Source organism: Lawsonibacter sp. JLR.KK007, assembly GCF_036941135.1.
Classification (GTDB): domain Bacteria; phylum Bacillota; class Clostridia; order Oscillospirales; family Oscillospiraceae; genus Lawsonibacter.
This window is the reverse complement of record NZ_JAYWSY010000001.1, coordinates 1,415,933-1,530,436: the sequence shown is the minus strand read 5'-3', so window position 1 is coordinate 1,530,436 and position 114,504 is coordinate 1,415,933. Positions and strand designations below refer to the sequence as shown.

The following is a 114,504-nucleotide window of genomic DNA, read 5'->3' as shown; positions in this document are numbered from 1 at the left end:
ACGATCAGGGCGGAACACTCTTCACTTGCCTTTTCAAAGGCCGCGTCGTCGTCCATACACCACAGAAAATCAGGGGTGGAGCCGTCCGGGTTGACAATGCCCTTGTCGGAAATATACTTCTTTTCGATTTCCTCTTGCCGGGATTCGATTTCCTGAACGCGGGCTTTTGCTACCATGTAAGCACGCTGGAACTTGTTCGTCGTCTTTTTCATTTTCAAAACCTCCGTGTTTTTTGTTGTTGCCCTCTTTCTGATTATGATTATATACTAACGTTAGTATAATGTCAAGAGGAAATGAGAAACTTTTTGAAAAAATTTGCCCACCGGAATTGAACCGGCGGGCTTTTTGCATTATACAACAGATTCGACCCACCTTTTGCCGTTCCAACGGACGCGGATTGCACCTTGCGGAGAAACAAACGGGGGAAGCGCGGGACTTTCGGCGGACCATAGAACGCGATCACCGGAACGAAACGGTTGCATTTCAAAATCAGAATGCGCGCCGGAATGCGTATGAAATCGCTTCCCGCGCTTCAATACGTCCGCGTAGTCATAGCCGCTTGGGGTTGTGCGGTAACGGTTGATTGTTCGTCTTGCGCTCATGCTGGAACCACCTTTCTAATGGAGCGGGCGACGGTTTGCGCCGCCCGCGGATTTATCACGCCCGCCGGTTTAGCAGATCGGACAGAATGTGCGCTTCCTGTTCGCGGGTATCAGGAATCGTATAGTCAAAGCCGATCTTGCCGCCGTCCTTGAACTTGTGAATCGTGAAGTGCCACCAGCCGTCGGGAAGCGCGATTTCCATTACAAGGGAATTCGACTTGCTACCGGACCGAATAAGCATTGTCGAAATGTAATCTTCAAGCCAACGGACGGTGACTTTCTGACGGTTAAAGAATCCGTCAACAGAAAGAGAATGAAGCTGGGAAGCGGTTTCACGTAAGGTCATGATAAGAACCCCCTAAAAGATATTCCGTGTCGGTCCCCTTTGCGTGTTGGCCCGTAAGGTTGGCCGTTGCCGAACTTTACGCCCCGGCAACCGGGCGGCTTGTGCTTCCCTCTTTCTGATTATGATTATATACTAACGTTAGTATAAAGTCAATAGGAAAATAAAAACTTTTTGAAAAATTTTTGCGCCGGGCAGATTCTACCCGGCGCGGCAATCAATCGGTATTTTCAATCAGGCGCATAACGCGAAAGGCAAGATCGGATTCAGCGCCGCCGACCTGATCGGCATACCGGCCCAGCACATTCAACAAGCGCGCCTTGTACGCGTCAACCTCCGTCGGAATCCTGACCCCGTATTTCTTTTCGTAACAGTCACGGCACAGGAACGGCGCGCTGGCGGTGATTGCGCCGTTGCTTTCGTCCGTATACTGATACGCCCGGCAAATGCAAAGGGGCTTCCCGCAAGCTTCACAGTGACCGGAAAACTTGCGGGAGCGGGTGCGGGCCGTCCGGGTTGCGCGGTGCGGCTTTATGGACATTTGCGCCGCCCCCTTTACAGCTTTTCGACGGCAGTAAAAACGCCGTCGTGTTCGGACTGAAAAGAAAAGCCGGGGACGATTTCGGCGGGAGAATAGAACCGAACGCCGTATGTCCCGAATCTTTCGGCCCGGAAAATCCACGCTTCAAGGCCGTTCACCGTGCGGGGAATCCGCGTGCTTGCTTCCCGGCATTCTTCAACAGATTTACACATCTTCAAAACCTCCGTTCTTTTGGGAGGGGCGGCGACCGCCGCCGCCCCGGTTAAGTATCAGCAGACGAACACGCCCAACGGGGACCCGTTCGCGGACCGCCAGCCCCGGCGGTGAATATCAGACAGCCGGACCCGTTCGGGCCGGGCAGGGCGGTCGTCCCAGCGAATCAGGGCATAAACGCCGCCGCGGGTGAAGCGTCCGGTGGGTTCGTCATAGAAACCGACAACCGTTCCGCCCTGTACGGGATAGCAGGCCCCGCAAACGCATTCGACGCGCTGACCGATCATGACAATAACCGTTCCGTCGTCGGCGGGCTGGGAGATTGTCACGACCTTAGAGGGGGCCGCGTCCTCCACGACAGGAGCGGCGGCGGATTCCTCAACGTCGGTGGGCCGGTCCTCTTCCGGCTGAATTTCGTGTTCAGCGCGGAAGATGGGGGCCATAGAATAGCGGTACGGTGCGATATATTCGCCGTGATCGTCGGTGAAAAGCTTTGTCCGATGTTCTTTCCCGTTACGCAGGAAAGTAACGGTTTTCGCGGTGCGCTTCACGATCTTAACCGTGAAAATGCAATCATGGTCGCAGGCGCTACGGGCGAAATATTCCTTGCCGATTTCAAAAGTGTTCATGTGATTACCTCCATATATTAAACGAAATGTTGAAGTTACCTTTTACCGTGTCGGCCCCCTTTTCGTGTTGGCCCGTAAGGTTGGCCCCCGCCGTATTCTTAACGCCCCGGCGGGTGGGCGGCTTGCGTTTCCCTCTTTCTGATTATTATTATATACTAACGTTAGTATAAATACAAGATGGAATAATGCACAAATATACTAACGTTAGTATGTGCAAATTTTATACTTGCGTTAGTATAGAAGATATGATATAATAGAAACCGGAAACGGAGGTGGCAAAAATGCCCGGAAAATATGAAACACCGCGGGGAAAAGCCGCAACAGACGCGAAGCGCCGGTATTATGAAAAAAGCTATGATCGGATTTACCCGGCAGTCAAAAAAGGAAAAAAGGAACTATACATTGCCGCGGCAAAGGAGGCGGGAATGTCCCTGAATGAATGGATTGAAACGACGCTGGACGCGGCGGCGGGAATCGGCGACGATTGGGGGAATCAGCCGTGAACGAATGCAAAGTGACTTTTCACCCGGTTTTCGTGGAAGCGGTCAAGGACGCGGCGGAACTGGACGAAGAACGGACGCGGCTTCAAGCGGTCATGGGGGCCGACACATTCGAGCGGGTCCGGGCGATCATAGAAGCGCAACCGGCACGGAAGCGCGCCGCCTACTATTGGACCATTTGCAAAGCGGCGTGCGCCGGACAGGATTTTTCCCGCGTGGAATCGCTGGAGGACATAGCGGACATATACGCCCGGTTTATCATCGGGCGGGCGTTTGAAACGTAAAAGAGAAGCGGCGGGCGCAATGCCCGCCGCTTTTGCTGTATGTAAGATCATTCGCCCGGTTCATAGGTATAGCCGCCGTTTTCGTCAAGCGTGATCGTCCCGGCGACTTCCAGAATACCGCCGTCCGTGTCCTGCTTCCCGTATTGGGCGACATAGTACATAGAGCCGGGGAAGCAAATTCCGGTCCCGTCGTCGCAGATAATCGCCACCCAGTTATAGCCGCTGTCCTTTACGACGGTTTCGGCAAAATCTTTATACTGTTCCGCCGTGACAGCTTCAAGCTGGCCTTTGCTGATTTCAATAAACGCATATTCGCCGATCTTTTCGCCGGTCCCGCTTTCAACGCCTTTCACGATCAGGGTACAGGCGGTCAAGGGGTTGTCGTCGGCGGGAGCGGCGGGGGCCGGGTACAGCGTTTCGCCGCCCTTGTCCACGCGGTCAACAACGCCGTTCGTGTAATATACGTCGTATGTGCTGAAACCGCTGGAAATGGTGCAATGCCCGTCGTCGCCCTGCTTGCGGGTAACGCCGGAAACCTTGCTGTCCATGCCGCAGGAAACAAGGACAAGAAAAACGTCGTCGGCCTGTTCGGGGGTGATTGCCATACCGGAAGCAAGGGAAGATTGAGAATCCCGGTAAAAATCGTATGCGGCGGACAATTCTTCTGATTTTGGGGTGTCGTAGTCCACCACCGCGCCGCACGCGGCAAGGGACAAAACCAGCCCAGCCGCAAGGAAAAGGAAAAGAAACCGCTTCATGTTGAAATCCTCCGTTCCGCCGCCCACGTTCAGCGGGCGGACTTTTGTTTTTTTAAGGGACGGACCGCGCGGGAACCGCTGGCGTTCTGACCTTTAACACAATTATTGCTGGAACGTGTGCTAATGTCAAGCATAAATCTGAACTTTAACACACGTCGGAGGAACAACAAATGAAAATTTACGATTACAACGGGCGGAAGAATCTTTGCGGAAACCGGGTGAAAGAAGCACGCGCCCGGCTGAATATCACGCAAGCGGACCTTGCCGCCCGTCTGCAAGTGGCGGGGGTTACCATGGAGCGGGACAGCGTTTCAAGAATCGAAATAGGAACGCGGTTTGTGACTGATTACGAACTTTCGGTTCTTTCGGACGTGCTGGGCGTTTCCGTCGAATGGCTACTAATGCGCGAATAATCAGAATTTATACTTGCGTGAGTATGAACGAAATGTTATACTTTCCGTGTCGAAAAAGCAAGAATCCGCCCTTGCCTTGCGGCGGGGCGGTTTTCGGATTCGGAGGGTATATCATGGGACATTGCTTTAGTCACCTGACAAAGACAGACAGATACAGGCTGGAGGACGCTTTGCTGGACGGAAAGAAGCCGAAAGAGATAGCGGAAAAACTTCACGTTCACGTTTCCACCATTTACCGGGAGATCAAACGCGCCCGCATGATTCACCGCAATTCGGACTGGACGGAAGAAGAACGGTATAACCCGGACGAAGCGGAACGGAAGTATCAGGAGAATTTACGAAAAAAGGGCGCTGATCTGAAAATCGGGAACGACCGTGAACTTGCGGATTTTCTGGAAAAGAAGGTGCTGGAGGACGGATATTCCCCCGCCGCCGCTCTTGCGTCGATCAAGCTGGAGGGCAAGACGTTTTCAACCTCTATTTGCGTAAGCACATTTTACAGCTACATAACAAAGGGCGTTTTCCGCTTCCTGACGAATACGGACTTGCCGGAAAAGCCGAAAAGAAAACGGCCCTATAAAAAAGTTAAGACCATGAAGCGACCGCCGCGGGGGGAGAGTATCGAAAAGCGCCCGGCGGAGGTTGACGCGCGCGAAACGTTCGGACATTGGGAGGGGGACACGGTTTACAGCAAAAAGGACGGGTCAAAGGCCCTGTTCGTCTTAACAGAGCGGTTGACCCGCGAAGAAATCATTATGCGGATAAAGGACAGAACCGCGGAAAGCGTGATAAAGGCGCTGGACCGTATCGAACGGAAATACGGGCCGGTTCTGTTCAGAAAAATTTTTCAGACGATCACATTTGACAACGGCGGGGAATTCGCCGACGTGGACCGGATGGAGCGGTCCCCCCTCCGAAAGACCTTGAAGCGGACAAAGGTTTATTTCTGTCACCCGTATTCGTCCTATGAACGCGGGTCAAATGAATGTCAAAACAAAATGATTCGGCGACCCTTTCCAAAAGGAACCGATTTCGGCAACGTGACCGACGCGGAGGTTGCGCGGGCTGAACAGTGGATGAACAACTATCCGCGTAAAATATTGGGGTGGAAAACGTCTGAAATGTTGTTCAGGGAGTGCGTCGCCGCCCTGATTTGACCCGCTCAAAAAATTTTATATTTTTTTCGCATTTACTCTTGACATTTCCGTTGCAAAAACCTCGTCTATAGGTTATACTATCTCCATCCTAGAGATAAACGGAGGAACCATTTATGACCATCACAAAAGACACCGTTATTGGCGACATCCTGAAGGTCGCGCCCCAGGCCGCCCCCATCTTTATGGGGATCGGTATGCACTGCTTGGGCTGTCCCGCCTCCCAGAGCGAGACGGTGGAGCGGGCCTGCATGGTCCACGGCGTGGACGTGAACGAGCTGCTGGCTCAGGTCAACAAGCTGATCGGCAAGTGAGGAACATAACCGCCCTCCCCGGAGGGCGGTTATGTTTACTCTTTACAGCTGGAATATTTTATGGTATGATAGGTACAAATGTTCGAAGGACGAGGTGGTATGGATGAAGCTCTGCGTACTGATGGGCAGCCCCCGGAGGGAGGGGAACACCGCCGCCCTGCTGCGCCCCTTCCTGGAGGAGTGCAAGACCATGGGGGTGGACGCTGAGACGGTCTGGCTCTGTGACAGGAGGATCAGTCCCTGCCAGGGGTGCAAGACCTGTCAGGATGTGCTGGACGGCCTGGGCTGCATCCAGGAGGATGACCTCCAGGCGGTGTTTCAGGCCATGCTGGACTGTGACGTCATCATCCTGGCCACCCCCATCTACGCCTTTTTCTGTACCGCCCCCATGAAGGCCCTGCTGGACCGGGTCATCTACGCCGGAGTGAAGAACTACGGGAGAGAGAAGGGACCCAGGCTGCTGGAGGGGAAACGTCTGGCCTCCATCGTCACCTGCGGCTATCCCCCGGAGGAGGGGGCCGGTCTTTGGGAGGAGGGGCTGAAACGCTTCTGCCGCCACGGGGGGCTGGAGTACATGGGCCTGTTCTGCCGCCGTGACTGGGGCGGACGGGAGCCCTTTATGAACGGGGAACGGGAGCGGGCGGTCCGGGACTTTGCTCAGGCCATCCAGCTGTCCATCCGGGAGGCGGAGCTGTGAGGCGGCCGGAGCTGTCCCCCCGTCTGCGGACGGTGGAGGAGCTGGTCCCGGCGGGGGTTCGGCTGGCCGACGTGGGCACCGACCACGCCTACCTCCCGGCGGCCCTGATCCTGGAGGGGAAGATCCCCTGGGCCATCGCCGCCGATCTGCGCCGTGGCCCTTTGGACCGGGCCAGGGCCACCGTGCAGGAGTACGGCCTGACGGGGAAGGTGGCCTTCCGGCTGTGTAACGGTCTGACGGGCATCCAGCCCGATGAGGTGGACGTTGTGGCCATCGCGGGCATGGGCGGAGAGACCATCGCCGCCATTTTATCCGCCGCCCCCTGGGTCCGGAAGCGGGACGTGCCGCTGGTTCTCCAGCCCATGTCCTCCATGCCCGAGCTCCGCGGGTGGCTCCAGAAAAACGGCTTTTCCATCGTGGAGGAGCGGTTGGCCCAGGAGGGGGATACCCTCTATACCGCCCTGCTGGTCCGGGCGGGGGAGATGTCCCCCCTGTCCCCGGCGGAGCTGTGGGCGGGAAAAAATACAGCGGACCCTCTGCGGGGGACCTGGCTGGACCAGTGGATCGCCCGGACGGGCCGGGCCCTGGAGGGCATGGCCCAGGGCAGGGGAGAGGAGGTCCTCTCCCGCCGCAAGGCGCTGGAGGAGGTTCGTGCGGGCCTGTTTGACATGAAAAAGGAGTGGGAATTGTGGCAACGGTAAAGGAAGTCTACCAGTTTATTGATCAGATCGCCCCCTTTGACACCCAGGAGGGCTTCGACAATGCCGGCTTTCTGGTGGGCCGGGGGGACCGGGATGTGACCAAGCTGCTGGTGGCCTTGGACATCACCGCCGAGGTGGCAGAGGAGGCGGCCGGCTGGGGGGCGCAGCTGATTGCGGCCCACCATCCGGTGATCTTCAACCCGGTGAAGTCGGTCACCGATGAGACGCTGACAGGCCAGGTCCTGCTGGCGCTGGCGGAGAACAGGATCGCCGCCATCTGCGCCCACACCAACCTGGACGCCGCCCACGGCGGGGTGAACGGCTGTCTGGCCCGGACGCTGGAGTTGACAGACCTGGGCCAGCTTCGGCAGGCGGGGGTGGACAGCCAGGGCCGTCCCTACGGCATCGGCCGGGTGGGGACGGTCCATCAGCCGGGGCTGTCCGCGGCCCAATACGCCGCCTTTGTGAAGGAGAAGCTGGGGGCCGCCTCGGTGCGCTTTGTAGACGGTGGACGGCCTGTCTGCAGGGTGGCAGTGGGGGGCGGCGCCTGCGGCTCCATGATGGAGGACGCCATCGCCCAGGGCTGCGACACCTTTGTCACCGCCGACCTGCGGTACAACAACTTCCTGGACGCCAAGGCCCTGGGGCTGAGCCTGATGGACGCGGGCCACTTCCCCACAGAGAACGTGGTGTGCGCTCCGCTGGCCCGGCGGCTGGCCAAGGCGTTCCCGGAGGTGGAGGTGCGGGTGTCCCAGGTTCACCGGGAGGTCTATTTGGATGTATAAGCGCAAAAAATCGGACGGGAAAGGGCTGGCGGGCCTGCTTCTGCTGCTGTTTCTCCTGCTGATGGTGCGAAACTGCGCCTGTGGCTTTGAATATTTTCCCCAGCTGGATGACTACATCCAGTACCACAACTATCCCTCCGCCGAAAGCTTTCGGGCGCTTCAGCAGGCCACCGGCCTGCTGGCCTCCCGTCCGCTGGCGGGGCTGGCGGACTATTTCCTGTGGGGCCCCATGTTTGACCACATGATCCTGGGGGTTGCCCTGATCTCCCTGCTGTACGCAGGGACCGCTCTGCTGTTCTGGAGCGTTCTCCGGCGGTATTTCCGTCTCAGCCCCCTGTTCCCGGTGATCGTGGCCCTGCTCCCCCTTGGGATGGAGGGCGTCTACTGGATGTCCGCCTCCACCCGGGTGGTGGTGGGTATGTTCTTCGCCGTCCTGGCAGCCTGGACCTTTCTCCGCTGGCTGGACGGGGATGGTCTGGGCTGGCTGCTGCTCTATCTGCCCCTGCAGCTGCTTCCCTTCGGCTTCTACGAGCAGGCGGGCATCCTCTCCGTCACCCTGACGGTGGGGACGGCCATTCTGGAGCGGCTGCTGGGCCGGAAGGAGTTCCGGAGCTGCGCTGTCTCCCTGTGGGGGGCGCCCGCGCTGGGGCTGTATTTTCTCTTTACCCACCTGATGGCGTCGGGAGGTGTATACAGCAGCCGGGCGGAGATCATCCTGCCCTTCAGCCGCTACTACTGGACGGTCTTTTTCCCTGACATCATGGGGCAGATCCGGGACGTGTTCCTGAAGGGCGGCTTCCTTACGCTGGTGAAGGGCTTTGTGCGGGGAATCGGAATGATCCCCTCCGGACTGTTTGTGTGTGTGCTTGGGGTGCTGGTTCTGTGTGTAGGCTTCGGCCTGGCGGCCCGCCGTCTGGTGGATGAGGAGCCGGGCGCGGACCGCACCGGACTGGCGGTCCTGTCCGGCCTGCTCCTGGCGGCTGGGCCGGTGAGCCTCTTTCTGATCTTGGGCAACCCCTGGTTCTCCCTGCGGGGGGCGGTGACCTCCTTTCCGGGGATTGCTCTGGTGGTGGACGCCCTTCTGGTTTGGCTGTGGGACAGGCTGCCCCTCCAGCGGGGCGGGCTGGCCGCCCTGGCTGCGGCTGCGGCCTTCGTCTTCTGCGTGGCCGGGGCCAGCGAGGTGGCGGACTACCGTGATACCACCTACTACGATTGGAAGGCGGCCCATCTGGTGATCGACTCCCTGGAGGCCCACGGGCTGGACCAAACGTCCGGACGGGTGGGCATCCTCAATCTGGAGGCGTCCTATCTGTCCAACCAGAACTTCTTCTGGCACGAGCACATCCATGGCTGCACCGAGAGCGAGTGGGCCTTTGCCGGCCTGCTGTCGGCGCTGGGTGGGGAGGACCTGCCCCCTGTGACCCCTCTGCCCTCCGACCCCATGTACCGCCAGTGGAACCGGGAGGCCAACCACCCGGAGAGCTTTGCGGTGCTGTACTGGTACAACGGGGCCTATTTGTACCCGGTGGAACTGGAGAAGACGGGGGAGGAGGAGTGGCTGGTGCAGAGCCAGTCGGGACAGGTCTTGGGCCGTATCTTTGAGGAGGACGGCATCGGCTATATCCGTCCCGCCCGGTAGAACATTTTCGAAAAAACTGCTTGCAATCGGGAAAAAGCTGTGATATACTGCATTGGTCTGAATAACGGGCGGTCCTCTGCGGCGACCTTGAACAGGAACAGGGCCGGAATGAACGCCTATACAACAGGAGGAAATTTTCATGGATCTGATGAAAGCATTTACCGAAAAGTACACAAAGGCCGAGCCCCCCAAGGTGTCCATCGGTGACACGGTCCGCGTTCACCTGCGGGTGAAGGAGGGCAGCCGGGAGCGTATCCAGGTCTTTGAGGGCACCGTCATCGCCAAGAAGCACGGCGGCATCGAGGAGAGCTTTACCGTCCGCCGCATCTCCTACGGCATCGGCGTGGAGAAGGTGTTCCCCCTCCATGCTCCCTCTGTGGAGAAGGTGGAGGTTGTCCGCAAGGGCAAGGTGCGCCGCGCCAAGCTGTACTACCTGCGCGACCGCGTGGGCAAGGCCGCCAAGGTCAAGGAATTGCTGTGATTCAAAAAAGGAGCGGCTGTGCCGCTCCTTTTTCTTAAATTTGACTGTGTTTGTTATGGAGATTTCGTATGGATTACAGGATAAGAGCGATGAAAGAGTCAGAATATCCTCTGTTGAAGCATTTTTTATATGAGGCGATTTTTGTGCCGGAAGGAACGGCTCCGCCGTCGAAATCCATATTGGAAATCCCGGAACTGCAAGTTTATATTGCCGGTTTTGGACACGAGGAACATGACCGGTCTCTCGTTGCGGAGGTGGACGGCAGGGTTGCGGGAGCGGTCTGGGTTCGTATGATGAACGATTATGGACATATTGACAATGAGACGCCCTCCTTTGCAATTTCTCTGTACAGGGAATACCGGGGCCTTGGAATCGGAACCGAACTGATGAGGCGGATGCTTGCCATTTTGAAAAGCTGTGGGTATGAGAAGGCGTCCCTTGCGGTTCAAAAGGCCAACTATGCGGTTAAACTGTATCAGAATACAGGCTTTGAGATTGTCGGTGAAACGGAAGAGGAGTATATTATGGTAAATCGTCTGGGATAACAGGCTTACATGCCCAGCAGCGCCTTTTGCGCCAGCCCCAGCGCCAGCAGGTGGGCGGGGTAGAAGACGTACCACAGGTACTTGTCCCCCGGGAAAGTGGGACCCTTCTTTCCGTTGTAGAAGAAGGTGAACGCCACCCCCAGCAGAGGCCCCACCGCGTTGATGCACAGCATATGGAGCCACCGCCAGGTAAAAAGCTGTTCAGAGAAAAGCATCCAGGCCAGCCTGTACCGGGACAGGGGCATGAGAAACAGCCACAGCAGGGCCTTTTTCCGAACTGGCCACTGTTCGGTGAGATAAAATACCAGGATGAAGAGAAGATAACGCCCCTTTCCCTCAGCGAGGGCGAAATGCTCGGCGGTGATTACCATCCCGGCGGCCAGGACATACCCCAGCCCGTCCCGCTTCCCGTTGCCCCAGTCCATCAGCCGCAGGGTGAGCAGGCCCAGCAGCAGGGTGAACATGATGTTCCCATGGAAGCCGAACAGGAGATAGTAGGGATACTCCGCCAGGCAGGCGAAGACCAGCAGCCGCAGGGCGTACTTTTTAAAGTTGCGGGTGTGGCGGTAGCCGTTGGCAATGGAGAACAGGAAGATGGGGGCGGCGATGCGGCCGATGTAGTCGGTGGCCCGCTGGAGAACCAGCAGCGCCGGGATGGTCTCGGCAGCGTCGGGGAAGAACAGGACCTCCACCGTCAGGGCCAGCGGCCAGACGTAAGTGACGTGGTCCCACAGCATGGACAGCAGGGCGATGATTTTTAACGCGAAAAAACTCAATGTGGTTCCCTCCTTAAAAAAATGACAGGGAGAGGATACCAAACATTTCTTACAAAAAAGCGGTCAAATTCCTTACAAATTTCTGAAAGAAGGGTGGAGCGGATGAAGCGGATTTGGAAGATCATTGTGATTGGGGTGTGCAGCGGACTGGTGTTAGTCGCCCTTCAAATGGCGCTGCACATCGACCGGGATGTTTTTCTGCGCTGGTATTGGGCCGCAGCGGCAGTCGTTGTGCTGGGGGCAGTGCTGGTCAATGTGGGTTACACTATTTTTTACCAGAAGAGGATGCAAAAGCTGGTTCCGCTGCTGGAGGCCCAAAAGCCCCGGGAGTACATCGCCGGAGTGGAACAGCTTCTGAAAACCGCCAAGGGGCAGAGTCTGAGAAATATTTTGACGATGAACCTCTCCGCCGGGTATATTGACCTGAAGGAGTTTGGCAAAGCCATCGAGCTGCTGGAGGGAATCTCGGACAGGAGGCTGGTGGGCACGGCGGTGAAGACGGTCTGCCGGCTGAATCTCTGCACCTGTTATTTTCAAACCGGGCAGGGGGAGAAGGCTCTGGCGCTGTATCGTGACAGCCAAAGCATTTTTGAAGCCCAGCGGAAGGGCGGGCTGTATGGGGGAAACATCGCGATTGTGGATATACTGGCGGCCATTCAAAAGCAGGAGTACAGTCAGGCGGAGCAGCTGCTGGACCGTGCGCGCCAGACCTGGAACGCCCCTCGGTTCCAGGAGGCGTTTCAGGAGATTGAGCACGTCCTGACGGAGATCAAAAAGGAGCAGAAGCTATGAACATCCAATGGTACCCCGGCCACATGACCAAGACCCGGCGGCAGATCGAGGCCGATCTGAAGCTGGTGGACGTGGTGGTGGAGATCATCGACGCCCGCATCCCCGTCTCCAGCCGCAACCCGGACATCGACGCCATCTGCGCGGGCAAGCCCCGGCTGATCGTCCTCAACCGGGCCGACCAGGCTGACCCGGCTCAGAACAAGGTCTGGACCGCCCGCTTCCGCAGCCAGGGCTGCTCCGTGCTGGAGACAGACGCCAAGACCGGACGGGGGATCAGCCAGTTTTCCGCCGTCATCCAGGGGGTGCTCAAGGACCAGATTGCCAAATGGCGGGAGAAGGGCCAGGTGGGCCGTCCGGTGCGGGCCATGGTGGTAGGGGTGCCCAACGTGGGAAAATCCACCTTCATCAATAAGGTGGCCAAAAGGAAGTCGGCTAAGGCCAGCGACCGCCCCGGCGTCACCCGGGGGAAGCAGTGGGTCCATGTGGACCAGGGCCTGGATCTGCTGGACACGCCCGGCATCCTCTGGCCCAAGTTTGAGGACGAGCTCACCGGCATGCACCTGGCCTTCACCGGTGCGGTGAAGGACGAAATCATGGACGTGGAGACGCTGGGCTGTCACTTCATGGCCCTGCTGGGGGAGCGGTACCCCCAGGCGCTGCTGGACGCCTATAAGCTGCAGGAGCTCCCCCTCCGGGAGGAGGGAGAGAACGACGTGACCTGGGGCTACCGGCTTCTTCAGGCCGCCGCCGCCAAGCGGGGGATGCGCGTCTCCGGCGGCGGGTTGGACACCGAACGCATGGCCCGGGTCCTCCTGGACGAGTACCGGGGCGCAAAGCTGGGAACATTCACCTTGGAGGCGCCGGAGGCGTAACAGGACCCCTTGGCAAAGAAGGTCTCTGGTGGAGCTATGCATGAACGCCCCCGGCGGGGGGGACGAAGGGAGCGGAAATTGATGAGTTTTTGGCAGTACGAACAAGAAGCGATGGAGGAGGGCCGCGCCCTTGTCTGCGGCTGCGACGAGGCGGGGGCAGGTCCTCTGGCCGGGCCGGTGTACGCGGCGGCGGTGATCCTGCCCGTTGGGGAGGACATCCCCGGCCTGGACGACTCCAAAAAGCTGACCCCCAAACAGCGGGATAAGCTGTTTCCCGTCATCCAGGAGAGGGCGCTGGACTGGTCGGTGGCCTGGGTGGACGCCAAGGAGATTGACGAGACAGACATCCTCAGCGCCCGGATGAGGGCCATGCAGCTGGCCATTGACGGCCTGTCCCAAAGGCCGGACTTCGCCCTGGTCGACGGCAACCGGGATCACGGAAAATCCGCCGCCATCACCACGCCCCACCGGTGTCTGGTGAAGGGGGACAGTCTGTCCGCCTCCATCGCGGCGGCCTCCATCTTGGCCAAGGTGAGCCGGGACCGGTTTATGGAGACCATGGCGCAGCAGTATCCGGAGTACCGCTTTGAACGGCACAAGGGCTACCCCACCAAGCTCCACTACCAGCTGCTGCGGGTCCACGGGCCCAGTCCCATCCACCGCCGGACCTTTTTGAAAAACCTGTGAGCGGTCAGGACAGCCGCCGGAAGGGACGCTGGGGGGAGGAGCTGGCGGCGAAGTACCTGCGGGACAAGGGGTATTCCATCTCCGCCGCCAACTGGCGCTGCCGCTTGGGAGAGGTCGATCTGATCGCGGAGGACGGGACATACCTGTGCTTTGTGGAGGTCAAGCTGCGCAAAAGCGCCGCCTATGGGAGCGCGGCGGCCTTTGTGGACCGGCGGAAGCAGGACCGGCTGCGCGCCGCCGCCCTGCTCTATCTGTCCCAGCGCCCGGTGGACCTCCAGCCCCGCTTCGACGTGATCGAGATCTACGCGGCCCAGGGCGAAGCCACGCCCCGGCCGGAGATCATCCACCTGGAAAACGCCTTTTCTTGATAAATCTCTTGACCATTTTCCAGAAAACTGGCATAATAGAAGCCGACAATACAAAGGTAAGGAAGGATCGACATGCGGTATATCAGCACGCGGGACAACACCATCCAATACTCTGCCGCCCAGGCCATTGCCCAGGGCCTGGCCAGGGACGGGGGACTGCTGACCCCCTTCTACATCCCAAAGCTGCCTGGCAAGGCGCTGGAGGACATGCGGGACATGGCCTACCAGCAGCGGGCAGTGTACATCATGAAGCAGTTTTTGGAGGAGTTCTCCGTCCGGGAGCTCACCGACTTTGCCAACGCCGCCTACGGCCCGGACAAGTTCGACTCCCCGGCGGTGGCCCCGGTGCGCACGGTGGACAGCAATACCCACTGCCTGGAGCTGTGGCACGGTCCCACCTGCGCCTTCAAGGACATGGCCCTGCAGATGCTGCCCCATCTGCTCACCGCCTCCCTGGTGAAGACCGAGGAGGAGAAGACGGTGTGCATCCTGGTGGCCACCTCCGGCGACACGGGAAAGGGGGCGCTGGAGGGCTTTAAGAATGTGCCGCGCACCAGGATTCTGGTGTTCTACCCCAAGGACGGGGTGTCGGAGGTCCAGGAGCTGCAGATGGTCACCCAGGAGGGGAGCAACGTGGGGGTGTCCGCCGTGGTGGGCAACTTTGACGACGCCCAGACCGGCGTGAAGCGGCTGTTCTCCGACGCGGCCCTGCGCCAGGAGCTGGCCGACAAGGGGTATTTCTTCTCCTCCGCCAACTCCATCAACTGGGGCCGGGTGCTGCCCCAGATCGTCTACTACATCTCCGCCTACTGCGACCTGCTCCGGGATGAGAAAATCGCCCCCGGCCAGACGGTGAACGTCTGCGTCCCCACCGGAAACTTCGGCAATATCCTGGCCGCCTACTACGCCCGGGAGATGGGCCTGCCCATCGATCAGCTGATCTGCGCCTCCAACCGGAACAATGTCCTCACCGGCTTCCTGCGGGAGGGGGTCTACGACCGGAACCGGACCTTCTACAACACCATGTCCCCCTCTATGGACATCCTCATCTCCTCCAACCTGGAGCGGCTGCTGCTGGCCCTCACCCAGGACACAGCGGAGGTCGCGCACTACATGAACCAACTGTCCGAGACGGGGAAATATCAGGTGGGCGACCGGGTGAAGGAAAAGCTGCAGAGGCGGTTCAAGGGCTACTTCTGCGACGACCAGGAGACTCAGCGGGTGATCCGGGCCATGTTCGAGGCCAACGGCTACCTCATCGACACCCACACCGCCGTGGCCTTCTCCGCCCTGGAGCAGTACCGGCAGGAGACCGGGGACGACACCCCCGCCATCGTGGCCTCCACCGCCAGCCCCTTCAAATTCTGCTCCAGCGTGCTGGCGGCTCTGGGAGAGACCAGCGCCGCCTCCGGACTGGACGCCCTGGACCAGCTCACCGCCCGGACGGGCCAACCCGCCCCCGCCCCTCTGGCCGGGCTGCGGGACAAGAAGGTCCGCTTCACCCAGGTGGTGGAGAAGGAACACATGGTGGATGCAGTGCGGTCCCTGCTGGAGTGAGCCATGTCTCTGTACGCCATTGGAGACACCCACCTGTCCCTGGCCAGCGGCAAGCCCATGGACGTGTTCGGCGGCAGCTGGACGGGCTACGTGGACAAGCTGCGGGAGGGCTTTCAGGTCGTGTCCCAGGAGGACACCGTGGTGATATGCGGGGACGTATCCTGGGGCATGAGCCTGGAGGAGGCCCGGGAGGATTTTGCCTTTCTGGACGCCCTGCCCGGAGGGCGCAAGCTGCTCCTCAAGGGCAACCATGACTACTGGTGGACCACTGCCAGCAAGATGAAGCGCTTTTTTGAGGAGAACGGCTTTTCCACCCTGGACATCCTCCACAACAACTGCCGCCTCTATGGAGACACCGCCCTGTGCGGCACCCGGGGCTGGTTCTATGAGGAGGACCGGGGGGAGCACTCCGCAAAGATCTTCAGCCGGGAGCTGATCCGGCTGGAGGCGTCCCTGAAGGCGGCGGGGGAGCAGCAAAAAATCTGCTTTCTCCATTATCCGCCCCTGTACCAGGGGTACCGCTGTCAGGAGATCATCGACCTGCTGGAGCGGTACGGGGTGGAGCTGTGCTGCTACGGCCACCTCCACGGGGGGAGCCACCGCCTGGCCGTTACCGGACGGCAGGGGTCAGTAGACTATCGTCTGGTGGCCGCCGACTATGTGGGCTTCCGGCCGGTGTGCATCCTGTAGAAGCATAAAAGCCTCCCTTGGGGCGTGTTTTCGTATTTGGCCCCGTCAAAATGCCTGATTAGGATGTTCGTTGAAAATAAAAAAGGAAAAAATCAGGGAAATTTCAAAAAAAGACTGTTCAAGCGGCCGCGTATCTGGTAAAATATCGTGGCGAAAGTAAAAAGGCCCCGCCGCCAAGACGCTGAGACGGGACCGACAGGAGGAAATTGACAAATGAAGGTCACCAGTGTTGAGAAGAAAGAAAAGAGCACCGTTGAGCTCACCATCCAGGTGGAGGCCGGTCAGTTCGAGGCTGCCGTTCAGAAGGTTTATCTGAAGCAGCGCGGGCGCATTAACGTCCCCGGCTTCCGCAAGGGCAAGGCCCCCCGGAAGATCATCGAGGGCATGTACGGCTCCGGCGTGTTCTATGAGGACGCCATCAACGAGGTCTACCCCGCTGCCTACGAGGAGGCCGTGAAGGAGCAGGGCCTGGACGACGTGGGCTACCCCAAGATGGAGATCGTGGAGGTGGGCAAGGAGGGCTTTACCTTCAAGGCGCTGGTCTCCGTCCGCCCCGAGGCCAAGCTGGGCGAGTACAAGGGCCTGACCGCCCCCAAGGAGGAGGCCAAGGTCACCGAGAAGGACATCGACGAGGAGCTCAAGCCCTATATCGACCGTGCCACCCGTCTGGTCAGCGTGAAGCGCAAGGCCAAGAAGGGGGACACCGCCGTCATCGACTTTGAGGGCTTCGACAACGGCACCCCCTTTGAGGGCGGCAAGGGCGAGAACTACGACCTGAAGCTGGGTGCGGGCATGTTCGTCCCCGGCTTTGAGGAGCAGGTCATCGGCATGAAGGCCGGTGAGGAGAAGGACATCGACATCACCTTTCCCGAGGACTATCACGCCGACCTGGCCGGCAAAGCGGTGGTCTTCCATGTGAAGTGCAACGAGGTGAAGGAGTCCCAGGCCCCCGAGGTGGACGACGAGTTTGCCAAGGACGTGTCCGAGTTTGAGACCCTGGCCGACTTCCGAAAGGACCTGGGCGACAAGCTGCTGGAGCGGAAGAAGGCCCAGGCCCAGGCCGACTTTGAGAACGACATCATGGAGCAGCTGGTAGAGAACATGGAGTGCGAGATCCCGGATGGGATGGTGGAGAGCCAGACCGACCGGCTGATGGACGACTACGCCATGCGCCTCCAGAGCCAGGGCATCCCCATGGATCAGTACATGTCCATGATGGGCATGACCCCCGAGATGATGCGGGCCTCGGCTAAGCCCTCCGCCCTGAAGCAGGTGCAGATGGAGCTGGCCCTCACCGCAGTGGCCAAGGCGGAGAACATCGAGGTCTCCGACGAGGAGTATGAGGCGGAGATCGCCAAGCTGGCGGAGCAGTACAGCATGGAGGCGGATCAGGTGAAAGCGGTTGTGACCGCCGATACGCTGAAGAAGGACCTGAGCCTGCGGAAGGCCAGCGAGCTGGTGCTGTCCAGCGCCAAGGAGGGCAAGGCTAAGAAGAAGGCCGCCCCCAAGAAGGCTGCCAAAAAAGAAGACGAGGGCGAGGAGAAGCCTAAGCGCACCCGGGCCAAGAAGAAGACCGAGGAGCCTGCTGAGGAGTAAACTGGAATACGTCCCGGGGCGGTTTTGGCCGCCCCGGGCGCACGTGTCTATCAAACGGAATGAATTTTCCCTGCAATGGGTATAATCAGGTATCTCAACTGAAAAAGGAGTATCAACATGAGCTTAGTTCCCTATGTAGTAGAACAGACCAACCGGGGCGAGCGGTCCTACGACATCTTCTCCCGCCTGCTCAACGACCGTATCATCATGCTGTCTGAGGAGGTGAACTCCACCACCGCCTCTTTGGTGGTGGCTCAGATGCTGTATCTGGAGGCCCAGGACCCGGACAAGGAGATTCAGTTCTACATTAACAGCCCTGGCGGCTCGGTCACCGACGGCATGGCCATCTACGACACCATGCAGTACGTCAAGTGCGACGTGTCCACCATCTGCATCGGCATGGCAGCCTCCATGGGCGCCTTTCTGCTGTCCTCCGGGACCAAGGGCAAGCGGCTGGCCCTGCCCAATTCGGAGATCATGATCCACCAGCCCTCCGCCGGCACCCAGGGCCAGATCACCGATATGGCCATCCACCTGCGCCGGCTGGAGATCATCAAAAGCCGGATGAACCGCATCCTGTCCGAAAACACTGGCAAGTCTATCGAGGTGGTGACCGCCGACTGCGAGCGGGACAACTTCATGACTGCCCAGGAGGCTATGGAGTACGGTCTGGTGGATAAAGTGATTGACAAACGGTAATTCCCAAGAAATTGAGGTGTATCCCATGGCAAACAATGATGAGAGAAAGGTCCGCTGTTCCTTCTGCGGCAAGCACCCGGATCAGGTGCAGCGGATGATCGCCGGTCCCGGGGTGTATATCTGCAACGAGTGTGTCAACCTGTGTATGGAGGCCATGGGGGCGGAGCCCCTGCTGCTGGACGACCTGGAGCAGTTCCCCGGCGACATTCCCGACGTGATCCCCACCCCCAAGGAGATCCACGCCGTTCTGGACCAGTATATCATCGGCCAGGAGAAGGCGAAGGTGGCCCTGTCGGTGGCGGTGTACAACCACTATAAGCGCATCTACTTTGGCGGGGCGGAGGACGTGGAGCTGCAGAAGAGCAATATCCTCCTGATGGGTCCCACCGGCTGCGGAAAGACCCTCTTCGCCCAGACCCTGGCCCGGGTGCTGAAGGTGCCCTTCGCCATTGCCGACGCCACCACTCTCACCGAGGCGGGCTATGTGGGCGACGACGTGGAGAATATCCTCCTGCGCCTGGTCCAGGCCGCTGATTACGACATCGAGCTGGCCGAGCGAGGCATCATCTATATCGACGAGATGGATAAGATCGCTCGGAAGAGCGAAAATACCTCCATCACCCGGGATGTGTCCGGCGAGGGCGTGCAGCAGGCCCTGCTGAAGATTCTGGAGGGTACCGTGGCCAACGTCCCCCCCCAGGGCGGGCGGAAGCACCCCCACCAGGAGTTCATCCAGATCGACACCCATAACATCCTGTTCATCTGCGGCGGCGCCTTTGACGGTATCGACAAGATCATCGAGCACCGCCTGGACAAACGTTCCCTGGGCTTCGGCGCCGAGATCAAGAGCAAGAAGGAGCAGAACGTAGGAGAGCTGATGAACGAGATCCAGCCCCAGGATCTGCTGAAGTACGGCATCATCCCCGAGCTGGTGGGCCGCATGCCAGTGGTCACCACCCTGGAGTCTCTGGACCGGGACCAGATGGTGCGCATCCTCACCGAACCCAAAAACGCCCTGGTGAAGCAGTACCAGGTGCTGCTCAACTACGACGAGGTGGAGCTGGAGTTCACCCAGGAGGCGCTGGAGGCGGTGGCCGACCGGGCGGTGGCCCGGGAGATCGGCGCCCGGGGCCTGCGGGCCATCCTGGAGGAGGTCATGAACCAGATCATGTACGACATTCCCTCCGAACCCACCATTGTCAAGGTGACCATCACCGGCGCGTGCGTCCGGGACGGGGTCCCGCCGGAGCTGACCCATGACCCGGAGCGCACCCAGCGCCCCAAGCTGGGCAAGGCCAGCGTTCAGGTGGAGCAGCCCCGCCGCCGGGACCACGGCCGCGCCGGATAACTGAGGAGACGTCAGACGCCCCGCCCTATGGGAGCGGGGCGTCTGTGCTATCCTGAAAACAGGCTCCCTTGCGGGGCCTCGCATCCCTGGAAAGGAAGTGAAGCGACATGAGCAAGGAATGGGATATCCTCCACACTGCCACCATGCCAGCCATCGCTCTGCGGGGGCTGACGGTGTTTCCCAATGTACTCATCCACTTTGAGGTGGCCCGCACGGCCTCGGTTCGGGCTCTGGAGGCGGCCATGACCGCTGGGAGTCCTGTATTTCTGGTGGGCCAGAAGGACATCTCGGTGGAGGAGCCGGAGCTGGATGACCTATATCAGGTGGGTACCATCTCCAACATCCGCCAGATCCTCCGCATGCCGGGGGACAACGTGCGGGTGATGGTAGAGGGGGCGGCCCGGGGCCGCCTGCTCCAGCTGCTGCGCACCGACCCCCATCTGGAGGCGGAGGTGCAGGAGATCGCCGTCCCCGCCTCCCCTGCCCGGGGGAGCGCCAAGACCGAGGCCCTGATGCGCTCCACCTACGATCTGTTTCAGAGCTACGCGGAGCTGTCCCCCAAGCTGGCCCCCGACCTGATGATTCATGTGCTGGCCAGCCAGGACCCCGGGCACATTGCCGACTATATCGCCCAAAACATCCCCATGCGCAACAGCGACAAGCAGTCCATCCTGGAGGAGCTGCGCCCCGCCCGGCGGCTGGAGAAGCTCCACCGCCTGCTGGAGCGGGAGGTGGAGATCCTCTCCTTGGACCAGGAGATTCAGGAGCGGGCCAGAGAGCAGATGAGCGACCACCAGCGGGACTACTATCTCCGGGAGCAGATGAAGGCCATCCAGACCGAGCTGGGGGAGGAGGCCGACGACATCGAGGAGTACCGGGAGAAAATCGCTCAGGCTGCCCTGCCCGATCTGGTGCGGGAGAAGCTGAACAAGGAGCTGGGCCGTCTGGCCAAGCAGTCCTACAGCTCCTCGGAGAGCACCGTCCTGCGCAGCTACCTGGATATTTGCCTGGAGCTGCCCTGGGGGAAAACTACCAAGGAGAAGATCAACGTGGCCGCCGTCCAGAAGGCGCTGGACCAGGACCACTTCGGCCTGGATAAGGTGAAGAAGCGGGTGTTGGAGTTTGTGGCCGTCCGCCAGCTGGCCCCTGAGCTGAAGGGGCAGGTCATCTGTCTGGTGGGCCCGCCGGGGGTGGGAAAGACCTCCATCGCCATGTCGGTGGCCAGGGCCATGAACCGGAAGCTGGCCCGCATCTCATTGGGGGGCGTCAGCGACGAGGCGGAGATCCGGGGCCACCGGAAGACCTACGTGGGGGCCATGCCCGGTCGCATCATCACCGCCATCAGTCAGGCTCAGAGCTGCAACCCCCTGATCCTGCTGGACGAGATCGACAAGCTGGGCCGGGACCACCGGGGGGACCCCTCCTCCGCCCTGCTGGAGGTGCTGGACGGGGAGCAGAATTCCACCTTCCGGGACAACTTTTTGGAGGTCCCCTTCGACCTGTCCCAGGTGATGTTCATCACCACCGCCAACACCACCGACACCATCCCCCGGCCCCTGCTGGACCGGATGGAGGTCATCGAGCTGTCCAGCTACACCGACGAGGAGAAGGTGCAGATTGCCAAAAAGCACCTGCTGCCCAAGGAGCGGGAGCGCCACGGCCTGACCAAGCCCCAGCTCAAGGTGTCGGACGGGGCGCTGCGGGAGATCATCGCCGCCTATACCAGGGAGTCGGGGGTCCGGGTGCTGGAGCGCCGTCTGGCCGCCGTCTGCCGCAAGGCGGCCATGAAGGTGGTATCAGAGGAGGCGAAAGCCGTTAAGGTTACCGAAAAGGACCTGGAAGAATACCTGGGTGTGCCCAGGTACCACCCCGAGCGCCAGGCCCTGGAGGAGCGGACCGGAGTGGTCAACGGTCTGGCCTGGACCTCGGTGGGGGGCGAGCTGCTGGAGGTGGAGGTCAACGTGGTCCCCGGTTCCGGCAAGGTGGAGCTCACGGGAAATCTGGGGGATGTGATGAAGGAGTCGGCCCACGCCGCCTTCAGCTTCATCCGCAGCCAGGCCGGCCGGCTGAACCTCCCTGCTGACTTCTACAAGGAAAAGGACATCCACGTCCACTTTCCCGAGGGCGCTGTCCCCAAGGACGGCCCCTCCGCCGGCATTGCCATCACCACCGCCATGGTATCCGCCCTGACGGGGGTCCCGGTGCGCCGGGGAATCGCCATGACTGGGGAGGTCACCCTCCGGGGACGGGTGCTGCCCATCGGAGGACTGAAGGAGAAGACCATGGCCGCCTTCCGCAACGGCATCAAGACGGTGATCCTCCCCGCCGATAACGCCAAGGACCTGGAGGAGATCGACCAGACCGTCCGCAAGGCCCTCCAGTTCATCCTGGTGGAACGGGCGGACCAGGTGCTGGCCAACGCCCTCAACAAGCCGGTGGATGCGGCGCCCGTCCGCAAGCGGGGGCGGCCCAGAAAGACCCCGGAGCTTCCCGCTGTCCCGCCCGCGTCCCAGGGGGAGGGCAGCTCCCGGATGAGCCAGTGAGGAGGGCGCTATGACGGTGAATTTGCAGAACGCGGAGTTTGTGCTCTCCGCCGTCTCCCCGAAAAACTTCCTCCAGGACGGCCTGCCCCAGGTGGCTTTTGCCGGACGGTCCAACGTGGGCAAGTCGTCGGTGATCAACCGGCTGCTCAACCGGAAAAACTTCGCCCGGGTGGGGGCCGCGCCGGGGAAGACCGTCCATGTGAACTACTTCAACATCGATAAGACCTTCTATCTGGTGGACCTGCCCGGCTACGGCTACGCCAAGGTGTCCAAGGCGGAGCGGGACCGGTGGGGGCGGCTGATGGAGGACTACTTTGCCCGGCCCGACCTGCTGACCCTGGGGGTGATGATCGTGGACTCCCGCCACAAGCCCACCGCCGACGACGGCACCATGTTTCGTTGGTTCAAGGACACGGGCTGTCCACTTATCATCGTGGCCAACAAGCTGGATAAGCTGAAAAAGAGCGAGATCGAGTCCAACCTCCAGCTCATCCGGGACACCTTGGAGCTGGGGGAGGAGGATCAGCTGATCCCCTTCTCCGCCGAGAAGGGGACCGGCCGGGAGGAGCTGCTCCAGGCCATCCTCGCGGGGATCGCATAAAAAAGACCCTCCACCAGTCTGGTGGAGGGTTTTATGTTAGGTTCCGAATAGCTCCGCGGCCTGCCTCATGCTCTCCACAATGGACACCGAGAAGGGGCACCGCTTCTCACAGGCCCCGCAGGCCAGGCACTCCCCGGCGTGGTGGGGAAGGACCGCGTAGTGCTCCCGCACTGTCTCGGGCACCCCGCCTTGGGCCTTGGCCAGGTTGAGGAACTTGGTCACCGACGCCACGTCGATGCCCTGGGGACAGGGGGCGCAGTGGCCGCAGTACATGCAGTGGCCCTCCCAGCTGATCTTGGGCATGGCGGCGAAGGCGGCGGCGTAGTCCTTTTCACTGTCCAGAGCCTTCTCGTAGGCGGCGCACTGGACCAGTTCCTCCACCGTCCTGGCCCCCGCCATGACGCAGGCCACCCCGGGCCGGGTGAGGGCGTAGTGCAGGCACTGGAAGGGGGTGAGCGCCACCCCGGCGGGGGAGTACTGGCTGAGCAGGTCGCCGCCGCCGAAGGCTTTCATCACCGTGACGCCCACTCCGCTGCGCTGGCAGCTCTCATACAGGGCCTGACGCTGGGGGTCCATGTTCACCAGCCGGTGCTCGTAGGCGGATTCCGCCCACAGCTGCTCCACGTCCTCATTGGCGGGCTGGAGGTCGTAGCAGGGGTTGACACTGAACATGAGCACGTCGATGAGCCCGCTGTCCACCGCCGCCTGCCCCACCTCCGGGTTGTGGCTGGACAGGCCGATGCAGCCAATTTTCCCGGCTGCCTTCAGCTCCTGGGCGTAGGCCATGATGGGGCCGTTGACAATTTCCTGCCAGTCGGACAGAGCGTCCGAGTAGTGAATCATGCCGATTTCAATGTGGCCAGTGTTCAGTAGGCGGAGCATCTCCTCAAAGCCGGCTTTCACCTTATTGATGTCCCTGGTGCGCAGATACTGGCCCTTCTTCCAGACGGAGCACAGGTGGGATTGCAGGACAAATTTGTCTCTCCGCCCCTCCATAGCCCGCCCCAGGTTGGAGCGGACCTCCGGGTTGGAGGTGTACAGGTCGATGCAGTTGACCTCCAACTCCTCCATTTGGTCCACAAATTCCTTCACCTGGTCATAGCTTTTGCCCACGAGGCCCTCGCAGCCCATGCCGATCTCGCTGACCTTCAGCCCGGTGCGGCCCAATGTACGGTAATTCATGACCGTCCTCCTTCTGTTTGATTGGAGCCATCTTACCACTTGAAGCCGGGTTTAAGTCAAGAGGGAGATTTCCTGTGCGTTGACGTTGAAGGGTGGCAGTGATATAATTAGAACGATAAATCTCGTTTTTGGAGGTGCTTATATGTATGGAGAAGAAAGTTAAACGGTCTGGGGTAGACCCTCTAGTTGTTTTAACACTGATTTTTGTTGTGCTAAAAGCGACGGGATTGATTTCGTGGTCCTGGCTTTGGGTACTAAGTCCGATCTGGCTTACGTTCTTGTTTTTCACTGTTATCTTTTCCGGCATTTTGGTCGGAGGACGAATTGTGAAAGGAAAATGGTAACTTCCAGTTTATAAGGAGGGCTTCCCATGGACGAAAAAATAAAAACCTTACAGCAGTGGATTGACGAGAGCCGGGCCATTGTGTTTTTCGGCGGGGCGGGGGTGAGCACCGAGAGCGGCATCCCGGATTTCCGCAGTGTGGACGGCCTGTACAACCAGAAGTACGCCTGGCCCCCGGAGGAGATCCTCAGCCGCACCTTCTTCGACGCCCAGCCCGAGGAATTTTACCGCTTCTACCGGGACAAGATGCTCTGCCTGGATGCCCAGCCCAACGCCGCTCACAAGAAGCTGGCCGAGCTGGAGGCGGCGGGCAGGCTGCGCTCTGTGGTTACCCAGAACATCGACGGCCTGCACCAGAAGGCGGGGTCCAAGCGGGTTTGGGAGCTTCACGGCTCGGTCCACCGCAACTACTGCATGAACTGCCGCAAGCCCTGCACAGTGGAGGACATCAAGGCGGGGCAGGGGGTGCCCAAGTGCTCCTGCGGCGGGACAGTCAAGCCCGATGTGGTCCTCTACGAGGAGAGCCTGGACAGCGCCACCATGGAGGGGGCGGTAATGGATATCCTCTCCGCCGACCTGCTCATCATCGGCGGGACCTCTCTGGCGGTCTACCCCGCTGCCGGGCTCATCAACTACTATCAGGGCTCCCGGCTGGTGCTCATCAACAAGAGTCCTACCCCCTACGACAGCCGGGCCGACCTGGCCATCAACCTGCCCATCGGCCAGGTGCTGGAACAGATTGAGGTCCGATGAAAAACGGCCGCCTCTTTGAGATTTTATACCTCCTGGTGGAGAAGCGTACCCTCACCGCCAGGGAGCTGGCCCAGCGGCTGGAGGTGTCGGAGCGCACCATCTACCGGGACATCGACGCCCTGTCCGCCGCCGGAATCCCGGTGTTCACCCAGCAGGGCCAGGGGGGCGGCATCCGCCTGATGGACCAGTTCGTGCTGGACAAGGCGCTGCTGTCCCGGGCGCAGCAGGACGAGATTCTGTTCGCTCTCCAGGCCATCCTGGCCACCGGCGGGACGGAGGAGCGGGAGACGTTGTCCCAGCTGTCCGCCCTCTTCCGCCGGGAGGGGGACGGCTGGCTGGAAGTGGACTTTACAGACTGGGGCAGCGGCGCGGTGGAGCGGGAAAATTTTGCGCTGGTGAAGGGGGCTATTCTGGAACGTTCCCCCCTGTCCTTCACCTACTACAGCTCCGCTGGGGAGAAGAGCCGCCGCACGGTGGAGCCCGCCCGGCTGGTGTTCAAGTCGGGATGCTGGTATCTGTCCGCCTTTTGCCGTCAGAAGCAGGACTGGCGTATCTTCCGTCTGGTGCGGATGGAGCGCCTTGTGCCGGAGGAGGGGACCTGTCCGCCCCGCCAGCCTCCGGAGTGGCTGGAGGCTTCGCCGCCCGACGGAAACCGGGGAGTGGACCTGCGGCTGCGGTTCGCCCCCTCCGCCGCCTGGCGGGTACGGGACTACTTCCACCCCCGGGAGATCACCGCCCAGCCGGACGGCTCCCTCCTGGTGAGCTGTACCTTTCCCGAGGACCAGTGGCTGCTGTCCTTTCTGCTGTCCTTCGGCGGTCAGCTGGAGGTGCAGTCGCCGGACTACTGGCGGGACATCCTGAAAGGGGAGCTGAAAAAAGCGCTGAAGGTTTATGAAACCTGACAGACCCTGTCCGGTTTTGCGGCGTATCCTTATGTCAGAGACAGGGGAACAGACCCCGTCCAACATAAGGAGGTTTTCTCAATGGAAGAACGTAAATTTTGCCAGTGCTGCGGCATGCCTCTGGACAAGCCCGAGGACCAGGGCACCGAGGCCGGCGGCGCCCTCAGCGGCGACTACTGCCGCTACTGCTATCAGAACGGAGCCTTTACCGCTCCCGACGCCACCATGAACGACATTATCGCCTTCAACCTGAAGTTCAACGAGGAGAACGGCCACCCCTTCGGCCCCCAGAAGGAGGCGGAGAAGATGATGCGGGGCTGGTTCCCCACCCTGAAGCGGTGGAGAAAGGAATGAACGATGGCTGATATGATTCCCGGCGAAGAAGAAATGGCAGCTCTCGTCGGGCCGTCTCTGTATGCTGTATGGAACAGGCTGTGTACGCGGATTGATGAAACCTATGATATGGATCATTTGTGGAACAAGGGCGGTAAAGCGTGGAAATATGAGTATAAATACCGCCGGGGCGGCAAGACGCTGTGCGCGTTGTATGCAAGAGAAAACTGCATCGGGTTTATGGTCATCTTGGGGAAAGAGGAGCGGTTGAAATTCGAAGCAGATCAAGACAGCTACGCAAAAGAAGTTCAGGAAACATATAGCGAAGCTCAAACGTATCATGACGGGAAATGGATCATGTTTGAGCCGGTGGATACTTCTTTATTTGACGATTTCCTTCGGCTGTTGGCAATCAAAAGAAGGCCGAACAGAACGTGAAGCTGCTGCATATCGGGTATCAGGGTGAAAAGAACATGGACGGCGGATCGCCGTCCATGTTTGTTTATCGTCGTAAATACTCCGGCGGCCGGTACTGCAAAGCCTCGGCCAGGTGGGTGGGAGAGATGTCCCCGCCGCCGTCCAGGTCAGCGATGGTGCGGGCCACCCGGAGGATGCGGTCGTAGCTCCGGGCGGTGAGGCCCATGCGGTCGAAGGCCCCCTTCATCAGCCGCTGACAGCCCTCGTCCAGAGCGCAGAAGTGGTCCAGGGCCTCCCGGTCCAGCTGGGCGTTGCAGGGGACGCCGGTGTCCCTCTGCCGCCCGGTCTGGAGGGCTCTGGCGCCGTCCACCCGCTCCTTTACCCGGGCGGAGGTCTCCGTCCGCTCCCGCTGGGACAGCTCGTCAAACTCCAGGGGGGACACCTCTACAAACAGATCCAGCCGGTCCAGCAGGGGTCCGGACAGCCGGGACAGGTACTTTTTCACCTCCGCCTGGGAGCAGCGGCACCGGCCGGAGGGGTGGCCGTACCAGCCGCACTTGCAGGGATTCATGGCACACACCAGCATGAACCGGGCGGGGTAGGTGACGGTGCCCGCCGCCCGGGAGATCTGCACCTGGCCGTCCTCCAGAGGCTGGCGGAGGACCTCCAGCACCTCCTTGGGGAACTCGGGCAGCTCGTCCAGGAAGAGTACTCCGTTGTGGGCCAGGGAAATTTCCCCTGGCCGGGGGTTGGAGCCTCCTCCGGCCATGCCGGTGGCGGACACGGTGTGGTGGGGGGAGCGGAAGGGCCGCAGGGTAATCAGCGGCTGCCTGGCGCTGGTCTGGCCCATGATGGAGTGGATTTCGGTGCATTCCAGCGCCTCCTGACGGGTCATGTTGGGGAGGATGCCGGGTAGACGGCGGGCCAGCATGGACTTGCCTGTCCCCGGCGGGCCGGACATGAGAACGCTGTGTCCCCCGGCGGCGGCAATCTCCAGCGCCCGCTTCACCTGCTCCTGGCCCTTCACCTCGGACAGATCAGGGCAGTGGAAGGCGGCGGGGTTGGGCGCCCAGGGCGGGGCGGGGGAGATGGGTTCATCCCCCATCAGGTGGCGCTCCAGCTGGGCCACATCCCGGACGGGGTAGATGGTGGGTCCCTCTGCCAGAGTGGCCTCGGCGGCGTTTTCCTCGGGGACGTACAGGGCTTCAATCCCCTCCCGCTTGGCGGCCAGGGCCATGGACAGCATCCCCGCGCAGGGCCGCAGCTGGCCGGACAGAGACAGCTCCCCCAGAAAGGCGCAGTTCTCCTTGGGCAGGCGCAGCTGCTTTCCGGCGGCCAGAATGCCAACCAGCATGGGCAGATCGTACAGGGTGCCGATCTTTTTCAGATGGGCGGGGGCCAGATTGACGGTGATCCGGCTGACCGGGAAGGTGAAGCCGCAGTTTTTGATGGCGGCCCGTACCCGCTCCCGGGCCTCGTTGACGGCGGCGTCGGGCAGGCCCACCACGGTAAAGGCGGGCAGGCCGCTGGACAGGTCGCACTCGGCGGTCACCAGGTAGCCGGTGACCCCTTGAAGCCCCAGAGATTGGATGGATCGTACCATAGTCTTACCGCTCCGTTCGGTGAAATTTCGTTCAAACCTATTGTAACGGTATTTGGTGGAAATTGCAACATAGGAAATGGGATGAAAAAAGAGCAGATAAATAGGATGGCACTCAAGGGGAATCTTGTGAGAAATGCCGGAATTCTTAGCTTGCATGATGTTTTGCAGTATGGTAATATAGTGAAACAGAAGGGTACCCTTCTGTCCTGCAACGAAGTTGCAGGACAAGGTGCCTTCAGAATGAATATGAAGAAGGAGCGATTTGAATGAAACAAACCCATAGAATCCCCGCGTTGCTGCTGGCGATGGTCATGCTTTTCTCCCTGACTTTGACCGGCTGCAAAAAGGAGGCTCCCATTGCTGCTGACCAGGTAGCGGTAGCCCTCTATGAAATGATTTTGAAAGACGACGCCTCTAAGGCGGTAGAGCTGTTCGGCTACGCCGATGAGGACGCGGCCCGCACTGCCATGGGGCTGAACGGCAGCGTCTATGAGGAGCTGTCTGACGAGCTGGTGGCCAACTTCTCCAGCATGGGCTATACCGTCAGCGCCGAGGAGATGCAGGAGTTTGTCGACGCGTTTATGTCCATGTTCAGCAGCGTGGAGCTCACCGCCAAGGTGAAGGAGTCTGACGAGAAGGCGGGTACCGCTGTGGTGACCTGCACCGTCAACACCTTCGATCCCGAGGCCCTGACCCAGGCTATGACGGAGGCCATGAGCACCTTGGACCCCGAGCTGTTCACCAGCGGCGATATGGAGGATGCGTTCGGCTCCCTTCTGTCCGCTGTTGCCGGCGCCATCGCCGGCATTGAGCCCACCGACAAGACCGCTGATTTCGACGTGGACTTTGAGCTGACCAGCATGGAGGTCGAGGGCAAGGTCAAGGAGATCTGGATTCCCACCGACGCCGCCAAGTTTGGTGAGCTGATCTCCACCACCGCTATGGGCGGCTGATCCCCGGCATAACCCTTTACTTAATACCCGCCCCGCCAGGACCGCTGGCGGGGCGGGTTTTTGCCTGCCGGGACAATGTGAAAATTTGCGGGGGAAATTTTCACTGGCAAGTTTACAAACGCAGGAAAAAGTGATACACTATACCGTGTATGGAATCCCGAGCTCAGCCCCAGTCTGCCAGGGGGGCGCGGGTCTGTCCCGATATAACTGTTTGCCTATCAAGATTATAACTGTTTTGGCAATTGGTTCGATGGGGACAGGCCTGTAAAATAGAGCAGAGAAGCACCATCGCAACCTCAGAAAATTAGGAAGAAAGTAGGGAACCTCTATGGCAAGAAAATTCAAAACCATGGACGGCAACAACGCTGCGGCCTATGTCAGCTACGCATTTACCGAGGTAGCCGGCATTTACCCCATCACGCCGTCCAGCCCCATGGCCGACTATGTGGACCAGTGGGCCGCCCAGGGCCAGAAGAACATCTTTGGCAACACCGTGAAGGTCATCGAGATGCAGTCTGAGGCCGGCGCCGCCGGTACCGTCCACGGCTCTCTGAACGCGGGCGCCCTGACCACCACCTACACCGCCTCCCAGGGCCTGCTGCTGATGATCCCCAACATGTACAAAATCGCCGGCGAGCTGCTGCCCGGCGTGTTCCATGTGTCCGCCCGTACCGTGGCCGCCCAGTCGCTGAACATCTTTGGCGACCACTCCGATGTGATGGCCTGCCGCCAGACCGGCTTTGCCATGCTGGCCGAGGGCAACGTGCAGGAGACCATGGACCTGGCTCCGGTGGCCCACCTGGCCGCGATCAAGGGCCGCGTTCCCTTCATCAACTTCTTCGACGGCTTCCGCACCTCCCACGAGATCCAGAAGGTGGCCATTTGGGACTACAAGGATCTGGCCGAGATGGTGGACATGGACGCTGTGGCCGAATTCCGTGCCCGGGCTCTGAACCCCGAGCATCCCACCATGCGCGGCTCCCACGAGAACGGTGACATCTTCTTCCAGCACCGTGAGGCTTCCAATAAGTATTACGAGGCCCTCCCCGAGATCGTCGAGGAGTATATGGGCAAGATCAACGCCAAGCTGGGCACCGACTATCAGCTGTTCAACTACTATGGCGCGCCCGACGCTGACCGCGTCATCATCTGCATGGGCTCCTTCTGCGACGTGGCCGAGGAGGTCATCGACTATATGAACGCCCATGGCGAAAAGGTGGGCATGGTGAAGGTCCGCCTGTACCGCCCCTTCCGGGCCGACAAGCTCATCGCCGCCATCCCCGCCACCTGCAAGAAGATCGCCGTGCTGGACCGCACCAAGGAGCCCGGCTCCCTGGGCGAGCCCCTGTATCAGGACGTGATCACCGCTCTGGCTGAGAACGGCATCTGTGACAAGACCGTCATCGCCGGCCGCTACGGCCTGGGTTCCAAGGACACCCCGCCCCGTTCCGTCTTCGCCGTGTACGAGGAGCTGGCCAAGGACGCCCCCAAGAAGAAGTTCACCATCGGCATCGTGGACGACGTCACCGGTCTCTCCCTGGAGGAGAAGCCCTCTCCCAACACCGCTGCCGAGGGCACCATTGAGGTCAAGTTCTGGGGCCTGGGCGGCGACGGCACCGTGGGCGCCAACAAGAACTCCATCAAGATTATCGGTGACCACACCGACAAGTACGTGCAGGCTTACTTCCAGTACGACTCCAAGAAGACCGGCGGCGTGACCGTCAGCCATCTGCGCTTCGGTGACAAGCCCATCCGCGCCCCCTACTATATCAACAAGGCCGACTTTGTGGCCTGCCACGTGCCCGCCTATATCATCAAGGGCTTCCCTATGGTCCGGGACGTGAAGCCCGGCGGCACCTTCCTCATCAACTGCCAGTGGTCTGACGAGGAGGTCGACAAGCACATGCCCGCCGTGGCCAAGCGGTATATTGCCGAGAACAACATCCAGGTCTACACCATCAACGCCATCGACCTGGCCCAGGAGATCGGCATGGGCAAGCGCACCAACACCATCCTCCAGTCTGCCTTCTTCGCCCTGGCCAAGGTCATGCCCGGCGACGAGGCCATCGGCTATATGAAGGACGCCGCCACCCACTCCTACCTGAAGAAGGGCCAGGACATCGTGGACATGAACCACAAGGCCATTGATGCCGGCGCCACCGCCTTCAAGAAGTTTGAGGTTCCCGCTTCCTGGAAGGATGCCCAGGACGCCCCCAAGGAGAACAAGCATACCGGTCCCGCCAAGCTGGTGGATCTGGTCAGCAACGTCCTCGATCCCGTGGACCGCATGGACGGCGACTCTCTGCCCGTCTCCGCCTTCTCCCCCTATGCCGACGGCACCTTCGAGCTGGGCGCCGCCGCCTACGAGAAGCGGGGCGTGGCCGTGGCCGTGCCCGCCTGGGACTCCTCCAAGTGTATCCAGTGTAACCAGTGCTCCTATGTCTGCCCCCACGCCACCATCCGTCCCTTCGCCCTCACCGAGGAGGAGGCCAAGAACGCCCCCGAGGCCGCCAAGATCGTGGACGTCAAGGCTGGCAAGGGCAAGGGCCAGTACAAGTTCACCATCGCCGTCAGCCCCCTGGACTGCATGGGCTGCTCCGTGTGCGTGAAGACCTGCCCGGTGGACGCTCTGGCCATGGTACCCCAGGAGCAGGAGGCCGCCCAGCAGGACGTGTTCAACTATATGGTGGCCAACGTCAGCATCAAGGAGGATATGGCCGACCTGTCCGTCAAGGGTTCCCAGTTCAAGAAGCCTCTGCTGGAGTTCTCCGGCTCCTGCGCCGGCTGTGCCGAGACCGCCTATGCCCGCCTGATCACCCAGCTCTTCGGCGACCGGATGTATATCTCCAACGCCACCGGCTGTTCCTCCATCTGGGGCGGCCCCGCCGCCACCTCCCCCTACGCCACCACGGCTGAGGGCAAGGGTCCCGCCTGGGCCAACTCCCTGTTTGAGGACAACGCCGAGCACGGCCTGGGCATGTATCTGGGCCAGAAGGCCATCCGCACCCGCCTGGCCGAGAAGACCAAGGCCCTGATTGCGGTGGAGCACACCTATGGCCCGCTGAAGGAGGCCGCTCAGAAGTGGCTGGACACCATGGAGGACGGCAAGGCCAACGAGGCCGCTACCAAGGAGTATGTCAAGCTACTGGAAGAGAGCATCATGACCGTGGACGACATCGTCGCTTTTACCTCCAGCCCCAAGGCCGCCGAGGTCTTTGGCGACCAGCTGCCTCAGTTCCAGGCCCACGCCAAGGAGCTGAAAGCCTCCGGCGCCAAGTACTGCGACTGCGACGCCTGCAAGCTGGTCAAGGAGATTCTGGACGAGAAGGACTACCTGGCCAAGAAGTCCGTGTGGATCTTCGGCGGCGACGGCTGGGCCTACGACATCGGCTACGGCGGCGTGGACCATGTCCTGGCCTCCGGCGAGGACGTGAACATTTTCGTCTTCGACACCGAGGTGTACTCCAACACCGGCGGTCAGGCCTCCAAGGCCTCCAACATCGGCCAGGTGGCTCAGTTTGCCGCCGCCGGTAAGGTGATGCCCAAGAAGTCCCTCACCGAGATCGCCATGACCTACGGCTATGTCTATGTGGCTCAGATCTCCATGGGCGCCAACCCCAACCAGACCCTGAAGGCCATCGCTGAGGCCGAGGCTTATCACGGCCCCTCCCTGATTGTTGCCTACTCCCCCTGCGAGATGCACTCCATCAAGGGCGGTATGGCCAATTGCCAGGTCGAGATGAAGAAGGCCGTGGAGTGCGGCTACTGGAATCTGTTCCGGTTTAACCCCGACCTGAAGAAGGAGGGCAAGAACCCCTTCACCCTGGACAGCAAGGCCCCCGCCGGCGGCTACCAGGAGTTCCTCCTCAACGAGGCCCGCTACTCCGCCCTGACCCGGTCCTTCCCCGACCGCGCCAAGGAGCTGTTCGCCCTCAACGAGGAGACCGCCAAGAAGCGGTTCGACAAGCTGACCCGTCTCCAGGCCATGTTTGGCGAGGAATAATCCTCAGAATACAAAACCGCCCCACTGCTTCACGGCAGCGGGGCGGTTTTTTGCTTACAGCGCGCTCCAACAGGAATCCAGATGCTTATGTAACGCCTGGTTTGCGTCGAACAGATAGTTGTACAGTGCGTTGAAGCCCTGCGCATAGGGGTCCTTTGCATGGGACAGCCCCAGCGCCATGACCCCCAGTGCGTTAATTCCCTGAGATACGTTATGGACCGCGATGTCCAATTTATCCAAATCTTCTCGTAAACTCATGGTTTCCTCCTTGATTTTTTCCCGGAGATGTGGCATAATCAGATTTACCAGACCTTCGGGCTTGGTGTGATAGAAACAATCCGTGCATGTGGTAGTGGGCGGGTTGTTTCTATTTTTTGATGCGGCCGTGCTGTTCCTTGATCCCCTTACGGACGACCTCCGACCGGGAGAGCTGTTCCGCTTCGCAGCACTCGTCCAGCTGTTCCAGCGTCTCCTTGTCCAGCCGGACCCGGAGCATGAAGTCCTTGGGGTTGTCAGATACAGGACGGCCCATACGTGCAACCACTGTTTCACCACCTTTCAGTTGCTACAACAAGTATAGCGTTGTTGCGACAAAAAGTCAAGTGTTTTTTGAAAAAAATTCGCCGCTGTCCCGGAGGGCAGCGGCGTTTGCAATCAGACCTTCCCAATATCGGTGCGGAAGTGCATATCCTGGAAGGTGATGGGTTTCGCGGCGGCGTAGGCGGCGGCGATGGCCTCCTCCAGGGAGGGGGCGGTGGCGGTGACGCCCAGCACCCGGCCGCCGGCGGTGAGGATGTTTCCCTGCTCGTCCTTTTTCGTGCCGGCGTGGAAGACGGTGGCCCCCAGGGCCTCAGCCTCCGCCAGCCCGGAGATGGGGTAGCCGCTCTGGTAGCTGACGGGATACCCTCCCGAGGCCAGCACCAGACAGCAGGCAGCTCCGGACTTCCACTTGATGTCCACCTGATCCAGGGTGCCGTCCACGCAGGCCTGGAAAATGTCCATCAGGTCGGTGTCCAGCATGGACAGGAGGGGCTGCGTTTCCGGATCACCGAAGCGGGCGTTGTACTCCACCACCTTAGGGCCGTCCTCAGTTAACATAAGACCAAAGTAGATGACCCCCTTAAAGGGCCGTCCCTCCGCCTTCAAAGCGGCCACGGTGGGCTGGAAAATTTCCTTGACACAGCGCTCCGCAATCTCCGGGGTGTACTTGGGGGAGGGGCAGAAGGCTCCCATGCCGCCGGTGTTGGGTCCCTGGTTGCCGTCATAGGCCCGCTTGTGATCCTGGCTGGACAGCATGGGTACCAGGTGTTCCCCGTCGCAGAAGGCCAGGACGGTCACCTCCGGACCCACCATGCACTCCTCAATGACCACGGTGGAGCCGGATTCTCCAAACTTTTTGTCCTCCATCATCTCCCGGACGGCGGTTTCCGCCTCTTCCACGGTGGAGGCCACCACCACTCCTTTGCCCAGGGCCAGGCCGTCCGCCTTGACCACGATGGGCGCGCCCTGCTCCCGGATGTAGGCCAGAGCCTGGTCCAAGCCGGTGAAGGTTTCGTATTTGGCGGTGGGGATGTGGTATTGTTTCATCAGCTCCTTGGAAAACGCCTTGCTGGCCTCAATGATGGCGGCGTTTTTCCGGGGGCCGAAGGCGGGGATGCCCGCCGCCTCCAGGGCGTCCACCATGCCCAGGGCCAGAGGGTCATCCGGAGCCACCATGACAAAGTCCATGGCGTTTTCCCTGGCCCACTTCACCATGCCGTCCACGTCGGTGGCCTTGATGGGAACGCACTGGGCTACCTGGGCGATCCCCCCGTTGCCCGGGGCACAGTACAGCTTGGTTACCTTGGGCGACTGGGCCAGCTTCCAGCAGATGGCGTGCTCACGACCGCCTCCGCCCACGACTAAAACTTTCATGTATAAACAACCTTTCCTATAATTCTCCCCAATCAATACAGCCAGGTGCATTCTGAGATTGGAAAAATTCCAAAGCGCACTCCATAGCATCGGAGGCCGGTATTACCTGCCATGCGGCAATTTCATATTGGCCGTCGCAAAACGAGACGATGTCTTCCGCATCTTCATCGCCGAAGGAAACAAGCATCTCGCCGCCGTCCTCCACCTCAAAATAATTGACGACAGCCTGATCGCTTTTTACCAGAATAGACAGACAGGGATATTTGGACTCCTCACTTTGGGAACACCAGATTTCATTTTCCTGCTGAAAACAGGTTTCTAAATGAGCCTTATATTCCTCCAGGGAATTGCATGGAAAAGAACCAATATTACTGCTGATAAACATGAGCTTTCCTCCTCAGTGGTGGAACAGCCGCATTCCGGTAAAGGCCATCACCATGCCAAATTTGTCGGCGGTCTCGATGACCTGGTCGTCCCGGATGGAGCCGCCGGGCTGGGCGATGTACTTCACCCCCGACTGGTGAGCCCGCTCCACATTGTCCCCAAAGGGGAAGAAGGCGTCGGAGCCAAGGGTGACACCCTCCAGTTTGCTGATCCAGTCCGCCTTCTCCTTTTGGGTGAGGACATCAGCGATAAAGGCGTCGATGGCGTTGTCCCGGTCGGGGCGGCGGACGTTCTCCGGGAAGGGGAGGGCGAGCACCTTGGGGTGCTGACGCAGCCACCAGATGTCCGCCTTGTTTCCCGCCAGACGGGTGCAGTGGATGCGGCTCTGCTGTCCGGCCCCTACGCCCAGGGTCTGGCCGTCCTTGACATAGCACACCGAGTTGGATTGGGTGTATTTCAGGGTAATCAGGGCCAGCAGCATGTCATTTTTGGCCCCCTGGGGCAGGTCCTTGTTTTGGGTGACGAGATTGGCCAGCATGGTTTCATCAATGGCCAGATCGTTGTACCCCTGCTCAAACGTGATGCCGAAGATGTTCCGCCGCTCAATGGGGGCGGGGGTGTAATCCGGGTCGATTTTCACCACGTTGTACCCGCCCTTGCGCTTGGCCTTCAGGATCTCCAAAGCTTCCGGGGTGTAGTCCGGGGCGATGACGCCGTCGGACACCTCCAGGGCCAGGAAGCGGGCGGCGTCCCCGTCGCAGGGGTCGGATAGAGCCGCCCAGTCCCCGAAAGAGCACAGACGGTCGGCCCCCCGGGCCCGGATGTAGGCGCAGGCGATGGGGGAGAGGTCCCCCTGGGGGGCGAAATAGACCTTCCGCTCAATATCGGACAGGGGCAGGCCCAGCGCAGCCCCGGCGGGGGAGACGTGCTTGAAGGAGGCCGCCGCCGGCAAGCCGGTGGCCTGCTTCAGGGCCTTCACCAGCTGCCAGGAGTTCAGCGCGTCCATAAAATTAATGTACCCCGGCTTTCCGTTGAGCACCTCCAGGGGCAGTTCGCCCTGCTCCATGAAGATGCGGGCGGGCTTCTGGTTGGGGTTGCAGCCGTATTTCAGTTCCAGCTCGGTCATGTTGTGCGCTCCTTTCATTCTTCTACAGAATCCTCGTCAATGAATGGGTAGTCCTGGTCGATGAGCATTTGCAGGTACTCGTCGAAGCTGTCCGCCGCCACCACCATCTCGTCCGGGTCGTGGAGGAAGCGCAGGACCTGACCCTTTTTGCCCTTGGCGGAGGGGGAGAAGTCGATGAACAGCTGGGAGGTGCCGCCGTTGTTGCAACAGTCGGAGAAGTGGAGCCAGTCCAGCTTGTCCAGGTCGTCGCAGACCCCTTCGTCCACCGGGATGTCGTCATACTCCCGAGTGACGAAGTAGTCGAAAAACTCCTTGGCCTGGTGGCGGGTCTCCACCATCTGCCGGGCGGACAGGAGATAGTAGGGGTAGCCCTCGTAGTCGGAGCCCAGGAAGTAGAAGACCACCTTGTCCGCCGGGTACTCCCGGTAGTAGGTGCCGTCCACCAGCTTGAGCAGCTCGATCAGACTCTCGGGGATGTCGGGGTAGAGGGTGGTGAGCCGGTCCAGGTCCCGCTGGTCCGCCCCGTGAACCACGGAGGCGAAGCGGTCCCACATCTCCTGGCCACCATAACGGTAATAGGCCGCTTTCAGGCCGTCGAAGTAAGCCCGGGCCAATTCCTTTCCGGTTAACATAATATTAATCCTCCGATGGCGTATACTGCTCCGCGTGGAAGTTCCCGTCCGGTCCCCGCATGTAGGCGGTGCCGGCAGGGGCGGTCAGCAGGGGGAGAATGTCCGGGTCGTAGTTGCAGATGGTGTTCAGGTCGTAGACCTCAGTATTTCGGGCGTCATTGACATAATCCTCGCTCTCCTCGCCGGAGAAGAACCGCCAGCCGCTGTCGGGGCGGCCCTCGGTGGGCTGTTCCCGGTAGCACCATCCCACCTTCTTGCCCAGGACGGTGATGTGGTCGGTGGCGAAGCAGCCGTTGGGCCCCTCCCAGTCGGTAAGGTACAGCTTGAACTCCGGGGCCCACAGCCCGAACTCCTTTTTCCGGGGCGGCACGTACCACAGGCCGCTGGCCCAGGCGGCGCCGTCGTTCAAAAGCATGCTTACCAGTTTGGTCCACAGCTCCAGTCCCTTGTTCAGCTCGGGCAGCTTGGAGCCGCCCCGGAAGTCCCAGTACAGCTCGCCGCACACCAGACTGACGGCAAAGTCGGTCCAGTCCTCAAAAATCTGGGCCTGGACGATCCAGTGCTCCGCCATCTCGTCAAATTCCTCCCGGGTGAGCAGGCCGCAGGCGTAGCCAGCCCGCAGATGGCCCACGCACTCGCTGATGTCCCAGGCCAGATAACCCTTGTGGCCCACGATGGAGTAGAACTGGGCGGAAAAGTCCCGAGCGGTCTTGAAAAACTCCAGGCCGCCGCCGTTGAGCTGGGACAGGTCGAAGGGGGGACGGCCCTCCCAGAAGCCCTCGAAGTCCAGATACTGGCTGTGACAGCGCAGCTCCTTGTTGCAGAACTCCACCATGGACGCCTTGTCCGTAATGCCGAAGATTTCCTTCAGGTGGGCCTGGCACGCCAGCTCCTCCACACGGGAGGCACACTTGGGCAGGGTGATGAAGTAGTTGGGGCCGGACTCGTTGGGACCGGGGATGCCGGGGGTCTTTCGCAGGGCGGCGATGCCCGCCAGCAGGGCGATGAATTCGTCCCGGCCGCAGGGCCGGCGTCCGTTGGTGTTCAGCTTTCGGAGGTCCGCCTCCAGCGCCCGGACGGACTCCGCCAGCCCGGTGTCGTAGGGGTGAAAGTCAATCAGTCCTGTCTCCGGAGTGGAGGGGGCAGAGGGCTTGGGCTCGGGGGCTTTCTTCTGTTTCTGAAAGCGGTCAAAAAGACCCATTGTGATACCCTTCTTTCAGCTGTGTTTGTTGATGATATAACTGTCCGGTCCGCCGCCTGCCAGGTCGATGAGCCGGACATAAAGAGACACCTTGTTGTCCTCGTTCAGGCTGTCCCACAGGGGCTCGGCCAGCTCGTGGGACTCGGTCAGCGCACCCAGTTCCACCGCCCGGGGCTCGCCCTGGAAGGAGGGCAGGGGGTCGCCGTCGCTCTGGTAGGTGTGGATGAAATGGCCCACGCCGGGAATGGGAGTGTCGTACTCGAAGAAGTACCGGCAGCAGCAGGAGGGGTCGCCGTCCAGGCTCTTGAGGATGGACAGATTATAGCTCCCGTCCGGCTTCATCACCCCAGAGATGCGGGGGGTCCAGTTGGGGCCGTCGGGCTCGAATTTCCGGGTATTCAGGGCGTGGCGGTAGCAGTGGCCTTGGGCGATGTGCTCGGCGATGGTGTCGGTTTGGTCGCCGTTGGTCACCACCAGCAGGCCGTTGGGCAGCAGCCGGACAGGGTGGTAGATAATCAGCGAGGGATCGGTCATTTTGCTCTCTTCAAAGGCCTTGGTACGGATGCCGTCCTCAGTACTCTCGAAGACCCGGTTACGGCTGTTTTCGCTGCGGCCCATAATGAAGTAGGCGATGACGGCCTTTTTGCCATCGGCGCTTCGGCCCGCAAGAATGCCGCGGCCAGGGTAGGGACGCTCAGAGAGATAGTTCATCAGATCGGTCAAGGTAACCGCCTCCTATGGTAAAATTTGTACGGTACGCCCCTCCACCCGCAGCCGGTCCTGACAGAATAGGCTGACGGCCTGGGGCAGGAGCTTCCACTCGCACTGCTCCATAATCCGGCGCTGGAGGGTCTCCGGGGTGTCGTTGGGGAGGACGTCCACCGCTTTCTGAAGGATGATGGGTCCGGCGTCGCACTCCTCGGTGACAAAGTGGACGGTGGCTCCGGACACCTTTACACCGTATTCCAGCGCCTTTTCGTGGACGTGGAGCCCATAGCATCCGGGACCGGCGAAGGAGGGAATCAGAGCGGGGTGGATGTTGATGACAGCATTATTGTAAACCTCGAAAAGGTCCTTGGTGACAATTGTCATAAAGCCCGCCATGACCACAACATCTATGGCCAGCTCCTTCAATTTCTCAACCAGTGCCACAGTCATGCCCTGGCTGGAGGGGTAATTTTTTCTGGGAAGGACGCAGGTGGGGATGCCGGCTTTTTTGGCCCGCTCCAAAGCGTAAACCTCTGGCGCGGAGGAGATGACAATAGAGAGCCTGCCGTTGACGATCTCCCCTCGGGCCTGGGCGTCGATGAGGGCCTGAAGATTGGTCCCGCCCCCGGAAACTAAAACGGCGATGTTTTTCATACTCATACGGGCAGGCTGACGGTGCCGAAGGAGACGCCTGTGTCTCCCTGCTGGACGCAGCCCATCACATCTGCATCGGGCTCACCGGCGTCATGCAGGATGGACAGAGCCTGTTCTGCCTGCTCCTGGGGGACGGCCAGCACCATGCCAACGCCCATGTTAAAGGTGTTGTACATGTCGTGTTCCGGGATGCCGCCCCGCTCTTGAATCAGTTCAAAGATGGGCAGCCGGGGCAGTGCGGCGGCGTTGAAGAAGGCCTCCAGCCCCTTGGGCAGCATCCGGGGGACGTTTTCATAGAAGCCGCCGCCGGTGATGTGGCTGGCGCCGTGGAGGTCTATGCCGCCGTCAATGAGGGCCAGGACGGGATTCACATAGATTTTGGTGGGAGCCAGCAGGGCCTCGCCCAGGGATTTGCCCTCCAGCTCATCCATGGGAGTATTCAGATCGGCGTGCTCAATGTCGAAGACCTTGCGCACCAGGGAAAAACCGTTGGAGTGGACCCCAGAGGAGGTCAGGCCGATGAGAACGTCGCCCTCCTGAATACGGTCGCTGTCGATAATCTTATCCCGGTCCACGATCCCCACCGTGAAGCCGGCCAGGTCGTAGTCGTCGGGGGCCATGATGCCGGGGTGCTCGGCGGTCTCGCCGCCGATGAGGGCGCAGCCCGCCTGGACGCAGCCCTGGGCCACACCGGAGACGATGGAGGCCACCTTCTCCGGCTCGTTCTTGCCGATGGCGATGTAGTCCAGGAAAAACAGGGGCCTGGCTCCGCAGCAGATGACGTCGTTGACGCACATGGCTACGCAGTCGATGCCGATGGTGTGGTGCTTGTCCAGCAGCTGGGCCAGACGGATCTTGGTGCCCACGCCGTCAGTGCCGGAGACCAGCACCGGCTCCTTGATCCCAGACAGGTTGGGGGCGAACAGGCCGCCGAAGCCGCCGATGCCGCTGACCACTCCGGGGATCATGGTGCGGGCCACGTGCTGTTTCATGAGCTGTACGCCTTTGTAGCCGGCCTCAATATCCACGCCGGCGGCAGCATAGGATGCGGAATGAGAGTTTTCCATGGGGAGAACCTCCAAAAATATTATTCTTTTCCCGACCAGCAGTAGGTGCACACCTTATCCCGGTCGAGGCCGATGGCCTCCAGCAGGCCGTCCAGGGACTGGTAGCCCAGGGAGTCGAAGCCGAATTTTTCGCAGATGGTTTTCAGCATGCACTGGCCCCGCTGGGTGGAGGAATCCGCGTACTCCTCCAGGTGTTGCTGACCCTCGTCGCCCTCCAGCTCCTGGATGGTGCGCCGGGCCAGCAGGTCCATGTCGGAATTTCCCCGGGAAAAGTTCAGATATTTGCAGCTGTACATGATGGGGGGACAGGCGGAGCGCATGTGGACCTCCTTGGCCCCGGATTCGTAGAGAAATTCCACCGTCTCCCGCAGCTGGGTGCCCCGGACGATGGAATCGTCCACAAAGAGCAGCTTTTTGCCCTGGATCAGCTCGGGGACAGGGATCTGCTTCATCTTGGCCACCTGGTTGCGCACATCCTGATTGGCAGGCATAAACGACCGGGGCCAGGTGGGGGTGTACTTGACGAAGGGCCGGGCGAAGTGGGTGCGGCTCTCGTTGGAGTAGCCGATGGCGTGGGGGAGGCCGGAGTCGGGAACACCGGCTACATAGTCCACGTCGGGGAGGGTTCCCCGAGCCCTCTCGTCCCGGGCCATGATGGCGCCGTTTTTGTAGCGCATGACCTCCACATTGACCCCCTCGTAGTTGGAGTTGGGGTAGCCGTAGTAGCTCCAGAGGAAGGCACAGATCTTCATCTCCTCCCCGGCGGGGGAGAGGACCTCAAAGCTGTCGGACCGGATGCGGACGATTTCCCGGGGACCCAGCTCGTAGGCGTCCTCGTAGCCCAGCTTGTGGTAGGCAAAGGATTCGAAGGAGACGCAGTGCCCCTTGTCGTTCCGGCCGATGAGGACGGGTAGGCGGCCCACCCGGTCCCGGGCGGCGATGATCTCGCCGTTGGCGGTGAGGATGAGCAGGGTGAGAGAACCGGCCACCGCCTTCTGGGCGTGGAGGATACCGTCAACCAGATTGTCCTTTTGGTTGATAAGGGCGGCGGCCAGCTCGGTGGCGTTGACCTTTCCCGAGCTCATGGCCATGAACTGGTGACCATGGTCGGAGAAATATTCGTCAACCAATTCCTCGGCATTGTTGATAATCCCTACGGTGGTGATGGCGTACAGCCCCAGGTGGGACCGGACCAGCAGGGGCTGGGGGTCGGTGTCACTGATGCAGCCGATGCCGGAGCAGCCGTGAAACTTGGCCAGGTCCTTTTCGAATTTGGTGCGAAAGGGGGTGTTCTCGATGGAGTGAATCTGGCGCTGAAAGCCGTCCTTGGCGTCATGGATGATCATGCCGCCCCGGCGGGTGCCCAAGTGAGAGTGGTAGTCCACCCCGAAAAAAATGTCCAGGGAGACGTCTTGTGTAGAGACGGCTCCAAAAAAGCCTCCCATGAATATTCCTCCTTATTTCTTACGTTTGCGCAGGAAAAACCAGATGGCCGCGCCAAGGATGACCACAGCGGCCAGCAGCATCCGCACAAGTCCGGCGGGGTCGCCGCTGACAAGGGTGGCGGTAGGACCGTCTGCCCCTCCGATGATTCCGACATCCATGGGTTATTTTCCCATCAGGCGCTTGCTCATCTCCTGATAAGCGCCCTCTACGTTGCCCAGGTCCCGGCGGAAGCGGTCCTTGTCCAGCTTTTCACCGGTCTTGGAGTCCCAGAAGCGGCAGGTGTCGGGGGAGATCTCGTCGGCCAGGACGATGGCGCCGTCGGAGGTTTTTCCAAACTCCAGCTTGAAGTCCACCAGAGTGACGCCGCACTCGGCCAGAGTTTTTTTCAGGAAATCGTTGACCTGGAAGGCGTATGTTTTGATCTGGTCGATCTCCTCCCAGGTGGCCAGCTTCAGGGCCACGGCGTGGTGGTCGTTGATGAGGGGGTCGTGAAGGTCGTCGTTCTTGTAGGAGAACTCCACAGTGGGAGCGTCAAACACGATGCCCTCCTCCACGCCGTACCGCTTGGAGAAGGAGCCGGCGGAGCGGTTGCGGACGATCACCTCCAGGGGGACGATGGTCACCTTTTTCACGGCGGTCTCCCGCTCGTTCAGCTCCTCTACAAAGTGGGTAGGCACTCCGGCCTTCTCCAGCTGCTGCATGAGGAAGTTGGTCATCTGGTTGTTGATGGCCCCCTTGCCCACAATGGTGCCCTTCTTGGTGCCGTCAAAGGCGGTGGCGTCGTCCTTGTAGGAGACGATTACCACGTTGGGGTCCTCGGTGGCGAATACTTTTTTGGCCTTGCCCTCGTAGAGCTGTTCCAGTTTGGTCATAATTGCAACATCCTTTCCGGTATTGTTAATTTGTGTGACACGTCAGCCCTTCAGCTCCGCCTGGAGCTTGGCCTCTTTTCCGGCGATCTGCTCCGCCATCTGGTCCCGGGCGGCATCCAGCTTGGCGGCCAGGGCGCCGTCAGAGACGGCCAGGATCTGAGCGGCCAGTACGGCAGCGTTTTTTGCTCCATTGATGGCCACGGTGGCCACCGGGATGCCGCTGGGCATCTGGACGGTGGCCAGCAGGGCGTCCAGGCCGTCCATAGCGCCCCCCTTCATCGGGATGCCGATGACGGGCAGGGTGGAGTTGCCCGCAAAGGCCCCGGCCAGGTGGGCGGCCATCCCGGCGGCACAGATGAGCACGCCGAAGCCGTTCTGGCGGGCGTTTTTAGCGAACTCCGCCGCAGCGGCGGGGGTGCGGTGGGCGCTGAGGATGTGGGCCTCGTAGGGGATGGCGAACTCCTCCAGCTGCCGGCAGGCCCCCTGGACCACGGGCCAATCGCTGTCGGAGCCCATGATGACGGCGACTTTTTTCATAAAAGCACTCCTTTTGTAAAAAAGTTTCAGGCCATCTGAGGATACAGACAGCCTGAGTGATGATGAATGGGCAATTTGGACAGATTGGGGCCATGGAAATTCTGAAACCGGACATTGGCAGAATCAAGCATGGCAGAGACCCCCCTTCAGTCGCCACCATTTTATAGGAAACCGGCGCATTTTGCAAGAGGGAGAAGCATTTTCGTATATTTGTACAAGAAAAAAGAGGAAAACCAGCTGGAAAGTGGGCAGAGGGAGAGGGGAGGTCACAGCAGCCCGGCGGTGGTGAGGATGCGCTCCACCTCCGCCACCCGCCGGGGCCAGGCGGCCTCCGCTGCCCGCTGCTGGCGGCGGAGGGCAAAGCCGGGGGCCTCCTCCATGGCGTGGCCGCACAGGGTGACGAACTCCTCCAGGTCGTGGGCTCCGTAGACCACGTCGGGGAACTGCTCCACCTGGTCGGGCCACAGCATGGACACCACCGGCTTCCCAGTAGCCAGATACTCGTACAGCCGGGGGGAGACGACCTCGTCAAAGGGCTGGTCGGTCCGGGGCAGATCCATCAGCACCTGACAGCGGTACAGCCAGTCGGGCACCTCGGAGACTGGGCGGGGGCCGGTGAGGAATACGTTGGACAGCTTGTTCAGCCGGTGCAGGAGGGGGTTGTTTTTGTCCACCGTGCCCAGCAGGAGAAAGCCCCAGTCGGGCTGGGCCTGGGCGGCGTAGAGCACCGGGGACAGGTCCAGCCCCTCCCGGATGGCCCCGGACCAGCCCAGAAGGGGGGCGGTCACCCCCGGCATGGGGTCGGGACGGCGGGCGGCGGCGTCGAACAGGGGCAGGTTGAAGCCGTTGGGCAGCAGGGCGATGTTGGAGCTGCAGGGGGACAGCCGCTCCCGCAGCAGGGGGGAGGCGGCGAAGACCACGTCGGCCGCCTGGGCCAGACTGCCCTCCCAGTGGGCGGGAGGACTGTCCCACACCCGGTCGCAGTCGTAGACCAGGGCGCTGTACTCCAGCTGGTCCACCAGGTGGACGTGGTGGGGCTGGGTGGTCCACAGCAGGGGCTCGGTGAAGCGCCTGCGGGCGGCCTCCTCCTGAATGAAGCGGCCGATCTTGTTCCAGGCCATCTGGAACAGGCGCTGGTACCGCTCGGAGATGGGGAAGAGGATGGGCGGCAGGGTGCAGGCCGTCACGTTGGGCCGGACCTTGCGCCCTCCCTTCCGATAGGACTTGTCCCTGGGGGAGCGGGCGGGGGAGAAGTAGAGTACCTGGCAGTCCCGCAGGCGGGAGATGATTTGCTGGGTGCGGCCGGGAAGCCGGCTGGACCAGGGCTCATTGGATAAACAGAGGATCTGCTTCAAGGAAATGGACCTCCGAAAAAATTAGTGTTGACTTGTGAAAAAAAAGCTCTATTATTATAGTATAGATTCCGGAAGGGGTCAAGGGAGGTTTTTATGTTCCATACACTGCTTCAGCTGGACGGCCAGCTGTTGGTGGCCATCCAGAGACTGCATATGGCCTGGCTGGACCCCATTGTGTCCATCTACACCAAGCTGGGGGACGCAGGAATTCTTTGGATCGCCTTGTCCCTGCTGATGCTGGCTTCCAAGCGCACCCGGAAGGCGGGGGCGCTGGCCCTGTGTGCCATGATCCTGGGGCTGCTGGTGACCAACGTCACCATCAAACCCCTGGTGGAGCGGGCCCGGCCCTGGCTGGACTGGCCCATCGTTCCCCTGGTATCGGAGAAGGACCCCAACTCCTTCCCCTCGGGCCACACCTGCGCCGCCTTTGCCGCGTCGATGATCTGGGTGCGGACCCTGCCCTGGAGCTGGGGCCGGACCTGCGGGGTGGTGCTGGCGGTGCTGATGGGGCTGTCCCGGTTGTATGTGGGGGTCCACTACCCCTCCGACGTGCTGGTGGGGGCGGTGATCGGGACCCTGTGCGCCTGGGCGGCATGGAAGCTGTATCAGCTCTGGGAGAACAAGCGGAACCGGGTGCTCTGAACCCGGACAACAAAAAATGGAGGAAGAAAGAATGAAAAATGTCGGCTATTACAACGGCGAGATCGGTCCGCTGGAGGAAATGAAGGTGCCCATGAACGACCGGGCCCTCTACTTCGGTGACGGCATCTACGAGGCCACCTGCGTGGCCAACCGGGTCCCCTTCGCCATTGAGGACCACCTGGACCGGATGTACAACAGCTTGCGCCTGCTGGAGATCCCCTTCAAGATGGAGCGGGGGCAGGTGAAGGCGGAGCTGCAGAGGGTCATCGACGCGGCGGAGGACTCCCCCATCCACTTCCTGTACTGGCAGGTCTCCCGGGGGGTGGCGCCCCGGAACCACGTGTTCCCGGGCGCCGGGACGGAGCCTGCGCTGATGGCCTATGTGAAGCCCCACACCATGAAGCCCATGGACAAGCCCTATAAGCTCATCTCCCTGGAGGACAACCGCTTCAAGCTGTGCAACATCAAAACGCTGAATCTGATCCCCAGCGTGCTGGCGAACCAGCGGGCGCTGGAGGCTGGCTGTGACGAGGCGGTGCTCCACCGGGGCAGCCGGGTCACCGAGTGCGCCCACAGCAATATCTCCATCCTGAAGGACGGCGTGCTGCGCACCGCCCCCACCGATGAGCTGATCCTCCCCGGCATCACCCGCAAGCATCTGCTGGCTCTGGCGAAGGAGAACGGGATTCCCACGCTGGAGGAGCCCTTCTCCATGGTGGAGCTGATGAACGCCGATGAGGTCATCGTCACCAGCTCCAGCGCCCTGTGCATGAAGGTGGAGTCCATCGACCACATCCCCGTGGGCGGAAAGGACCCCCAGCGCATCCAGCTGCTTCAGGACGCTTACCTGGCCAAGTTCCAGCGGGAGACCGCCCAATAAGGCCCGGTGATCTGAACGCTGCCAAAATCAAGGACTCCGCCGCATGGTTCGCGGCGGAGTCCTGTTTTATGGCTGGCTTTGGTGCGCCAGAATGGCCTGGAGAATTCCGTCTGCGGAGATGTTCGGAGCGACCAGGAAGGGCTTGGGGCAGACCTGCCGCAGGGCCTCCGCAGTGACCTCCCCGATGCAGACGCAGACCGCCTGCTCCGGGACCGCTCCGTGGACCTGTATGAACTGCCGGACCCCGCTTGCGCTGGCAAAGACCAGATAACCAGCCTGGTTCAGCTGAGGACGGGCCAGCCCGGCAGACTGCAGATCGGGGCGGAGGCTGTACAGGGGGATATCCGTCACAGCGTAGCGCTCCGCCAGCCTTTGGGCCAGCTCCTGGGAGCCGAGGCGGGAGCGGAACAGGAGGCAGTCCGCGCCGTCCGGCCCGGCGGCGCGGCAGAGGGCCTGAGCCAGATCCCGGCTGGTGTAGTGCTCCGGGCAGAGGTCGGCCCGGATGCCGTGTTCCCACAGCCGCGCGGCGGTAGACGCGCCAATAACCGCAAAGCGGCATCCGCTCAGCTCCCGCAGGTCGATGCCGGCCTGAGCCAGCCGGCGGAAGAACAGGCGGACGCCGTTGCCGCTGGTCAGCACCACCCAGTGGCGTCCGGAGCACAGGGTCCGCAGGTCGAATGCCAGGGGCAGCTCCACCACCTCCATGGGGAGGGCGTCAAAGACCTGAGCGCCCTGCTCCTCCAAATCCCGCCGCAGGGGCCGGGTGAGGGCCTCTGTTCCGGTCAGCCCGACGCAGACGCCTGACAGGGGCCGGTCCGCGGCGGGGGAGAGGTCCAAGGCGGATACGCCGCCTACCACGATCACCGCCGGGGACTGCACTCCGGCCTGCCGGACGCGCTCCGTTAGGTCCGCCAGCGTGCCCCGCACCGCAATGGGCCGGGGAGCGTTACCGCCGGAGACCACCGCCGCCGGAGTGTGTTCCGGCATTCCAGCGGACATGAGCCGCTGGGTCAGCGGTTCCAGGCGGCCCAGCCCCATCAGGAAGACCAGCGTCCCCGGCAGCCGGGCCAGGTCCTCCAGGCAGGGAGGGAGGCCGTCCCCGGCGCCGGCGGTGTGGGCGGTGATGATGTGGACGCTCTGGCTGAGGCCGCGGTGGGTCACGGGGATGCCCGCCTCCGCAGGGATGGCGATGGCGGAGGAGATGCCTGGGACCTCCTCGCAGGGGATGCCAGCGGCGCGCAGGGCGAGCATCTCCTCTCCGCCCCGGCCAAAGACAAAGGGGTCTCCGCCCTTCAGACGGACCACTCGCTTCCCGGCCTGCGCCCGGGCGATCAGCGCGGCGCAGATCTCCTCCTGGGAGGGGGAGGGCCTCCCGGCCCGCTTGCCCATGCAGAGCCGCTCCGCGTGCTCCGGGACCAGGGTCAGCAGCTCGTCCGCAATCAGCTCGTCGTAAATCACCGCGTCGCAGGCGCGCAGCAGTCCAGCGCCGCGCAGGGTCAGCAGCCCCAGACCTCCGCAGCCGGCGCCCACCAGATAGACGCGTCCAAGTTGTTTCATGTTGACACTCCCTTCCCGATGCAGTCCGGCGGCCCGGCGCACATTGACAAATATTGTCCGCTGGTTTATAATCAGGCATCGGTTTGCAGTTTGCATACAGGTTCAAGGTTTGCCGGAAAACAGTCCGGCAGCGGATGCTGTGAAATGGAGGCTTCTATGAACAAAAAACGAGACCTGCTGCTCCTGGGGGGACTGGCCGCGCTGGCGGTGCTCTTCGCAGTCCTCTATATGATGACCCGTCCCGCGGCTGTGGAGGGGAGCAAGACCATCACGGTGGAGGTGGTCCATCAGGATGCCAGCTCCAAGATGTTTACTTACACGACCTCTGCGGAGTATTTGGGAGAAGTCCTTCTGGAGGAGGGGCTGGTCCAGGTGGAACAGGGGTCCTACGGCGCGTACATTGTGGGGGTTGACGGTGAGATGGCCGTCTTTGAGACCGACGGGGCTTATTGGGCCCTCTATCAGGGGGACGTCTATGCCAGCACCGGGGTGGATCAGACGCCCATTGCGGATGGCGACGCCTTCTCCCTGGTCTACACCATGGGCTGACGGCCATGAGGCTGCGCACAAGAGAGCTGGTTTTGTTTGGACTGCTGGGTGGCATGACCTTTGGGGCCAAGGTGGCGATGATGGGGCTGCCCAACATCGAGCCGGTGTCTCTGATGGTCATGCTGTTCGCCGTTTCCTTTGGCCGGAAGGCAGTCTATCCAATCTACACCTACGTGCTGCTGGAATTTGCGCTGAATGGGATCAACCTGTGGTCGGTCAATTATCTGTATGTCTGGCTGCTCTTGGCGGCGGCGGCCTGGACGGTCCGGGACATGGCCTCTCCGGTGGGGTGGGCAGTGCTGTCCGGCCTGTTCGGCCTGCTGTTTGGGGCGCTGTGCGCGCCAGTCTACCTGTTTGCCGGCGGACCGGCCTTCGCGCTGAGCTGGTGGCTCAGCGGCATTCCCTACGACCTGCTCCATTGCGCCGGGAATTTTGTCCTGGCGCTGGTGCTGTTCGTGCCGCTGCGGAAGCGGATGTCCAGGCTGGGGTGACGCCGGCCCGCCTGGAAGAAAAACGCCTGGAATGATCACTTCCAGGCGTTTATGCGTTTTCCGCAATCATATGGTGGAGATAAGCGGGATCGAACCGCTGACCTCTTGAATGCCATTCAAGCGCTCTCCCAGCTGAGCTATACCCCCGAATACGCGGAAAACATATTGAGTTGTGTGGTGGAGATAAGCGGGATCGAACCGCTGACCTCTTGAATGCCATTCAAGCGCTCTCCCAGCTGAGCTATACCCCCAGATAACCGCAGAAACGGACCGCTCCGTTCAGCGCAAGTGATATCTTAGCAGAAATGAGCCCGTTTGTCAACGGCTAATTTACAAAAAATTTCTTTTTCTTTCCGCAGGGCGGTGCGGAGGGCGGAGCGGTGCGGGAGATCCGCTCAGGTTTTTGCGGAACGGAGCGGAGAAAAATGGTTGCGGGAGCTGAGATTCCGTGCTATAATGGAATAGACAGGAAACTGGAATCTTAGTCAGAAAGCATCTGCTTTTGACTTTTTTTGATCCATTTGGTGGTTAGGAGGAGTATCATATGAGGAAAAAGACGTTATCTGCACTGTTGGCGCTGGTCTTGGCGCTGGCGCCGTTCTCCGCGCTGGCGGATGGGGCCAATACCGGGACAGGATCTGATACGTCCACAGATCAGCCGGAGACTCAGGTTATCGTTGTGCGCGGAGACGGGGTAGAGGACGACACTCCGAATGCCGAATACGGTAAAGCTTACGAGAGAGCTGGCCTGACGCTGTCAGAGCAGCCGGCGGACGGCGCCTACACTCTGACCATTGATGAGGCCAAGCTGCAAGCGGTCGTGAAGGCAGGCGAGAGTGATGGGACCTACCAGATCTTAGAAAACGCAAACAATAAAGGCAAGCTTTGGTTTGGCATGGAATATTTAGCTCCAGAAGATGTTCCGGACATTGTGAAAGCCTCTGTTCAGTTTGATTCTGCGGGAGATTTTGTGGAGCTTGGTCTGGACAATGCAGGCCAGAACGGCTTTTACAATTACATTAAAGTATACGACAGCAGCACAGACAACAAGATCAGGCCGGTGGAGAGAGAGACCGCAGAGATCAAATGGCTGGCGGCGGATGATACGGTTCTGGCCGTCACCAAGGCGGATGTAAAGGTGGTGGTCAACACCCCAGAGACGAAGTATACGGTGACCTTCGACAGCAACGGGGGCTCCGAAGTCAGCAGTGCTTCGGTTGCCAGCGGCAGCAAGGTGACAAAGCCGGCAGACCCTACGAAAGCGGGATATACCTTCGTCAACTGGTACAAGGACGAGAACTGTACGGAGGCATGGAATTTCGACGACCCTGTGACAGGGGACATCACCCTCTACGCCAAGTGGGAGGCGAAGGACGACACCTCTGATGGCGATGACGACGGTCAGCCCTCTGAATTCACGATCACCTTCCACGCCAATGGCGGCACGGTGAGTCCGTCCAGCGGCACGACGAAGGACGGCAAGCTGACCACCCTTCCAACGCCCACGCGGGATGGCTACACCTTTGACGGCTGGTTCACGGCGGAAAGCGGAGGGACGCAGGTCACCACCAGTACTGTGTTTGAAGCGGCCGGGACCATCTATGCCCACTGGACGCAGAAGCCCGTCACCAATCCGGACGACACCCGGAAGGAGTACGCGATCTGGATCGCGCCCGACATCCGGCACGGCGACGTCTATGTAAACTATCAGTACGCGGAGCCGGGGACCAGGGTGACGGTCATCGTCTCCCCGGACACCGATTATGTGGCAAGCTGGGTGGAGGTGGAGCGGTCCAATGGCCGTCTGCTCTCCCTGTCTCAGAACGGAAGGCGGTATACCTTCACCATGCCCGCCTCTGACGTCACGGTCACCGCCAGCTTCCGGCTTCAGACCGTGTATTCGTATCATACCTACGTCAACTACTATGAGCCTGAGTCCCCCGCTTCAACCGCCGTTGTGCCCTATTTTGCGCCGCTCACCTGGCGTCCCGCCGCCGGGCTGTGGGATATCCCGGCGTACTCCTGGTCCTATGCGGCGGCCCAGTGGGCCTACCAGAACGGTTATCTGGACACTGATGCGGACGGAAACTTCTGGCTGACCGGGCCGGTGTCCCATCAGCAGATGTGGACGATCATGGCCAAATGGCTGGGCGCTCCGGTCACCGATGACAGGGGCATTGCCAGCTGGGCGCTTCAGGCCGGCGCGGCCAGAGGGACCTCTCCCGCCAGCTCGATGACCCGGCAGAACGTGGTGGAGTATCTGTACCGGTGCTGGTTCTTGATGGGCGGCGACACATCCGTCACCGGGAATCTGGGCGAGTACCGTGACAGCCAGCTGATCACCTCGGCCTCCGCGCAGAGCGCCTGGCTGTGGGCGGTCAACCGGGGCATTATCAGCGGAGACGCGGACGGATATTTAAACCCCAGCAGAACGGTGACCCGCGGCGAATTTGCAGTGATGCTGATGCGGGTCTGTCAGACCGGAATGTGGTAAACGGCTGCTGAACACACAGGCCGCCGGACTCTTTTGGAGTCCGGCGGCCTTTTTTGCCGGATAGAAGCGAATAGGGACGGGCTGGAACAGAATAAGGTAGGGTGGAGGTGTTTAACATGCTGTCGCCTGTGATTTACCTGATGATGAACGGATTGTTTTTTACGCTGCGCCTGTCCGGGGGAGGAGGGTCCTTTCCCCGTCCGCTGAAGGCAGAGGAGGAGAAAAAATACCTGGAGCGGTGCGCCCAGGGGGACCTGGAGGCCCGAAACGTCCTGGTGGAGCATAACCTGCGTCTGGTGGCGCACATTGTTAACAAGGAATAAAGCGGAAGGAGGACGTTGGCCGGTGAAAAACGACCCCCCAGGGGCCGCCGGATTTCAGGTGGACGTCTAAGTGAAGGTCCTCCTTGGTGCTGTCCTGTTTGACCACGATTTTTTCTAAAATCGTGGTGACCAGGGCAGAATTGACGCCGTTTTGGAACAAAAGCTCCTGCTCCAGGGCGGAGCGGATTTCCTCCAGCCGGTCTGCCGTCCGCCCTCCCTGTTCCGCCTCCGCCTGGAGCTGCCGCAGCCGTTCCTCCAACCCGTGGACCTGTTTGTTGAACCCGTCGTTGCGCTGCTTGAACTCCGCTGTGGAGACGGCCCCCTCGATGCTCATCTCCAGCAGGCGGTCTTTTTTTGCCCGAATGGCGGACAGGTCCTCCTCGATGCGCCGGATATCCTGGATGTAGTTGTGCTCGTCGGGAACGGACTGAAGGACCGCCACCACAGCGTCAATGACGGCCCGTTTGTTCTGGACCAGATGGTCAAATATTCGCGCCATGATCTGGTCCAGCTCGGCGGTGCAGAGCTGAGGCGCGGAGCAGGCCGCCCGCCCCCGGTTCCGGTACACCCGGCACTGCCAGACCTCCTTGCTGCCCCTGGCGCTTTTCAGCACCTGGCGGTGGAAGCTGGCGCTGTGCTCCTCACAGATGACCTTTCCGCTGTAGGGGTAGCGGTTGTGGAACTCGGCCCCGCTCTGATGGGCCATCATCTGCTGGCTGCGCCGTTTGTAAAGGGCGTTGGCCCGGTCCCACAGCTCCTCCGGCACGATGGCCGGGACAGACGGGTCCGGGTACATGATCCACTCGCTCTCGTCCAGGAGGATTTTCCGTTTGGTGCGGTAGTCCACGGTTTGGGATTTGTTGGCGCAGTACCAGCCCTTGTACTTGGGGTTGCAGAGAATGTGGCGGATGGTCAGCACATTGAAGGCGTTGCCCTGCCGGCTGGTGAAGCCCTCGTCATACAATGTCTGGGAGATGCGCCGGATGCCCATCTGCTGGTTGGCATAGAGGTCAAAGATCCGCCGCACCACCTGGGCCTCCTCTTCGTTGATGGTGAGCACGCAGTCCTTCTTGTCGTAGCCCCACAGCCTGTCGTTGCCCAGCACGTGGCCGTTCTTGATGGCCTGCCGGAAGCCGAACTTCAGCCGCTCAGACAGCTTGCGCACCTCGTCCTGGGCCACCCCGGCCATGAGCACCAGGCGGAACTCGCTGTCGCTGTCCAGGGTGTTGATGCTGTCGTTCTGAAACAGCACCCCCACGTCGTGCTCCAGCAGCTCTTGGGTGTACTGGATGCTGTCCAGGGTGGAACGGGAAAAGCGGGAGATCTCCTTGGTGATGATGAAGTCAAACCGCCCCGCTTTGGCGTCCTGTATCATCCGCAGGAAGCTGTCCCGCTTTTTGGTACTGGTTCCGCTGATGCCCTCATCGATGTATCCTGGTACAAAGGTCCAGTGCTGTTTGCTCTGGATCAGCTCGGTGTAATACTGCACCTGATTTTCCAGGCTGTTGATCTGCTCGTCCTTGTCGGTGGAGACCCGGGCGTAGAAGGTCACCCGCAGGGGCAGGTCGAAGATGGTCTTGCCGTCCCGCAGTTCACGGCGCACCTGAAGTACATTCATGCACCCCCGCCTCCTTTGCCGGGCACACAGGATACCGGAAAAACTCCGGAAAATCTGCTGCGGAATACACCCGGTCCATCGCCCCCAGGTAGACGGCATTGGATATCAGGCCAAGGGACCGGATATGGTCCAGCAGAACGCCGGCCAGCTCTCTCTGTGCGTGTTCCAAGCTGCATCACCTCGCTTCATGGATATGCTGCTGAACACAAAACATGCCGGGCGGACAAGCTCCGCCCGGCATTTGTTTGGGGATCGTTCCTCAAGGGTTAAGCGTTTGCGCTTGTTCGCCGGAAATATGCAGGCACTTCTGGGGACAGGCGTCCACACATTTGCCGCACCGGATGCACTCCGGAGAGCGGGAGATTTCCGGCCGGGAGAGTGCAGCTGGACAGGCCCGTTCACAGGCCATGCAGGAGACGCACCGGTCCTGCTCCCAGTGGATCTGCACCAGGCTGAACCGGTTGAACCAGCCGTAGATGGCCCCCAGCGGGCACAGATACTGGCAGAAGGGGCGGTAAACCTTCATGGACAGCAGTACAATGCCGAGCAAGAGTCCCAGCTTCCAGAAAAACAGGCCGCCGGCCTGGCTCCGAAGGGACTCATTTGCGCCCAACAGGGGCAGAGCGCCCAGCAGGGTACCGGACGGGCACAGATATTTGCAGAAGGCGGGAACCTTCACAAATCCCCCGAACAGAAACATGGAGCCGGCGCACACCAGAAGGACCAGTACCGCATATTTCCCGTACTTCAGGATATGGTGGCCGGGCAGGCGCTTTTTCTTTTGGAAGATGGGGATCTGATGCAAGAGATCCTGGACCAGCCCGAAGGGACACAGCCAGCCGCAGACAAAGCGTCCCAGCAGGCTGCCGAACAGGAAGAAAAAGCCCAGTGCGGCGAAGGGGACCTGAAATCCCCGCTGGTTCAGCAGGGCCTGCAGGGCTCCGATGGGACAGGAGGCGACGGCCCCCGGACAGGAGTAGCAGTTCAGCCCTGGGACACAGGCGTACTTCAGGGGGCCGCGGTAGATTTTTCCGTTGAGAAAGCCGTACAGATAGCCGTTTGTCACAATGGTAAACAGCAGCTGTACCACCAGTCGCAGTCGTTTCATAGGTCACCCGATCCCAATGCACTCCAGGCAGATCATCACTGCCTTTCTCCAAATGCTCTCGAGCTGTCCCTGAGCGGCCCCGATCAGGAGAAAAACCGCTCCGGCCAGCACACCCAAGGTCCAGCGATGTGGGTTACGCTTCTTCCAAAAGTTCATGGATCAGTTCCTCCCAGGTGGATTTGTCCGCAGCGCCGACGATGCCGCCCAGATAGGCCCCTTCTCCGTCAAAAAAGAAGGTGGTGGGCACGCCGCTCACCCCAGCCAGGAACGCCTGGTCGATGGAAGCGTTGGCCAGCAGATGGGGGTAGTCCGCGCCCGTCTGCTGGACCAGCTCCTCCACGAGGGACGGGTCCTCGCCCTCTCTCACATCGCTGACAATGCCGATGATCTGAAACTCCGCCCGGTCATGCTCCGCCGCCAGTTCCCCAAGCCCCGGCATCTCGTTCAGGCAGGGGCCGCAGTAGGTCGCCCACACGTTGACCATGGTGAGCTTGGACTGGAGGAATACATCCTCCGAGATGGTGTTTCCCTCCAGGTCCATCCCCTCAAAGGTGATGAAGATGGGGGCGGATTCCTCCTCGGACTGCGGCTCGCTTTGGGCGGGCGGTTCATTGGCCGTCCCCACAGCAGGACCGGCCAGATCAGGGGACTCGCCGTCTGTTTTGGCGCAGCCGCACAACAGGACCAGCAGCAGTATGAGCAGTCCTGACACTATGTGATAACGTTTATGCATGAAACATTCCTCCAATCATGGGAGTCTCTCAGCCCTCCCTGTGGCCAGTTCTGCAGATACCGCCCCCGTCAGCCTGGAGCCGAGAGGGGGGGCTACGTCATTGCTGCTCCGGACCGGCGTCTATTGCCGCCTGCAGCAGCCCCCTGCACCCGGCCAGCACATCCTGCCAGGTGGTTTCGAAGTCCCCTGTGTACCAGGGATCGTCCACCTCGCCGGGACGGCCGGTGAACTCCATCAGCAGGTGCATCCTGCCTGCGTGATCGCCGCCGCAGATGCGGTGCATATTCCGCAGGTTGGCATGGTCCATTCCGACCAGAAAATCGTACTGATTGTAATCCGCTTTTTTCAATTGGCGGGCCGTCTTGCCGGTGCAGTCGATGCCGTGCTCTGCCAGCTTGCGGCGGGCCGGGGGATAGACCGGGTTGCCAATCTCCTCGGTGCTGGTGGCGGCGGACTCAATATGGAACTGGTCCTCCAGCCCCGCCTTTTTGACCAGGTCCTTCATGACGAACTCAGCCATGGGACTTCTGCAAATGTTGCCGTGGCAGACGAAAAGTATTCTTGTCATATCCTGAAACCTCTTGAATGTATTGATATTCCGGGCCTTGCAGGTGTTTTGCGGCAGTTTCTTCTGCTCATTCTCTTGGCGTATCCCGGCATAAAATAGCACAGTTTTGCCCCCGAAAGCAGTAGGAACGTTCTTAAATCAAGGGGGCTTATCCCGTTTTGCTGCCTGCCGCCGGCAACCCGTTCCAGCTCCGCCTGCGCGTCCTCAAAGCCCGGGGAGGCAGCGGTTTGCGCTCACGTCCAGGCTCCTTTCTGCGAAAAGAGCCTCGGCAGGATATAATCATATTATACCATAGCCGAGGCATGATTTCCATATTAAAATGTCTTACCGAAACTTTTTGTAAAGCACGGCGCTTTTTACCAAAGTACCGCCGCCATGTGGAACCCATATAAAGCCGATGCGGAGCCTGTGTGAAACGGGAATTTTTTACTCCCTCGGCGTGACTACAATACCGTCCGCATGGTCCGGGTCGCGGAAGCTGTAGGTAAAGCCGTCGGGTAAGGCTGTATTGTCGGAACCGTCCGCAGTGTCCAGCCCCGGTTCGGTGTCGCTTGCAATATCTGTATCATCTATTTCCACGGAGTTTTCCAAATTTGTGTCCTGTTCGCCGCTTCCTTTCTGATTGGTACAGCCAGTGAACAACGAGAAGCAGACCAGAACGCAGACTACCATCATCATTAAATTTCTCATCACATTTCCCTCTCTTTCCAATGTCCCCGTTTGATTTCCAGCACCACATCTGCCTGCTTTGCCACCTCGCGGTCGTGGGTCACGACCACCACGCATTTCCCGAACGCATGGGCGCTCTCTTTCAGAACCGCCGTGATTTCCTCGGCAGTACCGGCGTCCAGGTTCCCGGTGGGCTCGTCCGCCAGAATGACCGGGGCATCGGAGGCCAGTGCCCGGGCAATCGCCACCCGCTGCTGCTGTCCGCCGGACAGTTTCAGCACATTCCGGATGATTTCGTCCTGCTTCAGCCCCAGCCGTTCCAGAATGGAGGCGGCGTCCAGCTTGGCAGTAAGCCGGACATTTTCAATGGGCGTCATGTAGTCGATCAGGTTGTAGCTCTGGAAAATCAGCGAGATATGGTTCCTGCGGTGGTGTTCCAGGCCCTTTGCCGCAATGTCCTCGCCGTCAAACAGGATTTTGCCCTGTGTCGGCACATCCAGCCCGCCCAGCAGGGACAGCAGCGTGGTCTTGCCCGACCCGGACGGGCCGAGGATGGCGTACAGCTTCCCGGTTTCCAGCGACCCGCTGACGTTCTGCAAAACCGCTTTGCCCTTTTCGTAGGCGTAAGAAACATGTTTCAATTCCAGCGTAGGCATGATCGTACCTCCTTCAGCTCATTTTCGACAGAATTTCACGGGGTTTCAGCCGCATGACCGTGATAGACGATGCGCTGACCGCCACAATGATGATGGCAAATCCGATCAAGTAGAGCTGGGCAAGGTTATCCAGCCCAACCGATACCTGGATGCCGTTTTCAGTGGGTAAGGGCTTTTGCACGAGATTATCCGCGCCTATCTCAACAGAGGCGGCAACGGAAACAACATCGTTATCGTCCTCCGGCCCGGTCTGCATACTCTGCTCCAACAGGTGGTTGCCAATCTGCCCCGCTATGGCGTTGCTGGTGAAGTAGGACAGGCCAAAGGCGAGGACGGCGATCAGCAGCACCTCGATCAAATACTGGCCGATGATGGCCGACTTTCTGATACCCACGGACAAGAACACGCCGATTTCGTGAATACGGGTCTTTGTCCAGAGGGTCAGGATCAAGGCCAGAATGATGGCGCTGACAACGATAATCACCACCAGCAGGGTCACGACCAATTCATTCAGCGTAGCCAGCGGTGCGGCGGCATTTTCATAGGTTTCATTGTCCACCTCCACGGTAAAGGCTTTCCAGTCAATTCCCGGCAGGGCCTTGACTTCGGCCACCACCCGCGCCATGTCCTGCGGGTCGTCTATGGTAACGTGGAGCGCGGAAAAGCCGTAGTTGATTTCTCCGCCGTCAAATTCTTTTGAGGACTGCAAATCCACAAATACTCGGTTCTGGATTTTGTCGTAGGTGGTGACAGTTTCCCCAAACTGCTCCACCGCATGAGGGGTAAACAGTCCAATAATCTGTACCCTGATTTCCGGCCCGGTAAAGCCCTGATCTTCCACGCTGTAACTGTGGGCGGTGAGATAGTCCCCGATCTTCAACTCGTTTCTTTCCGCCAAGTCCTGGCTGATGATCGTCACATGGGTATCGTCGGTGGTAATATGCCGTCCCTCTGCCAGCGTCAGTGTGCCGGTGGTGAAAAGTTCATCATCTTCCGTGTTGCAGACGCCCAGGGCCTTTGTATATCCCTGATATTTTGCATCGGTTGAGATCGTTCCGGGGAACAGGGAAAGCCCGTCAAATGGGAGAAGATTGCTCTGCCTTGCGCTGCAATACTTTACGCCGGGAACGCCTTTGATGGCGGCAATGTTCTCCGGGGTAAACTGTACGGTGGAGTACATGAGAAAGCTGTTTGATGTCTTTCCGGTTTCCTCGTCCACCTCGTCTTTGACGGGTTCTTTCACTACATAGGGGCTGCTGCTCCAATCCACAAAAACGTCAAATTTTCCGCCCAAGCTTTGCCGCAGGTCAAGCTGCGCGGCCTCCGACGCGTTCCAGATGGAGAGGCCCGTCAGGACAAAGGTTGCCATAATCAGCAGGATGGCGAACAGGAGAAGTGTTTTCCCCCGTTTTCGCGTGACGTATAAAAACGCCCTCTTGAAAATGCTCATGGTCGATACCTCCATATTGTTGTGCTGTTCTTCCGAACGCACCCGTAGAATAACACCCCAATGTGGAATGGGTATGAAACGTATATGGAATTCAGGCAGAAACGAAAAACTCCCCGGCCGGGGAGTTTTCCGCATTTATAGCTGAATGGTAAAACACATCCCAGGCGGGGATTTCATCGGCTTAAAAGAATAGGGAACGTCCATAGAGGTCAAAAGTGTGTCCACGATATAAAGGCCCAGGCCGTTGCCTCCACTCTCCCGGCTCCGGGAAAAGTCTGGACGGTAAAATGGTTCAAACAGACGGCGGATTTCATCGTCAGGGATAGGCTTGCACTCGTTTTCGACCACAAGGCTGCGCCCCTCCATGTAGACGGAAACACTTTTCCCGGCCTCTGTATAAGCGACAGCGTTTGCAAGAACGTTTGATACCGCCTTGCTGAACGGGCCGACAGGCAGCACAGCGGAAAACTGCTCCGGCAGGTCAAGAGAGAATGTAATTTGATGTGCCGCCGCAATCAGCTGGTAGGGTTCGCACAGTTCCGCCAGCAGTTCAGACACATCAACCTGCTTTGGCGGTTCGGCGGTCAAATTCAGCTTGGAGGTTTCCAAAATTTCATGTATCATCCCGGAAAGCTGCTCTACCATTTCCTTGCACTCCGGGAGATAGGCAGCGTAGTCCTGATACTTCCCAACGCCTAAAATCATATTTTCCAGAGTTGCGTTCAATGCGGTCACAGGGGTTTTCAGTTCATGGGACGCCGCCCGCAGGAAGTCAACCTTGGCCCGCTCCATATCCCGCACAGCGTCCTTTTCCCGCTCTAAATGTTCAATCGTGGATAGCAGATTGGAATACAGATCATTGACGTTCTGCGCCAGCGTACCAATTTCATCCTTTGTATGAATCGGACAGCTTGCCCCGTGGTCTAATTTCATCATCTGCCCGGTTGACGCAGAAATTTTCTTGATGGGGTCGGCAATCGCTTTGGAGAACAGGAGGGAGCAGACAATGGAGATCAGCAGGGAACAGCTTAACGAGATGGGCAGGGCTTTTTCTACTGCCTCAGTCACGAATTGCTCCTGCCGGATGCTGATAACGACATCATCTTGGGTACTCAATGCAAGCTGCATCTGTGGGGCAAGCAGGTAGATCAGCCCATGCGTGACAACAACGACAAGGAGCATGATGCTCATAGTGTAGAGAAATATCTTGGGAAACAGGTTTAGTCGTTTCATGGCTGTACCTCGTATTTATAACCGATACCCTTGACTGTCACGATACAGTCAAGCCGCAGCTTTTTCCGCAGATTTTTGATGTAGGTGTCCACGGTTCGGTCAATGATTGGATAGTCAGCGCCCCACAGCTCGTCCAAAATCTGTGAACGGGTCAGCACCAGCCCCCTATGCTCCACCAGCAGCCGGAGCAGATCAAGTTCCTTGGGCATGATGTCGATTTTCCCGGCGCTGTCGCTGGCGGTGTAGCCGGAGAAGTCAACCGTCACATCCCCAAAGGTTATCGTTTGGGGGAGCGGGGCCTGCCCGCTCCGCCGCAGGAGGGCGGTAATCCGCCTCCCCAGCAATACCATGGAAAAGGGCTTTGTCATGTAGTCGTCAGCCTGCTCGTCGAAACTTCTGACTTGGGTGTATTCGTCCTCGATAGCTGTAAGCATCAGAACGGGCGTTGTACTTGTCCGCCGTATCTCATGCAGGACGGACAGCCCGCTGACATGGGGCAGCATAATGTCCAGCACAACAAGGTCAATGCTGTTCTCACGAAAAAGCTGTAACGCCGCCCCGCCGTCGTAAGCCGGGATCACCTTGTGGCCTGCGGGCTTTAGGTATTCACAAATCGCATCGTTGGTCTTGCGGTCATCCTCAACAATTAGTAGTGTTGCCATCGTAGTCCCCCCTTTTCGGGGTAGTATAGCACTGGAATGTGGAATAGGTATGAAATGACAGTAAATTTTTGAGCTTTTGGGTGCGCAATATGGGGGAAACACTGCATGCGATTTTGCTTCCTGACTCTGGAAAAACCTCCGCCTGGAGGGCGTTCCAGAGTGTTTCCTTTTGCTTCCTCCGTTGAAAAAATACTACGCCCAAACCGGTGATCAGGATGATCTAATTTCCATTGGCACGATTGGACTGATCAAGGGGATCTCCACATTCAAGGCGGATAAAAATGTGCGCTTGGCCACCTACGCCAGCCGGTGCATTGAGAATGAGATTTTGATGCATTTCAGGTCCCAGCGGAAGCTTCAAGGGGAGGTATCCCTCACAGAGACTCTGGAGGCGGCGGGGGATGGAGGGACGCTGTCTCTTATGGATGTGATTGCAGTGGACGACCACATGCTGGAGGACTTGGATACTCGAGATGCCTGCGTCAAGGTCCGGCAGTGTGTCCATACCTGCCTGACGCCCCGGGAGCGGATGATCATCACCATGCGCTACGGTCTGGATGACAAACCGCCCCGCACCCAGCGGGAAATCGCTGGTCAGTGTGGTATCAGCCGGTCCTATGTATCCCGCCGCGCTTAATGTAAACGATGCCCGGAAAGCCTTGTCATGCAAGGGTTTATCCGGGCATTGGATATTTTGGGTAGCACCGCAGTTATTGTAAATGGTAGAAAATTTTAGGGAGATGGGCGGCCATTCATCAAAATATGTAACTCCAAAATACGATTTATCAAGATATGTAAAAATACCATTTTACCTAAATACTATATTGTTTTCTCTATCTTAAATTCTAAACACTAACTTGCTCAATTGGGTTGTATTGATTTCCCCTGTCCAAAGCCTTTCAAATTCCTTCATATAATCGATCTCTTCACAGTCAATAGCAAGTTCACCATTAAACCCAATTTCCTGTTTGTGATTTTGCAAGCCCTTGTTTATTTGCTGAATTATATAGATTAGGAATTTTTTCCGCAACATCGTAAATCTTGCAGCACGATAAAGCAAATAGCTTTCACCCATATATTGATTCTTACCATCTCTACCATACCAATATACACTTTTGGTCGCCTTTAAAAGTGCAAATTCACTTTTACTTTTGTATCTGCTAAAGTTGAAGCCGGTTTTCTGTGGATATAAACTCATTTCGCTGACATTGGTAAAATCACACTTGTTAATTTTTCGTAGGAAATTCCTAAACGAATGCCGAGAGTAACCCAGGTCCTTCAGCCGCAATATAATCAAATTTCGATTTTCAATATGGTATAGTTTAAACTTTTTATCAAATTGAATTGAAACAAACAGGGTTCTATTTATTCCTTTAAGTACACCAACAGGCTTTACTAATGCAAATGAAATACCCTTTATTATTCCTTCTGCATCCCGCCAAGTTATGATCTCGAGGTATGCTTTTCCAAAAGAAATCAAAGCTTGTGTAATATCGGTCAAAAGTTTATCCATATCATATTTCAGAAATTGATCATCTTCAAAACATAAAAGCGATTTTAATAAATCTCCTGACGGACTAATCCTGTAAAAATCTTGTCCTCGGCTTAACGGACGAGGAGCCAAGGCAATGGAAAAGCTTGAACAAAAATCCTCAAGAAACATATAGCTGTACATTCCAGTCTTAGGCTTCCTTAATTGCAACTGAATACAGGGAACTCTCGGACTTCTTTGGGATGAATTATAGTCGTCAAGTCTCTGATTCATTCAATTCATCCTCCCAACCGCTTTGACTTTTATATTTCTGATCATCCGGCAAATATCGATTAACACACGTCACAAAATAAACATCTTCAGAATTATTAAGTTGCACATGTGAATTAAAGAGCCTTCCAATGAAAGCTAATAAGAGTTTGCTATTTGTTTTTAGCACCTCGGCCCCAAACGGATGATACTCTATCTGAAACTTTCCATTTTGCCTCATAGAACTTGCGATGCGCATTTCCCAACCAGTTTGAAGTACATCTCTATTTCCAATCCCTATTATTCCGTGCCTGCGCATTTCCACGCATTTTGTAACTGATAGTATTATTTTCCTATGCTTCTCTGGTTCCTCATCAATAAAGTCCTTGAGTACATCTTTTATAAGAGTTTTCCAAGCAATATTTTCAGTAAACTCTCCCCAAATTATCGCTAAACCACTTATAATTCCATATTCAACAAAGGGAGCTGATAAAACGTGAAATATAATATTTTGCATATATTCTTCTTTGCGTTTAATCACACTGGTACGCACGTATTCTTGGTATAATAATACTACACCAAAAAATTCTGTGTATATTGCAGAAAATTTTTTAATATCATCATTTTCGATTGCTCTTAATAGATGCTCACATAAGTGATTATAACAGAAACCTAAGAAATCTGGACTTTTTTCTCGATTTTCCCAATGGTTTAAAGCAAATAATCCACAACATTTTGCTAAATAGGTTGGTACATCAGTTTCAATTGAATAAAGCTCTTCTTTTAAATGCTCCAAAGATACTTTTTCCCATACAATACTTGGTTCGAAGTGTTTCTTTTCCAATGTGGGAATAACACTTTGAAACCAAGATATAACGATTTGGCATTTTGAGTCCATTTCGACACAGCGAGAAAATATTACTGCAGCAGAATATATATATTTATCACCAAACAATTGTTTCCCCACTTTGAATATTTCGGCAAAAATCTTTTCCATTGTATCAATTAGTTCACCAAAACTTTTATAAATCTGATATGTAACAGTTTGCTCTATGAACCAGTCAGGAGTTATTTTTTTTCGTTCTATTGCATACTCTGCTTCAATATGTCGATACATCCTTTCGCAATCTATATTGTTGAGATATTTATTCTCCCTAAATTTGCAATTGGAATATTTTTTTATATCTTTGGCCTTCTGAAATTCTTTTTCTAAATCAAAGTTTGGAAAGTTGGTGATTATCCCAATGATGATGCTCATGAATGTGCAACACAAAGTATCTACTATTGATGAAACAATTTCTTCATTTTCTTTTTTCATATCGTCAGGAATTTTAACTATCGTTGCTAAAATTAAATTTTGGACTTTGGTAAGATGCCAAACCAAATAAGCAACTGCTCCAACATTAACAGAAAGCCTAGAAATTGAGGATAATTGAATCAAATATTCTCCAATAGATTCAAAATCGCAATCCTTAAGTAGTTTTTCAAGACACAGGTGATTAACTTGCAAAACTTCATCTTCGAACCACCAAATATCCCGTTCTGTACCTGCGGTCAAGAAGGTTCCAGTTTTTGTTGCCATCTCAATTTCAGAATCTGATGCGTAATGCCATTGTTTATAATTAGCTATAACCCTAAACCAATGTGAATTGTAATAAATGGATGGTTTTATTTTCCAATAGTAATTGACAAGTAATAGATTGTTTACCATGAATTCCCGCATTGCGGAGTTCTGCGTTTTTGGTATGTCACTACTATATTTTGCGATATCCAGTAACGCGGACAGATTGTATCCGCAAATCTTTTGAAAGTGATTTTGAAAGTTAATATCCTTTGAAAAGAGTTTCTGCCTTGACATTTTCTTTATGGAAGTCGTAATCTTTCTATAGTGCGAATTTGCCAATTGAAAAACATCTGATAGAGCATAAGTTCTATTTCCGGTAATACTAAAGGCAACAACCATACGAATTGTTAAGAACAATAATGCGAGAATCGAAAATAAACACAGTTTGATACCTATAATGCATTCAAATAACAAAATAATACAGATTACGATATATCCAATGATCTGCTTTATGCAACTATTGGTAATAATATCATTTCTAAAGGTATCCGATAAACTTTTAGGCACATTTGCATATTTTGCAGAGAAAATAGATGCAATATTGGCACAATAAAGGCCTAAGATAACACCCGCAATTCCCATTCCGCCTAAAACTATATCTTTAAACATGTCAGAATCGAGACTTTCAATATTAACTTTTTCCAACAAGATATGGTCTATCTTCATAATAAGCCATGTGATAATTAGGCCATGGACTACTTGAACTAAAACTGTTTTCAAGATGCTTAAACGAAGCGACAGTGTTTGCCCGGCATAGTCTGTTCTCTCAAATATTTGGAAGAGGGTTTTCTTTATTCCAAAAATGAAGTTTAGTATATGTTGCCGTGCAATCCAGTATAGTCTTGTATTCATTTCATACCTCTTTATCCGAAGTTCTACCGTGATTGCAGAAAATCCAGTACTTTTAAAATTTTAATCCCATCCTGTGTCTGCGATAAATCACAATCCAGCGTAATTACCAATTTCTCATAGTTATCTCGAATTTTCCGCAACGGAGTTAATTCTCTCTCACGTGTCTCCGGCGCATTCATATTTTCAGTCACTTGGATATACTTCTTCTCATCTGCCTTGGTAGCGATAAAGTCCACTTCCTGGTTGTCGATTTTTCCAATAGCAACATCGTATCCTTGCCGCAACAACTCAAAATAGACGATATTCTCCAGAATGTGTCCACTGTCCCCATCGCGGTAACCCAGCAGATAGTTCCGCAGGCCCATATCCACGATATAATACTTGCCCAGCGTCCGCAGATACTCCCGACCTTTGATATCGAACCGCTTGATTTCGTAAAAGATATACGCCTCCAACAATGCCTCAATATAGGTTTGAATGGTATGCACCGCAGGTTTCCTGCGGCCTTTTTCTTCCAACAGACCCTCATTGACTAGCGTGTTGCCGATAGAGGTCGCGGACACGTTGTTACCAATGTTATCCGCCAGGAACATAATGATTTTCCGGAGCAGAATGGGGTCGGTGATGGTTCGACGCCCCTTGCGCTTTTCCCGCTCCAGAATGTCGTTGACGACAGCGGCGGAATACACGCCGTCCAAAGCGGCAGTTACGCGGTCGATTTCCAGTCCCACATCCGCCAGCATGGGCATCCCGCCGAACCGGGCATATTCGTTGAACAACTCCCGCTCATCATAAATATCACCGTCCTGATCGGTGATTCGGCGTTTCAGCGTTCCGGTGGGAGACTTCTTCTCCGTCACCGTGTACCCATGAAAATCCAGAAATTCTCTGAAAGAAAGGGGGAGCATCTTGATTTCAACATAGCGTCCTGAAAGATAGGTGGACAGTTCAGAGGACAGCAAATAAGCGTTGGAGCCGGTGATATAAATGTCACAATCAAAATCTACACGGAAAGAGTTGACTGCATTTTCCCACCCAGTGATTCGTTGCACCTCGTCAAAGAACAGGTACATCCGCTTGCCAGGCAGGATACGAACCTTTACATATTCGTAAAGACCCCTGACGTCCATATCAGGAAAGCTCATAGACTCAAAGTTCATTTCCAGTATCTGCTCTTGGCCAATACCGGTTTCTCGTAAGTGCTGGGCCATCAATTTCATGAGACTGGACTTACCACAGCGTCGAATACCGGTGATGACCTTAATCATCTCCGTATCCTGAAACGCAGTTATCCGCTTTAGATAAAGATCACGTTTTTTTAATGTGACTTTTTGCACTATGTCCACCACCTTTTGAGTTATCTTACCACAATTATTCCCAAAAATCAAGTTTATTACATCAATATTAAAAACTTTTCATTCTTGCTGATTTGTTACTTGAAAGAAATTATTCAATATATACTTGGGAACGGCTGTGCCATAATAGGGGTAAACCAGCAAGCCCTTGTCGCACAAGCGGTTACGCTGATTTAGTCCACCTATGACAGCTTTGATACGACAGGAGGTGACAGTCGAAAGACCATATATTCCGCCGCTGGTTGGGTTTTCACCGGACAAGCACCATATAGTATGCTCGAAAACCATTTACCACCCGAAAATTGACGATTGATGTCAGTTTTCGGGTGGCACTTTTTATTATGTCCATTTTTCTCGAAGCGAGCCCCCTGACGGATTTTTCATCCGTCAAGGGGGCTTTTTCGTTTTGAGACGAAAAGGAGAGGTCAACCATGTCACTGGAACTGGATTACTTTTACGGCAATGAAGCCGAGCAGTACAGTTTCTATCGGATTCCCAAGACTTTGTTCACAGACCGGCGGTTCAAGGGGGTTTCTATGGAAGCCAAGGTGCTGTATGGGCTGATGCTGGACCGTATGGGACTGTCTGTCCGTAACGGCTGGCTGGACAAGGACGGAAAGGTTTATATCTACTTTACTCTGGAGGATGCTGTTGAGATGCTGGACAGCGGCAAGGATAAAGTCATACGGCTGTTTAAGGAACTGGACAAGCCCAATGGGATCGGGCTGATCGAGCGCCGCAAGCAGGGGCAGGGAAAGCCCACGCGGATATACGTCATGAATTTTACTCTGCCACCAGAGCCGGAACAGTTATCTCCAGCTACTCCGTTGGCGCCGCCTGCCCAGACTTCTGAATTTCCGAAGTCTGGACTTCGGGGGGAAGCGGAATAAAGTGTACCCTTAGTCAAGGACAAAATAAGAAATAGACACCCCAAAATTTGGACAGACATCAAAAAGGACAGCAGGCTGAATGAATCTCAACTATTTGTCACCTAATTAAAGGATCAGAAACTATCTCTGGCTCCAAAGTGTGCGCACCAAGCTCATTGGGGGTTTTAGAGATTTCAGGCGGCGAGGGTTTGCTGGGGAGATCAAGAGGATAAATGCCGGTAGTGACAAAGGAGAAATATTCGTTGGGAGAGAGCTTTGCCAAATCCCATTGATACCTCTCGTTGTTGTAATACGACATATAATCGTCAATGATCGCCTTTACCTCATCAAAAGAGGGATCGCCCGTCAAGTCAATCAAATCTTTCATATGCCCGAAGAAGCTCTCCTGTGGCGCATTGTCCCAGCAGTTTCCTTTGCGGGACATAGAGCGGCGAAGCTCGTTGTGTTCAACGAGTTCAATAAATTTGCAGCTGGTATAATGGCAGCCCTGGTCGCTGTGGATCACGGTCTCTGCATGGAGCGAGACGCCATGTTCCCGCATCAAAATATCCACCGCGTCCAGCACAAAGTCAACATCCAAGGATGGACTGAGGGTATAGGAAAGCACCTGCTTTGTATAGGCGTCCATGATCACACAGAGGTAGAGGAACGACCCACCCCAGGGGATATAAGTAATGTCCGTGAGGAGCACAAGCCGGGGGCCATAGCTCTCAAATTCACGGTCTAAAAGGTTAGGCGCATAATGATTCGTTTTCATTGCGTTTTTCATTTTGCGGTAAGGGTTTGCCCTCCGAATCGGACATTGCAAGCCGTATTTTTTCATCAACCGGCGTATCTTTTTCAGGTTCATAACCACCGGCGGAGTATTGTGGATAAGGCACATATAGATGCCCCGCGCCCCTTTGGAATATCTCCGCCGGTTGTATGCCTCCAAAACCAGCTCAAAATCAGCGCGATCCTGTGCTTCCCGCACCTGCCTGGCCGAAGCGGCGTTTAACCACGCATAGTAGCCGGACCTGGAAACCCCCGCTGTCTGGCACATCATGGATACAGATAGTTCGTTCTCACTGTTGGATAACGTCTGGTGGATCAGGGAAAAGATGGTGGAAGCCTCGTTCATGGCCGCGGCCCTTGCTTTCGTCCACCTCTGGCAGAGGATATTTTTTTTAGAAATTCCACCTCCTGCTCCAGATATTTCAGCCGGTGCTGCATCTGCCGCAGCTGAGCCTGGGTAGTTGTGTCTCCGCCTTCAGCAGACCCCTCTCCGCGCCTGCGCTGCGGCCGCTCATGGAACCCTTTCGCTGAAACCGCCTGCTTGCACACTACGTTCTGGATGCCGCTGAGACGATTCCTCCCGAGTACCTCCGGATCATAGCCCAAATCGTACATAATCGTTCTGGGTGTATCCCCTTCCTGGTATCTCCGCCAGAATTCTTCCTTGAATGCGTTTGTGAAGGTGATCTGCGTGGTGGACACATGGAGCGTGTATGGATTTTCTGCCATAACCCGCACCTGCTCTTGGGTAAACATTTTCCGTGCCATGTGTGATGCCCCTTTCTATTGGCCTCATTTTATCACACAGCCCTACCCTTAGAACATACTCTTGTCCTATATCCCTTTTCTTTCATTACTTGTTTCGTCCACTTTTAGGGTACGTCCTTACTTTTTAACCTGTCCACCAACCTGGGTCGCCATTTTTCCTGCTGTCCATAATCTTGGGTACAGTTTAGAAGTCTTGACTTCTGAAAAACCGAAGTCAAGACTTCGGCAACAGCGAGGTCAAGACTTCGCAAAACCCGACACTAATAAGACTGATATGAATGATACTGAATTGAGTGATACTGAGTCTTCTATCTATCCCCCTGCCCCCTTATTGCCCTCGCACTCTCGGCGCACGCGGCCGCAGCGGGATAGGATGGGTCAGATGGATGCGTACAGGGAGTTGATCTGTGAAAACATCTCTTATGACCTGCTGCTCCAGGAGAACCCCTACGAGCGTGACCTGATCGATTGCTATGTGGAACTGATGGTGGAGACCTGCTGTACCGGGCGGGAAACCATCCGGGTCAATCAGGAGGACGTGCCAGCCGATGTTGTCCGCAGCCGGCTTCTGAAACTGGACAAGATGCACATCGAGTATGTGATGGAGTGTCTGCGAAACAACACCACGCAGGTCGGGAACATCCGGGCCTATACGCTGTCGGCGCTCTACAACGCCCCTGTAACCATCGGCCAGTATTACGCATCCCAGGTCGCTCACGATATGGCCCAGGAGGTGATGCCGTGAGAATTGGTTTGGTTGAGGTAGACGGACATGAGTTCCCGAACCTGGCCCTTATGCGGTTGTCCGCCTGGCACAAGGCGCGTGGGGATACCGTGGAGTGGTGGAGCGGCTTTGAACACTACGACCGGGTGTATCTGTCAAAGGTGTTCACATTTACGCCGGACTTTTCCACCGTAATCAACGCCGGTGAGGTCATCACCGGCGGGACGGGCTATAAGGACTACCGCTCCCTGCCTCCGGAAGTGGAGGCTACAGCCCCGGATTACAGCATTTATCCGAACTACACAAGGGCTATCGGCTTCTTGACCCGGGGTTGTATTCGCATCTGCCCCTGGTGCATAGTTCCCCGCAAAGAGGGATATATCCATCCAGCGTCTGCCTGGGAGCAAATCAAACGCCCGGACAGCCGGGAGATCATCTTTCTGGACAACAATGTGCTGGCCTCCGACTTCGGACTGGAGCAGATCGATCGCATGGGCGGTCAGAAAATTTGGGTGGACTTCAATCAGGGTTTAGACGCCCGATTGATTACACCGGAGACGGCCAAGCTACTGGCTAGACTCCGCTGGATTCGTTTTGTGCGGATGTCCTGTGATACCAACGCCATGCTCCCTGTGGTGGAACAGGCAGCGGCATATCTCAAAGAAGCCGGGGTTGCAAAATCCCGGCTATGGGCCTATGTGCTGGTTCAGGACGTAGCAGATGCTCACCAGCGGGTGGAGACCCTGCGAGGTATGGGCGTAACGCCTTTTGCACAGCCGTACCGGGACTATGACGGCGGGGAGCCGACAGAGGAACAGCGGCGGTTTGCCCGCTGGGTCAACAACAAGGCAGCGTTTAATAGCTGCTCGTGGAATGATTATTGTGAGGACAGGAGGACCAAAAATGGCATATAAGAAGTTGCAAAAGAGCGTGGAGCAGGATCCCCGCTATCATGATACTTGGCGGCTACTGAAGAAATACCGGGATGTGGTTTGGAGCATGGAGCTGTCCGTCCAGCAGTTGAAGAAAGAATTTGAGTGCGAGTACGGCAGCAGCGTGGATGACTTTCTGGAGTCCGTCTACATGGCCGGCGCCGATTTGAGCGGGACGCAGATTGAGAACCACGCCCGCTGCATCGAGCGGAGCCGGAAGATGCTGGCGCTGGTGAACAGCGCGGTGGAGCTCTTGCGGACGAAGCACAAGAATGGCGAGGCGTACTACTGGATTTTGTACTACACCTTTCTCTCCCCACAGCAGGTGGAGAATATCAACGCCATCATTGAGCAGCTCCAGCCCTACATCCGGGATATCGGCCGCACAACTTATTACCGCAAACGTGAGCAGGCGGTAGAGGCCCTCAGTTCCATCCTGTGGGGATATTCCTCTAAGGACTGCCTTGATTTGCTGTCGGAGGTGTTTCCGCACACAGAGGACGAGGCATAGGGGAAAGCACCAGCCCGTGCGGTTCATTTACGCCGCACGGGCTGTCCTTATTTTGTGAGAATGGCTTTACCATCTGCTGGTTAGTATGATATACTATGAAAAATAAAACATCCTGGAGGTGTATTCACAATGGCAGACAGCAAAGATGATGGCTTGATTCCTATTCCTGAACCTTACTCCCGGCGCAGGCTGAATGCGCTCTACCGTGAGATTCCCCTCCCGGATATAGTTTCACGGATGCTACGTAAATACTTCAACGCAATGGCGAATCTATATGGGATTATTCCGCTCCGAAAGGCCTTTGAAATCATCCAGGAGCAAAACCACAGTCGTTTCACGCAGGAAGAACTGTTAGCGTTTGCGGAAATTGCCCGCCATGAGGAAGAGGACTACTACATCCTGGGTCTGGACGAGTTATACACGGACGGCAAACTGGGTAGCCCCTTGGATCGAGAAATAATTGATGTATTCTTGCTGGATGGAGATATATCCGCTTACCACGAAACGCTGCGGTCACAACACAGCAAACCTTATTACATCCCGCCGAAAAAAGAATTGCTCAAATACGATGATATGTTCTACTGCGAGCCGACACCGGAGCATAAGGCTTTTATGGTGGTGATTTCCAGTAAAACAGGAAATCATAATTTAGATCAGGCAGTCTTTGCGGACTTTATTATGAAAATGCGCATTACATCCACATCCTTCCCCAATGTGATGGACGAAGCAACCCGGCTGGGGCTTCAGTTCAACGGCGAGGCAGACATTAACCGTTTTCTTTCGGTTTATAACAATTTCCAGAATAACTGCCGTATGCAGCGCAACCGGGGCCATACGCCCCGCGAAATCATGGAGATGGTTCCGCCAGAGGAGCGCATACCGAAATCTCTGTCCTTTGGCCCCAATATCCGCAAGGCATTGGCAGACAGGACAATGAATGTCGAGGAACTGCGGCAAGGCATCTTGACTATGGATAACATCCCCAGTGAGGAACTGCGTTTTGATATGCTCCGCCAAATTGCGGAGATCACCGGTAGCGCGCTGCCCCAACAGGCGCATAAGCAGAAAATCGGCCGCAACGATCCCTGCCCCTGCGGCAGCGGCAAGAAATATAAGAAGTGCTGTGGGCGATAGGGAGGCTGTACTATATGAAAATCAAGCTGGCGCAGGTCATCTTTGCGGTTGAATCGGCTTCGGAGGCATTCCAGGAATACTTTGATACCCAAACCGGGCAGAGCGTAGCTCTGGCAGACCCCGATATTACCGGGGAACGGGACGAAGAGCTTGCGGATTTAATCATAAATTTCCCGGGCCGGTTTCTTCCATTCCCCAGCAAGTACGAGATCCATGAATACCGCATTATGGCTGATTTTGTGGACGAACTACGCCCCGGCGCGGCTCGTGAAGAATTGGCCGGAGCTATCCGAGGCAAGGGCGCGTTCCGCAGGTTCAAGAACGGCATCCGCTATCATCGCCTGGAACAGCAATGGTACGATTATCTGGCCCAGGCCCAGCGGGAGATTGCCATTCGCTGGTGTAAGGAAAACAATCTGGAATATGAGGAAGACGACACCTAAAATAAAGGGGTCTATGCTTTCGGACAAACAGGAGGAAATTGTACATGGGACCGGGAGTGATTACAGCGGATCTCCACGGAAAGAATGCCTACCAGGCCAAGGTGACGGTGGAGGCACTGCTCCGCCGCGCTGACAGGGCTACTTACCGTCTCCGCCTGATTCACGGTTGCCATGGCGGAACCGCTCTGCGGGATTTTATCCGAGAAACCTATTCCCACCATCCGCAGGTGCAGAGACTCGTGTTCTCCCCTGATGGCGGGGTCACGGAATTGGTACTCAGAGAGTTTTAATTCATGGTAGTACAAAATTAGGACGGTTTTGGGACTGAATTAGGACGGCTTTGGAATTGACATGGGAATCTATATATGTTAAGATAATCATGCTCAAAACTGTAATCACAAACGAAAACGGCTATGGAGGGACGCTGAAAGGCGTCCTTTTTTCGTCCCTCCACAGCAGCCAGGCGGCGTCCAAAAGTTGGTCGCCGCTTTCGTTTTCGGCGGAAAAACGAAAAGGAGGCATCTATTTGAACCCCAAAAATGTTCCCCCCGTCAAAAAGCCGGAGAACAAGCTGAAGAGACACATTGACTGCGGACGCATCCTCTATACGGCGTTTCTCTGTATGTGCATGGCTTCTATGCTCTGCCTGCCGGCCTTTGCCGCCGGCACCACTATTTGGACTAAAGCCAGCGAAGTCATGAAAGACGTCTACACTCAGGTCCTTGGTATCTCTACCATCGCGGCTGTGGTTACGGCGGCTGTGGCCCTGCTGATGATGAACTTTTCCCGCTCTGGACGGACGGTGGATGAATCCCGTGCTTGGCTCAAACGCATCATCGTCACATGGATTATCCTGAACTCCCTCGGCTTCATCATGAGCTATGTCACTCCCTTCTTCTCCGGCGGCCAGTACACGCCGTAAGGGCTTATGGGTATCTTAGATGGCATAGTGGAGTGGATCGCGGAACAAATCATGTACGGCCTGGATATGATTAACACATCAGTTTTGGGCGCGCTGGGCTGCGACATGAGCGTGTTTCTGCGATACTTCCCTGCTGCCGAAACCATGTATGAGAGTTTTGTCGCTCTGGCTATCGGGCTGATTCTGCTGCTGTGGGTTTGGAACCTGTTCAAAAACTTTGGACTGGGTGCCGGCTCCGAGGCGGAGGACCCCATCAAACTGAGCATCCGCTCTATCCTGTTCATCCTGCTGGCCTATTATTCCGACCAAATCGTGGACATTGCGCTAACTATCGGCGGAACGCCCTACAACTGGATTATGACCGCATCCCTGCCCAGCCTGGACTTCGCCAGCTTTAACTCGGTGCTGCTCACCATCATCGGGGTCTGCGCCAACGGCGGCGTCGCTCTCATTGTACTGATCCTGCTTCTGGTGCTGGCATGGAACTACCTGAAACTGCTGTGTGAGGCGGCGGAGCGGTATGTGCTGTTAGGGGTGCTGGTCTTTACGGCTCCTGTCGCTTTCGCTATGGGTGCGTCTCAGGCCACCTCCAACATTTTCAAAAGTTGGTGCCGGATGTTCGCGGGACAGCTCTTTTTGTTGGTCATGAACGCCTGGTGCCTGCGGCTGTTCGTCAGCATGGTAGGCGCGTTTATCGCAAATCCACTATCCCTGTAAAGGAGGACTCAAAACGAAAAAGAGAATATTCTTCACGTTGCTGCTGGTATCTCTGCTGGCGGCTTTTTTATGTGTCCCGGCTTTCGCCGTTACAGAGGCAGAAGTGGAGGCGCAGGTGGCGGCCTCCAGCAAGTCGGAGGTTACCGGGAATGTGCTGATCTGGTTTCTGTGCGCCGTGGCTTTCCTCAAGGTATCACAGAAGATCGACAGCTTCATGGCAACCCTTGGTGTCAACGTGGGCCGCACAGGCGGCTCCCTGCTGGCTGAGGCTATGCTCACCATGCGGGCAGTTACAATGGTTGCAGGCGGCAAAGGCGGTGCCGGTACCAATCGGGCCGGAGCTGCCTCCAGCGGAAAGGCTGGAACAACCAGCGGATCCGGAATGTCAGGTTTTTTCAAGGGCGGATTGATTGGTATGGCTAGCCGCCATGTTACCAACAGCGCAATCAAGACCGCCACCTCTCAGACCTCCGCCGTCCACACCGCCCAGTCCAGTGTACGGCAGGCTACAGCGGCGGTCACGCCAGAGGCACCATCGGGGGTGGGACCTTCGGTCAACAACGATATTCACACTGGTGGGGTCAATCTCCAAACTGAAGGCAGTGCCACAGCCGGCTCATCCCCACAAGAAGGCGTTATTGTGACCGATGCCACTCCTCCACCCGTTGCTGCGCAGAGTGATGGTCAGGTTTCCGCCGCAGACCAGGCCAGCGGTACGGTGCTGAACATTCCTCTGGCAGACAGTTCTATCCCGGACAGCTCTATTCCCGATGGGTCCATCCCCGCCGAGGCGGCTCCCATCGTTTCTCCGGGTGAGAGCGTTTCCACTGCGGAAAGTATATCTATATCCGATAGCGGCGCTGCCTTTAGTGTTCCCCAGAGCGGCGGCACAATGCTGAACATTCCTCCGGCAGACGGTTCTATCCCATACGGCTCTACTCTTGATGGTTCCGTCCCAACCGAAGCGGCTCCCATTGTTTCTCCGAATGAGAGCGTTTCCGTTGCGGAAAATATATCTGTATCTGATGGCGGCATTGCCCTGAATGTTCCCCAGGGTGAGGGTGCGGCCCTTATCGGAGCAGGCAACGGTCCCGTTCAGGAGGGCGTAATCGTCACCGCCAGCGACCAGCAGACCAACACGCAGAGCTCCACGGATACGCAAAATGTGCAGAAGTCCTCCGTTGTAGAACGTTCCCACACCGTCCGCAACCACACAAAACCCGTACAAACCGGCATCCCCAGCTTGGGCGGCGCCATTTTCTCAAAATCTCTGGTTGCGGGGGGCAGTTTTGCCAATGATGTTATCGGCACAGTGGCCCGGGGCGAGGTAGCCGGCAGAATTACTGGCGATATGGCGGCCCAGTCTCTGCAATCTTACTTGGGGTATACCGCAGAAGGTAAAATTCCCCCCATTTTTTCCAATACAGAAATTGGAGGCGGGAGAATTTCAGGCTATGTATCCACACCTGAACATCCGCAGCCGATTGCGTTTGGTATGTATCATGCAGAGCAGTATATGGAACCAACAGGCACTTTTTCAAAGGTCCGCTCTGCGGATGGGACACTTTGGTATACACAGATGCCCCAGGATGTAGTGGAGCGCAAACCGTATATGGCTTCGGACGATAAAGTGGCTTACCAGGAGCGCATCATTAAAAAACTCCCCGACCCACCCAAGCGTAAGGATCGGGTATAAGGAGGTCCTATGCGTCAAGAAGAACGGGATACTTATCTAATCCCACCTAATTTCATTGAGGGAGGCACCCTGATGGGCGGGATGTTCAAGACCCGCAACGCCATTGAAGCGGGCATCCTAGGGGCGCTGACCGCCCTCCCGGTGCTTAATCTGGGAATCTCCCTCACTATGCGCATCATCATTCTCTGCCTGACTACTCTGCCTCTGGTGCTGCTGGCCCTCATTGGGGTGGGCGGCGGAAGCTTGTCTGAGTTCATCCTGCAATTTTTCAGTTTTCTTCGCAATCGCCGGGTGCTGGACAGGAAGGGCGAGAGTAAAAAGGGGCTTCTTCCCAGCTGGACGCAGAGGAAAGAAAAAACAAGGCTGGAAGATGTAGAAGAACTGCCCAAAAGCCGTAGCCGGTTGCAGGTAGACCTTAAAGGCCGGAAAGTGGATCAGTTCAAAACCTTTCTGGCCCCGGAGGTCAAGCCTCTCAACCCACTGGCGGATTATGTGCCTATCGAAAAGATAGAGCATGGGGTCATTTTCACCAAAGACCACCGTTATGTGAAAGTGGTTGAGGTTATCCCAGTAAACTTCCTCCTGCGTAGCGCCCAGGAGCAGCGGAACATCATCTACTCCTTTATCAGCTACCTGAAAATCGCTCCTGTAAAGGTACAGTTTAAGGTGCTGACCAAGCGGGCGGACATTGACCGCCATGTGCAGACCGTGCGGCAGGAACTGGCCCAGGAGACCAATGCGCACTGCCGGGAGTTGCAGGAGGACTATCTGCGGCTGATCCGACAGCTTGGCTCCCGTGAGGCCATCACCCGGCGGTTCTTCCTGATTTTCGAGCATGAACCGCTGCCCGGCGCCAAGCGGGGCCACGAGGAAGAGGAGGCCATCGCCTCCCTCCAGACCGCCGCCCGGACAGCGGCCAACTACCTCCGTCAATGCGGAAACACTGTGGTACTAAACCATGAGGATGAGAACGAGGCCACAGCGGAAATTCTGTACCATGTCCTCTGCCGCGCCGAGAGCAACGACAAGCCCTTTGCCGGGAAGATTAAGCAGGTGGCGGCGGAGTATATGGCCGCCGGCCGGTCGCTGGAGGAAATCCCAGTCAATGAGTTCTATGCCCCCTCCCAAATCGACCTGTCTCACGGGCGGCATATCTGTATTGACGGCATGTACTATGCCTATCTGCTGATTCCGTCTGGTGGCTACAAGGCCCAAGTGCCTGCCGGCTGGCTCAGCCTGCTGGTGAACGCCGGGGACGGCATCGACTTGGATATGTTCCTGACCCGTCAGCCCAAAGACCGCATGATCCGCAAACTGGGCCAGCAGCTCCGCATCAACCGCAGCAAAATCAAGGAGACCAGCGATACCAATACGGACTTCGACGACTTGGATGGGGCCATCCGTAGCGGCTACTTCCTAAAGGACGGCTTATCCAACAACGAGGACTTCTACTACCTCAATCTGCTGGTGACCATCACCGCCTCTAATGTAGAGGACCTGGAGTGGAAATGCGCGGAGATGAAAAAGCTGCTACTCAGTCAGGATATGGACGTTCAGCCCTGTTCTTTCTGTGAGGAGCAGGCTTTTTTATCCTCACTGCCGCTGGCATCTCTGGAAAAGCACCTCTATGAGCGATCTCGGCGTAATGTCCTGACCTTGGGTGCGGCCAGTTGCTACCCCTTCACCAGTTATGAAATGTGTGACGACAACGGTATTCTGCTGGGGGTCAACAAGCATAACAACTCTCTTATCATCGTGGACATCTTTGATTCCCGAGTCTACAAGAACGCCAACATCGCCATTTTGGGCACCAGCGGTGCGGGAAAGAGCTTTACCATGCAGTTGATGGCGACCCGGATGCGGCGCAAGGGCATCCAGGTATTCATCGTGGCTCCGTTAAAGGGCCATGAATTCCACCGGGCCTGCTCCAACATCGGCGGGGAGTTCATTCAGATATCTCCCGCCTCCAAAAACTGCATCAATGTCATGGAAATCCGTAAGGTGGACAAGTCAGTGGATGAACTGCTGGACGGCCCAGGCGTGGAGAAGTCTCTGCTGGCGGCAAAAATCCAACGGCTCCACATCTTTTTCTCCCTGCTGATTCCCGACATGACCCATGAGGAGCGGCAGCTTTTGGATGATGCTATGATCCGCACCTACGCCCTCAAAGGCATCACCCATGAGAACGGCACTCTGGATGACCCGAATGCCCCTGGCCACTATCGGTCAATGCCGGTATTGGGCGACCTCTATGAGGTGCTGAAGCAGTCCGCCGAGACCAAGCGGCTGGCGAATATCATCAACCGTCTGGTCAACGGCTCTGCCCGGACATTCAACCAGCAGACCAACGTATCTCTGGATAACAAATACACGGTGCTGGATATCTCTGAACTGACAGGCGACCTGTTGACAGTGGGGATGTTCGTGGCGCTGGATTACGTTTGGGACAAGGCCAAGGAGAACCGTACCGAGGAGAAGGCTATCTTCATCGACGAGTGCTGGCAGCTCATCGGGGCCAACAGCAACCGTTTGGCGGCGGAGTTTGTTTTGGAGATTTTCAAGATCATTCGCGGCTACGGCGGCTCCGCTATCTGCGCTACCCAGGACATCAACGACTTCTTCGCTTTGGAAGATGGCAAGTACGGCAAAGGCATCATCAACAACGCCAAGACCAAGATCCTGCTCAACCTGGAGGACGAGGAAGCCCGGCGTGTCCAATCCCTGCTCCACCTGTCTGAGGCGGAAGTCATGGAGATTACCCACTTTGAACGGGGCAGCGGCCTTATCAGCACCAACAATAACAATGTGACGGTGGAAATCAAGTGCAGCCAGATGGAGAAGGAGCTGATCACCACCGACCGGAGGGAGTTGCAAGAGCTGCTGGACAAGACCCAGGCCGCGCCGCCTGTGGCGTAAAGCGGAGCGTATACGGTGTTAATGCGAGGGCTATTTTTTAATGCGTTTTTTATACGGTCCGTATGCGGAAAACCGCCTCGGCAATAGCTGTGGCGGTTCCGCTGTGCGATTTTTATACGGCGCTAATACGATTTTACGAGGTGAATGATTATGATGAAAACCCGTGAACAGGTCTATGGCCGGGAGGCAGCGGCTATCCTGCGGGATATTTCCATGTACCGGGTGTTGACTGCGGAACAGATCCTGCGCCTGCATCCGGGGAAAGACGCCAAGGAGCGGAATAAGATCCGGAATCTGCTGACCTACCTGGTGAAGCAGCAGCGGGCTTGGCTCTCCGAAGATGAGCGGTTCTATCTCGCGGCCCCGGATGCCCTGGAGGACATGGACCGGGGCCTTTTCGCTGCGGTATGGGTGCTGGCGGACTTTGCGGATGAAGTGGAGTATCATTCCGTTGGCGATTTCCCGGCCAAAATTATCTTTTTCGCCGGCGGTGAAATCTACGAGATCGTCCACGCCGCCCAGGGCAAAGAAGTTCTGATGTCCCACGTGCTTTCCGATCCCGGCGAGCAGCCCTCCCGCTACCTTGTGCTGGTGGATGATGCTTCTCAGATTGCGGAGCTGCAAATCCCCCATGCCAGCGGCTACTGCACCGTATCCCCGGAAGGGCAGGTGCAATATTACCAGAAAGAATGAGGTGAACCATTGAACCGAAGCACCGTTTCCCGGCGGATATCGTCCATTCTGGATGATATTCAGCGTCTGACCAACGCACTGTACGCCATGAATACCACCGATCTTCAGCGATACCCGGACAATTACGAAGTATTGTCCATTGACGCCGCCCTCCGAGCGGAGGGCATCGCCTGTCGGCTGCGCCATCTCATCTACGCCAGCACGACCACACCAAAGACGGAGTATCTGACCTCCGCGGCCAACACGCAGGGCATCTCAGTGCGCTGTAAGGACGGCGTTTTTGAGGTTACGCTGCCTGCTCTGCTCCCAAAACGTAAAATGTGGCAGAGCGGCGAATATCTGTTGGAGCCGTTGGGGGCGGCTTTGACCCAGTACGCAAGGGGTCATCCCCTTCCCCGGTTCCGGCACTGCCTGATTGCTTTCTCCCATATCTACGACCAGGAGTTGCCGGAGCGCCGCATCAGAGACTACGACAATCTGGAGCTGAAGCAGATCCAGGATGTGGTTGCCGCTTTTGTTCTGACAGACGATACCGGAGGCCTCTGTGATACCTACCACACAACAGAGTTGGGCGCGGTAGATTGTACCCGAATTTCCATCATGGAGACGTCCCGTTTCCTGGCGTGGCTGGCCGAAAAAGAAATCCTCTGAAAGAGGCCGAAAGAGGGCAAAACAGGGGTCCCATTTAGGCCCTTTTGAGGTGTTCCGTTTTGGGACCCCAGGTCCACCGCCAAAAACGCTTGCAGCGCAAGGAGTTTTGGCCGCTTACGCTGAGTGCGGAAACGCCCAGGTTATACGGACCCTGGGCGTTGAGATTACTGAAATAGGAGGTGTCGCAACTTGCCAGACCAAGTGACAAAACTCCCTGCCCCGGATACGCTGCCCGACCTCCTTTTGACTCTCGTTGCCCTCTCTGGCGAGTTCCCAACCAATCTGGTGAACAGTCTCCCCAGTACGAAAGCATACCGGCAGAAAGTCATCAAGCGGTTAAAGAAACAGATGCTGATCTATGCCTATTCGCAAAACGGCCTTCGCGGTCTGCGCCTGACTGCCGATGCCAAAAGCCTTCTTTCCGCTGACAGGCCAGAGCGGTTTGCCTCTCTCTTTACCGGCGATACGGTAACAAACGCACCTAAATATTCCGTTCCCCATCGCCTGCGCCTCCATCGGATGGCTGAGGTGCTGGTTACGATGCACAATGCAGGAGTGTCGGTATTTCCATGGGAAAAGACAGCCGTGTTTCAACCCTCGCCGCCCCTGGGCCATACTCATATTACTCAGCCTGCCTATTACAGCTCCCGTGAGGTCAAAGAGGTCGGGCCGCAATCATCCATCATACGCGGTTCCCGTTCAACCGGCGTCTTGCTATCGGACGGCGGTATTTTTATTGCCTACAACACCGGCCCATTCCAGATGAAGTGGGAGTACAAGGCCGAGATGCGGATTAAGTTTCTGCTGCAAACGGAAGTCTGCCGACAGCGGCTCCCGGCGCAATTCATGGATGTTGGAGTGGACGCGGTTGTGTTTGGCACGGATATGGAGCGGCTGGGTGCGCTGATGGGTGTAGGCGATGGCCTGTCCCACAACAACTTTGTGCTGGATGGCGGCTTTGAGCATTTCTATTTCTTCCCAGGTGACCACAAAGGAAATGCGTTGGTGCGTCTGCTCTGCAACGGCGAACTTCGTGTCTCTTTGGACACTCTGCTTTTGAGCGGCCTTCATCCGCCGAACCCCGGCCTGCCGATGGAGAATGACGGATTGGAAGGCGATACCCCCGTCCTCTTTGGCTATCTCTGTGATATGCCTCGGCTCAGGCGCTTTGATAATGCGTTGTCTATCCACGAAAAGGACGGCATCGTCATTTGCTTTGACTTCCAGGAGGAGGCGTACCGCCGCTGCCTTGGCCCTCGTATCCAACTTCAATGTCTTGACCTTGAGGCAGTAGAAAGGAGTGTGTTTCCATCTCTCGAAAAGAAATGATCAAGCTCGCCATTATCCTGCCTGTCGCTCTGATTGCTCTGCTCTATGGCGGCGGCTACATCGGTCAGTTCATCTACAATTATCAGGTCTGGGAGGCGGCAGGTGGCGTGTTCGGTACCTCTCCCCAGTTCCCAAGCGGCAATTTTTTCGCCTGTATCGCCGCCGCCTTTCACTTTCCCTATGGCTTGTACGGCATAGGCTTCTGCGTGGGGGCGTTGGCTGTCCTGATTTTCATGGTCATGCGGATGGGATACAGCGAGACCGGCGAGTATGACCGAGACCGCAACCTGATCTACTCCAACAAAGGCACCTACGGCACAGCGGGCTTTATGTCCAAAAAGGAGCTGAAGGGTGTCTTGGATCTGGTTCCCAATATCCGCAAACACCCCGGCATCATCCTGGGGGAGTTGGACGGCCAGGTGGTATGTGTCCCGGAGAAGACCCGGTTCAATGGGAATCTGGCTGTGTACGGGGCCAGCGGCTCCAAAAAGACGCGGGCGTTCTGTATGAATATGATTCTCCAGACGGTCGCCCGGCGGCACTCTCTTATAATCTGTGACCCAAAATCGGAACTCTATGAAAAATCCAGCCAGTATCTTCGAGACAAGGGCTATACGGTGAAGGTGTTCAATCTGGTCACCCCCTCCTGCTCGGATTCCTGGAACTGTCTGGCGGAGATCAATGGTCAGGAACTGATGGCACAGCTTTTCTGTGATGTCATCATCAAAAATACTGGCAGTGCCAAGGGAGACCACTTCTGGGACAACGCTGAAATGAATCTGTTGAAAGCCTTGGTTCTCTATGTGGAGCGGGGCTACCCGGAAGAGAAAAAGAACATTGGTGAGGTCTACAAGCTATTGACGCAGAGCAGTGAGAAGGAGCTGAATGCCCTTTTTGATGTGCTGCCCGTCACCCACCCGGCTAAATCCCCCTACAGCATCTTCAAGCAGTCCGGCGAGAATGTCCGGGGCGGCGTCATCATCGGTCTGGGGTCCCGGCTCCAGGTATTTCAGAACAGCGATATTCGGGAAATCACCGGCCATACGGAGATTGACATGGAGCTGCCGGGTAAAGAACCCTGTGCCTATTTCTGTATCACCAGCGACCAGGACAGCACCTTTGACTTTTTGTCCTCGCTGTTTTTGTCCTTTGTTTTTATCCGGCTGGTACGCTATGCCGATCAGGAATGTCCCGGCGGGGCACTGCCTGTTCCCGTCCATGTACTGGGTGAGGAATTATGTGCCTGCGGCGTTATCCCTGACCTTTCCCGCAAAATCTCAGTCATCCGTTCCCGGAACATCTCTATGTCCTGTGTATTCCAGAACCTCGCGGGACTCCAGAACCGCTACCCACTGAACCAGTGGCAGGAGATACTGGGCAACTGCGATGTGACGCTGTTCCTTGGCTGCACCGATGCCCTGACAGCGGATTTCATCTCCCAGCGAACGGGTGAGGCAAGTATTTCCGTAACCAGCAAGGCCAAGCAGCTGGGGACCTGGCGCATTTCCAACTATACCCCGGAATACCGGGAGACCAGCGGCGTCGGCAAGCGCAGGCTGATGACGATGGATGAGGTGCTGCGCATGGATGTGGACCGCGCCCTGGTGATTATCCGGGGCAAAAATGTATTGGAGGTGGATAAGTACGACTACTCAAAGCATCCGGAAGCTAAGAAGCTGCGGCCCAGCAAGGCCTCCGCCCATGTCCCTGACTGGCGTGTAGCCCAGGAGAAGAACAAGCAGCCCAAGCCTCCCGCCAAGAAAGCCGCTCCGACAGGGAACCCGGCACAAGGGACGGTCCGGCAGGGCGAAGAGATGGTGGAGCCGTCTGCTCCTCCGGCAGGCAGAACGCAAAAGAAACCAGCAGTGCCCAAAACTCCAGCAAAGCGGCAGAGGCAATCACCGCAGGCAAAGAGGACAGCTTCTCATCCCAAAGAGGAAGAACAGCCCTCTGTTTCCTCTCAGCCGGCGGCGGATGAAGAACAGCCGGTGCCGGCTTCTACAGAAACAACAGGAACAACTCGGGTCGTGACTGCGACCAGAGATTCCATATTCGTTAGACCGAAATCAAAATGTGAAGAGGAGGAATAATTTCACAATGCCAAGGAAAAAAACTGTACCCATTCCTGAAGAGCAGGAACTGACTGAGCAGACTGGCCTTCCCGCTGATACCGGCGGAATGGAGGCCGAAGCCGCCCCGGAAACCGGGATGACTGATTTTTCCCCCAGCGATGATCCTTTCTCCGGCGGCGATGCCGGCGTTTGGGAGGAAGGCGGCGGCGATGTTCCGCACGATGACGCCGATGGTGGTATCGCCCCTGCTGACCCGGAGGCCGATGTAACCGAAAACGGGGCTGAGGAACCCGACGCTGGTTCCATGGGCGATGAAACCGACGGCGAAGCCCAGGACGGGGAATTTCCCGCAGAGGATGTGTCTTCTGATGGTGGGAGCGTCCCCCAGGATGATGTACCTTTCGACGGTGAACCGGAAGAGTCTGACCCTGAGTACGACTCTTTACTCCAGGAATGGGGTGAAGCGAGTGTCTCCCCGGACGGTGAGGCAGGAGTCGGCGATGACCCGCTGACGCTGGCACCGCCGCCCGGTGAGGAGCCGGATGTTCCTGCCCCAGAGGACACTTTTGCGGAGGATACGCCGCCCAGGGAGGCACGCCCCCGGAGACGCCGCGAGGCCGCCGCATCTCTCTCTGCCTCTCGCCGCACGGCTGACCGTGAGCGGGTGCTGACCATCGAGGCCCGGGATGAGGTGCAAACCGAGGCGGAGCGGGAGGCCATCATCTGGCATGAAATCCAGAACGCCGACTGGACGCGCCGCATCCTCACTGGTACGCTGGATGGAGTGGAGCAGACGGAATCCGGCCTGACCCTGGCGGTGGTCAACTACAAGGGCTTCCGGGTGGCGATTCCCCTTAAAGAGATGCTGCTCTACCCTGGCAAACTGCCCACCGGCCCGGAGTACATGGAGACCATGGCCCGTCTGCGCCGCATCCTCATGGTCCGGCTGGGTTCTGAGATTGACTTCGTGGTGAAGGGCCACGACAACAAGAGCCGCAGTGCTGTGGGCAGCCGCAAGGACGCCATGTACCGCAAACGGCAGAGTTTCTATCTGGACAGGGATGAGATGGGCGAGCCCATGATCTACGAGGGCCGGGTGGTGCAGGCCCGGGTGGTGGCGGTCTCCGAGAAGATCATCCGTGTGGAGGTCTTTGGCGTGGAGTGCGCTATCGTGGCCCGCGGGCTGTCCCGCTCTTGGATGGGCGACGCCACCGAGAAGTACAGCGTAGGCGACCGTATTCTGGTACGTGTCCTCAAGATCAGCGGCAGCACCGTGGAGAATCTGGCGATTACGGCGGATGTGCGCAGTGTGTCCAACGGCACCGACCATGATAATCTGAAAAAGTGCGTGGTCCAGGGCCGCTACGCTGGGCGGGTTACCGACATCCGGGGCGGCGTGGTGTTTATCCGGCTGAACAATGGGGTCAACGCCATCGCCCACTCCTGCTATGACCGCCGCACCCCCGGCAAGCGGGACGATGTGAGTTTTTCCGTCACCCGGCTGGACCCGGAGCAGGGCGTGGCGGTCGGCATCATCACAAGGATCATCAAACAAAATTTGTAAAGGAGAGGGCCTATGAAGCATTTGAAGCGTCTGGCGCTGTCTTTGCTGCTGGTACTGTCCATAACAGTCACCGCCATGGCCGCTGAGGTTCCGGTAAGTCTGGTAGTGGAAAACCTGAACGGCCAGCAGCGCATCGTCAAGACCTATGAGCTTCCCCCCGGGACAGACCCGGAGACACTGAAGGAGCCGTCGTTTGAGTACGACGGCTTCACTTATACCTGGGCCTACACCACCAAGGAGGAGCACACCTTCCTGGAGACCAAAGCGGTAACCGAGAAGGTCACAGTGGAGACGGTCAAAAAGGACCTGAACGTGGTCCTGGAGCAGCTGGCCCCCAGCATCCCCTATGACGATGGGGAGTTTAGCGGCGAGCTGACTTTGGATCACACCACCATCACCACCGAGGCGGCGGGCTATACCACCAAGAGCGGGAAGGTTACCGCCACCAAAACCATTGGGCCGCTGGACCGCAACGATATGTCCTACGTTCCGGCTACCACAGTCAAGGACGGCAGAACGCTCAATCTGGTCAATGTGGAGTGGCAGGTCATCGGGACGGACCTGGTTGGGGACGCTCTGGCCCCTGCCTCCTATCAGGCGGTAGCGACCTATTCCGCGTCCACCAGCAGTCAGGTAGCCACAGGCTATGTCTCCACCGCAGAGTATAAAGGAACGGTGACCGCCTCTGGCGTGAGCAGCATCACTTATACAGTGGTCTACACCGGAGCGGAGATCGTGCCCGAGACACCGCAGCCTACCGAACAGCCGGACAAAAAACCGGGCAGTCTGTTCGGCGGGAATGTGGCCGCTATCGGCGGTACGATCCTGCTGGTGCTGCTGCTTGCGGCGCTGGCTGGAGCGGGCGGCTATCTGTTCCTGCACAGGAAGAATGTCTATGTCTACATTCCGGGCGACAGGCCCCGGGATTACAAGCTGATCGCCAAGTTCCGGGCGGAACCTCAGCGGCCGGAGATAGACATTACCGGTCTGGACCCCTACCCGGAAAGCATCATCGCGGTGGAGATCAAGCGTCCCCTGGCAAAAAAGCTGCTGGGCCAGACCTTCACCGTCCATCATCGCGGAGCGGATTATGCCTACACCGTTCTTCAGGACCGTCCTGGGGACTGGCATGAGTTCGACCCTACCGAGGAAAAGGAGGAATCTATTTGAAGCACATCAAAATGTTTGCCGGGCTGATGCTGTCCGCTGTGGCGGCGCTGTGCATGAGCGTCCCGGCCTTTGCGTCGGACTACTCGTTCACCACAGACGCCCCCCAGGACTACTACAAGAGCACCAGCTATGAGGACGTCTACGGCTCCCAGTACAACTACGGGGGCCGGAATGTGGTGGACTACCAGGTGCCGGAGCTGGAGTACGGCGTTCAGAGCACCACCATGACCGGCGTGATGGAGCGCACCATGCTCCCCGGCCTCCAGCAGACGGTGGCGACTGGAGGCGGCGGCTACGGCGTGGCCGGGGGCGGCCCCATCACCGTACTCACCGAGGCCACCGGAACGGGCGGCTCCGGTTCCACTTCGACCACCACCCCCACGACGCCCACCCTGCCCACCACTCCCAGCTATCAGCAGCCGGCCTACACCAGCGTGGAGGGCATGGCCTACAAGGACGGCAGCATCGGCACTGTCAAAATTCCCTCGCTGAAAATCAACATGAAGGTCTGGGAGGGCGAGACCGACGCCAGCATGAAAAAGGGCCTGGGCCATTACAGCTCTACCTCCGCCTGGGATGGAAATGTGGCAATGTGTGGACACAACCGGGGGAGCAAGTATGTGATCGGTTCCATCAAGGACCTGGAGCAGGGCGACACCATCACCTACACCACGATCTACGGCACCCGCACCTATCAGGTCACCACCGTGAAGGTCATCTCCAACACGGATTGGAGCTACCTCCAGTCCACCGCCGACAACCGCATTACCCTCACCACCTGTCTGGCCGACCACCCGGAGAGCCGGGTGCTGGTCCAGGCCGTAGAAAAAAAGTAAAAAAACTTGTTGAAAAACCTCTGTGTATTTTCGTATAAAGTAGTATAATCATATGAACGGAGGTTTTCACAATGAGGAAAAAACTTTTTATGATCGGGCTGGCTGTCACACTCTGCCTGGGGCTGGTCATCCCTGCGGCGGCCGCAAGTCCGCCCTCCGACCAGGAGGCCGCAGCCGACTATGTGCGGGAGCGGGGCATCATGGTTGGGGACCAGAACGGGAACATGAATCTGGCCTCCAGCCTGAACCGCGCCGAGCTGGCCGTCCTGCTCACCCGGTTTCGCGGCGGAGTGGAGGAGTTGCAGGCCAATACCGCCTACTACGAGCGGGGCTGCAAATTCGTAGATGTCCCCGCCTGGGCCAAGCTTTATGTGGGCTACTGCGTCCGGAACAATCTGGTGGCCGGATATGACAAGCTCCATTATGGGGCGGCCGACCCGGTAACTCCCGCGGCGGCCTGCACGGTGATCCTGCGGGCCAGCGGCATTATGGACGGGGAAGGCAGCGTCTGGAGCTACGGAACCGCCTGTTCCTATGCCCTTGGCCTGGGCTGGATTGACGAACCCACCGCCCATGCGGAAAGCATCACCCGGGGCGAGATGGCGGTGCTGATCTACCGGGCGCTGACTGGTAGACATCCTGGGGATACGCCCTCTGCCAGTCAGAACACCGGGGACGGCTATCTAAGCAACGGAAAGCCTGTGACAGAAGAGAATGTGCTGGAGCTCCTGCGCCAGATCGAGAAGGAGTGGCCCCATGGCACGGTTTGGGGGACGCACAATACTCCGGGCACCCACAAAAACGAGGTGCCCAGCACCGCCGCCAACCGTATCATGGACGTCTACTGGGTGAGCGAGTATTACGGATGCAGCGGCTACGCCTCCATGGTCAGCTCTCTCATTTTTGGGGACAAGACCAACCCCGGCCGCAGAGTGGAGGACCTGTCACAGATTCGACCTGGAGACATCCTCTTCTGGGTGCGAAATAGTGACAACTCTATTTGGCACGTGTCGGTTGCACTGGAATCTCCTGATGAAATCCATGCATTTCATGAAACCGACGGCAACCACGGCGGGATCATCCGTTGGCCGAATCAGGAGAGCCAGTACAGCAAAAACAACTTAGATAGCTACCGGGGCGAAAACAGGGCCTACCGCCTTGAGGCATGGACCCGCTACCCGGAGGATGTGGCCTATACCGGAAACAGCGCGGGGGCGTGGTCCTCAGATGCCCTCAACTGACAGGTCTGACCGCCCAAGGGAGGGCAAACGCGCATCAAAAACCACCGATCCCCAAACCGAATCGTCCTGGCCGCAGAGCTGCGGCCAAAAGTCAAAGGACTGCACGATGATGTGCAGTCCTTCCTTTGTGCTCACAAATTGATTAAGGAGGAAACGCTTAATGTTGAAATCTCTCTCCCAGAGCATCAAAAACAAGTGGAGGCGAGCCCTTTCCGGCCTGTTGGCGGTGATCACCGTGGCTGGAATGCTCCCGGCCACCGCATTCGCCGCTGAGAGGACATCGGCTGGCTCAGCGGCCAGCACCCCCGTTTACGCCCCCACCGGTGATTTCGAGGTCAACATCGCCGGCGCCACTGGCTGGAACGGCACACACCAACCGCTGACCGTTTACAGCACTGAGAGCGGCAGCACGCAGACCACCACCATCCCTGCCTCGGGCGGGGCGGCCCCCCTCCCCTTCGCCCTGCTGGAGTACAGCGGCGGCGAGCGCGTCAAAGTCGGTCTGGCCGTTGATGACAGCGGCAGCGTGACCGGCTGGGAAGGCGGCAAACTTGGAAAGACCGGCTGGGTGGATAAGGAGGATATCCTTGTCAACCTGCCTGACATCCTGCCCGGCATCGCCTACAAGCGGGACGGCGGAAGGCAGTTTTCGTCCAGGCTGAGCCGGTATGAGTACGTCATTGCCGGCAACTTCGCTTTTGCTGAACAGCTGGCCCAGCTCCAGCGGGAGGCTATGTCGGACGGCGATACATTGGTCGTTCAGCAGTCCAGGCAGGATATCAGCATCCACCGGGCTAAGGGCGACGCCGGCCAGCTGTACCAGTACACGCTGGATGGCGCAGTCTATCCCAAGTATGAGGACTGGACGGAGTATGATGCCCCGGATGATACACTGGGGCTGCTCCGGTACGAGCTGTCCAACGCCATTGACCGGGCTTACAGCGTCATTCCCTATACGACGCTGACTGAGCTGTGCGCGAGCGGTATCAAGCGGGCTCCCATCAAAGCAAGCAGCTCCAATCCCACCGGCGGAACTGGCGGCCTCAATCCCGGCAGTCCCGGCGGTCAGAAGCCCACCACCAGCAATGTTGACTGGAGTACTGACCCTGAAAGAACCTTTTTGCGGTTTACCCTGATCGAGTTCCCCGAGGGCGTGGTAAAGGATATCGGCAACAACGATTACAGCACCTGGCACGTAGTCGGCACCCCCCTCAATGTCGTTTGGAGCGACGGCACCTATGAAAACTGGACTGCGGAACAGTGCCGGAGCAAAATCACATGGTTTAATTCCAGTGCCATGCAGTACAACGGCAGGGGCTCCAACGCGGCCCAGATGATGGCAGGTGGAACGGGCGGCGTTTATTCCTATGACGCCACCAGCGGCTACAATCAGCGTTGGGTCACCACGGCAGATGAATTTCAGAGGGAATCCGGGATCACCGACCAGCAGAAGGAGCAGATGTTCCACTGCAACAGCTCCAAGTGGTCTGCCAGCTGGATTGACGGCGACTACACCTCCATGTGGGGCACCGATCCCCAGCCTGTGACCCCTGGCAACCTATATAAAGTCTACAAGCCCAATGACGCTTTCCTGTACCTGCTGGGCCGGTTGAGTGAGAACAGCAGCGGAACCGGCTGGAGCAAGGATGACGCCATCGCCAAGTGGTCTGAGTACGTCCATGACGCCAGCGGCAACCTGCGGACCAAGTACCGGATCATCATTGAGACAGGCGGCGTGTTCGTTGACCCCGACGGTGTTCGCCGCGCCTATACCCTGCGGGAAATGATGGCCTATACGCTCTACAACAATGAAGCGGCCGTCAAGGGCAGCCTGATTCGGGACCAGTCCTCCACCATCCGCAACATGGCGCAGTGGATGCGGCAGTCCAAGGGCCAGTTCCTGGAGTATCCCCTGAACGGGGACGGCACTCCCACCGGCGAGGAGCTGTGCTCCACCAACGGCTATACCGAGGCGGACAGCTTTGTGGACAGCATCACGAAGGCCGCCAAGATCCGGGATACGATCTTTACCGAGCGGCGTTCCTATGGCCTGCACATCCTGTCCCCCTTCAACTTTGAGCGGCCGGAGCCCACAGGGACTTCCCTGGAAGTCACCAAGAAGTCTGGGGCATCTATTCCCGCTGGCAAGACATGGAGCTTCACTGTAACCTATACTGCGGGAAGTCCCTCCAACTATACAGCAAGGAAAAATAACACAGATTGTACGGATCAGGTGATTAACACTGGCAATGGTCTGAGATTTTCCCTGAAAGCCGATGAAACGATCCGTATTGTCTTTGATGCGGACGCCTCCTTCCGATTTGAGGTGCATGAGGATGACTCCTCCCAGCTGACCAATATTAGCGGCACCGGCGGCACCGCCGATATGTCCGCCAAAAAGTTTATCAGCAGCGGCGGCGCGTCCAAGGTGACATTCACCAATGGCACGACCATCACGGAGAAAAAGCCCGTCTATCTGAAGCTGAAGAAAATCGCGGCAAAAGATAAGCAGCCCCTCTCCGGCGCGGAGTTCTCCGTCTATGCGGACCCCTCCTGCACCGGGACCCCTCTGGCCGTGATGACCACCGGCTCCGACGGGACGGCGAGCACATCCGTCCCCAACATCGTCGAGGATGGCGGGAGCGTCACGCTGTATGTCAAGGAGACCAGAGCTCCCGCCGGCTGTACCCCGCTGGCCGCCCCCATTCCCGTGACCTGCAAGGCCCCGGAGAACTCCACTCAGGCAGGCGCGGCCCAGGTTGGCCCCGCCAGCGGCATTGAGAACGGCGGCATCCCTGAGCCCGGAAAGGCGCTCCTGTTTAAGCGGGACGCGCTGACCAACGCTGGGGTCGGCCCCGCCACCTTTAAGTTCTCCTCCGTCACCAACGGCGTCTATGAGTTTGACACCGATGAAGCCGGCGTGCTGGAGAGCGTCCAGTGGTGGGACCCCACCGAGGCGGCTGGTAAGTACATCAAGCCCGGAGAATATGCCGTGACAGAGCTGATTCCGCCCCCCAATTACGAGCCTACCACCGAAGTGCAGCAGATCAAGCTGGAGCTGGACGCCAACGGCAATCCCATTCCGGCTGGCCCGCTGGTGTTCAAAAATCTGGCGAAGGTCGGTTTGAAAATCCTGAAATATGACCGGCAGAGCCACAAGCCCATGAGCGGCGTCACCTTTGAGATTTTCCGCGACGGCGTTTCCCTGGGCCACTATGAGACGAACGGCAGCGGTGAGATCCTGCTGACCGGCATCGAACCCGGCACCTATCGGGCGGTCGAGGTAGACACCGGGGACGACAGCCATATCAAGGATACGGCTCCCCAGGAGATCGAGCTGACCGCCGGCTGCGGCGTCAAGGAGCTGTTTTTCTTCAACGATGTGCTGCCCGGCATGAAGCTGGTGAAGGTGGACAGCGCCGACCCCTCCAAGACCATCCCCGGCGTAAAATTCAGTATTCGGGCTGTGGATGGAAGCTACGGCCCCAAGGAGTTCGTCACAGACAGCAGGGGCGAGATCGACCTGAGCAAGCTGCCCGAGGGCTCCTACGAAGTGGTTGAACTGGAGTGTGCGGGCTATGTCATTGACAACGCCCAGCGCATCATCCATCTCCGGGCCAATGACACGGCGGAGTTCGTGTTCACCAACACAAAAAAGCCCGGCCTGCGGCTGGTAAAGACCAGCGCGGACGGGACGCCTCTGGACGGCGTTACCTTCAAAATCACCCCCATCGGGGACGCCAGCCACTCCATCGACCGCACCACCCAAAACGGCGGTGAGATTTTCGTGGAGGACCTGGAGCCTGGAATTTATTCTGTGGTAGAAACCTCCACGCTGCCGGATCACATCCTGGACAAGACCGAGTACCATGTGGAGCTGTCCCCCGGTAAGGTTTCCGAGCTGCGTCTGAGCAACGACAAGCGGCCCAGCTTGATTATCAGCAAACGGGACAAGGACACCGGTGATCCCATTCCCGGCGTTACCTTCACGCTGCGGGGCGCGGACGGCCCCACCATCACCACCAAGCCCACCGGGCCGGATGGGAAGGTGGTCATCACCGACCTCTTGCCCGGGGTGTTCACTGTAATTGAGCAGAGTGTTCCGGAGAATTACATCCTGGACACTACCCCTCAGACGGTGACGCTGTTCCCCAACAAGGAGGCCCAGGTGGAGTTCCAGAACTACCAGCGGCCCACCTTGAAAATCGTGAAGGTGGACATCAACGGCAAGCATCTGACCGGCGCGATCTTTGAGGTCAAGACCAAGGCCGGGGTAAAGATCGGGGACTTCCCGGTAAACGCAAACGGTGAGATTACGGTCCCTCAGAAGCACCTCACCGAAGGGTACTATATCATCACGGAAAAACAGGCCCCGGCCGGGTACATCCTGGATACCACGCCCCACGAGGTCTATCTGCGGCCCGGCAAGACCACTGAGGTCTCCATCGAGAATGAGAAGAAGCCCGGTCTCACCATCTATAAGGTGGATTCTATCGTCGGTGACGGAATTAAGGGCGCTAAATTTGAAATCTGGGTGTCCAAGGACAAGAACCAGAACGGCACCTATCAGCAGCTCACCAACAGCTTCTACTACTCGGACGAAAACGGGATCATCCACCTGGACAACTTGGATACTGGGTGGTACAAAATCGTCGAGGTGGAACCGCCCTCCGGCTTCATGCTCAAAGAGCCCTCCGAGCAGACCATCTATATCGAGCACGACACCTCGGTTGAGGTGACCTTTGAAAATATTCCCAAGTCCGCTCTCGTCATCCGGAAAATTGATTCCGACACTGGGGCCCCTCTGGCAAACGCCTGGTTCCGCGTCCGCTACCTGGGCGGGACCTCCGGCAGCGGCGGCACTATCATCGGGGAATATCAGACCTCCAGCAACGGGAACATCGTCATCACCGGGTTGGAGGCTGGAACATATGTTTGCGAGGAAATCTCGGCGCCCCATGGGTACGTCATGGACACCGCCCCGCAGACCGCCTACATCAGCGGCAAGGAGCAGGACTGCATCACTCTTACCTTTACCAACAGCAAGTACGGCTCCCTCCTGGTCAAGAAAATTGACAGCATCTCTCGTGAGCCGCTGAGCGACATTCAATTTTATATCACCACCAGCGACGGCAGTGTGGTAGGAAACGGCAACGGCTACTTTACCACTGACAGCGCGGGTACGATCCTGGTGTCCGACATCATGCCGGGCACGACGCTGGTCGTGAAGGAGACCCGTACCCGTCCCGGTTACATTTTAGACGATGTGCCGCAGACGGTCAAGATCGAGTCCAACGAGACCAAGACCCTGGAGTTCCGCAACCAGCCCACCGGCTCCCTTCTGATCCGGAAGGTGTGCAGTGTCAATCCCAGCGTGACCCTGGCGAACGCGGAGTTCAAGGTGACCTACTCCGATGGCAGCCTCATTGGCGATTCCAACGGGGTCTACCGCTCAGATGAAAACGGCGAGGTGCGCATCGAGGGCCTGACCCCCGGCAAGAGCGTTGTCATCACCGAAACCAAAGCCCCCGCTGGATTCCTGATCGACACCCAGTCCCAGACCGCTGTGATCCAGGCGGGAAAGACGGTCAGCGTGACCATGAAAAACCAGCCCAAGGGCCAGCTCATTGTCCAGAAACGGGACAGCCTGACCAACAAGCCGCTTCCCGGCGCGGAGTTCCGTATCACAACGGCGGCTGGCTGCGAGGTGGGCCTGGACGGTGTGATTGGCACCAGTACGCTCACCCAAAATGGGATTTTCACCACAGATAGCCAAGGTGAGATCCGCATCTCCAACCTCGCCCCAGGGGCGTATGTACTGTCCGAAATCAAGGCGCCGAACGGCGGATATGTGATCGACAATCCCTCCACAAACGTGGTGATTGGCCCCAACGGCGACACTCAAACGGTGATTGTGAAAAATTCCAAGGCTGGCGCACTGGTCATCGACAAACGGGATTCCGTCACCAATAAGCCCCTGGCCGGCGTGACCTTCAAGGTGACGACCGCCACCGGTGAGTTCGTCCCCGACGAAAACGGCCAGATCAGCAGCAACGGCATCTATATGACCGACCGGGACGGTAAAATCACCATCAACGGGGTGGTAGGCGCGCTGGTGGTAACCGAAGTCAAGACCATTCCCGGCTACACCATCGACCCCAACGAAAAAACGCAGACGGTAGTGGTCAACCCCAATGACGTTCAAACGCTCCATTTTTACAACACGCCCGGCACGACCCTCATTATCCGCAAGTTCATCGAGGGCACCGAGAATGAGCCTCTTTCCGGGGTCGCATTCAAGGTGATCGACGGCAGCGGCGCGGCGGTGGGTCCCGATGACGGAATCTACTACACAAACAAGGCTGGAGAGATCGTGCTGTCTGATGTGGAGCCCGGCACTACGGTGATCGCCCGCGAGATCAAAACGGTAGATGGGTTCGTGCTGGACGGCACTCCGCAGAAGATTCTGATTAAGGACGGTGAGGTGCAAAGTCTCACCTTCTGGAACAAGAGGGCTGGGACGCTGCTGATCGAGAAGCTGGATTCCGTTACCAAGGCCCCCCTGATGGGTGCTCAGTTCAAGGTCGTCTATGCGGACGGCCGGGTAGTGGATACTGAGGGCGGCAAGCTGTCGTCCAACGGTATCTATATTACGGACAGCAATGGTCAGATCAAGATTACCAATGTCACGGGGACCATTGTTGTGACTGAGGAAAAGTGTCCGGATGGCTATGTGCTCGGCTCCAATGACAAGAGCCAGACGGTTGTGGTCAATCCCCAGGATACGCAAACTCTCCGGTTTTACAACGACCCCCTGTGCAGTCTCACCCTGACGAAGCGGGATTCTGTCACCGGAAAGCCTGTCCCCAACACCGAGTTTACGGTCAGGGACGGGAATGGAAACCTGATTGGCCGCTACACCACTGGTAGGGACGGTACTGTGACCGTCACCGGCCTCGTGCCCGGAAGCACCGTCGTGGTGACGGAATCGAAGGTCCCCCAGGGCTATGTGCTCAATCCCACCCCGCAGACCATCACCCTGAAAAACGGCACAGGCAACAGCGTGGTCAGCGGCGGCTCCACCGGCAATACGGGCGGCTCGACGGGCAGCACCGGCACAGGCGGCGGCAACAATCTGGATTTTGAGAACGACCCCACCACGACCCTCACGATTCAGAAATTTGTGGAGGGCACAGACAACCAGCCCATGAAGGGCGTGGAGTTCCTGGTCACCGACAGCTCCGGTGCGGTGGTGGGCCCCAACAACGGCTACTACTACACCGATAAGGACGGCCGCATCACCATCTCCAACCTGGAGCCCGGAACGACCATCACCGCCCGGGAAACCAAAACTTTGGCGGGCTTCATCCTGGACGGCACCCCCCAGAGCATTAAAATCAAGGTGGGCGAGGGCCAGACGATGACCTTCTGGAACAAGAAGGCAGGCGGATTGGTCATCACAAAACTGGATGCCGTGTCCAAGGAGCCTTTGGCCGGAGTTCGCTTCAAGCTGACCTATTCCGACGGCACCAATGTGGACCAGGATGGCGGCAAGGTCTCCACCAACGGGATCTATGTGACCGACAGCAACGGCCAGATCAACGTCCAGGGTGTGACCGGCACCATCATCGCAACCGAAATTGAAACCATCCCCGGCTACATCATCGACCCCAACACCAAGTCCCAGACGGTGAAGGTCAACGCGGACGACACTCAGTACCTCACCTTTTACAACACCCCCACCCAGACTCTGGTGATTCAGAAGCTGGTGGAAGGGAGCAAGGACCAGGGTCTGGCCGGGGTAGAGTTCCTGGTTACGGACAGCAGCGGCGCTTTTGTGGGCCCGAACAACGGCATCTACAAGACCGACAAGTATGGCCGCATCACCATCTCTGACCTGAAGCCCGGCGCGGTCATCACCGCAAAGGAGACCAAGGCATTGGACGGCTATGTGCTGGACAGCACTCCGCAGAGCATTGAGATCAAGTCCGGTGAGGTACAGACTTTGATGTTCTACAACACCCCTGTCGGCGGTTTGGAGCTGATTAAGGTCTCCGAGAGCGACAAATCCCAGCGCATTAAGGGCGTGACCTTTGAGATTCGCAGGATGGACGGCGGGCTGGTGGACACCATTACTACCGGCGACAATGGCCGGGTGTTCCTGCCCATGGACGCCGGCGACTACTACGCTGTGGAAATCGAGGCGGCGGAGGGCTTCAAAATCGACAGCACGCCCCACTACTTCACCGTTCAGGACGGCAAGACTACCACCCTGACCGTGACCAACGCCCCCTTCTCTGGCATCATCATTCATAAGGTCAATTCTGTCACCGGCGAGGGAATTTACGATGTTAAATTCGCGCGCTTTGTTCCTTGACAATCTGCGTAGAAATACGCAATAAAACAAGGCAGATTTCGCAAGAAATCTGAACTCTATGCTTGATTCGGCAGGGGCAGAACCTGCCTGACCCGGTGTGACGGGTGACCAAAACTCTGATGCTCCGACGTGCGTCCATAGTGTCATATGGAACGTGCGAAGCTCGGTAAAGAGCGGAGGCGATATCTGAGACGGTATCGCGCCGCAGGAGGCTATAAATCGGTCATGTCCAGTATGTTTTGTTGCAACCGACATATGTCCTGAGAGTACGGCTCGTAAACGCCAGGATGATTATACAGCCATCCGCCCCCATGAGGGGTGCTGCCGCCGTTGAAATTTGAATTTGTGGAAAACGGCAGAAAACCATTAAGGTCGAATGTCTTTGGCAGAATATCACACAAGTCAAAGATGGCAGCCGGGTTAGAGGGACGGGCTAAAACCGATATGTAAAGCTAAAGCATAGGGAACAAAGGAACCATGGACGGCACTTCATCTTTTTGAAGTAAGTGGAGTGGCACCTCCGCCGCGCGGGTAGGAAATGACCCGCTAATCCATGGGGCAGCAGCCCGTAGTAGCGAGGATGTCCGCAATAATAAGGCGGACGGAGCGAAGGGGCATAGTCAGTGCAGATTCGTATGTGAACAGAAGGTCGAGGAAGCCGTAGGCATACCTGACTAAAACCAGAAACACCAATTCCGAAGGGAGGCGGTGCGTATGGCACAACAATTCGACTACCCGAAAACCGAAACGGAATTACGCAAGCTCCAAGATAAACTGTATCAGCACAGCAAAAAGGTCTATGACGAGGGCGGAAGGCCAGCGCTCAAGGGACTTCTGGAAATTATGTCAGCAGAAGCAACCATCATCACAGCAATTCACAACATCAAAAGTAACCACGGCAGTGAAACCCCCGGTGTGGACTCCAAAACCATGCGCGATTACCTGCAACACTCCCATTCGTGGGTCATTCGAGATATTCAAAGCGCGTTCAAGCACTTTGAGCCGCAGAAAATACGCCGGGTGTATATCGACAAACCAGGAAAAGCCGAAAAACGTCCGCTGGGCATTCCTACCATACGGGACAGAATCGTACAAGAGTGCATGAGGATTGTGTTAGAACCCATATTCGAAGCACAGTTCTTTGCCCATTCCTACGGTTTTCGGCCCATGCGGGACGCACCTATGGCATTGGAACGCGCAAAATTGCTTGTTCATCATACTGGCTACCATTGGATTGTCGAGGGTGATATCAGCAAATGCTTTGACCGTATTGACCACGCTATTCTCCTGAAACGTCTTTATCACATGGGGATAAGGGACAGACGGGTACTGCAAATCATCAAGGCAATGCTGAAAACCGGGGTCATGGATGAATGTGAGGTAAATGAGGAAGGTACGCCACAGGGAGGGTTAATTAGTCCCCTATTGGCAAATGTCTACTTGGACATCATGGATGAATGGATTACCAAGCAGTGGGAAATAAAGAAAACAGAATATCCATTCTCAAAACCCTACCGCAAGTACAAAGGTCTGCGTAGAACGGCCTTGATTCCAGGATTCCTCGTCCGATACGCAGACGACTTCATAATCATCACAGACACACGCGCTCATGCCGAGGACTGGAAAAAACGACTGCAAATATTTCTCCACAGCAAAATGAAGCTGACACTATCCCCAGAGAAAACGCTGATAACAGATATCCGAAAAAAGTACATCAAATTCCTTGGCTATGAATACAAGGTGGTTCCGGGAAAAGCGCGAAAAGGCTATATTCCAAGAACGATTCCAGAAAGAGACAGATTAAGGCGGAAAACTGACAAGATTGCTCATGACATCAAGAAAATCCCGCACTATTACAGCCGGGAACAAATGGTGGACGCAATCAATCGCATCAACAGCCAAATCAGGGGAATTATCCAATATGATCAATGCTGTACCTGGGTGAACATTTCCATGAAGAAGTATAGCAGGAGGCTACAATTCGTTGCCAGACGCCGCCTGACGCAGTACAAGGGAAAGTGGATTCCTGCAAATCAAACGCAAAATCTTCCCCGTGTTCATCAGCAGTATAAGCAAAAGATACCCTCCATGAAATATCGCGATATTTATATCGGTTTTACCGCACTTTCCTTTTGCAAATGGGAGAAAACTATCCCCAAAAAGGAGGAAGAGACGCCCTACACTGAAGCTGGCAGGCAACTTTTCTTTGAGCGCACGAAAAAGAAGCGTATACACGCTCGCCTTGATGAAATGTACTCGGAAAAATCGGCCAGAGCAACCAGATATGGGCAATGGGGAAAACTTAACAACTTTGAGTTTATTATGAATCGGGCCTACGCGCTCAACCGTGACAAACTCAAGTGCCGGGTTTGCGGCGGCTGGCTTATTTCCAGTATGCCATGGGCACACCGGGTCAACCCAAATCTCCCATTGAATAAGGTAAATCGTGTCAACAATCTGATATCCCTGCACAAGAAATGCCTCGACGCAGTTAATAACCCGAACTATGATATAAGCGAGTTTGATGCAAAAGCACAGAAGAAAATTATCGGTTATAGGGAAAAACTGGTTCCTTCACATACACGCAACAAATAATCTGCATTGATGGAGCGCCGTGTGCGGTGAAAGTCGCACGCACGGTGCGAAGCGGGGGAAAATCCGCTCTGACTGCTGTCCTCTTATGAGGGCAGTAAAAGCGGCGGATTACCTATCGCTATCTGGTCTATGACCAGAATAAGAACCCCATCGGGGAGTATTCCACCGATAATGAGGGGTACATTTACATCGACGACCTCACTGTGCAAGGCAAGGGCAAGCTGTTTATCCGCGAGCTGGAGGCCGCCCCCGGCTATGAACTGGACAAGGAATATAAGACCGTCTATGTCCAGCCGGGCAAGACCATTGAGATCGAGTGGAAGAATACTCCGATTACCGGCCAGTTCCAGATCCACAAGTATGCCGCCGAGTACAACGAGGTCACCGGCACACCCGCCGGCGCTCCCCTCCAGGGGGCTGTCTACGAAATCAGCGAGGCCCGCAGCGGAAAAGTAGTGGACTACATCACCACAGACGCCCGGGGTGTCGCCGCTTCCAAGCCCCTGCCTTTGGGTCGATACAAAATCGTCGAGGTGACCGCTCCCGCCTATTGGCAGGTCAGCGGCACGGTCTTCGACGAAACTCTGGAATATTCCGGCCAGATCATCAAAGTAAGTGACTACGATAAGCCCTCCAACCTGGGCGTGGTCATTACCAAGCGGGGCAACGCTGAGGCACTGGCGGGAAGTCAGATGCGCTACGACTTCACTGTGGCGAACACCAGCAACGTGCCGCTTGAGAACTATTATTGGCATGATCGCATTCCCACCGACGCGGCTCGGGCGACCATCTTCACCACCGGCACCTACAGCGCCCGGCTGAACTACCGTATCCTCTACAAGACAAACTACTCCGCCACCTATCAGGTGCTGGCGTCCAACCTGATCACCAGCAGCAACTATTCCTTCAGCCTGAACGCCATCCCCACCCAGGCCGGGGAGTATGTCACGGACATCTATCTGGATTTTGGCAAAGTGCCTGTGGGCTTCCAGTCGGTAGCCAATCCCACCCTGACGGTGCAGGTGCTGGGCACTGTCGCCAACGGCTACCAGATCGTGAACCGGGCCGATGTGGGCGGCAAGTACCAGGGCACCTGGCAGACTGCGCAGGCCACCTGGGTCACCATTGTGCGTAAGCTGACACCGAATATTCCTTTGCCCAAGACTGGCTACTAAACCAACAAGCGGGGCGGCTCTCTAAAATGGGAGCCGCCCTATTACACTCTCAGCTGTTACTGCTCGTTTTTTATCAACATAGCAATGAATTTAGACAACTGCTCCTCAAATGTCTCGCTTTCGTTCAGCGCAGCAAGGATTCGATTAGCCTGCTCCATAGGCGGTTCATTTTTTTGGACTGGCAAGTGGACGGAAGCGATAAATCCACTGATGACCGCCCCCACTTCCCTGGCCCATGCGTTGGCGATCAAGTCACTTGTATTGGTTGGATTCTCGCCGTATTCCACAACGATCTCCATAATTTTATTGCTGTCAATTCCCACTGCCGTGGCAGGCAGCCGGAATGACAGAGCATTGATTATGTTCAGATCAGTTTCTACGAAATCAGGGAACTTGGCAGACATCATAAGCATCTCCTAAATATGTATGTTAATGGCTATGATAACAGGAAAGTGACAGGTGATATAAAATTGAACGTAGAATCTACATTTGAAATCCTCCGCCGGGAGCAGCTTCTCATTGACCACGCGCCCCACAGCGTACAGTTTCAGGACCTGACCGGCAGCCTGCTCCGCGTTTTTTCCGCCGCCGCAGTCATTCCGCCGCTGACTGTATCGGAGATACGGATGTATGCGGCCTTGGCCCTGCTCCACGACGTCGGCAAGCGGGCCATCCCTTCGGAAATCCTCGACAAACCCGGTCCTCTGACCAAAGAAGAATTTGAGGTGATGAAAACCCATACCACACAGGGGTGTGACCTGCTGGAGCGGATGCCGGAGCTGCGGGAGTGCGAGGTGTTTTCCCAGATTTGCGACGTATGCCGCCACCACCATGAGCGGTGGGACGGCGGCGGTTATCCGGACGGGCTGGAGGGAGACAACATTACCCCATGGGTGCAGGCGGTGGGACTGGCAGACGCTTTTGACGCCCTGATTCACCGGCGGGTGTACAAACCGGCCTACCCGCCGGAGCAAGCTAGTGAGATGATATTGACCGGGGCCTGCGGCATCTTTAATCCGCTGCTTCTGGCCTGCTTCGCCCAGCACATCGGCGCAATCTCCAGAGCGGTCTATTCCTCTGCTGTTTGAGTGCGTCTCTTTTTATGTTTGGGCGCAACGCTGTCATAGCTCAGCTCCAGCAACGGGAATATCTGGTCATCTGAAACGGAGTCGTTAAGCAGAATCGAGATCCAGTGGTTCTTGTTCATATGGTAGGCGGGGCGAAATCCTTTCTCTGCCAACAGAGAACCGACCATAATTGTGCCGCATTTCACATTCATTACATCAACAAGGTCCTCACCTGAGAGACCGAGCTTGTTGGCGGGTACATCCATAATGATGGCATACCATTTTTTGCTCGCGGGGTGACGGAATACCGCGCTACCTGGGCTGTCCGCCCAAAGGTATTCCGCCTCTGTTCCATAGGTCTCCCGGATATACTGCGTGATCCGCTCACGCTGAGATATTTGGCTCATGGCTCTGCTCCTTAAATCTCCCGTGGCTCCTTCAGGCGTTCCTCATATTCCTGCCGCTCCGCTTCGTCTGCTAGCCGGACGGCATACTTCCCGCAGTCGGGACACTGCTCCGGCTGGCTGACGCGGCTGAAAATAAAGTGGCAGTTATCGCAAGTGTAAATCATTTCTATCACCTGCGACATTATAGCAGAATAATCACTATCATACAAGGTCAGGAGGTATCTAAGACTGAACAATCAAGAAAAAAGCAGCCTGTCTCAAATGGCCGGCACCGCCCACACCATCCACGGAGCCATCAAGACTGGCAAGGCCATCTCCGCCGCCGCAAAGGGGGCCGCAGTAGGCGGGCCATACGGGGCCGCGGCCGGGCTGGTCCTGGGAGCGGGGCGGCACGCCGGGAAGTTCCTTGCGGTCGCCGCTGTGCTGCTCATGCTCCCGATGCTGTTCCTGCTCATGCTGCCATCCCTGATTTTCGGTGGCCTGACCAGCAGCGGCAGCTCCAGCCAGCCCATCCTCAACGACAACACCGCCATTGTCCAGAACGTGAACGACATCGCCTTTGCGGTCAATGAGGTGCTGGGCGAAGGCATCACCGACACAGAGGCCCGGATCGCCCAGGACTTTGCAACGACGGGTGGCGACAACTACGAGATCGTCAACCCCTATGCCAGCGATATGACCAGCAACACCAACTCCTTTATCGCCCAATACTGCGCTGCCAAGGGAGAGAGCTGGGACACCATCTCCCTGGCCGATATGCAGGCCATTTTGCGGCAGGGCAAGAGCAATCTGTACTCCTACACCCGCACCAGCGAGACCCGGACGGTGGAGGACGACGACCCGGACACCTCGGACGTGGTGGAGACCAAAACAGAGACCTGGTACATCTATACTCTCTCCTACAATGGGGAGGGCTATTTTGCGGACAACGTGTTTCATCTCACCGAGGATCAGAAATCGCTGGCCGGCGACTATGCCCAGAACCTCAGCCTGTTCCTGGGCGATGGGCTGTTTCAGTACACAGAGTACGGCGGCACCACGATTGCCTCTCTGGGAGACGTCCGCTTTACAGACGGGGCCACAGAGGTGGTCTACTTCAACCAGCTGGACGAACGCTGGGCCAACAAGCCCTACGGCACCGACAACATCGGCGGCTACGGCTGCGGCCCCACTTCCATGTCCATTGTGGTGTCCTCACTGACAAGCGACATTGTGGATCCGGTTGAGATGTCGGAGTGGGCCTATAAAAACGGCGGTTGGTGCAGCAAGAGCGGTTCCTACCATTCCCTGATTCCCAGCGCGGCCAAGGCGTGGGGCCTGACTGTGGAGGGCTGTACGGCCTCCGAGCCCCAGCGCATCCTGGACGCCCTGAGCAGCGGTAAGCTGGTGGTCGCCATTATGACTAAGGGGCACTTTACCACCGGCGGACATTTCATCGTCCTCCGCGGGGTACAGGACGGGAAAATCCTGGTGGCTGACCCCGCCAGCTATAAGCGGAGCGGGAAGCTGTGGGACCTGTCCATCATACTCAACGAGGCCAGCAAAGGAGCGGCAGCGGGCGGGCCTTTCTGGATCATTGGTGCGCCATAAAAGCAGTCATTAAGCGATTTATCCCCCAAGGAGGTTGATGAAATGGGGCATAAAATCAATGAATCCCCCAAAACGATACGGCTTGTGTCAAAAGAATTCAAGCATTCCATACAATATGTGAATGAGGTGACCGAGGGCGGAAATGGAGCGGCCACATACGACCTGTCCGGCGATATCCTAAGACGGCGAAAAGCAGCTACTCTGGCCTATCTGGAGACAGCAAGATTCCGATATGCAGAGAAGTATCCTGAACTGGATATTGATGTCGAATGGGCAAGGCTGTGCGCTGCACCTGCTGACTCTGTAAATATGGTCGATGAGGAATGTCATATTTCTTTGGCTGCAGCTCTCTGGTTTCTGGATGTATTTTGCGAGTGCAGCAATAGCCGTGTCATCCATGAATATCTGCCCGAGGATAAAGGTAAGTACCTGTATGTCGAGGATTATACAGAGCCGCGCTACGATGAGGCGGTTATACGAAAAACACTCCAGTTGATTGTGGAGCGGAATGGCGGTCATAGCCAGAGTTATGGTCTGATCAGCGGTGCCGCAGCCCGGCGTCGCTGTTCTGGGGTGTGGACAGCATCTAAAAACCTTGTTACAGACAGGGAGCGTTTTGACACACTGATGTCGATGCTCCCGTCAGGTCTGGTCGAACAGATTTCCGCAAACTTTGAGGTCAGAATGTGGGACTATATCGACCGGTATTTTGCCTGCATGGCGGAGTATGCCCGTAAAGAGCGGCGCGCCAGGAGCGTGGTCAGGCAAATCTCGGACGAATGTAACCAGCAATACCGCGAGGCCGGAGGCATCTGTTTGGAAGATCTGACTCACAGAGGCTCTTCCCAATACCCGTTTGCATCTCCTCCGGAGAGCCAGCCCTCTGTCCACCCGGTCGTATTGTCCTTCCAGCGGGAAAAACGGCTGGAAGAAATCGAGACGCTGGCGAAAACGGGGTTGGAAAAGCAGGATGAGGCGGACAGGCTTACCTTTGACCACTATGATCTGCGGCTATATGCCTATCTGCTGCCGGTTATGGAGGGCGAGCTTATTGCGAATTGGGGAAAGCGGTATCCTCCGGAGATACGGCAGATTATGGAGGGGCTTACCGTAGATGACCCGTATGAAACCTGTTTTGCGTTCTTGTGTATGGTAGAAGCCGGGAGCGACCTGCCCTGGCTGTATTCGCCGGCTCTGGCTGTGCTGATGGCCGCTGTTGCGAAACTGCCTTGGTATATGGCGGCGCCCGGTATCCCTGGTCTGTATGAGATTTGCTATGGAGATGGAGAGGCGGATGTAAACGATGGCTCCTTTGATCTTGCGACCTCATGGGGGCCGTATGAGAAAAGAGCTGGTCTGTATGAACTGCAATACCGGCCGGATATTATGCCCCACCCTTTGGACCCGGAGGGGCCATACAGGGCTGTCAATCTACCGCAGTTGGTATTCGGATTGACCGGGCTGATTATGCCGCGCCACGTCTCCATATCCGACAAGGCGGCGGAGGCATTGACGCGGGCTGGCATCCCGGAGGCAGAAGTTCCCGTATGGGAGAAATATCTGCATCTTGTCGAAGAATTTCAGATGGGACGCTTTATAATTGAAAACAATCTGCTGACGGGCATGATGGAGGCCGCCGCAGAGAATGCCGAGGCTGAAGATTCAGCGGCCTTGCAAGAGATGTCCAAACGGGTACAGGAATTGGAAACACAGCTTGCCCAAACCTGGGACGCCCTGCATACGGCTGAGAAAGCTGTCAAGGCGGGGCAGGCGGAACTGGCGCAGGCCAAGGCCGAGGCCAGCAGTGAGCGTCAAGAACTGATTGACCTGCGGGAGCTGGTGTTTTACCAAACCTCCGGACAAGAGCCGGAGTCGGAAGTATCACAGGGGATTCAATTTCCCTATCAGGCCAGGCAGCGCACGGTGGTTTTCGGCGGCAGCGATAACTGGCTGAAGGCAATCCGCCCCCTGCTCCCAGGCGTCAACTTTATCAGGCGTGATATCAGTCCCAGCGCGGACTTGATCCGCCGGGCGGATATTGTTTGGATTCAGACCAACTACATTGCCCATTCCTACTACTACAAGGTGGCCGAGATTGCCCGAAACAGCGACGTCCCCATCCGGTACTTTACTTGCACAAACGCCGCCAGATGCGCGGAACGCCTTGCGGCGGCTGACCAGCAGACTGATAACATATAGGGGCTGTTGGTTACAGGCGGGACAATTTTCTGCGCCTGAATTTGTTTACAAAAAATTCACAATTTTTGATGCCCTTTTTTCCTTCGAGCGGTGCGTATTAAAGCAGTTGATAAATTTGGGGTAGTCTCTCAACCCCCGACAAAACTGAATCAGTCCATCCCATCTATGGGGGGAACTGACGAAACGCAGCGTGAAGAAAGGAAGTGCGCATATGAAACAAATCAACATCAGCTGCCCCTATTGCGGGGCGAACGCGGTTCGCCGTTCTGCTCAGGTAGTTCGGCAGGGTGCGGCTCCCGGCGAGGAGGTTTATGTCTGCGCCCGGTACCCGGTCTGCGACGCCTATGTGGCCGCCCATCGAGACAGCCGGCTGCCTATGGGAACGCTGGCGAACCGGAAACTCCGGCAGATGCGCCGGAACGCCCATCTTGTCCTGAACCGGCTGTGGGAGGATGGCTACATGAGTAAAAAGGAAGCCTATCGCTGGCTTCAGGTGCAGCTGGGCCTGCCGGAATCTGAGGCCCACATTGCCCGTTTCTCTGAGTACCGATGTATGCAGGTCATCCGCTTGTGTGACAGCTTCACCGGAGCAGCCTGCAAGGCGGCGTAAAGGAGGGAATGCAGAATGAAAGAAAATATTATACTGACCGCCGAACAGCAGACGCTTGTGGAAGAGCATATGCAGATAGTCCACTGGGTCATTCACCGGCATATTGATGTCAACGAAAGCGTCTGCGGTATGGGCTATGACGACCTCTACCAGGAGGGCTGCGTGGCCCTATGCCATGCGGCTATGTCCTATGACGCACAGGCTGGGGCGCGGTTTGACACATACGCTGGTACGGTTGTCCGCAATCATCTCCTGGATCACTGTCGCTCGCTTCAGGCAAAATGCAGGAAAGCCCCCGTGGTTTCCATTGATGAATGCGGGGAGGATGGTGCTCCAAAGGATTGCCTGATCTCCTGCGATGACGCAGACCGGCAAATGGACAGGATCTTCCTGGAACAGCTTTTAGAGCATGGCCGGCGCAGCTATACCGGCACGGCTCTGCTGGGCATTGAGGCGATGGAACTGAAGGTGAAAGGCTATACCGGAACTGACATTGCACGGCTCTATGGAGTCAAGCCGACTCTTGTGGGAGCATGGATTTCCCGAGCCGCCGAGAAATTAAGAAAGGACGCCGCTCTCATTGATGAGGGCGGCGTCCTTTTTGCTTTATCTGTGCAAAAAACGTGAGCATTGATTGACGAAATTGGTCTGAGGCTGTATAATCTGGAATATGTTTGCAAGCGGAAATGGGGTAAAGAAATCATGCCAATCAATAAAAATGCACTGAAAGCGGCGTTAACTTCAAAGGGCAATTTCATTTGCCATGATATAGCGAGCGTTGCTTTGGATCTGAATACTACGCTTGCGGACACGGAAATGCTGGTTGGCGCGTGTGTCAACCGACAGGCAATCCCTTTCATACTGTGGAATGATTTTTTTAACCAGTCCGGTACGCTTGCGCCAAAAAATGGGAAACGGCAATATCGCTATAAATGGGGCGATAAAGTTTTTGTGGATTTTGGATGCGCCAATATTCAGACAGAAATTTCTTTTCCCCACCCGGCTATTGTGCTTTACAATTTCTCTAATACTGTTATTGTTGCCCCAACTACCTCAGATGACAATCCGACTTTCTCTGATGACATTGAATCTGTGATTATCAAAGTGGAGAAAGACGGCAGGATATTCCCTAAAGATACTGTCATCAATCTCCACCAAATCAAGGCCGTACACAAGGAGCGCATCATCAGCAACCTGAAATGCAATGTGCGCGATTACACTGTCGGATCTTCTGAAATTCAGAGGCTGAATAGGGTTGAACAAAAGCCAATCTTTTCCGATGGCATTGACCTTTTGACCTGTATCCGTATAAAGCTGGCCGCCATGTTTGCCTCGCAGTATGTCCAAAGCATCCTCGCAGAAAACGAGGCAGCAAATGAGAAGGTCAAAGCACAGGCGGAGCAGCTTGTGGAGAAAGATGCCGAGATCGCCCGGCTTCAAGCCAAACTGGACGCTCTTATGAAGGATTCAGGCAATAAAGGCTGATTTCTGCATATACTGATGTAGGCAAATTGACCTTGACACGATGCGGGAAGTTTGCTATACTTTAAGCAGAGGGTGAAAGGCCCTATCTTGTCAGCTCGAACGAGTGAGACATTTAACTTTTTGCTTAAAGTGCGGATGGGGATTGTGCAAACAATCCCCATCCATCTTTTTTTGCAGCAAAGACACATGAAAAAATTTTGGACTATTTGTTGAAAACAGTGGCCTCCCAACGTAAAACAGTATATCACGATATTTTGGGAGGTTTCTTTATGAGAAAAACATATTACACCGCCGTGGGACACTTCCGGCGCAAGACGGATGACAATGGGCAGAGCTACCCGGTCATCCTGAATAACCAGGAGGAGTATCTGGTGGATATGCAGGAAATGACGGTGTGGACTGCTTTGAACTGGCGGATTGCGGAATTCCCGCAGTTAGAGAAGGAGTACGACCGGCTCTCCTGGGACTGCGGAGCGCCCGCATACCGCACCCTGCACGACTGTCTGAAGCGGTTGGTTACGCGGGGCCTTGTGGCATCTGGAGCTGGCGAAACGGACTTTGAGGCGCTTTATGACCTGATTGGCAGTCTGTATGTGGCCCCGCTTTCAGAGAGCCTGCCCCTCCGTGCGGCGGCTTTCCTGAAGCTGATTTTCCTTCGGGGCGTTCCCGTTTCCCGGGCCTTTTCGCTGTTCCGCAGAGACCGGCCCAGCGAGGCCGAGGCGCGGATCATCGCTCTGACCCGTCAGGAGCCGCTGTCTACGGCGGAGTTGATCAAATGTGAGGAACTGGGTGTCAAGGATGTTTCTACCGACGAAAAACTGATGACCGCCCTCTACGATGACGATGACACCACCAGCTACAATATCCCTGTGCGGATGCGGGAATCCAAGAGTGCGGAGAGAGTGACCATAGCGGTTGCAAACCTGTACCTCCGCAAGCAGATTATTTTTGAGAGCGTATGAAAAAGGCATCCCTGTGCTGAATAATAGGTACGGGCGTGAAGCTGCATCCATTACAATACAGGGTCCGGGTTTGCTATTTTAGCAAACCCGGACCCTGTATCATGTAATAAATTTGATTAGGCCTTTGAAAAAAGCATGGCCTTAGTCAAAGTAAGCAAATCATGTAGCGGCCATATACACAAAAACGAGAAAAGAGGCATCAAGTTTATCATACCTTGTAGTTCAATACAGTTCTAAAATATCTGTCCTTTTATCTATGCTTGTCAAAAATGCCTGCCAATCATTTATGTAGTTCTGGTGGGTAGAGTTGCTGCTGCGCGGGGAACGGCCTATTTTGGCAAGCAGCTCCTCTATCTCCCGTTCGGACCGCGTCTGTTTCCTGGGATCTGGCACTGTATAAAAGGTTTCCCAATACCGCTTCATAGGAGCACCCCAGCGTGCCGCTTTGGGGTTATTTGCATAGGCCTGCGTTGTCATGATCTCGCCCTGCTCAACACCAGCTCGAAGTGCCTCCGGGCCGCTGCCGCCATTCTTACAGTATGCGTTCAGTATCGCCTTATAAATGTCATGGAAGATAGCGTACTCAATGGCCACAGACGGGCGCTCAAGCTCGTCAGACGGCCTTGAAACCATCTGGCTGTCCAAGTACCTGCCCAGGGCCTCCAGGGCCACAGAATGGCCCCGGAAGCGTGATTTACGCAGGAGTTTCGCCATCTCCTCGCTGACAAGGTTTTTCTGAATCAGCGTTTCTGCTTTCATGTCTACAAAGGCGAGGTTCAAGGCAAGCTGGGCCTCATTCCGGCTGCCGGCACACGCACTCTCAATCTCAGATTGGTATGCCTGAGCAATCCGTCCGGCCACCGACAGATCCTGGATAGAGTATGTTCCCCTGGCCGGGAGACTCCCCGACTTGTTGGGCACCGCAGCCTCCCGGAGCTGGGTGGCCATATAAGCGTCATGATTGCAAAGCCAAAAGCTGTCCGGACCGGTTTGGGCCGCCGCCGCATTTGTCCGCTCTACCAGCGTATGGTATATGCGAACCCGCTGTTCGACAAGAGCATCTAGGCTGACTCGGATCACTTGTGCATCTCTGGCAGAAATCCCCAGGTTGCTCTGCAAAAGCCGGGTGTATCCATCAATCAAGCCAGTCATCCCAGCTACCCAGATGTTTTCCAGCATGGATTCCTGCTCTGCCAGCTCGGCCCCCGTGAAATTGCGCCTTAGCTTATCCAAAACTGAGACATAGCGGGAAGCCACATAGTTCAAACTCTCGGATAATTCCTCCGCCGGCATGTCCCGGAAGCTGCGGAACTCCGACTCAAGCCCATGCCAGTCAATCCGGCCATCAAGCCCATCTTTGCGGAGGCGGCACAAGTAGCCTGTTATCTCCTCCTGTGTGGGCGTCATCCTCAGATTGCCACTTCGCAGACGTGCCTGCAGGCGTGCTACTGAGGCGGCGTCATCCCTCTGAACAATCGTGTTTTCCCTTTGCCAGAGGCTTGTCGCCGCATCCATAACAGAATACCTGCTTTGGAAGCCTTTCAAGTCGAAGATATTGATTTGCGGCCGCAATCCAACATCTGTCACGACGGTTTTTTTCGGTGCCTTGCTCTGTGTGCGATGGGTTCTGGGCTGCTTGGCAGTGCCACCAGGCGAATGGAAAATCTTGTTCGTATCAATCTGCATACACACACCTCAATTCCGGTGAGAAAACCTTCCCTCTAAGACTGCTTTCTCTGTTCCAGTAGGGTAGATCAGTTTGGGGCTCTCTTCAAAATCAATCAGGCTTACCGCAGCCAGTTAAGGGCTGGCGCAGATAATTCCTGATGTCCAGGCTGGCCTTAAAGTGCGTGCTCCAGTTTAGGACGAAGATGGCATCCATACCATGTTTTAATTGAACCAGCAAGCATCTTCTTTTTATTATGTCGTTTTATTACCCAAATTCCTGTTCACTATATATAACGTTTGAGAATGGCAAAATAGGACACTATTTTTAAACTTTTATGCAAAATTCGGGGCAATGTCGATTGCCCCGAATTTTACGCTACGAATATGGACTTTTAGACATATGGAGATTATTTGCAGGTTCCGCTATCAGAAAACGATGATTGCGCCTTACCATTGACAGTATATTCTACTACCAATTCGTACGTTTTACCTTTTGTTACACTCACAGTTTCATAAAAGGACAAACTCCCGTCATCTGACACGTTCCATGTTCTGATGGTTTGATTTCCGCAACGCAATTCTATAGTAGCAGAAATTTTGTCGCTAGCCTTGTTTCCAGAAATCTCAGCATAACAATTGGCAGTAGTGCCAGAGAAAGTAATGTCAACGTAGCCGGAATTTATCCGAATCTCTTGAGCGTTTGCAGTATTTATGAGCAAAATCATCAAAAGAACGGCCAGAATTGAACCTCTCGTTTTCATTAAATCACCTCCTCCCGTAAAACACCTTATAAATATATAACGCAGATAATCCCTGATTTTGGACACTATTTTTATCAAATTTTAAGATTCGTGTTTTTCAACACTTTCAGCCATTTTAATGAGTTCATCTTCGTTAAAAGGTGCCAAAATACGGAATGCCGTGCCACTATCTTCGTCTAACCAAATGAGAACGTTTGTATTCCCATCATTTTGATCAAGATAAAGCTCAGCAGGAACTCCATTAACCGAAACCTGTTTATAAGTGCCTATACCATCCTGATGCATTTGTACTACGGGAGAAGAAGAATCCGGAAAATAGGTAAAGATTACCATGTTATCGGATTCATTCCTATATTTTATAGTTGAAGGGCCATCTGAAATGAATTCAGAGGTTATCTGATAATCAGATGGAATCCAAGTAGGACGGTAGACTATATCGTTCGAGGTTTCTCCACTGGGTTGAAAGAAGCGATAGATAATCTGAGTTTCATAGACTTCTCTCACCCAGCTCACAAACGCCGCCCGCGCCTCCATACTGAAGGTCAGCACACTGCCTCCGCCGACCAGAACAACCAGCAGGAAGCACGCCACGGCCTTCATGATCCGATGCCTGATCGGGTGTTTTGTACGGCGGATCAACTTCTCCATTTTGCGCTCAAACTCCGGTGAGAACGTAGCCTCACATTCCTCCGGCTCCGGGAGACTGGCGAGCAGGCTCTCTTCGGCCTTCCGAGCAGCTTCGCGCAGCCGTTCATCAGAGATCATAAATGCCCTCCTCTCGGCATATTTCCTCCAGCTTGGCCTTCGCCCGCTGATCCAGCTTCCTGACTGTAGCAGGTTTCATGCCGAACATATCGGCAATATCCTTTACGTTGTATCCATGATAGTACTTCAGCATGATGATATGCCGGTACCTCGGCGGCAGCTTTGAAATACATTTTGCCACATCATCGTCATCCGGCGGTGGAAAAGAGAGACCAATCTCGTTTTCGATGCTCTCCAAGCTCACAAAATGCCTGCGCATTCGATAAATATCAATCGCTTTCCGTTCTACAATAATCGTGACATAGCCTTTCGTTGCATGACTCAATGGATCGTAGACCTTCTCCATATGTTCAGAAATACTGACAAAGGCATTATGTACCGCATCTTCTGCGTCAAATTCGTTTTCCAGAATTTTATTCGCAATTTTAAGCATATATGACCGATAATGTTCATAAAGCAGTTCAAACTTTTCTCTATTCTCGGGATCTTCTATCGTTTGCAAGTAGATAATCATGCATCAATCACCCCGCTTTCAATCTGTGGTCACTGTGTTGGAGACGACCATTGCTCTGCTGCTGGCCGTCTGGATACGCCGCTGCCCATGGGATTTATCTAGGATTGTTGGTGCCAAGAAATATTGTAGAATTGCATCTGATTATGATTCTTCATGCTCCCGCAGCGGTACCGCTGCGGGAGGCCGCTTATAAGCGGCCTCATTAAACACTGCCTCGCAGAGATGACCGCCCACATAATGCCTGCTCCATACCTTCACACAGCCGCAGGTCAAAGCTTTTTTCGGATTGGTTTATATCTTGCTCTGTATGGGCCAATTTATCCGTGTCTACCACAAAATCGGTAAGCCAGCGCTCAACGCATCCATATCAGTAGGAGAAATGTCATTTACCTCTATGGTTACAAAGTCTTCAGGTTTACTCGCCTCATATGTGCCACGTTGGCTTTTTAACGAGGCATAGATCGTCCATATACCTGTCTCTGTGTGAATGCGATATAGGTTGTTTCTGTCAATGTTCGGGGTATGCACTACGCCGGAAGGGGCCTTTGCGTAGATGGTAATCTGCGAAACGTCACCGTCCTCCGGCTGAACATAGATATAGACGTAATTTTCTACTGCTGTGCGCTGTACTGAGATAGAGTACCCATTCATCGGATCTGTAACAGTAATAATACACTCTGCGCTCATTGTAGATTTCCGATTTGAAGCCTGCGCAGTGATCGTAGCGCTACCCGCGGACACAGCGGTAATTTGGCCGTTATCATCGACCTGGGCAACAGCTTTATTGCTCGATGCCCAATGAACCTCGCTGCTTTCTGTATTATTAGAATATAGAACCGTTGCGGACAGCGCCTCAACGTCCCCTGTGGTTATATTCAGAACGTCATCGCTGAGCATCACCCGGGTAATCGCAGGGGTGAACGCCCCGGTAAAGCCAGCCCAGATCAGGAAGACCGCACCCACTATTACAATCAAAAGCGCAGCAACCAGAATCTTTTGGCGTCTATGTAAGCCCCTGAATGCACGCACCAAATCTCCCGGATTCTTAAAGGCCGAAATGATCGTAATAAGATTTGCCCAAAAGCCGACCGGGTCACCCACTTGAAACCACCTCCTCCGTCCACACCGCAACTTTTCAGCTTCAGTATATCATACAAATGCGCATTTTGGTAGGTGAAATCTGTATGTTTGACATATTTTTTCCTCGCTGCATCAATGTGGCCGCCCATATTTTGGGTGACCACAGTCTTTTTATGGAATTTGTTCCTTGTCGCTATCACCTTTATCATTATTTGAAGTCTTAACGGCAGCAATGAAGCTGTTCACAATGCTTTTTAGGTATCGGTACTGCGCTGGAGGAAGGTCGGAGATGTTTTTCATCATCATTCCCAAATCCATGTCAGATATTTTCCCAAACAGCAGGAAGTCTGCGCTGGTGTCTAACGCCTCACACAGCCTTGCTATGTTCTCAGGCCGCAATGCCTTGGATCCCGTCTCAGCGGTGGAAATTGTCTGGCTTGTCAGCCCTGCTTTCTCCGCCAACTCTTCTTGCGTCAAGCGGAGCTCCTTCCTGCGTGCTGAGATGCGCTTCCCCATCTCTTGCACCAGCTTGTCCATTGAGCCCACCT

General features: G+C 56.8%; 114 protein-coding genes and 2 tRNA genes (1 of these 116 running past the window's edge). 64 read left to right on the top strand and 52 right to left on the bottom strand.

Features of this window, described 5'->3' with window-relative positions; translation table 11 throughout:
- The 5 genes from VV088_RS08415 to VV088_RS08395 all read right to left on the bottom strand — a co-directional run.
- Positions 1-212, bottom strand: the 5' portion of a protein-coding gene (locus tag VV088_RS08415) for a hypothetical protein (RefSeq protein ID WP_334600256.1). Its footprint begins 202 nt before the window's first position; 212 of the gene's 414 nt are visible here — the first part of the coding sequence; its start codon is at positions 210-212; its stop codon lies off the left edge, out of view.
- A 445-nt stretch (positions 213-657) separates the two neighbouring features.
- The gene (locus tag VV088_RS08410) at positions 658-948 is read right to left on the bottom strand and encodes a hypothetical protein (protein ID WP_334600255.1); all 291 of its coding nucleotides are present in this window, start codon (positions 946-948) and stop codon (positions 658-660) included.
- Between the two features lie 214 nt (positions 949-1,162).
- Positions 1,163-1,486: a hypothetical protein gene (locus VV088_RS08405; protein WP_334600254.1), complete on the bottom strand. Its 324-nt coding sequence runs from the start codon at positions 1,484-1,486 to the stop codon at positions 1,163-1,165.
- Between the two features lie 14 nt (positions 1,487-1,500).
- On the bottom strand, positions 1,501-1,698 hold the full coding sequence (locus VV088_RS08400) for a hypothetical protein (RefSeq protein WP_334600253.1): 198 nt from the start codon (positions 1,696-1,698) through the stop codon (positions 1,501-1,503).
- A 57-nt stretch (positions 1,699-1,755) separates the two neighbouring features.
- Positions 1,756-2,328 carry a hypothetical protein gene (locus VV088_RS08395; RefSeq protein WP_334600252.1) on the bottom strand — a complete coding sequence of 191 codons (573 nt, stop codon included), beginning with the start codon at positions 2,326-2,328 and terminating at the stop codon, positions 1,756-1,758.
- Positions 2,329-2,609: 281 nt separating this feature from the next.
- On the opposite strand from VV088_RS08395, the gene VV088_RS08390 reads away from it, so the two are divergent.
- Together VV088_RS08390 and VV088_RS08385 are read left to right on the top strand one after the other, a co-directional pair.
- On the top strand, positions 2,610-2,831 hold the full coding sequence (locus VV088_RS08390) for a hypothetical protein (RefSeq protein WP_334600251.1): 222 nt from the start codon (positions 2,610-2,612) through the stop codon (positions 2,829-2,831).
- Positions 2,828-3,112, top strand: coding sequence for a hypothetical protein (locus VV088_RS08385; protein ID WP_334600250.1), 285 nt, complete (start codon positions 2,828-2,830; stop codon positions 3,110-3,112). The genes VV088_RS08390 and VV088_RS08385 overlap by 4 nt, the downstream gene beginning before the upstream one ends.
- A 47-nt stretch (positions 3,113-3,159) precedes the next feature.
- Here the strand turns inward: VV088_RS08385 and VV088_RS08380 are convergent, their stop codons facing one another.
- Entirely contained in the window at positions 3,160-3,870 is a 711-nt protein-coding gene (locus tag VV088_RS08380) for an LptM family lipoprotein (RefSeq protein ID WP_334600249.1), read from the bottom strand.
- 170 nt (positions 3,871-4,040) lie between these two features.
- Between VV088_RS08380 and VV088_RS08375 the strand changes: the two genes are divergently transcribed.
- The 9 genes from VV088_RS08375 (at position 4,041) to VV088_RS08335 (ending at position 10,599) form a co-directional block, all read left to right on the top strand.
- Complete coding sequence (locus VV088_RS08375; protein WP_325205552.1) at positions 4,041-4,283, top strand: helix-turn-helix domain-containing protein; 243 nt, start codon at positions 4,041-4,043, stop codon at positions 4,281-4,283.
- Positions 4,284-4,396: 113 nt separating this feature from the next.
- Positions 4,397-5,440: an IS30 family transposase gene (locus tag VV088_RS08370; protein WP_325205551.1), complete on the top strand. Its 1,044-nt coding sequence runs from the start codon at positions 4,397-4,399 to the stop codon at positions 5,438-5,440.
- A gap of 113 nt (positions 5,441-5,553) precedes the next feature.
- The gene (locus VV088_RS08365) at positions 5,554-5,751 is read left to right on the top strand and encodes a DUF1858 domain-containing protein (RefSeq protein ID WP_334600248.1); all 198 of its coding nucleotides are present in this window, start codon (positions 5,554-5,556) and stop codon (positions 5,749-5,751) included.
- Between the two features lie 103 nt (positions 5,752-5,854).
- Positions 5,855-6,448 carry a flavodoxin family protein gene (locus VV088_RS08360; RefSeq protein ID WP_334600247.1) on the top strand — a complete coding sequence of 198 codons (594 nt, stop codon included), beginning with the start codon at positions 5,855-5,857 and terminating at the stop codon, positions 6,446-6,448.
- Complete coding sequence (locus tag VV088_RS08355; protein WP_334600246.1) at positions 6,445-7,149, top strand: tRNA (adenine(22)-N(1))-methyltransferase; 705 nt, start codon at positions 6,445-6,447, stop codon at positions 7,147-7,149. Before VV088_RS08360 ends, VV088_RS08355 begins: the two co-directional genes overlap by 4 nt.
- Positions 7,137-7,934 carry a Nif3-like dinuclear metal center hexameric protein gene (locus VV088_RS08350; RefSeq protein WP_334600245.1) on the top strand — a complete coding sequence of 266 codons (798 nt, stop codon included), beginning with the start codon at positions 7,137-7,139 and terminating at the stop codon, positions 7,932-7,934. Before VV088_RS08355 ends, VV088_RS08350 begins: the two co-directional genes overlap by 13 nt.
- Complete coding sequence (locus VV088_RS08345) at positions 7,927-9,573, top strand: hypothetical protein (RefSeq protein WP_334600244.1); 1,647 nt, start codon at positions 7,927-7,929, stop codon at positions 9,571-9,573. The genes VV088_RS08350 and VV088_RS08345 overlap by 8 nt, the downstream gene beginning before the upstream one ends.
- A gap of 139 nt (positions 9,574-9,712) precedes the next feature.
- Positions 9,713-10,054 (top strand): 50S ribosomal protein L19, encoded by a 342-nt coding sequence (gene rplS, locus VV088_RS08340; RefSeq protein ID WP_334600243.1) that lies wholly within the window; start codon positions 9,713-9,715, stop codon positions 10,052-10,054.
- Between the two features lie 68 nt (positions 10,055-10,122).
- The gene (locus tag VV088_RS08335) at positions 10,123-10,599 is read left to right on the top strand and encodes a GNAT family N-acetyltransferase (protein ID WP_334600242.1); all 477 of its coding nucleotides are present in this window, start codon (positions 10,123-10,125) and stop codon (positions 10,597-10,599) included.
- Between the two features lie 5 nt (positions 10,600-10,604).
- Here the strand turns inward: VV088_RS08335 and VV088_RS08330 are convergent, their stop codons facing one another.
- A complete protein-coding gene (locus VV088_RS08330; protein ID WP_334600241.1) occupies positions 10,605-11,375 on the bottom strand; it encodes a TraX family protein in 771 nt (256 codons plus the stop codon).
- 102 nt (positions 11,376-11,477) lie between these two features.
- Between VV088_RS08330 and VV088_RS08325 the strand changes: the two genes are divergently transcribed.
- The 11 genes from VV088_RS08325 (at position 11,478) to yihA (ending at position 23,128) form a co-directional block, all read left to right on the top strand.
- Positions 11,478-12,167, top strand: coding sequence for a hypothetical protein (locus VV088_RS08325; protein ID WP_334600240.1), 690 nt, complete (start codon positions 11,478-11,480; stop codon positions 12,165-12,167).
- Positions 12,164-13,039 (top strand): ribosome biogenesis GTPase YlqF, encoded by an 876-nt coding sequence (gene ylqF, locus VV088_RS08320; RefSeq protein WP_334600239.1) that lies wholly within the window; start codon positions 12,164-12,166, stop codon positions 13,037-13,039. Before VV088_RS08325 ends, ylqF begins: the two co-directional genes overlap by 4 nt.
- Before the next feature lie 81 nt (positions 13,040-13,120).
- Entirely contained in the window at positions 13,121-13,726 is a 606-nt protein-coding gene (locus VV088_RS08315; protein WP_442913122.1) for a ribonuclease HII, read from the top strand.
- Entirely contained in the window at positions 13,723-14,094 is a 372-nt protein-coding gene (locus tag VV088_RS08310; RefSeq protein WP_334600236.1) for a YraN family protein, read from the top strand. The genes VV088_RS08315 and VV088_RS08310 overlap by 4 nt, the downstream gene beginning before the upstream one ends.
- A gap of 72 nt (positions 14,095-14,166) precedes the next feature.
- A complete protein-coding gene (gene thrC / locus VV088_RS08305) occupies positions 14,167-15,651 on the top strand; it encodes a threonine synthase (RefSeq protein ID WP_334600235.1) in 1,485 nt (494 codons plus the stop codon).
- Between the two features lie 3 nt (positions 15,652-15,654).
- Positions 15,655-16,341, top strand: coding sequence for a metallophosphoesterase (locus tag VV088_RS08300; RefSeq protein WP_334600234.1), 687 nt, complete (start codon positions 15,655-15,657; stop codon positions 16,339-16,341).
- 213 nt (positions 16,342-16,554) lie between these two features.
- Positions 16,555-17,937 (top strand): trigger factor, encoded by a 1,383-nt coding sequence (tig, locus tag VV088_RS08295; RefSeq protein WP_334600233.1) that lies wholly within the window; start codon positions 16,555-16,557, stop codon positions 17,935-17,937.
- Between the two features lie 117 nt (positions 17,938-18,054).
- Positions 18,055-18,636 (top strand): ATP-dependent Clp protease proteolytic subunit, encoded by a 582-nt coding sequence (locus VV088_RS08290; RefSeq protein ID WP_334600232.1) that lies wholly within the window; start codon positions 18,055-18,057, stop codon positions 18,634-18,636.
- A gap of 25 nt (positions 18,637-18,661) precedes the next feature.
- A complete protein-coding gene (clpX, locus tag VV088_RS08285) occupies positions 18,662-19,984 on the top strand; it encodes an ATP-dependent Clp protease ATP-binding subunit ClpX (protein WP_334600231.1) in 1,323 nt (440 codons plus the stop codon).
- A 107-nt stretch (positions 19,985-20,091) separates the two neighbouring features.
- Positions 20,092-22,527: an endopeptidase La gene (gene lon / locus VV088_RS08280; RefSeq protein ID WP_334600230.1), complete on the top strand. Its 2,436-nt coding sequence runs from the start codon at positions 20,092-20,094 to the stop codon at positions 22,525-22,527.
- A 10-nt stretch (positions 22,528-22,537) separates the two neighbouring features.
- Positions 22,538-23,128, top strand: a complete 591-nt coding sequence (gene yihA / locus VV088_RS08275) for a ribosome biogenesis GTP-binding protein YihA/YsxC (protein ID WP_334600229.1) — start codon at positions 22,538-22,540, stop codon at positions 23,126-23,128.
- A gap of 36 nt (positions 23,129-23,164) precedes the next feature.
- On the opposite strand, the gene VV088_RS08270 is transcribed toward yihA, so the two are convergent.
- Positions 23,165-24,310: an aldo/keto reductase gene (locus VV088_RS08270; protein ID WP_334600228.1), complete on the bottom strand. Its 1,146-nt coding sequence runs from the start codon at positions 24,308-24,310 to the stop codon at positions 23,165-23,167.
- A gap of 370 nt (positions 24,311-24,680) precedes the next feature.
- On the opposite strand from VV088_RS08270, the gene VV088_RS08265 reads away from it, so the two are divergent.
- From VV088_RS08265 to VV088_RS08250, 4 genes are all read left to right on the top strand, one after another.
- Positions 24,681-25,406: an NAD-dependent protein deacylase gene (locus VV088_RS08265; RefSeq protein ID WP_334600227.1), complete on the top strand. Its 726-nt coding sequence runs from the start codon at positions 24,681-24,683 to the stop codon at positions 25,404-25,406.
- A complete protein-coding gene (locus tag VV088_RS08260) occupies positions 25,403-26,308 on the top strand; it encodes a helix-turn-helix transcriptional regulator (protein WP_334600226.1) in 906 nt (301 codons plus the stop codon). Before VV088_RS08265 ends, VV088_RS08260 begins: the two co-directional genes overlap by 4 nt.
- An 81-nt stretch (positions 26,309-26,389) precedes the next feature.
- Positions 26,390-26,662 carry a zinc ribbon domain-containing protein gene (locus tag VV088_RS08255; RefSeq protein WP_334600225.1) on the top strand — a complete coding sequence of 91 codons (273 nt, stop codon included), beginning with the start codon at positions 26,390-26,392 and terminating at the stop codon, positions 26,660-26,662.
- Positions 26,663-26,665: 3 nt separating this feature from the next.
- Positions 26,666-27,079, top strand: coding sequence for a DUF3788 domain-containing protein (locus tag VV088_RS08250; RefSeq protein WP_334600224.1), 414 nt, complete (start codon positions 26,666-26,668; stop codon positions 27,077-27,079).
- Positions 27,080-27,143: 64 nt separating this feature from the next.
- Here VV088_RS08250 and VV088_RS08245 read toward each other — a convergent pair whose 3' ends face one another.
- Positions 27,144-28,661, bottom strand: coding sequence for a YifB family Mg chelatase-like AAA ATPase (locus VV088_RS08245; RefSeq protein WP_334600223.1), 1,518 nt, complete (start codon positions 28,659-28,661; stop codon positions 27,144-27,146).
- 266 nt (positions 28,662-28,927) lie between these two features.
- Here VV088_RS08245 and VV088_RS08240 point away from each other — a divergent pair, with 266 nt between their 5' ends.
- Both VV088_RS08240 and nifJ read left to right on the top strand, forming a co-directional pair.
- Positions 28,928-29,614, top strand: a complete 687-nt coding sequence (locus tag VV088_RS08240; protein WP_334600222.1) for a hypothetical protein — start codon at positions 28,928-28,930, stop codon at positions 29,612-29,614.
- Positions 29,615-29,942: 328 nt separating this feature from the next.
- Entirely contained in the window at positions 29,943-33,617 is a 3,675-nt protein-coding gene (nifJ, locus tag VV088_RS08235; protein ID WP_334600221.1) for a pyruvate:ferredoxin (flavodoxin) oxidoreductase, read from the top strand.
- A 54-nt stretch (positions 33,618-33,671) separates the two neighbouring features.
- Here the strand turns inward: nifJ and VV088_RS08230 are convergent, their stop codons facing one another.
- The 15 genes from VV088_RS08230 to VV088_RS08160 all read right to left on the bottom strand — a co-directional run bounded on the left by VV088_RS08230 (position 33,672) and on the right by VV088_RS08160 (position 45,513).
- On the bottom strand, positions 33,672-33,875 hold the full coding sequence (locus VV088_RS08230; protein ID WP_334600220.1) for a hypothetical protein: 204 nt from the start codon (positions 33,873-33,875) through the stop codon (positions 33,672-33,674).
- 109 nt (positions 33,876-33,984) lie between these two features.
- Entirely contained in the window at positions 33,985-34,161 is a 177-nt protein-coding gene (locus tag VV088_RS08225; RefSeq protein ID WP_334600219.1) for a ribbon-helix-helix domain-containing protein, read from the bottom strand.
- 110 nt (positions 34,162-34,271) lie between these two features.
- Entirely contained in the window at positions 34,272-35,531 is a 1,260-nt protein-coding gene (gene purD / locus VV088_RS08220; protein WP_334600218.1) for a phosphoribosylamine--glycine ligase, read from the bottom strand.
- Between the two features lie 16 nt (positions 35,532-35,547).
- Entirely contained in the window at positions 35,548-35,916 is a 369-nt protein-coding gene (locus tag VV088_RS08215; RefSeq protein ID WP_334600217.1) for an Imm1 family immunity protein, read from the bottom strand.
- Between the two features lie 12 nt (positions 35,917-35,928).
- Entirely contained in the window at positions 35,929-37,041 is a 1,113-nt protein-coding gene (locus VV088_RS08210; protein ID WP_334600216.1) for a phosphoribosylaminoimidazolecarboxamide formyltransferase, read from the bottom strand.
- Positions 37,042-37,055: 14 nt separating this feature from the next.
- Complete coding sequence (locus VV088_RS08205) at positions 37,056-37,673, bottom strand: SMI1/KNR4 family protein (protein ID WP_334600215.1); 618 nt, start codon at positions 37,671-37,673, stop codon at positions 37,056-37,058.
- Positions 37,674-37,677: 4 nt separating this feature from the next.
- Complete coding sequence (locus VV088_RS08200; RefSeq protein WP_334600214.1) at positions 37,678-38,874, bottom strand: immunity protein Imm33 domain-containing protein; 1,197 nt, start codon at positions 38,872-38,874, stop codon at positions 37,678-37,680.
- A 15-nt stretch (positions 38,875-38,889) separates the two neighbouring features.
- Entirely contained in the window at positions 38,890-39,585 is a 696-nt protein-coding gene (locus tag VV088_RS08195) for an IMP cyclohydrolase (RefSeq protein ID WP_334600476.1), read from the bottom strand.
- Between the two features lie 24 nt (positions 39,586-39,609).
- The gene (gene purN / locus VV088_RS08190) at positions 39,610-40,236 is read right to left on the bottom strand and encodes a phosphoribosylglycinamide formyltransferase (protein WP_334600213.1); all 627 of its coding nucleotides are present in this window, start codon (positions 40,234-40,236) and stop codon (positions 39,610-39,612) included.
- 2 nt (positions 40,237-40,238) lie between these two features.
- Entirely contained in the window at positions 40,239-41,303 is a 1,065-nt protein-coding gene (gene purM / locus VV088_RS08185) for a phosphoribosylformylglycinamidine cyclo-ligase (RefSeq protein WP_334600212.1), read from the bottom strand.
- Between the two features lie 20 nt (positions 41,304-41,323).
- Entirely contained in the window at positions 41,324-42,748 is a 1,425-nt protein-coding gene (locus tag VV088_RS08180; protein WP_334600211.1) for an amidophosphoribosyltransferase, read from the bottom strand.
- 12 nt (positions 42,749-42,760) lie between these two features.
- Positions 42,761-42,907 carry a hypothetical protein gene (locus VV088_RS08175; RefSeq protein WP_334600210.1) on the bottom strand — a complete coding sequence of 49 codons (147 nt, stop codon included), beginning with the start codon at positions 42,905-42,907 and terminating at the stop codon, positions 42,761-42,763.
- A 3-nt stretch (positions 42,908-42,910) separates the two neighbouring features.
- A complete protein-coding gene (gene purC / locus VV088_RS08170; RefSeq protein ID WP_334600209.1) occupies positions 42,911-43,621 on the bottom strand; it encodes a phosphoribosylaminoimidazolesuccinocarboxamide synthase in 711 nt (236 codons plus the stop codon).
- A gap of 42 nt (positions 43,622-43,663) precedes the next feature.
- Positions 43,664-44,158, bottom strand: a complete 495-nt coding sequence (purE, locus tag VV088_RS08165) for a 5-(carboxyamino)imidazole ribonucleotide mutase (protein WP_334600208.1) — start codon at positions 44,156-44,158, stop codon at positions 43,664-43,666.
- A 266-nt stretch (positions 44,159-44,424) separates the two neighbouring features.
- Positions 44,425-45,513 carry a hypothetical protein gene (locus VV088_RS08160; RefSeq protein WP_334600207.1) on the bottom strand — a complete coding sequence of 363 codons (1,089 nt, stop codon included), beginning with the start codon at positions 45,511-45,513 and terminating at the stop codon, positions 44,425-44,427.
- 93 nt (positions 45,514-45,606) lie between these two features.
- On the opposite strand from VV088_RS08160, the gene VV088_RS08155 reads away from it, so the two are divergent.
- A complete protein-coding gene (locus VV088_RS08155) occupies positions 45,607-46,155 on the top strand; it encodes a phosphatase PAP2 family protein (RefSeq protein WP_334600206.1) in 549 nt (182 codons plus the stop codon).
- A gap of 31 nt (positions 46,156-46,186) precedes the next feature.
- On the top strand, positions 46,187-47,035 hold the full coding sequence (locus VV088_RS08150; RefSeq protein WP_334600205.1) for an aminotransferase class IV: 849 nt from the start codon (positions 46,187-46,189) through the stop codon (positions 47,033-47,035).
- A gap of 66 nt (positions 47,036-47,101) precedes the next feature.
- Here the strand turns inward: VV088_RS08150 and cobA are convergent, their stop codons facing one another.
- Entirely contained in the window at positions 47,102-48,592 is a 1,491-nt protein-coding gene (cobA, locus tag VV088_RS08145) for a uroporphyrinogen-III C-methyltransferase (RefSeq protein WP_334600204.1), read from the bottom strand.
- A 156-nt stretch (positions 48,593-48,748) separates the two neighbouring features.
- Between cobA and VV088_RS08140 the strand changes: the two genes are divergently transcribed.
- Together VV088_RS08140 and VV088_RS08135 are read left to right on the top strand one after the other, a co-directional pair.
- Positions 48,749-49,141, top strand: coding sequence for a DUF4430 domain-containing protein (locus tag VV088_RS08140; protein ID WP_334600203.1), 393 nt, complete (start codon positions 48,749-48,751; stop codon positions 49,139-49,141).
- Positions 49,142-49,146: 5 nt separating this feature from the next.
- Positions 49,147-49,632 (top strand): hypothetical protein, encoded by a 486-nt coding sequence (locus tag VV088_RS08135; RefSeq protein WP_325222853.1) that lies wholly within the window; start codon positions 49,147-49,149, stop codon positions 49,630-49,632.
- Positions 49,633-49,703: 71 nt separating this feature from the next.
- On the opposite strand, the gene VV088_RS08130 is transcribed toward VV088_RS08135, so the two are convergent.
- Positions 49,704-49,779 (bottom strand) — tRNA-Ala (locus tag VV088_RS08130).
- Between the two features lie 28 nt (positions 49,780-49,807).
- Positions 49,808-49,883, bottom strand: a tRNA-Ala gene (locus VV088_RS08125).
- 293 nt (positions 49,884-50,176) lie between these two features.
- Here VV088_RS08125 and VV088_RS08120 point away from each other — a divergent pair.
- A complete protein-coding gene (locus VV088_RS08120; protein ID WP_334600202.1) occupies positions 50,177-52,126 on the top strand; it encodes an InlB B-repeat-containing protein in 1,950 nt (649 codons plus the stop codon).
- A 116-nt stretch (positions 52,127-52,242) separates the two neighbouring features.
- Entirely contained in the window at positions 52,243-52,449 is a 207-nt protein-coding gene (locus VV088_RS08115; RefSeq protein ID WP_334600201.1) for a sporulation sigma factor SigK, read from the top strand.
- Here VV088_RS08115 and VV088_RS08110 read toward each other — a convergent pair.
- The 11 genes from VV088_RS08110 to VV088_RS08060 form a co-directional block, all read right to left on the bottom strand.
- Positions 52,436-54,067: a recombinase family protein gene (locus tag VV088_RS08110; RefSeq protein WP_334600200.1), complete on the bottom strand. Its 1,632-nt coding sequence runs from the start codon at positions 54,065-54,067 to the stop codon at positions 52,436-52,438. The genes VV088_RS08115 and VV088_RS08110 overlap by 14 nt on opposite strands.
- Complete coding sequence (locus VV088_RS08105) at positions 54,042-54,236, bottom strand: hypothetical protein (RefSeq protein WP_334600199.1); 195 nt, start codon at positions 54,234-54,236, stop codon at positions 54,042-54,044. The genes VV088_RS08110 and VV088_RS08105 overlap by 26 nt, the downstream gene beginning before the upstream one ends.
- Positions 54,237-54,326: 90 nt before the next feature.
- On the bottom strand, positions 54,327-55,175 hold the full coding sequence (locus VV088_RS08100) for a 4Fe-4S binding protein (RefSeq protein ID WP_334600198.1): 849 nt from the start codon (positions 55,173-55,175) through the stop codon (positions 54,327-54,329).
- 3 nt (positions 55,176-55,178) lie between these two features.
- Positions 55,179-55,331: a CD1871A family CXXC motif-containing protein gene (locus VV088_RS08095; protein WP_300692155.1), complete on the bottom strand. Its 153-nt coding sequence runs from the start codon at positions 55,329-55,331 to the stop codon at positions 55,179-55,181.
- Positions 55,309-55,908: a TlpA disulfide reductase family protein gene (locus VV088_RS08090; protein ID WP_300692157.1), complete on the bottom strand. Its 600-nt coding sequence runs from the start codon at positions 55,906-55,908 to the stop codon at positions 55,309-55,311. Before VV088_RS08090 ends, VV088_RS08095 begins: the two co-directional genes overlap by 23 nt.
- A 97-nt stretch (positions 55,909-56,005) precedes the next feature.
- Complete coding sequence (locus VV088_RS08085; RefSeq protein WP_334600197.1) at positions 56,006-56,476, bottom strand: low molecular weight protein-tyrosine-phosphatase; 471 nt, start codon at positions 56,474-56,476, stop codon at positions 56,006-56,008.
- A gap of 426 nt (positions 56,477-56,902) precedes the next feature.
- A complete protein-coding gene (locus VV088_RS08080; protein ID WP_334600196.1) occupies positions 56,903-57,166 on the bottom strand; it encodes a hypothetical protein in 264 nt (87 codons plus the stop codon).
- Positions 57,166-57,801 (bottom strand): ABC transporter ATP-binding protein, encoded by a 636-nt coding sequence (locus tag VV088_RS08075; RefSeq protein WP_334600195.1) that lies wholly within the window; start codon positions 57,799-57,801, stop codon positions 57,166-57,168. The genes VV088_RS08080 and VV088_RS08075 overlap by 1 nt, the downstream gene beginning before the upstream one ends.
- Positions 57,802-57,814: 13 nt before the next feature.
- Positions 57,815-59,251, bottom strand: a complete 1,437-nt coding sequence (locus tag VV088_RS08070) for an ABC transporter permease (protein WP_334600194.1) — start codon at positions 59,249-59,251, stop codon at positions 57,815-57,817.
- Between the two features lie 135 nt (positions 59,252-59,386).
- Positions 59,387-60,484, bottom strand: coding sequence for a sensor histidine kinase (locus VV088_RS08065; protein WP_334600193.1), 1,098 nt, complete (start codon positions 60,482-60,484; stop codon positions 59,387-59,389).
- Positions 60,481-61,146: a response regulator transcription factor gene (locus VV088_RS08060; RefSeq protein ID WP_334600192.1), complete on the bottom strand. Its 666-nt coding sequence runs from the start codon at positions 61,144-61,146 to the stop codon at positions 60,481-60,483. Before VV088_RS08060 ends, VV088_RS08065 begins: the two co-directional genes overlap by 4 nt.
- A 169-nt stretch (positions 61,147-61,315) precedes the next feature.
- Between VV088_RS08060 and VV088_RS08055 the strand changes: the two genes are divergently transcribed.
- Positions 61,316-61,783, top strand: a complete 468-nt coding sequence (locus VV088_RS08055) for a sigma-70 family RNA polymerase sigma factor (RefSeq protein WP_334600191.1) — start codon at positions 61,316-61,318, stop codon at positions 61,781-61,783.
- Positions 61,784-61,984: 201 nt separating this feature from the next.
- On the opposite strand, the gene VV088_RS08050 is transcribed toward VV088_RS08055, so the two are convergent.
- The 3 genes from VV088_RS08050 to VV088_RS08040 are packed head-to-tail and all read right to left on the bottom strand — an operon-like array spanning position 61,985 to position 66,631.
- Complete coding sequence (locus tag VV088_RS08050) at positions 61,985-62,911, bottom strand: hypothetical protein (protein WP_334600190.1); 927 nt, start codon at positions 62,909-62,911, stop codon at positions 61,985-61,987.
- On the bottom strand, positions 62,895-65,363 hold the full coding sequence (locus VV088_RS08045) for a hypothetical protein (protein WP_334600189.1): 2,469 nt from the start codon (positions 65,361-65,363) through the stop codon (positions 62,895-62,897). Before VV088_RS08045 ends, VV088_RS08050 begins: the two co-directional genes overlap by 17 nt.
- 23 nt (positions 65,364-65,386) lie before the next feature.
- Positions 65,387-66,631 carry an ATP-binding protein gene (locus VV088_RS08040; protein WP_334600188.1) on the bottom strand — a complete coding sequence of 415 codons (1,245 nt, stop codon included), beginning with the start codon at positions 66,629-66,631 and terminating at the stop codon, positions 65,387-65,389.
- A 518-nt stretch (positions 66,632-67,149) separates the two neighbouring features.
- Between VV088_RS08040 and VV088_RS08035 the strand changes: the two genes are divergently transcribed.
- Entirely contained in the window at positions 67,150-67,608 is a 459-nt protein-coding gene (locus VV088_RS08035; protein WP_334600187.1) for a replication initiator protein A, read from the top strand.
- 97 nt (positions 67,609-67,705) lie between these two features.
- On the opposite strand, the gene VV088_RS08030 is transcribed toward VV088_RS08035, so the two are convergent.
- Together VV088_RS08030 and VV088_RS08025 are read right to left on the bottom strand one after the other, a co-directional pair.
- Positions 67,706-68,728, bottom strand: coding sequence for an IS3 family transposase (locus VV088_RS08030; RefSeq protein ID WP_334600186.1), 1,023 nt, complete (start codon positions 68,726-68,728; stop codon positions 67,706-67,708).
- Positions 68,725-69,150, bottom strand: a complete 426-nt coding sequence (locus tag VV088_RS08025; protein ID WP_334599158.1) for an HTH domain-containing protein — start codon at positions 69,148-69,150, stop codon at positions 68,725-68,727. The genes VV088_RS08030 and VV088_RS08025 overlap by 4 nt, the downstream gene beginning before the upstream one ends.
- 382 nt (positions 69,151-69,532) lie before the next feature.
- Between VV088_RS08025 and VV088_RS08020 the strand changes: the two genes are divergently transcribed.
- From VV088_RS08020 to VV088_RS07920, 21 genes are all read left to right on the top strand, one after another.
- Positions 69,533-69,895, top strand: coding sequence for a DUF6017 domain-containing protein (locus VV088_RS08020; RefSeq protein WP_334600185.1), 363 nt, complete (start codon positions 69,533-69,535; stop codon positions 69,893-69,895).
- Entirely contained in the window at positions 69,892-70,788 is an 897-nt protein-coding gene (locus VV088_RS08015) for a radical SAM protein (RefSeq protein WP_334600184.1), read from the top strand. The genes VV088_RS08020 and VV088_RS08015 overlap by 4 nt, the downstream gene beginning before the upstream one ends.
- Entirely contained in the window at positions 70,778-71,317 is a 540-nt protein-coding gene (locus tag VV088_RS08010) for a hypothetical protein (protein WP_334600183.1), read from the top strand. The genes VV088_RS08015 and VV088_RS08010 overlap by 11 nt, the downstream gene beginning before the upstream one ends.
- A gap of 129 nt (positions 71,318-71,446) precedes the next feature.
- The gene (locus VV088_RS08005; protein WP_334600182.1) at positions 71,447-72,451 is read left to right on the top strand and encodes a YecA family protein; all 1,005 of its coding nucleotides are present in this window, start codon (positions 71,447-71,449) and stop codon (positions 72,449-72,451) included.
- A 14-nt stretch (positions 72,452-72,465) separates the two neighbouring features.
- Positions 72,466-72,894: a UPF0158 family protein gene (locus VV088_RS08000; RefSeq protein WP_334600181.1), complete on the top strand. Its 429-nt coding sequence runs from the start codon at positions 72,466-72,468 to the stop codon at positions 72,892-72,894.
- A 44-nt stretch (positions 72,895-72,938) separates the two neighbouring features.
- Positions 72,939-73,184 (top strand): Smr/MutS family protein, encoded by a 246-nt coding sequence (locus VV088_RS07995; protein WP_334600180.1) that lies wholly within the window; start codon positions 72,939-72,941, stop codon positions 73,182-73,184.
- A 236-nt stretch (positions 73,185-73,420) separates the two neighbouring features.
- Complete coding sequence (locus VV088_RS07990; protein WP_442913121.1) at positions 73,421-73,816, top strand: fimbrial protein; 396 nt, start codon at positions 73,421-73,423, stop codon at positions 73,814-73,816.
- Between the two features lie 6 nt (positions 73,817-73,822).
- Entirely contained in the window at positions 73,823-74,533 is a 711-nt protein-coding gene (locus VV088_RS07985) for a hypothetical protein (RefSeq protein ID WP_334600179.1), read from the top strand.
- Positions 74,534-74,684: 151 nt separating this feature from the next.
- Entirely contained in the window at positions 74,685-76,229 is a 1,545-nt protein-coding gene (locus tag VV088_RS07980; protein WP_334600178.1) for a hypothetical protein, read from the top strand.
- A 9-nt stretch (positions 76,230-76,238) separates the two neighbouring features.
- Positions 76,239-79,145, top strand: coding sequence for a VirB4 family type IV secretion system protein (locus VV088_RS07975; RefSeq protein ID WP_334600177.1), 2,907 nt, complete (start codon positions 76,239-76,241; stop codon positions 79,143-79,145).
- Positions 79,146-79,295: 150 nt separating this feature from the next.
- On the top strand, positions 79,296-79,838 hold the full coding sequence (locus VV088_RS07970; RefSeq protein WP_334600176.1) for a DUF5697 family protein: 543 nt from the start codon (positions 79,296-79,298) through the stop codon (positions 79,836-79,838).
- A 9-nt stretch (positions 79,839-79,847) separates the two neighbouring features.
- Positions 79,848-80,489 carry a DUF6100 family protein gene (locus VV088_RS07965; RefSeq protein ID WP_334600175.1) on the top strand — a complete coding sequence of 214 codons (642 nt, stop codon included), beginning with the start codon at positions 79,848-79,850 and terminating at the stop codon, positions 80,487-80,489.
- 189 nt (positions 80,490-80,678) lie between these two features.
- Positions 80,679-81,818, top strand: a complete 1,140-nt coding sequence (locus VV088_RS07960; RefSeq protein WP_334600174.1) for a hypothetical protein — start codon at positions 80,679-80,681, stop codon at positions 81,816-81,818.
- On the top strand, positions 81,815-83,908 hold the full coding sequence (locus VV088_RS07955; RefSeq protein WP_334600173.1) for a VirD4-like conjugal transfer protein, CD1115 family: 2,094 nt from the start codon (positions 81,815-81,817) through the stop codon (positions 83,906-83,908). Before VV088_RS07960 ends, VV088_RS07955 begins: the two co-directional genes overlap by 4 nt.
- A 7-nt stretch (positions 83,909-83,915) precedes the next feature.
- Positions 83,916-85,454, top strand: coding sequence for a S1 RNA-binding domain-containing protein (locus VV088_RS07950; protein WP_334600172.1), 1,539 nt, complete (start codon positions 83,916-83,918; stop codon positions 85,452-85,454).
- 12 nt (positions 85,455-85,466) lie between these two features.
- Positions 85,467-86,624, top strand: a complete 1,158-nt coding sequence (locus VV088_RS07945; RefSeq protein WP_334600171.1) for a hypothetical protein — start codon at positions 85,467-85,469, stop codon at positions 86,622-86,624.
- Complete coding sequence (locus VV088_RS07940; RefSeq protein WP_334600170.1) at positions 86,621-87,460, top strand: class D sortase; 840 nt, start codon at positions 86,621-86,623, stop codon at positions 87,458-87,460. The genes VV088_RS07945 and VV088_RS07940 overlap by 4 nt, the downstream gene beginning before the upstream one ends.
- A gap of 71 nt (positions 87,461-87,531) precedes the next feature.
- The gene (locus VV088_RS07935; protein ID WP_334600169.1) at positions 87,532-88,701 is read left to right on the top strand and encodes a hypothetical protein; all 1,170 of its coding nucleotides are present in this window, start codon (positions 87,532-87,534) and stop codon (positions 88,699-88,701) included.
- A gap of 160 nt (positions 88,702-88,861) precedes the next feature.
- A complete protein-coding gene (locus tag VV088_RS07930; RefSeq protein ID WP_334600168.1) occupies positions 88,862-97,078 on the top strand; it encodes a SpaA isopeptide-forming pilin-related protein in 8,217 nt (2,738 codons plus the stop codon).
- A gap of 714 nt (positions 97,079-97,792) precedes the next feature.
- Complete coding sequence (gene ltrA, locus VV088_RS07925) at positions 97,793-99,673, top strand: group II intron reverse transcriptase/maturase (RefSeq protein WP_334599178.1); 1,881 nt, start codon at positions 97,793-97,795, stop codon at positions 99,671-99,673.
- A gap of 107 nt (positions 99,674-99,780) precedes the next feature.
- Entirely contained in the window at positions 99,781-100,848 is a 1,068-nt protein-coding gene (locus tag VV088_RS07920; protein ID WP_334600474.1) for an MSCRAMM family protein, read from the top strand.
- 56 nt (positions 100,849-100,904) lie between these two features.
- Here the strand turns inward: VV088_RS07920 and VV088_RS07915 are convergent, their stop codons facing one another.
- Positions 100,905-101,255 (bottom strand): hypothetical protein, encoded by a 351-nt coding sequence (locus VV088_RS07915; RefSeq protein ID WP_334600167.1) that lies wholly within the window; start codon positions 101,253-101,255, stop codon positions 100,905-100,907.
- 63 nt (positions 101,256-101,318) lie between these two features.
- Between VV088_RS07915 and VV088_RS07910 the strand changes: the two genes are divergently transcribed.
- A complete protein-coding gene (locus VV088_RS07910; protein WP_334600166.1) occupies positions 101,319-101,936 on the top strand; it encodes an HD-GYP domain-containing protein in 618 nt (205 codons plus the stop codon).
- On the opposite strand, the gene VV088_RS07905 is transcribed toward VV088_RS07910, so the two are convergent.
- Entirely contained in the window at positions 101,918-102,322 is a 405-nt protein-coding gene (locus VV088_RS07905) for an MmcQ/YjbR family DNA-binding protein (RefSeq protein WP_334600165.1), read from the bottom strand. The genes VV088_RS07910 and VV088_RS07905 overlap by 19 nt on opposite strands.
- 11 nt (positions 102,323-102,333) lie before the next feature.
- Positions 102,334-102,486 carry a hypothetical protein gene (locus VV088_RS07900; protein WP_334600164.1) on the bottom strand — a complete coding sequence of 51 codons (153 nt, stop codon included), beginning with the start codon at positions 102,484-102,486 and terminating at the stop codon, positions 102,334-102,336.
- 97 nt (positions 102,487-102,583) lie between these two features.
- On the opposite strand from VV088_RS07900, the gene VV088_RS07895 reads away from it, so the two are divergent.
- The 6 genes from VV088_RS07895 to VV088_RS07870 all read left to right on the top strand — a co-directional run bounded on the left by VV088_RS07895 (position 102,584) and on the right by VV088_RS07870 (position 109,168).
- Positions 102,584-103,912: a C39 family peptidase gene (locus tag VV088_RS07895; RefSeq protein ID WP_334600163.1), complete on the top strand. Its 1,329-nt coding sequence runs from the start codon at positions 102,584-102,586 to the stop codon at positions 103,910-103,912.
- Between the two features lie 42 nt (positions 103,913-103,954).
- Positions 103,955-106,111 carry a hypothetical protein gene (locus VV088_RS07890; RefSeq protein WP_334600162.1) on the top strand — a complete coding sequence of 719 codons (2,157 nt, stop codon included), beginning with the start codon at positions 103,955-103,957 and terminating at the stop codon, positions 106,109-106,111.
- 211 nt (positions 106,112-106,322) lie between these two features.
- Positions 106,323-106,721: a zinc-finger-containing protein gene (locus VV088_RS07885; RefSeq protein ID WP_334600161.1), complete on the top strand. Its 399-nt coding sequence runs from the start codon at positions 106,323-106,325 to the stop codon at positions 106,719-106,721.
- Positions 106,722-106,736: 15 nt separating this feature from the next.
- Positions 106,737-107,348 carry a sigma-70 family RNA polymerase sigma factor gene (locus VV088_RS07880; protein ID WP_334600160.1) on the top strand — a complete coding sequence of 204 codons (612 nt, stop codon included), beginning with the start codon at positions 106,737-106,739 and terminating at the stop codon, positions 107,346-107,348.
- A 75-nt stretch (positions 107,349-107,423) separates the two neighbouring features.
- Positions 107,424-108,206: a type II toxin-antitoxin system PemK/MazF family toxin gene (locus tag VV088_RS07875; RefSeq protein WP_334600159.1), complete on the top strand. Its 783-nt coding sequence runs from the start codon at positions 107,424-107,426 to the stop codon at positions 108,204-108,206.
- Positions 108,207-108,475: 269 nt separating this feature from the next.
- Complete coding sequence (locus VV088_RS07870) at positions 108,476-109,168, top strand: hypothetical protein (protein WP_334600158.1); 693 nt, start codon at positions 108,476-108,478, stop codon at positions 109,166-109,168.
- Between the two features lie 222 nt (positions 109,169-109,390).
- On the opposite strand, the gene VV088_RS07865 is transcribed toward VV088_RS07870, so the two are convergent.
- The 6 genes from VV088_RS07865 to VV088_RS07840 form a co-directional block, all read right to left on the bottom strand.
- Positions 109,391-110,854 (bottom strand): hypothetical protein, encoded by a 1,464-nt coding sequence (locus VV088_RS07865; protein ID WP_334600157.1) that lies wholly within the window; start codon positions 110,852-110,854, stop codon positions 109,391-109,393.
- 389 nt (positions 110,855-111,243) lie between these two features.
- Positions 111,244-111,597, bottom strand: coding sequence for a hypothetical protein (locus VV088_RS07860; protein WP_289424202.1), 354 nt, complete (start codon positions 111,595-111,597; stop codon positions 111,244-111,246).
- Positions 111,598-111,678: 81 nt separating this feature from the next.
- The gene (locus VV088_RS07855) at positions 111,679-112,362 is read right to left on the bottom strand and encodes a DUF4367 domain-containing protein (protein ID WP_289424203.1); all 684 of its coding nucleotides are present in this window, start codon (positions 112,360-112,362) and stop codon (positions 111,679-111,681) included.
- Entirely contained in the window at positions 112,352-112,876 is a 525-nt protein-coding gene (locus VV088_RS07850; protein WP_289424204.1) for an RNA polymerase sigma factor, read from the bottom strand. Before VV088_RS07850 ends, VV088_RS07855 begins: the two co-directional genes overlap by 11 nt.
- 327 nt (positions 112,877-113,203) lie before the next feature.
- Positions 113,204-113,977, bottom strand: coding sequence for an Ig-like domain-containing protein (locus tag VV088_RS07845; protein ID WP_289424206.1), 774 nt, complete (start codon positions 113,975-113,977; stop codon positions 113,204-113,206).
- A gap of 150 nt (positions 113,978-114,127) precedes the next feature.
- A complete protein-coding gene (locus VV088_RS07840) occupies positions 114,128-114,493 on the bottom strand; it encodes a helix-turn-helix domain-containing protein (protein ID WP_289424207.1) in 366 nt (121 codons plus the stop codon).
- Positions 114,494-114,504: the final 11 nt, after the last annotated feature.

Bases quoted from the DNA above. Each gene is read 5' to 3' on its own strand.
- VV088_RS08410 (WP_334600255.1), bottom strand. From the start codon at position 948: ATGACCTTACGTGAAACCGCTTCCCAGCTTCATTCTCTTTCTGTTGAC.
- VV088_RS08405 (WP_334600254.1), bottom strand. From the start codon at position 1,486: ATGTCCATAAAGCCGCACCGCGCAACCCGGACGGCCCGCACCCGCTCC.
- VV088_RS08400 (WP_334600253.1), bottom strand. From the start codon at position 1,698: ATGTGTAAATCTGTTGAAGAATGCCGGGAAGCAAGCACGCGGATTCCC.
- VV088_RS08395 (WP_334600252.1), bottom strand. From the start codon at position 2,328: ATGAACACTTTTGAAATCGGCAAGGAATATTTCGCCCGTAGCGCCTGC.
- VV088_RS08390 (WP_334600251.1), top strand. From the start codon at position 2,610: ATGCCCGGAAAATATGAAACACCGCGGGGAAAAGCCGCAACAGACGCG.
- VV088_RS08380 (WP_334600249.1), bottom strand. From the start codon at position 3,870: ATGAAGCGGTTTCTTTTCCTTTTCCTTGCGGCTGGGCTGGTTTTGTCC.
- VV088_RS08375 (WP_325205552.1), top strand. From the start codon at position 4,041: ATGAAAATTTACGATTACAACGGGCGGAAGAATCTTTGCGGAAACCGG.
- VV088_RS08370 (WP_325205551.1), top strand. From the start codon at position 4,397: ATGGGACATTGCTTTAGTCACCTGACAAAGACAGACAGATACAGGCTG.
- VV088_RS08365 (WP_334600248.1), top strand. From the start codon at position 5,554: ATGACCATCACAAAAGACACCGTTATTGGCGACATCCTGAAGGTCGCG.
- VV088_RS08360 (WP_334600247.1), top strand. From the start codon at position 5,855: ATGAAGCTCTGCGTACTGATGGGCAGCCCCCGGAGGGAGGGGAACACC.
- VV088_RS08345 (WP_334600244.1), top strand. From the start codon at position 7,927: ATGTATAAGCGCAAAAAATCGGACGGGAAAGGGCTGGCGGGCCTGCTT.
- rplS (WP_334600243.1), top strand. From the start codon at position 9,713: ATGGATCTGATGAAAGCATTTACCGAAAAGTACACAAAGGCCGAGCCC.
- VV088_RS08335 (WP_334600242.1), top strand. From the start codon at position 10,123: ATGGATTACAGGATAAGAGCGATGAAAGAGTCAGAATATCCTCTGTTG.
- VV088_RS08325 (WP_334600240.1), top strand. From the start codon at position 11,478: ATGAAGCGGATTTGGAAGATCATTGTGATTGGGGTGTGCAGCGGACTG.
- ylqF (WP_334600239.1), top strand. From the start codon at position 12,164: ATGAACATCCAATGGTACCCCGGCCACATGACCAAGACCCGGCGGCAG.
- VV088_RS08315 (WP_442913122.1), top strand. From the start codon at position 13,121: ATGAGTTTTTGGCAGTACGAACAAGAAGCGATGGAGGAGGGCCGCGCC.
- thrC (WP_334600235.1), top strand. From the start codon at position 14,167: ATGCGGTATATCAGCACGCGGGACAACACCATCCAATACTCTGCCGCC.
- VV088_RS08300 (WP_334600234.1), top strand. From the start codon at position 15,655: ATGTCTCTGTACGCCATTGGAGACACCCACCTGTCCCTGGCCAGCGGC.
- tig (WP_334600233.1), top strand. From the start codon at position 16,555: ATGAAGGTCACCAGTGTTGAGAAGAAAGAAAAGAGCACCGTTGAGCTC.
- VV088_RS08290 (WP_334600232.1), top strand. From the start codon at position 18,055: ATGAGCTTAGTTCCCTATGTAGTAGAACAGACCAACCGGGGCGAGCGG.
- clpX (WP_334600231.1), top strand. From the start codon at position 18,662: ATGGCAAACAATGATGAGAGAAAGGTCCGCTGTTCCTTCTGCGGCAAG.
- lon (WP_334600230.1), top strand. From the start codon at position 20,092: ATGAGCAAGGAATGGGATATCCTCCACACTGCCACCATGCCAGCCATC.
- yihA (WP_334600229.1), top strand. From the start codon at position 22,538: ATGACGGTGAATTTGCAGAACGCGGAGTTTGTGCTCTCCGCCGTCTCC.
- VV088_RS08270 (WP_334600228.1), bottom strand. From the start codon at position 24,310: ATGAATTACCGTACATTGGGCCGCACCGGGCTGAAGGTCAGCGAGATC.
- VV088_RS08265 (WP_334600227.1), top strand. From the start codon at position 24,681: ATGGACGAAAAAATAAAAACCTTACAGCAGTGGATTGACGAGAGCCGG.
- VV088_RS08260 (WP_334600226.1), top strand. From the start codon at position 25,403: ATGAAAAACGGCCGCCTCTTTGAGATTTTATACCTCCTGGTGGAGAAG.
- VV088_RS08255 (WP_334600225.1), top strand. From the start codon at position 26,390: ATGGAAGAACGTAAATTTTGCCAGTGCTGCGGCATGCCTCTGGACAAG.
- VV088_RS08250 (WP_334600224.1), top strand. From the start codon at position 26,666: ATGGCTGATATGATTCCCGGCGAAGAAGAAATGGCAGCTCTCGTCGGG.
- VV088_RS08245 (WP_334600223.1), bottom strand. From the start codon at position 28,661: ATGGTACGATCCATCCAATCTCTGGGGCTTCAAGGGGTCACCGGCTAC.
- VV088_RS08240 (WP_334600222.1), top strand. From the start codon at position 28,928: ATGAAACAAACCCATAGAATCCCCGCGTTGCTGCTGGCGATGGTCATG.
- nifJ (WP_334600221.1), top strand. From the start codon at position 29,943: ATGGCAAGAAAATTCAAAACCATGGACGGCAACAACGCTGCGGCCTAT.
- VV088_RS08230 (WP_334600220.1), bottom strand. From the start codon at position 33,875: ATGAGTTTACGAGAAGATTTGGATAAATTGGACATCGCGGTCCATAAC.
- purD (WP_334600218.1), bottom strand. From the start codon at position 35,531: ATGAAAGTTTTAGTCGTGGGCGGAGGCGGTCGTGAGCACGCCATCTGC.
- VV088_RS08215 (WP_334600217.1), bottom strand. From the start codon at position 35,916: ATGTTTATCAGCAGTAATATTGGTTCTTTTCCATGCAATTCCCTGGAG.
- VV088_RS08210 (WP_334600216.1), bottom strand. From the start codon at position 37,041: ATGACCGAGCTGGAACTGAAATACGGCTGCAACCCCAACCAGAAGCCC.
- VV088_RS08205 (WP_334600215.1), bottom strand. From the start codon at position 37,673: ATGTTAACCGGAAAGGAATTGGCCCGGGCTTACTTCGACGGCCTGAAA.
- VV088_RS08200 (WP_334600214.1), bottom strand. From the start codon at position 38,874: ATGGGTCTTTTTGACCGCTTTCAGAAACAGAAGAAAGCCCCCGAGCCC.
- VV088_RS08195 (WP_334600476.1), bottom strand. From the start codon at position 39,585: ATGAACTATCTCTCTGAGCGTCCCTACCCTGGCCGCGGCATTCTTGCG.
- purN (WP_334600213.1), bottom strand. From the start codon at position 40,236: ATGAAAAACATCGCCGTTTTAGTTTCCGGGGGCGGGACCAATCTTCAG.
- purM (WP_334600212.1), bottom strand. From the start codon at position 41,303: ATGGAAAACTCTCATTCCGCATCCTATGCTGCCGCCGGCGTGGATATT.
- VV088_RS08180 (WP_334600211.1), bottom strand. From the start codon at position 42,748: ATGGGAGGCTTTTTTGGAGCCGTCTCTACACAAGACGTCTCCCTGGAC.
- VV088_RS08175 (WP_334600210.1), bottom strand. From the start codon at position 42,907: ATGGATGTCGGAATCATCGGAGGGGCAGACGGTCCTACCGCCACCCTT.
- purC (WP_334600209.1), bottom strand. From the start codon at position 43,621: ATGACCAAACTGGAACAGCTCTACGAGGGCAAGGCCAAAAAAGTATTC.
- purE (WP_334600208.1), bottom strand. From the start codon at position 44,158: ATGAAAAAAGTCGCCGTCATCATGGGCTCCGACAGCGATTGGCCCGTG.
- VV088_RS08155 (WP_334600206.1), top strand. From the start codon at position 45,607: ATGTTCCATACACTGCTTCAGCTGGACGGCCAGCTGTTGGTGGCCATC.
- VV088_RS08150 (WP_334600205.1), top strand. From the start codon at position 46,187: ATGAAAAATGTCGGCTATTACAACGGCGAGATCGGTCCGCTGGAGGAA.
- cobA (WP_334600204.1), bottom strand. From the start codon at position 48,592: ATGAAACAACTTGGACGCGTCTATCTGGTGGGCGCCGGCTGCGGAGGT.
- VV088_RS08140 (WP_334600203.1), top strand. From the start codon at position 48,749: ATGAACAAAAAACGAGACCTGCTGCTCCTGGGGGGACTGGCCGCGCTG.
- VV088_RS08135 (WP_325222853.1), top strand. From the start codon at position 49,147: ATGAGGCTGCGCACAAGAGAGCTGGTTTTGTTTGGACTGCTGGGTGGC.
- VV088_RS08120 (WP_334600202.1), top strand. From the start codon at position 50,177: ATGAGGAAAAAGACGTTATCTGCACTGTTGGCGCTGGTCTTGGCGCTG.
- VV088_RS08115 (WP_334600201.1), top strand. From the start codon at position 52,243: ATGCTGTCGCCTGTGATTTACCTGATGATGAACGGATTGTTTTTTACG.
- VV088_RS08110 (WP_334600200.1), bottom strand. From the start codon at position 54,067: ATGAATGTACTTCAGGTGCGCCGTGAACTGCGGGACGGCAAGACCATC.
- VV088_RS08100 (WP_334600198.1), bottom strand. From the start codon at position 55,175: ATGAAACGACTGCGACTGGTGGTACAGCTGCTGTTTACCATTGTGACA.
- VV088_RS08095 (WP_300692155.1), bottom strand. From the start codon at position 55,331: ATGAACTTTTGGAAGAAGCGTAACCCACATCGCTGGACCTTGGGTGTG.
- VV088_RS08090 (WP_300692157.1), bottom strand. From the start codon at position 55,908: ATGCATAAACGTTATCACATAGTGTCAGGACTGCTCATACTGCTGCTG.
- VV088_RS08085 (WP_334600197.1), bottom strand. From the start codon at position 56,476: ATGACAAGAATACTTTTCGTCTGCCACGGCAACATTTGCAGAAGTCCC.
- VV088_RS08080 (WP_334600196.1), bottom strand. From the start codon at position 57,166: ATGAGAAATTTAATGATGATGGTAGTCTGCGTTCTGGTCTGCTTCTCG.
- VV088_RS08075 (WP_334600195.1), bottom strand. From the start codon at position 57,801: ATGCCTACGCTGGAATTGAAACATGTTTCTTACGCCTACGAAAAGGGC.
- VV088_RS08070 (WP_334600194.1), bottom strand. From the start codon at position 59,251: ATGAGCATTTTCAAGAGGGCGTTTTTATACGTCACGCGAAAACGGGGG.
- VV088_RS08065 (WP_334600193.1), bottom strand. From the start codon at position 60,484: ATGAAACGACTAAACCTGTTTCCCAAGATATTTCTCTACACTATGAGC.
- VV088_RS08060 (WP_334600192.1), bottom strand. From the start codon at position 61,146: ATGGCAACACTACTAATTGTTGAGGATGACCGCAAGACCAACGATGCG.
- VV088_RS08050 (WP_334600190.1), bottom strand. From the start codon at position 62,911: ATGAATCAGAGACTTGACGACTATAATTCATCCCAAAGAAGTCCGAGA.
- VV088_RS08045 (WP_334600189.1), bottom strand. From the start codon at position 65,363: ATGAATACAAGACTATACTGGATTGCACGGCAACATATACTAAACTTC.
- VV088_RS08040 (WP_334600188.1), bottom strand. From the start codon at position 66,631: ATGATTAAGGTCATCACCGGTATTCGACGCTGTGGTAAGTCCAGTCTC.
- VV088_RS08035 (WP_334600187.1), top strand. From the start codon at position 67,150: ATGTCACTGGAACTGGATTACTTTTACGGCAATGAAGCCGAGCAGTAC.
- VV088_RS08030 (WP_334600186.1), bottom strand. From the start codon at position 68,728: ATGAACGAGGCTTCCACCATCTTTTCCCTGATCCACCAGACGTTATCC.
- VV088_RS08025 (WP_334599158.1), bottom strand. From the start codon at position 69,150: ATGGCACGGAAAATGTTTACCCAAGAGCAGGTGCGGGTTATGGCAGAA.
- VV088_RS08020 (WP_334600185.1), top strand. From the start codon at position 69,533: ATGGATGCGTACAGGGAGTTGATCTGTGAAAACATCTCTTATGACCTG.
- VV088_RS08010 (WP_334600183.1), top strand. From the start codon at position 70,778: ATGGCATATAAGAAGTTGCAAAAGAGCGTGGAGCAGGATCCCCGCTAT.
- VV088_RS08005 (WP_334600182.1), top strand. From the start codon at position 71,447: ATGGCAGACAGCAAAGATGATGGCTTGATTCCTATTCCTGAACCTTAC.
- VV088_RS08000 (WP_334600181.1), top strand. From the start codon at position 72,466: ATGAAAATCAAGCTGGCGCAGGTCATCTTTGCGGTTGAATCGGCTTCG.
- VV088_RS07995 (WP_334600180.1), top strand. From the start codon at position 72,939: ATGGGACCGGGAGTGATTACAGCGGATCTCCACGGAAAGAATGCCTAC.
- VV088_RS07985 (WP_334600179.1), top strand. From the start codon at position 73,823: ATGGGTATCTTAGATGGCATAGTGGAGTGGATCGCGGAACAAATCATG.
- VV088_RS07975 (WP_334600177.1), top strand. From the start codon at position 76,239: ATGCGTCAAGAAGAACGGGATACTTATCTAATCCCACCTAATTTCATT.
- VV088_RS07970 (WP_334600176.1), top strand. From the start codon at position 79,296: ATGATGAAAACCCGTGAACAGGTCTATGGCCGGGAGGCAGCGGCTATC.
- VV088_RS07955 (WP_334600173.1), top strand. From the start codon at position 81,815: ATGATCAAGCTCGCCATTATCCTGCCTGTCGCTCTGATTGCTCTGCTC.
- VV088_RS07950 (WP_334600172.1), top strand. From the start codon at position 83,916: ATGCCAAGGAAAAAAACTGTACCCATTCCTGAAGAGCAGGAACTGACT.
- VV088_RS07945 (WP_334600171.1), top strand. From the start codon at position 85,467: ATGAAGCATTTGAAGCGTCTGGCGCTGTCTTTGCTGCTGGTACTGTCC.
- VV088_RS07935 (WP_334600169.1), top strand. From the start codon at position 87,532: ATGAGGAAAAAACTTTTTATGATCGGGCTGGCTGTCACACTCTGCCTG.
- VV088_RS07930 (WP_334600168.1), top strand. From the start codon at position 88,862: ATGTTGAAATCTCTCTCCCAGAGCATCAAAAACAAGTGGAGGCGAGCC.
- ltrA (WP_334599178.1), top strand. From the start codon at position 97,793: ATGGCACAACAATTCGACTACCCGAAAACCGAAACGGAATTACGCAAG.
- VV088_RS07915 (WP_334600167.1), bottom strand. From the start codon at position 101,255: ATGATGTCTGCCAAGTTCCCTGATTTCGTAGAAACTGATCTGAACATA.
- VV088_RS07905 (WP_334600165.1), bottom strand. From the start codon at position 102,322: ATGAGCCAAATATCTCAGCGTGAGCGGATCACGCAGTATATCCGGGAG.
- VV088_RS07900 (WP_334600164.1), bottom strand. From the start codon at position 102,486: ATGATTTACACTTGCGATAACTGCCACTTTATTTTCAGCCGCGTCAGC.
- VV088_RS07895 (WP_334600163.1), top strand. From the start codon at position 102,584: ATGGCCGGCACCGCCCACACCATCCACGGAGCCATCAAGACTGGCAAG.
- VV088_RS07890 (WP_334600162.1), top strand. From the start codon at position 103,955: ATGGGGCATAAAATCAATGAATCCCCCAAAACGATACGGCTTGTGTCA.
- VV088_RS07885 (WP_334600161.1), top strand. From the start codon at position 106,323: ATGAAACAAATCAACATCAGCTGCCCCTATTGCGGGGCGAACGCGGTT.
- VV088_RS07880 (WP_334600160.1), top strand. From the start codon at position 106,737: ATGAAAGAAAATATTATACTGACCGCCGAACAGCAGACGCTTGTGGAA.
- VV088_RS07875 (WP_334600159.1), top strand. From the start codon at position 107,424: ATGCCAATCAATAAAAATGCACTGAAAGCGGCGTTAACTTCAAAGGGC.
- VV088_RS07870 (WP_334600158.1), top strand. From the start codon at position 108,476: ATGAGAAAAACATATTACACCGCCGTGGGACACTTCCGGCGCAAGACG.
- VV088_RS07865 (WP_334600157.1), bottom strand. From the start codon at position 110,854: ATGCAGATTGATACGAACAAGATTTTCCATTCGCCTGGTGGCACTGCC.
- VV088_RS07860 (WP_289424202.1), bottom strand. From the start codon at position 111,597: ATGAAAACGAGAGGTTCAATTCTGGCCGTTCTTTTGATGATTTTGCTC.
- VV088_RS07855 (WP_289424203.1), bottom strand. From the start codon at position 112,362: ATGATCTCTGATGAACGGCTGCGCGAAGCTGCTCGGAAGGCCGAAGAG.
- VV088_RS07850 (WP_289424204.1), bottom strand. From the start codon at position 112,876: ATGATTATCTACTTGCAAACGATAGAAGATCCCGAGAATAGAGAAAAG.
- VV088_RS07840 (WP_289424207.1), bottom strand. From the start codon at position 114,493: ATGGACAAGCTGGTGCAAGAGATGGGGAAGCGCATCTCAGCACGCAGG.